General features: G+C 37.4%; 128 protein-coding genes and 4 tRNA genes (1 of these 132 running past the window's edge). 120 read left to right on the top strand and 12 right to left on the bottom strand.

Annotated elements, in window-relative coordinates; translation table 11 throughout:
• The first annotated feature begins 10 nt into the window (after window positions 1–10).
• From ACVWM0_RS00005 to ACVWM0_RS00030, 6 genes are all read left to right on the top strand, one after another.
• A tRNA-Gly gene (locus ACVWM0_RS00005) sits at window positions 11–81 on the top strand.
• A gap of 15 nt (window positions 82–96) precedes the next feature.
• A tRNA-Ile gene (locus ACVWM0_RS00010) sits at window positions 97–170 on the top strand.
• 16 nt (window positions 171–186) lie between these two features.
• Window positions 187–274, top strand: a tRNA-Ser gene (locus ACVWM0_RS00015).
• Between the two features lie 22 nt (window positions 275–296).
• Window positions 297–368 (top strand) — tRNA-Glu (locus ACVWM0_RS00020).
• Window positions 369–432: 64 nt separating this feature from the next.
• Window positions 433–1773, top strand: coding sequence for a branched-chain amino acid transport system II carrier protein (gene brnQ / locus ACVWM0_RS00025; protein ID WP_476472613.1), 1341 nt, complete (start codon window positions 433–435; stop codon window positions 1771–1773).
• 107 nt (window positions 1774–1880) lie between these two features.
• The gene (locus ACVWM0_RS00030) at window positions 1881–2660 is read left to right on the top strand and encodes a sulfite exporter TauE/SafE family protein (RefSeq protein ID WP_476472614.1); all 780 of its coding nucleotides are present in this window, start codon (window positions 1881–1883) and stop codon (window positions 2658–2660) included.
• 36 nt (window positions 2661–2696) lie between these two features.
• Here ACVWM0_RS00030 and gpmA read toward each other — a convergent pair whose 3' ends face one another.
• Complete coding sequence (gpmA, locus tag ACVWM0_RS00035; protein ID WP_476472615.1) at window positions 2697–3383, bottom strand: 2,3-diphosphoglycerate-dependent phosphoglycerate mutase; 687 nt, start codon at window positions 3381–3383, stop codon at window positions 2697–2699.
• Between the two features lie 17 nt (window positions 3384–3400).
• Window positions 3401–4081, bottom strand: a complete 681-nt coding sequence (gene rpiA, locus ACVWM0_RS00040) for a ribose-5-phosphate isomerase RpiA (RefSeq protein WP_476472616.1) — start codon at window positions 4079–4081, stop codon at window positions 3401–3403.
• A gap of 273 nt (window positions 4082–4354) precedes the next feature.
• Here rpiA and rpsL point away from each other — a divergent pair, with 273 nt between their 5' ends.
• The 45 genes from rpsL (at window position 4355) to ACVWM0_RS00265 (ending at window position 33274) form a co-directional block, all read left to right on the top strand.
• Window positions 4355–4768: a 30S ribosomal protein S12 gene (gene rpsL / locus ACVWM0_RS00045; protein WP_476472617.1), complete on the top strand. Its 414-nt coding sequence runs from the start codon at window positions 4355–4357 to the stop codon at window positions 4766–4768.
• 49 nt (window positions 4769–4817) lie between these two features.
• A complete protein-coding gene (rpsG, locus tag ACVWM0_RS00050) occupies window positions 4818–5288 on the top strand; it encodes a 30S ribosomal protein S7 (RefSeq protein WP_476472618.1) in 471 nt (156 codons plus the stop codon).
• 74 nt (window positions 5289–5362) lie between these two features.
• Complete coding sequence (fusA, locus tag ACVWM0_RS00055) at window positions 5363–7450, top strand: elongation factor G (protein WP_476472619.1); 2088 nt, start codon at window positions 5363–5365, stop codon at window positions 7448–7450.
• 130 nt (window positions 7451–7580) lie between these two features.
• Entirely contained in the window at window positions 7581–8768 is a 1188-nt protein-coding gene (tuf, locus tag ACVWM0_RS00060; protein ID WP_476472620.1) for an elongation factor Tu, read from the top strand.
• A 193-nt stretch (window positions 8769–8961) separates the two neighbouring features.
• On the top strand, window positions 8962–9690 hold the full coding sequence (locus ACVWM0_RS00065; RefSeq protein ID WP_476472621.1) for a cell division site-positioning protein MapZ family protein: 729 nt from the start codon (window positions 8962–8964) through the stop codon (window positions 9688–9690).
• Window positions 9691–9905: 215 nt separating this feature from the next.
• The gene (gene rpsJ / locus ACVWM0_RS00070; RefSeq protein ID WP_071457767.1) at window positions 9906–10214 is read left to right on the top strand and encodes a 30S ribosomal protein S10; all 309 of its coding nucleotides are present in this window, start codon (window positions 9906–9908) and stop codon (window positions 10212–10214) included.
• Between the two features lie 25 nt (window positions 10215–10239).
• On the top strand, window positions 10240–10872 hold the full coding sequence (gene rplC, locus ACVWM0_RS00075; RefSeq protein WP_476472622.1) for a 50S ribosomal protein L3: 633 nt from the start codon (window positions 10240–10242) through the stop codon (window positions 10870–10872).
• A gap of 23 nt (window positions 10873–10895) precedes the next feature.
• Entirely contained in the window at window positions 10896–11519 is a 624-nt protein-coding gene (gene rplD, locus ACVWM0_RS00080) for a 50S ribosomal protein L4 (RefSeq protein WP_476472623.1), read from the top strand.
• Window positions 11519–11806, top strand: coding sequence for a 50S ribosomal protein L23 (gene rplW / locus ACVWM0_RS00085; protein WP_476472624.1), 288 nt, complete (start codon window positions 11519–11521; stop codon window positions 11804–11806). The genes rplD and rplW overlap by 1 nt, the downstream gene beginning before the upstream one ends.
• 33 nt (window positions 11807–11839) lie before the next feature.
• On the top strand, window positions 11840–12673 hold the full coding sequence (gene rplB, locus ACVWM0_RS00090) for a 50S ribosomal protein L2 (protein ID WP_476472625.1): 834 nt from the start codon (window positions 11840–11842) through the stop codon (window positions 12671–12673).
• 45 nt (window positions 12674–12718) lie between these two features.
• The gene (gene rpsS / locus ACVWM0_RS00095) at window positions 12719–12997 is read left to right on the top strand and encodes a 30S ribosomal protein S19 (RefSeq protein WP_476472626.1); all 279 of its coding nucleotides are present in this window, start codon (window positions 12719–12721) and stop codon (window positions 12995–12997) included.
• Window positions 12998–13015: 18 nt separating this feature from the next.
• Window positions 13016–13363 (top strand): 50S ribosomal protein L22, encoded by a 348-nt coding sequence (gene rplV / locus ACVWM0_RS00100; protein WP_476472627.1) that lies wholly within the window; start codon window positions 13016–13018, stop codon window positions 13361–13363.
• A gap of 13 nt (window positions 13364–13376) precedes the next feature.
• On the top strand, window positions 13377–14033 hold the full coding sequence (gene rpsC / locus ACVWM0_RS00105) for a 30S ribosomal protein S3 (RefSeq protein ID WP_476472628.1): 657 nt from the start codon (window positions 13377–13379) through the stop codon (window positions 14031–14033).
• A gap of 2 nt (window positions 14034–14035) precedes the next feature.
• Window positions 14036–14470: a 50S ribosomal protein L16 gene (gene rplP / locus ACVWM0_RS00110; RefSeq protein ID WP_476472629.1), complete on the top strand. Its 435-nt coding sequence runs from the start codon at window positions 14036–14038 to the stop codon at window positions 14468–14470.
• Window positions 14460–14651: a 50S ribosomal protein L29 gene (gene rpmC / locus ACVWM0_RS00115; protein WP_476472630.1), complete on the top strand. Its 192-nt coding sequence runs from the start codon at window positions 14460–14462 to the stop codon at window positions 14649–14651. The genes rplP and rpmC overlap by 11 nt, the downstream gene beginning before the upstream one ends.
• Before the next feature lie 23 nt (window positions 14652–14674).
• Complete coding sequence (gene rpsQ, locus ACVWM0_RS00120) at window positions 14675–14941, top strand: 30S ribosomal protein S17 (RefSeq protein WP_476472631.1); 267 nt, start codon at window positions 14675–14677, stop codon at window positions 14939–14941.
• Window positions 14942–14991: 50 nt separating this feature from the next.
• Window positions 14992–15360: a 50S ribosomal protein L14 gene (rplN, locus tag ACVWM0_RS00125; RefSeq protein ID WP_476472632.1), complete on the top strand. Its 369-nt coding sequence runs from the start codon at window positions 14992–14994 to the stop codon at window positions 15358–15360.
• A gap of 34 nt (window positions 15361–15394) precedes the next feature.
• On the top strand, window positions 15395–15706 hold the full coding sequence (gene rplX / locus ACVWM0_RS00130) for a 50S ribosomal protein L24 (RefSeq protein ID WP_476472633.1): 312 nt from the start codon (window positions 15395–15397) through the stop codon (window positions 15704–15706).
• 25 nt (window positions 15707–15731) lie between these two features.
• Window positions 15732–16271 (top strand): 50S ribosomal protein L5, encoded by a 540-nt coding sequence (gene rplE, locus ACVWM0_RS00135; protein ID WP_476472634.1) that lies wholly within the window; start codon window positions 15732–15734, stop codon window positions 16269–16271.
• Between the two features lie 18 nt (window positions 16272–16289).
• Entirely contained in the window at window positions 16290–16475 is a 186-nt protein-coding gene (locus ACVWM0_RS00140) for a type Z 30S ribosomal protein S14 (RefSeq protein ID WP_476472635.1), read from the top strand.
• Window positions 16476–16508: 33 nt separating this feature from the next.
• Window positions 16509–16907 carry a 30S ribosomal protein S8 gene (rpsH, locus tag ACVWM0_RS00145; RefSeq protein WP_476472636.1) on the top strand — a complete coding sequence of 133 codons (399 nt, stop codon included), beginning with the start codon at window positions 16509–16511 and terminating at the stop codon, window positions 16905–16907.
• A 31-nt stretch (window positions 16908–16938) separates the two neighbouring features.
• Window positions 16939–17475: a 50S ribosomal protein L6 gene (gene rplF, locus ACVWM0_RS00150; protein ID WP_476472637.1), complete on the top strand. Its 537-nt coding sequence runs from the start codon at window positions 16939–16941 to the stop codon at window positions 17473–17475.
• Between the two features lie 34 nt (window positions 17476–17509).
• A complete protein-coding gene (gene rplR, locus ACVWM0_RS00155; protein ID WP_476472638.1) occupies window positions 17510–17866 on the top strand; it encodes a 50S ribosomal protein L18 in 357 nt (118 codons plus the stop codon).
• Window positions 17867–17886: 20 nt separating this feature from the next.
• Window positions 17887–18387, top strand: coding sequence for a 30S ribosomal protein S5 (gene rpsE / locus ACVWM0_RS00160; protein WP_476472639.1), 501 nt, complete (start codon window positions 17887–17889; stop codon window positions 18385–18387).
• A gap of 11 nt (window positions 18388–18398) precedes the next feature.
• Window positions 18399–18578 (top strand): 50S ribosomal protein L30, encoded by a 180-nt coding sequence (gene rpmD / locus ACVWM0_RS00165; protein ID WP_476472640.1) that lies wholly within the window; start codon window positions 18399–18401, stop codon window positions 18576–18578.
• Window positions 18579–18621: 43 nt separating this feature from the next.
• Window positions 18622–19062, top strand: a complete 441-nt coding sequence (gene rplO / locus ACVWM0_RS00170; RefSeq protein WP_476472641.1) for a 50S ribosomal protein L15 — start codon at window positions 18622–18624, stop codon at window positions 19060–19062.
• Window positions 19062–20360: a preprotein translocase subunit SecY gene (gene secY, locus ACVWM0_RS00175; RefSeq protein WP_476472642.1), complete on the top strand. Its 1299-nt coding sequence runs from the start codon at window positions 19062–19064 to the stop codon at window positions 20358–20360. The genes rplO and secY overlap by 1 nt, the downstream gene beginning before the upstream one ends.
• 56 nt (window positions 20361–20416) lie before the next feature.
• Window positions 20417–21070, top strand: a complete 654-nt coding sequence (locus ACVWM0_RS00180; protein ID WP_476472643.1) for an adenylate kinase — start codon at window positions 20417–20419, stop codon at window positions 21068–21070.
• Between the two features lie 212 nt (window positions 21071–21282).
• Window positions 21283–21501, top strand: coding sequence for a translation initiation factor IF-1 (infA, locus tag ACVWM0_RS00185; RefSeq protein ID WP_071457745.1), 219 nt, complete (start codon window positions 21283–21285; stop codon window positions 21499–21501).
• A 32-nt stretch (window positions 21502–21533) separates the two neighbouring features.
• Window positions 21534–21647: a 50S ribosomal protein L36 gene (gene rpmJ / locus ACVWM0_RS00190; RefSeq protein ID WP_009488082.1), complete on the top strand. Its 114-nt coding sequence runs from the start codon at window positions 21534–21536 to the stop codon at window positions 21645–21647.
• An 18-nt stretch (window positions 21648–21665) separates the two neighbouring features.
• Complete coding sequence (gene rpsM, locus ACVWM0_RS00195; protein ID WP_476472644.1) at window positions 21666–22031, top strand: 30S ribosomal protein S13; 366 nt, start codon at window positions 21666–21668, stop codon at window positions 22029–22031.
• 26 nt (window positions 22032–22057) lie between these two features.
• Complete coding sequence (gene rpsK, locus ACVWM0_RS00200; RefSeq protein WP_476472645.1) at window positions 22058–22447, top strand: 30S ribosomal protein S11; 390 nt, start codon at window positions 22058–22060, stop codon at window positions 22445–22447.
• Between the two features lie 78 nt (window positions 22448–22525).
• Window positions 22526–23464, top strand: coding sequence for a DNA-directed RNA polymerase subunit alpha (locus ACVWM0_RS00205; RefSeq protein ID WP_476472646.1), 939 nt, complete (start codon window positions 22526–22528; stop codon window positions 23462–23464).
• 32 nt (window positions 23465–23496) lie between these two features.
• Complete coding sequence (rplQ, locus tag ACVWM0_RS00210; RefSeq protein WP_476472647.1) at window positions 23497–23883, top strand: 50S ribosomal protein L17; 387 nt, start codon at window positions 23497–23499, stop codon at window positions 23881–23883.
• Window positions 23884–24179: 296 nt separating this feature from the next.
• A complete protein-coding gene (locus tag ACVWM0_RS00215; RefSeq protein ID WP_476472648.1) occupies window positions 24180–25019 on the top strand; it encodes an energy-coupling factor ABC transporter ATP-binding protein in 840 nt (279 codons plus the stop codon).
• Window positions 24995–25858: an energy-coupling factor ABC transporter ATP-binding protein gene (locus tag ACVWM0_RS00220; protein WP_476473711.1), complete on the top strand. Its 864-nt coding sequence runs from the start codon at window positions 24995–24997 to the stop codon at window positions 25856–25858. The genes ACVWM0_RS00215 and ACVWM0_RS00220 overlap by 25 nt, the downstream gene beginning before the upstream one ends.
• A gap of 10 nt (window positions 25859–25868) precedes the next feature.
• Entirely contained in the window at window positions 25869–26666 is a 798-nt protein-coding gene (locus ACVWM0_RS00225; RefSeq protein WP_476472649.1) for an energy-coupling factor transporter transmembrane component T family protein, read from the top strand.
• Between the two features lie 63 nt (window positions 26667–26729).
• Window positions 26730–27485, top strand: a complete 756-nt coding sequence (gene truA, locus ACVWM0_RS00230) for a tRNA pseudouridine(38-40) synthase TruA (protein WP_476472650.1) — start codon at window positions 26730–26732, stop codon at window positions 27483–27485.
• 138 nt (window positions 27486–27623) lie between these two features.
• Window positions 27624–28067, top strand: a complete 444-nt coding sequence (gene rplM, locus ACVWM0_RS00235) for a 50S ribosomal protein L13 (protein WP_476472651.1) — start codon at window positions 27624–27626, stop codon at window positions 28065–28067.
• Between the two features lie 13 nt (window positions 28068–28080).
• Window positions 28081–28473, top strand: a complete 393-nt coding sequence (gene rpsI, locus ACVWM0_RS00240; RefSeq protein ID WP_476472652.1) for a 30S ribosomal protein S9 — start codon at window positions 28081–28083, stop codon at window positions 28471–28473.
• A gap of 551 nt (window positions 28474–29024) precedes the next feature.
• Window positions 29025–29354 (top strand): hypothetical protein, encoded by a 330-nt coding sequence (locus tag ACVWM0_RS00245; RefSeq protein WP_476472653.1) that lies wholly within the window; start codon window positions 29025–29027, stop codon window positions 29352–29354.
• An 88-nt stretch (window positions 29355–29442) separates the two neighbouring features.
• Window positions 29443–30789 carry an AAA family ATPase gene (locus ACVWM0_RS00250; protein ID WP_476472654.1) on the top strand — a complete coding sequence of 449 codons (1347 nt, stop codon included), beginning with the start codon at window positions 29443–29445 and terminating at the stop codon, window positions 30787–30789.
• Window positions 30790–30796: 7 nt separating this feature from the next.
• The gene (locus ACVWM0_RS00255) at window positions 30797–31642 is read left to right on the top strand and encodes a hypothetical protein (RefSeq protein WP_476472655.1); all 846 of its coding nucleotides are present in this window, start codon (window positions 30797–30799) and stop codon (window positions 31640–31642) included.
• Window positions 31643–31804: 162 nt separating this feature from the next.
• Window positions 31805–32275: a hypothetical protein gene (locus ACVWM0_RS00260; RefSeq protein WP_476472656.1), complete on the top strand. Its 471-nt coding sequence runs from the start codon at window positions 31805–31807 to the stop codon at window positions 32273–32275.
• A gap of 498 nt (window positions 32276–32773) precedes the next feature.
• Window positions 32774–33274: a hypothetical protein gene (locus tag ACVWM0_RS00265; RefSeq protein ID WP_476472657.1), complete on the top strand. Its 501-nt coding sequence runs from the start codon at window positions 32774–32776 to the stop codon at window positions 33272–33274.
• Window positions 33275–33340: 66 nt separating this feature from the next.
• On the opposite strand, the gene ACVWM0_RS00270 is transcribed toward ACVWM0_RS00265, so the two are convergent.
• The gene (locus ACVWM0_RS00270; RefSeq protein ID WP_476472658.1) at window positions 33341–35239 is read right to left on the bottom strand and encodes a P-loop NTPase fold protein; all 1899 of its coding nucleotides are present in this window, start codon (window positions 35237–35239) and stop codon (window positions 33341–33343) included.
• A 993-nt stretch (window positions 35240–36232) separates the two neighbouring features.
• Between ACVWM0_RS00270 and ACVWM0_RS00275 the strand changes: the two genes are divergently transcribed.
• The 11 genes from ACVWM0_RS00275 (at window position 36233) to ACVWM0_RS00325 (ending at window position 46290) form a co-directional block, all read left to right on the top strand.
• A complete protein-coding gene (locus tag ACVWM0_RS00275; protein WP_476472659.1) occupies window positions 36233–39091 on the top strand; it encodes an L-type lectin family protein in 2859 nt (952 codons plus the stop codon).
• Between the two features lie 18 nt (window positions 39092–39109).
• Window positions 39110–39493, top strand: a complete 384-nt coding sequence (locus ACVWM0_RS00280) for an LPXTG cell wall anchor domain-containing protein (RefSeq protein ID WP_476472660.1) — start codon at window positions 39110–39112, stop codon at window positions 39491–39493.
• Window position 39494: 1 nt separating this feature from the next.
• Window positions 39495–40049, top strand: coding sequence for a hypothetical protein (locus ACVWM0_RS00285; protein ID WP_476472661.1), 555 nt, complete (start codon window positions 39495–39497; stop codon window positions 40047–40049).
• Between the two features lie 45 nt (window positions 40050–40094).
• The gene (locus tag ACVWM0_RS00290; protein ID WP_476472662.1) at window positions 40095–40697 is read left to right on the top strand and encodes a hypothetical protein; all 603 of its coding nucleotides are present in this window, start codon (window positions 40095–40097) and stop codon (window positions 40695–40697) included.
• Between the two features lie 74 nt (window positions 40698–40771).
• Window positions 40772–41848, top strand: coding sequence for a WxLIP family cell surface protein (locus ACVWM0_RS00295; protein ID WP_476472663.1), 1077 nt, complete (start codon window positions 40772–40774; stop codon window positions 41846–41848).
• A gap of 135 nt (window positions 41849–41983) precedes the next feature.
• The gene (locus tag ACVWM0_RS00300; protein ID WP_476472664.1) at window positions 41984–42109 is read left to right on the top strand and encodes a hypothetical protein; all 126 of its coding nucleotides are present in this window, start codon (window positions 41984–41986) and stop codon (window positions 42107–42109) included.
• Between the two features lie 127 nt (window positions 42110–42236).
• Window positions 42237–43301, top strand: a complete 1065-nt coding sequence (locus ACVWM0_RS00305) for an ABC transporter permease (RefSeq protein ID WP_476472665.1) — start codon at window positions 42237–42239, stop codon at window positions 43299–43301.
• A 15-nt stretch (window positions 43302–43316) separates the two neighbouring features.
• The gene (locus ACVWM0_RS00310) at window positions 43317–43982 is read left to right on the top strand and encodes an ABC transporter ATP-binding protein (protein WP_476472666.1); all 666 of its coding nucleotides are present in this window, start codon (window positions 43317–43319) and stop codon (window positions 43980–43982) included.
• Between the two features lie 101 nt (window positions 43983–44083).
• Complete coding sequence (locus ACVWM0_RS00315; protein ID WP_476472667.1) at window positions 44084–44632, top strand: TetR/AcrR family transcriptional regulator; 549 nt, start codon at window positions 44084–44086, stop codon at window positions 44630–44632.
• Between the two features lie 96 nt (window positions 44633–44728).
• Entirely contained in the window at window positions 44729–45187 is a 459-nt protein-coding gene (locus tag ACVWM0_RS00320) for a Dps family protein (RefSeq protein ID WP_476472668.1), read from the top strand.
• 146 nt (window positions 45188–45333) lie between these two features.
• Window positions 45334–46290, top strand: a complete 957-nt coding sequence (locus ACVWM0_RS00325; protein ID WP_476472669.1) for a tRNA dihydrouridine synthase — start codon at window positions 45334–45336, stop codon at window positions 46288–46290.
• Window positions 46291–46329: 39 nt separating this feature from the next.
• Here ACVWM0_RS00325 and ACVWM0_RS00330 read toward each other — a convergent pair whose 3' ends face one another.
• Window positions 46330–46908, bottom strand: a complete 579-nt coding sequence (locus ACVWM0_RS00330; RefSeq protein ID WP_476472670.1) for a TetR/AcrR family transcriptional regulator — start codon at window positions 46906–46908, stop codon at window positions 46330–46332.
• Window positions 46909–47049: 141 nt separating this feature from the next.
• Here ACVWM0_RS00330 and ACVWM0_RS00335 point away from each other — a divergent pair, with 141 nt between their 5' ends.
• Window positions 47050–48549, top strand: coding sequence for an MDR family MFS transporter (locus ACVWM0_RS00335; protein WP_476472671.1), 1500 nt, complete (start codon window positions 47050–47052; stop codon window positions 48547–48549).
• A gap of 151 nt (window positions 48550–48700) precedes the next feature.
• Window positions 48701–49462 (top strand): helix-turn-helix domain-containing protein, encoded by a 762-nt coding sequence (locus tag ACVWM0_RS00340; RefSeq protein WP_476472672.1) that lies wholly within the window; start codon window positions 48701–48703, stop codon window positions 49460–49462.
• A 200-nt stretch (window positions 49463–49662) separates the two neighbouring features.
• On the opposite strand, the gene ACVWM0_RS00345 is transcribed toward ACVWM0_RS00340, so the two are convergent.
• Window positions 49663–49926 (bottom strand): SemiSWEET family transporter, encoded by a 264-nt coding sequence (locus tag ACVWM0_RS00345; RefSeq protein WP_476473712.1) that lies wholly within the window; start codon window positions 49924–49926, stop codon window positions 49663–49665.
• A 188-nt stretch (window positions 49927–50114) separates the two neighbouring features.
• Here ACVWM0_RS00345 and ACVWM0_RS00350 point away from each other — a divergent pair, with 188 nt between their 5' ends.
• The 3 genes from ACVWM0_RS00350 (at window position 50115) to ACVWM0_RS00360 (ending at window position 52177) form a co-directional block, all read left to right on the top strand.
• A complete protein-coding gene (locus ACVWM0_RS00350) occupies window positions 50115–50414 on the top strand; it encodes a nucleotide pyrophosphohydrolase (RefSeq protein WP_476473713.1) in 300 nt (99 codons plus the stop codon).
• Between the two features lie 92 nt (window positions 50415–50506).
• Complete coding sequence (locus ACVWM0_RS00355) at window positions 50507–51046, top strand: hypothetical protein (RefSeq protein ID WP_476472673.1); 540 nt, start codon at window positions 50507–50509, stop codon at window positions 51044–51046.
• Window positions 51047–51196: 150 nt separating this feature from the next.
• Window positions 51197–52177 carry a hypothetical protein gene (locus tag ACVWM0_RS00360; RefSeq protein ID WP_476472674.1) on the top strand — a complete coding sequence of 327 codons (981 nt, stop codon included), beginning with the start codon at window positions 51197–51199 and terminating at the stop codon, window positions 52175–52177.
• 167 nt (window positions 52178–52344) lie between these two features.
• On the opposite strand, the gene ACVWM0_RS00365 is transcribed toward ACVWM0_RS00360, so the two are convergent.
• Window positions 52345–53478, bottom strand: coding sequence for a trans-sulfuration enzyme family protein (locus ACVWM0_RS00365; RefSeq protein WP_476472675.1), 1134 nt, complete (start codon window positions 53476–53478; stop codon window positions 52345–52347).
• A 336-nt stretch (window positions 53479–53814) separates the two neighbouring features.
• Between ACVWM0_RS00365 and ACVWM0_RS00370 the strand changes: the two genes are divergently transcribed.
• The 3 genes from ACVWM0_RS00370 to ACVWM0_RS00380 are packed head-to-tail and all read left to right on the top strand — an operon-like array spanning window position 53815 to window position 56956.
• Window positions 53815–54174, top strand: coding sequence for a Rid family detoxifying hydrolase (locus ACVWM0_RS00370; protein ID WP_476472676.1), 360 nt, complete (start codon window positions 53815–53817; stop codon window positions 54172–54174).
• 20 nt (window positions 54175–54194) lie between these two features.
• Window positions 54195–55529, top strand: a complete 1335-nt coding sequence (locus ACVWM0_RS00375; RefSeq protein ID WP_476472677.1) for a CoA-disulfide reductase — start codon at window positions 54195–54197, stop codon at window positions 55527–55529.
• Between the two features lie 14 nt (window positions 55530–55543).
• Window positions 55544–56956, top strand: coding sequence for a cation:dicarboxylate symporter family transporter (locus ACVWM0_RS00380; protein ID WP_476472678.1), 1413 nt, complete (start codon window positions 55544–55546; stop codon window positions 56954–56956).
• Between the two features lie 124 nt (window positions 56957–57080).
• On the opposite strand, the gene ACVWM0_RS00385 is transcribed toward ACVWM0_RS00380, so the two are convergent.
• On the bottom strand, window positions 57081–57737 hold the full coding sequence (locus ACVWM0_RS00385) for a helix-turn-helix transcriptional regulator (protein WP_476472679.1): 657 nt from the start codon (window positions 57735–57737) through the stop codon (window positions 57081–57083).
• 307 nt (window positions 57738–58044) lie between these two features.
• On the opposite strand from ACVWM0_RS00385, the gene ACVWM0_RS00390 reads away from it, so the two are divergent.
• The 12 genes from ACVWM0_RS00390 (at window position 58045) to ACVWM0_RS00445 (ending at window position 67940) form a co-directional block, all read left to right on the top strand.
• Complete coding sequence (locus ACVWM0_RS00390; RefSeq protein ID WP_476472680.1) at window positions 58045–58839, top strand: metal ABC transporter ATP-binding protein; 795 nt, start codon at window positions 58045–58047, stop codon at window positions 58837–58839.
• Window positions 58836–59693 carry a metal ABC transporter permease gene (locus tag ACVWM0_RS00395; protein ID WP_476472681.1) on the top strand — a complete coding sequence of 286 codons (858 nt, stop codon included), beginning with the start codon at window positions 58836–58838 and terminating at the stop codon, window positions 59691–59693. The genes ACVWM0_RS00390 and ACVWM0_RS00395 overlap by 4 nt, the downstream gene beginning before the upstream one ends.
• Window positions 59680–60642 (top strand): metal ABC transporter solute-binding protein, Zn/Mn family, encoded by a 963-nt coding sequence (locus tag ACVWM0_RS00400; RefSeq protein WP_476472682.1) that lies wholly within the window; start codon window positions 59680–59682, stop codon window positions 60640–60642. The genes ACVWM0_RS00395 and ACVWM0_RS00400 overlap by 14 nt, the downstream gene beginning before the upstream one ends.
• A gap of 87 nt (window positions 60643–60729) precedes the next feature.
• Entirely contained in the window at window positions 60730–61128 is a 399-nt protein-coding gene (locus ACVWM0_RS00405; RefSeq protein WP_476472683.1) for a DUF4809 family protein, read from the top strand.
• Between the two features lie 53 nt (window positions 61129–61181).
• Window positions 61182–62045 (top strand): hypothetical protein, encoded by an 864-nt coding sequence (locus ACVWM0_RS00410; protein WP_476472684.1) that lies wholly within the window; start codon window positions 61182–61184, stop codon window positions 62043–62045.
• A 119-nt stretch (window positions 62046–62164) separates the two neighbouring features.
• Window positions 62165–63184, top strand: coding sequence for an adenosine deaminase (gene add / locus ACVWM0_RS00415; RefSeq protein WP_476473714.1), 1020 nt, complete (start codon window positions 62165–62167; stop codon window positions 63182–63184).
• A gap of 21 nt (window positions 63185–63205) precedes the next feature.
• The gene (locus ACVWM0_RS00420) at window positions 63206–63595 is read left to right on the top strand and encodes a YccF domain-containing protein (RefSeq protein ID WP_476472685.1); all 390 of its coding nucleotides are present in this window, start codon (window positions 63206–63208) and stop codon (window positions 63593–63595) included.
• 102 nt (window positions 63596–63697) lie between these two features.
• A complete protein-coding gene (locus tag ACVWM0_RS00425) occupies window positions 63698–64276 on the top strand; it encodes a PepSY domain-containing protein (RefSeq protein WP_476472686.1) in 579 nt (192 codons plus the stop codon).
• A 135-nt stretch (window positions 64277–64411) separates the two neighbouring features.
• Complete coding sequence (locus tag ACVWM0_RS00430) at window positions 64412–65386, top strand: ABC transporter substrate-binding protein (protein WP_476472687.1); 975 nt, start codon at window positions 64412–64414, stop codon at window positions 65384–65386.
• A gap of 16 nt (window positions 65387–65402) precedes the next feature.
• Complete coding sequence (locus ACVWM0_RS00435) at window positions 65403–66137, top strand: ABC transporter ATP-binding protein (RefSeq protein ID WP_476472688.1); 735 nt, start codon at window positions 65403–65405, stop codon at window positions 66135–66137.
• Entirely contained in the window at window positions 66127–66882 is a 756-nt protein-coding gene (locus ACVWM0_RS00440; protein WP_476472689.1) for an ABC transporter permease, read from the top strand. Before ACVWM0_RS00435 ends, ACVWM0_RS00440 begins: the two co-directional genes overlap by 11 nt.
• A 461-nt stretch (window positions 66883–67343) precedes the next feature.
• Entirely contained in the window at window positions 67344–67940 is a 597-nt protein-coding gene (locus ACVWM0_RS00445; RefSeq protein ID WP_476472690.1) for a nitroreductase family protein, read from the top strand.
• Window positions 67941–67995: 55 nt separating this feature from the next.
• Here ACVWM0_RS00445 and ACVWM0_RS00450 read toward each other — a convergent pair whose 3' ends face one another.
• Entirely contained in the window at window positions 67996–68880 is an 885-nt protein-coding gene (locus ACVWM0_RS00450) for a LysR family transcriptional regulator (protein WP_476472691.1), read from the bottom strand.
• Between the two features lie 284 nt (window positions 68881–69164).
• On the opposite strand from ACVWM0_RS00450, the gene ACVWM0_RS00455 reads away from it, so the two are divergent.
• Both ACVWM0_RS00455 and ACVWM0_RS00460 read left to right on the top strand, forming a co-directional pair.
• Window positions 69165–70277: an alpha-hydroxy-acid oxidizing protein gene (locus tag ACVWM0_RS00455; protein ID WP_476472692.1), complete on the top strand. Its 1113-nt coding sequence runs from the start codon at window positions 69165–69167 to the stop codon at window positions 70275–70277.
• Between the two features lie 133 nt (window positions 70278–70410).
• Entirely contained in the window at window positions 70411–71910 is a 1500-nt protein-coding gene (locus ACVWM0_RS00460) for a phosphohexomutase domain-containing protein (RefSeq protein ID WP_476472693.1), read from the top strand.
• A 45-nt stretch (window positions 71911–71955) separates the two neighbouring features.
• Here ACVWM0_RS00460 and ACVWM0_RS00465 read toward each other — a convergent pair whose 3' ends face one another.
• Window positions 71956–72822: an RluA family pseudouridine synthase gene (locus ACVWM0_RS00465; protein WP_476472694.1), complete on the bottom strand. Its 867-nt coding sequence runs from the start codon at window positions 72820–72822 to the stop codon at window positions 71956–71958.
• Window positions 72823–73004: 182 nt separating this feature from the next.
• On the opposite strand from ACVWM0_RS00465, the gene ACVWM0_RS00470 reads away from it, so the two are divergent.
• The 5 genes from ACVWM0_RS00470 (at window position 73005) to ACVWM0_RS00490 (ending at window position 80561) form a co-directional block, all read left to right on the top strand.
• Complete coding sequence (locus ACVWM0_RS00470; protein WP_476472695.1) at window positions 73005–75158, top strand: PBP1A family penicillin-binding protein; 2154 nt, start codon at window positions 73005–73007, stop codon at window positions 75156–75158.
• A gap of 68 nt (window positions 75159–75226) precedes the next feature.
• Complete coding sequence (locus ACVWM0_RS00475) at window positions 75227–75574, top strand: YlbF/YmcA family competence regulator (protein ID WP_476472696.1); 348 nt, start codon at window positions 75227–75229, stop codon at window positions 75572–75574.
• Between the two features lie 86 nt (window positions 75575–75660).
• Entirely contained in the window at window positions 75661–76887 is a 1227-nt protein-coding gene (locus ACVWM0_RS00480) for a metallophosphoesterase family protein (protein WP_476472697.1), read from the top strand.
• Window positions 76874–79615, top strand: coding sequence for an ATP-binding protein (locus ACVWM0_RS00485; RefSeq protein WP_476472698.1), 2742 nt, complete (start codon window positions 76874–76876; stop codon window positions 79613–79615). The genes ACVWM0_RS00480 and ACVWM0_RS00485 overlap by 14 nt, the downstream gene beginning before the upstream one ends.
• 4 nt (window positions 79616–79619) lie before the next feature.
• The gene (locus ACVWM0_RS00490; RefSeq protein WP_476472699.1) at window positions 79620–80561 is read left to right on the top strand and encodes a 3'-5' exoribonuclease YhaM family protein; all 942 of its coding nucleotides are present in this window, start codon (window positions 79620–79622) and stop codon (window positions 80559–80561) included.
• A 44-nt stretch (window positions 80562–80605) separates the two neighbouring features.
• Here ACVWM0_RS00490 and ACVWM0_RS00495 read toward each other — a convergent pair whose 3' ends face one another.
• Complete coding sequence (locus ACVWM0_RS00495; protein ID WP_476472700.1) at window positions 80606–81421, bottom strand: class A sortase; 816 nt, start codon at window positions 81419–81421, stop codon at window positions 80606–80608.
• 186 nt (window positions 81422–81607) lie between these two features.
• On the opposite strand from ACVWM0_RS00495, the gene ACVWM0_RS00500 reads away from it, so the two are divergent.
• The 5 genes from ACVWM0_RS00500 (at window position 81608) to acpS (ending at window position 87264) form a co-directional block, all read left to right on the top strand.
• Window positions 81608–82378: a hypothetical protein gene (locus tag ACVWM0_RS00500; RefSeq protein WP_476472701.1), complete on the top strand. Its 771-nt coding sequence runs from the start codon at window positions 81608–81610 to the stop codon at window positions 82376–82378.
• 142 nt (window positions 82379–82520) lie between these two features.
• The gene (locus ACVWM0_RS00505; RefSeq protein ID WP_476472702.1) at window positions 82521–83567 is read left to right on the top strand and encodes a D-alanine--D-alanine ligase; all 1047 of its coding nucleotides are present in this window, start codon (window positions 82521–82523) and stop codon (window positions 83565–83567) included.
• Between the two features lie 60 nt (window positions 83568–83627).
• Complete coding sequence (locus tag ACVWM0_RS00510; RefSeq protein ID WP_476472703.1) at window positions 83628–84998, top strand: UDP-N-acetylmuramoyl-tripeptide--D-alanyl-D-alanine ligase; 1371 nt, start codon at window positions 83628–83630, stop codon at window positions 84996–84998.
• Window positions 84999–85110: 112 nt separating this feature from the next.
• Window positions 85111–86775, top strand: coding sequence for a degradosome RNA helicase CshA (cshA, locus tag ACVWM0_RS00515; protein WP_476472704.1), 1665 nt, complete (start codon window positions 85111–85113; stop codon window positions 86773–86775).
• Window positions 86776–86913: 138 nt separating this feature from the next.
• Window positions 86914–87264, top strand: a complete 351-nt coding sequence (gene acpS / locus ACVWM0_RS00520) for a holo-ACP synthase (protein WP_476472705.1) — start codon at window positions 86914–86916, stop codon at window positions 87262–87264.
• 22 nt (window positions 87265–87286) lie between these two features.
• Here the strand turns inward: acpS and ACVWM0_RS00525 are convergent, their stop codons facing one another.
• A complete protein-coding gene (locus ACVWM0_RS00525; protein ID WP_476472706.1) occupies window positions 87287–87679 on the bottom strand; it encodes a hypothetical protein in 393 nt (130 codons plus the stop codon).
• A gap of 135 nt (window positions 87680–87814) precedes the next feature.
• Here ACVWM0_RS00525 and ACVWM0_RS00530 point away from each other — a divergent pair, with 135 nt between their 5' ends.
• The 14 genes from ACVWM0_RS00530 (at window position 87815) to ACVWM0_RS00595 (ending at window position 101963) form a co-directional block, all read left to right on the top strand.
• Window positions 87815–89521, top strand: a complete 1707-nt coding sequence (locus ACVWM0_RS00530; RefSeq protein WP_476472707.1) for a patatin-like phospholipase family protein — start codon at window positions 87815–87817, stop codon at window positions 89519–89521.
• Entirely contained in the window at window positions 89521–89739 is a 219-nt protein-coding gene (locus ACVWM0_RS00535; protein WP_476472708.1) for a YdbC family protein, read from the top strand. The genes ACVWM0_RS00530 and ACVWM0_RS00535 overlap by 1 nt, the downstream gene beginning before the upstream one ends.
• Before the next feature lie 15 nt (window positions 89740–89754).
• Window positions 89755–90639, top strand: a complete 885-nt coding sequence (locus ACVWM0_RS00540) for a YicC/YloC family endoribonuclease (RefSeq protein WP_476472709.1) — start codon at window positions 89755–89757, stop codon at window positions 90637–90639.
• Window positions 90640–90741: 102 nt separating this feature from the next.
• Window positions 90742–91356 (top strand): guanylate kinase, encoded by a 615-nt coding sequence (gene gmk, locus ACVWM0_RS00545; RefSeq protein WP_476472710.1) that lies wholly within the window; start codon window positions 90742–90744, stop codon window positions 91354–91356.
• A gap of 1 nt (window position 91357) precedes the next feature.
• Window positions 91358–91669, top strand: a complete 312-nt coding sequence (gene rpoZ / locus ACVWM0_RS00550) for a DNA-directed RNA polymerase subunit omega (protein ID WP_476473715.1) — start codon at window positions 91358–91360, stop codon at window positions 91667–91669.
• Window positions 91670–91793: 124 nt separating this feature from the next.
• Window positions 91794–94214, top strand: a complete 2421-nt coding sequence (priA, locus tag ACVWM0_RS00555) for a primosomal protein N' (RefSeq protein WP_476472711.1) — start codon at window positions 91794–91796, stop codon at window positions 94212–94214.
• A 33-nt stretch (window positions 94215–94247) separates the two neighbouring features.
• On the top strand, window positions 94248–94733 hold the full coding sequence (gene def / locus ACVWM0_RS00560) for a peptide deformylase (protein WP_476472712.1): 486 nt from the start codon (window positions 94248–94250) through the stop codon (window positions 94731–94733).
• A gap of 1 nt (window position 94734) precedes the next feature.
• The gene (fmt, locus tag ACVWM0_RS00565) at window positions 94735–95679 is read left to right on the top strand and encodes a methionyl-tRNA formyltransferase (protein ID WP_476472713.1); all 945 of its coding nucleotides are present in this window, start codon (window positions 94735–94737) and stop codon (window positions 95677–95679) included.
• Window positions 95672–97036, top strand: a complete 1365-nt coding sequence (gene rsmB / locus ACVWM0_RS00570) for a 16S rRNA (cytosine(967)-C(5))-methyltransferase RsmB (RefSeq protein ID WP_476472714.1) — start codon at window positions 95672–95674, stop codon at window positions 97034–97036. The genes fmt and rsmB overlap by 8 nt, the downstream gene beginning before the upstream one ends.
• A 24-nt stretch (window positions 97037–97060) precedes the next feature.
• Complete coding sequence (locus ACVWM0_RS00575) at window positions 97061–97813, top strand: Stp1/IreP family PP2C-type Ser/Thr phosphatase (protein WP_476472715.1); 753 nt, start codon at window positions 97061–97063, stop codon at window positions 97811–97813.
• Window positions 97810–99660, top strand: coding sequence for a Stk1 family PASTA domain-containing Ser/Thr kinase (pknB, locus tag ACVWM0_RS00580; protein WP_476472716.1), 1851 nt, complete (start codon window positions 97810–97812; stop codon window positions 99658–99660). The genes ACVWM0_RS00575 and pknB overlap by 4 nt, the downstream gene beginning before the upstream one ends.
• Window positions 99661–99751: 91 nt before the next feature.
• Entirely contained in the window at window positions 99752–100639 is an 888-nt protein-coding gene (rsgA, locus tag ACVWM0_RS00585) for a ribosome small subunit-dependent GTPase A (protein ID WP_476472717.1), read from the top strand.
• Between the two features lie 11 nt (window positions 100640–100650).
• Window positions 100651–101304, top strand: coding sequence for a ribulose-phosphate 3-epimerase (gene rpe, locus ACVWM0_RS00590; protein WP_476472718.1), 654 nt, complete (start codon window positions 100651–100653; stop codon window positions 101302–101304).
• A 2-nt stretch (window positions 101305–101306) separates the two neighbouring features.
• Window positions 101307–101963 (top strand): thiamine diphosphokinase, encoded by a 657-nt coding sequence (locus ACVWM0_RS00595; protein WP_476473716.1) that lies wholly within the window; start codon window positions 101307–101309, stop codon window positions 101961–101963.
• 71 nt (window positions 101964–102034) lie between these two features.
• On the opposite strand, the gene rpmB is transcribed toward ACVWM0_RS00595, so the two are convergent.
• A complete protein-coding gene (gene rpmB / locus ACVWM0_RS00600) occupies window positions 102035–102223 on the bottom strand; it encodes a 50S ribosomal protein L28 (RefSeq protein ID WP_476472719.1) in 189 nt (62 codons plus the stop codon).
• A gap of 219 nt (window positions 102224–102442) precedes the next feature.
• On the opposite strand from rpmB, the gene ACVWM0_RS00605 reads away from it, so the two are divergent.
• The 12 genes from ACVWM0_RS00605 to smc form a co-directional block, all read left to right on the top strand.
• On the top strand, window positions 102443–102805 hold the full coding sequence (locus ACVWM0_RS00605) for an Asp23/Gls24 family envelope stress response protein (RefSeq protein WP_476472720.1): 363 nt from the start codon (window positions 102443–102445) through the stop codon (window positions 102803–102805).
• A 29-nt stretch (window positions 102806–102834) separates the two neighbouring features.
• Window positions 102835–104526 carry a DAK2 domain-containing protein gene (locus tag ACVWM0_RS00610; protein ID WP_476473717.1) on the top strand — a complete coding sequence of 564 codons (1692 nt, stop codon included), beginning with the start codon at window positions 102835–102837 and terminating at the stop codon, window positions 104524–104526.
• A 63-nt stretch (window positions 104527–104589) separates the two neighbouring features.
• Window positions 104590–106635: an ATP-dependent DNA helicase RecG gene (gene recG, locus ACVWM0_RS00615; protein ID WP_476472721.1), complete on the top strand. Its 2046-nt coding sequence runs from the start codon at window positions 104590–104592 to the stop codon at window positions 106633–106635.
• Window positions 106636–106653: 18 nt separating this feature from the next.
• Window positions 106654–107664, top strand: coding sequence for a phosphate acyltransferase PlsX (gene plsX, locus ACVWM0_RS00620; protein WP_476472722.1), 1011 nt, complete (start codon window positions 106654–106656; stop codon window positions 107662–107664).
• A gap of 82 nt (window positions 107665–107746) precedes the next feature.
• Window positions 107747–107986, top strand: a complete 240-nt coding sequence (gene acpP / locus ACVWM0_RS00625; protein ID WP_476472723.1) for an acyl carrier protein — start codon at window positions 107747–107749, stop codon at window positions 107984–107986.
• Window positions 107987–108382: 396 nt separating this feature from the next.
• On the top strand, window positions 108383–109429 hold the full coding sequence (locus tag ACVWM0_RS00630) for an ABC transporter ATP-binding protein (RefSeq protein ID WP_476473718.1): 1047 nt from the start codon (window positions 108383–108385) through the stop codon (window positions 109427–109429).
• Window positions 109426–110376 (top strand): ATP-binding cassette domain-containing protein, encoded by a 951-nt coding sequence (locus ACVWM0_RS00635; protein WP_476473719.1) that lies wholly within the window; start codon window positions 109426–109428, stop codon window positions 110374–110376. The genes ACVWM0_RS00630 and ACVWM0_RS00635 overlap by 4 nt, the downstream gene beginning before the upstream one ends.
• Window positions 110377–110378: 2 nt before the next feature.
• Window positions 110379–111341 carry an oligopeptide ABC transporter permease gene (gene opp4B / locus ACVWM0_RS00640; protein WP_476472724.1) on the top strand — a complete coding sequence of 321 codons (963 nt, stop codon included), beginning with the start codon at window positions 110379–110381 and terminating at the stop codon, window positions 111339–111341.
• Window positions 111342–111373: 32 nt separating this feature from the next.
• Window positions 111374–112273: an ABC transporter permease gene (locus ACVWM0_RS00645; RefSeq protein ID WP_476472725.1), complete on the top strand. Its 900-nt coding sequence runs from the start codon at window positions 111374–111376 to the stop codon at window positions 112271–112273.
• A 21-nt stretch (window positions 112274–112294) separates the two neighbouring features.
• Entirely contained in the window at window positions 112295–114082 is a 1788-nt protein-coding gene (locus ACVWM0_RS00650; protein ID WP_476472726.1) for an oligopeptide ABC transporter substrate-binding protein, read from the top strand.
• A gap of 112 nt (window positions 114083–114194) precedes the next feature.
• The gene (gene rnc / locus ACVWM0_RS00655; protein WP_476472727.1) at window positions 114195–114896 is read left to right on the top strand and encodes a ribonuclease III; all 702 of its coding nucleotides are present in this window, start codon (window positions 114195–114197) and stop codon (window positions 114894–114896) included.
• A 21-nt stretch (window positions 114897–114917) separates the two neighbouring features.
• Window positions 114918–115343: the beginning of a chromosome segregation protein SMC gene (smc, locus tag ACVWM0_RS00660; protein ID WP_476472728.1), read on the top strand. 3171 nt of this gene lie beyond the right edge of the window; the window shows 426 of its 3597 coding nt (coding positions 1–426); its start codon is at window positions 114918–114920; the stop codon falls past the right edge of the window.

The raw sequence follows: 115343 nt of genomic DNA on the forward strand, positions 1-115343 counted from the left end.
TTGTAACAATGCGGGTGTAGTTTAGTGGTAAAACTACAGCCTTCCAAGCTGTTGTCGCGAGTTCGATTCTCGTCACCCGCTTTTACCTTTTTATAAGGGCCTATAGCTCAGCTGGTTAGAGCGCACGCCTGATAAGCGTGAGGTCGATGGTTCGAGTCCATTTAGGCCCATTAATTTTTTTAATATGGAGAAGTACTCAAGTGGCTGAAGAGGCGCCCCTGCTAAGGGTGTAGGTCGGGTAACTGGCGCGAGGGTTCAAATCCCTCCTTCTCCATAGTTAATTTTTATATAAAACTGGCCCGTTGGTCAAGCGGTTAAGACACCGCCCTTTCACGGCGGTATCACGGGTTCGATTCCCGTACGGGTCATCAAAGCTTAGAATATTATTCTAAGCTTTTTTATTATACTTTATTATGATTAAGGAGGAGTAAAATGAAAGAAACGTTGAAGATAAAAGAGAAAATATATGTTGGTTCATTAATTTTCGGCTTATTTTTTGGGGCAGGTAATTTGATATTTCCTATTCAGATGGGGCAAGAGGCTGGTAGTAGTATTGGACAGGCGAACTTGGGATTTTTAATCACGGGGATTGGTCTGCCGTTTTTAGGGATTATTGCTTTTGGTTTATCTAATACAACGCAATTATCGGAACTTGCAGGTAAAGTTAATCGTCCCTTTTCTATTTGGTTCACGACCACGCTTTATTTGATCATCGGTCCATTATTCGCTATGCCTAGATTAGCATCAACTTCTTATGAGGTGGCTTTATCTATGGTGATACCTGATTCGTATAGTAGATTAGCGTTGTGTGTATTCAGTGTTTGTTTTTTCATAGCTGTCTGGTTATTTGCACGTAAACCGACTAAAATCTTGGATTATATCGGTAAATTCCTAACTCCTATTTTTTTATTGCTATTATTTATTTTATTAGGGTTAAACATAGTTTTTCCGTTAGGTTCTATTGATAGTGGTGTGCCTCAAGGGAATTACCAAACACAGCCTTTTATGGAAGGTTTTTTACAAGGTTACAACACATTAGATGCTTTAGCTGCTTTAGCGTTTGGTATGCTTATTATCGATGTGGTAAAAGGACTAGGGATTGATTCTCCTAAGCGTATTGCTAAGGAAGTCGCAACGTCAGGGTTAATTGGTGTTGTTGTGATGGGCGTTATTTATTCCTTATTATCTTTAACTGGGGCTTTAAGTTTAGGGACTTTTTCTTTGAATGCCAATGGAGGGATAACACTATCTCGTATTGCCTATCACTACTTAGGTAACACAGGTTTTGTCTTACTCGGTGTGACTATAATTTTTGCCTGTTTAAAAACAGCGATTGGTTTGGCAACATCCTTTGGTAAAACATTTGATCATTTATACGCTAAAGGAAACTACCAATTGTATACGATTGCCAGTATTGTAATTGCGGCCATCATTGCAAATGTAGGCTTAAATCAAATTATTGCGTTATCGATTCCAGTTCTTATGTTTATTTATCCCCCAGCAATGGTGCTCATTTTATTGTCTCTTTTTACACCAGTATTAAAGGACTATCCTAAAGTATTTCAGATAACGATGTATTTAACTTTGTTTGCTGCTATTTTTGATTTTTTTAAAGCATTACCAGCACCGTTATCGTCGCTTTCTATTATAGAAGGAAGTTTATCATTTGCTGAGCGTTATATTCCATTATTTAATATGGGATTAGGATGGGTATCATTTGCAGCATTGGGAGTCATGATAGGATTAATTGTTTCAAAAAAATCACATAGATAAGTTGAGAGGAATGGTTCGTTACAACGGATCATTCCTTTTTTTATTTAGAAAGGGACTATGATAGACTATGGGTGAGTAAGCTTATAGAGTTAAGGGAGGATATTGGGATGTGGGTTGCAATACTATATGTTGTCATTATCATTTTCGCTAATACATTAGGTGCTATTTCTGGTATGGGAGGCGGGGTGATTATTAAGCCTTTGTTTGAGTTGATACAGGTACATGATATTGCGTCGATTTCTTTTTATTCCAGTGTCGCTGTGTTAACGATGTCTTGTGTCTCAACGACAAAACAAATCAAAAATGGTGTGAGCTTGAATTGGAGAATGGCTTTTCAGTTATCTATTGGTTCTATTGCGGGAGGGCTATTAGGAAATGCTCTGTTCGTTTATCTGTTAAACATACTACCTAGGGATGGCTACGTTCAGATGATTCAAATTATATTAACCATTGTGACTTTATTATTTTCTTACTGGTACAGTAGTCATAGTGACTGGTATTATCAGTATCAAAACAAGTGGGCTAGAATATTCACGGGTGTCGCTTTAGGAGGGATTGCAAGCTTGTTAGGTATAGGTGGTGGTCCTATTAATGTGGCTTTTTTAATGTTATTGTTTCACGTGCCTATTAAAAAAGCGACGGTTTATTCCATTGTGATTATTTTGTTTTCTCAATTATCTAAAGTAGGTAGTATCCTATTGCAAGGTCAATGGCATGCTTTTGATATGAGGATCTTGTGGGCGATTATTCCTAGTGCTGTTATAGGAGGTCTGCTTGGCGCTCAAGTGAGCAAAAAAGTTTCTAGTCAAGTCGTAGACAAAGTATATAAAGGGGTTATTATCTTTGTCTTAGCTGTAAATGTCTATAATTTGATACAAGTGTTATAAAAAAAGAGACTCGTCTTCAATGACGGTCTCTTTTTTTTATAGGTAATATTTTCTTATAACAGTTAAATCATCGTTTAACTCATAAACTAAGGGTTGGCCTGTTGGAATTTCTAATGCCATAATATCATCATCAGAAATACCTTCAATGTGTTTAGCCAAGGCTCTTAGTGAGTTACCATGAGCCGCAACCAGTACTGATTGTTGGGATAATAGAGCTGGAGCGATAGCATCATCCCAAAATGGGAGAGCTCTTTCTAATGTCACTTTTAAATTTTCCCCACCTGGTAAGGAACGGGGGTCAATGTGCTTGTATTTAGGATCGTTTAGTGCAGAATGTTCATCTTCTGGGCTAAGTAAAGGAGGTAACGTATCGTAAGAACGTCGCCATAACTGTACTTGTTCAGCGCCATATTTTTCAACGGTTTCCTGTTTATTTAATCCTTGTAAGGCACCGTAATGACGTTCATTCAAACGCCATGATTTTATTTCGGGAATGAATAGCTGATCTGATTCTTCCAACACATAGTGACAGGTTTTGATAGCGCGCTTTAAGTAAGAGGTGAAGGCGATATCGAAATGTAACCCTGCTTCTTTAATTTTAAGGCCTGCTTGCTTAGCTTCTTCTACGCCCTGAAGACTCAAGTCCACGTCCTCCCAACCTGTAAATAAGTTAAGAGCGTTCCATTCACTTTGGCCATGACGAATAAAAACGAGTTGTTTCATTGTTTAGTCATCCTTTCTTATCGATTGACTTCTATTGTTTCGACTCCTTTATCTGATCGACCAACAATAACACGTGTTGCAATGTTTAAGAAGAGACCATGTTCAACGACCCCTACTTGATGGTCCAACCAAGAGCCTAGTTCAGACGGTGCGTCAATTTTTTCTAAGTGTAAATCAATGATATAGTTGCCACTGTCAGTTAATAAAGGCGTTCCTTCATTGGTTTGACGGATAGTTGGGTTTAATTGTTTCTCTGTAAATAGTTTTAGTAATTGTTGGCTACCATAAGGAATCACTTCAACTGGAAGAGGGAAGGCACCTAAATGTTCGACCATTTTAGATTCATCCACAATCCAAATGTTTTCTTTGGAGTTCGTTGCAACGATTTTTTCAAATAACAACGCTGCTCCTCCACCTTTTGTTCCTTGGAAATCCGCAGATATTTCATCGGCTCCGTCAATGGTGATGTCTACGTGATCAACGTCATCAATGCTTTTTAAAGGAATTCCTAAAGTTAGGGCTTGTTCTTGTGTTGCTTTTGATGTAGTTACACCGATAATGTCTAATTGTTCTTCTTTAATACGACGACCTAATTCTTCGACCATATAAAAAGCAGTAGAGCCTGTGCCTAAACCAACGGTCATACCGTCTTTAATATACGTCGCTGATTCAATTCCTACCATTTGTTTTAAGTTCATAAGCTTCCTCCTAAATAACACTTTGATAGTTATATTGTATACGTATCCTAAAAAAAAAGATAGCAATTTGAGAAAAAGAGAAGAAATCTATTGACGGACAAAAGGATTCCGTGATATAGTAACAAAGGTGCTTGAGACAGGTCTCTTATAGACATGCTGACTGTATAAAAAGCATATCTATCGATGCAGAATCTTGCATACATTTTTTTACTAAAAAAAAGAACCACCTGGATGTGTGGCTCTAGAAAAGCTTTAAGGAAGGAGGAATTTTAAATGCCTACAATTAATCAGTTAGTGCGTAAATCTCGTAAATCAAAAATGAGTAAATCAGACTCTCCTGCTTTAGGAAAGAGTTATAATAGTTTCAAAAAATCTCAAACAAACGTAAATTCTCCACAAAAACGTGGTGTTTGTACTCGTGTGGGTACTATGACACCTAAAAAACCTAACTCGGCGTTACGTAAATATGCCCGTGTACGTTTATCAAACTTAATTGAAGTGACAGCGTATATTCCAGGTATTGGACATAACTTACAAGAACATAGTGTGGTTTTAATCCGTGGTGGACGTGTAAAAGATTTACCAGGGGTACGTTATCACGTAGTTCGTGGTGCTTTAGATACAGCTGGTGTTACAGACCGTAAACAAAGCCGTTCTAAATATGGTACTAAAAAACCTAAAAAATAATTAAAACAAAAAATAATTTAAAATAAATTCTTGGAAGGAGGAGTTACACATGCCTCGAAAAGGTCCTGTTGCAAAACGTGATGTTTTACCAGATCCGATATATAACTCAAAATTAGTAACACGTTTAATTAACCGTGTTATGGTTGATGGCAAACGCGGTGTTGCTTCAAGCATTATCTATAATGCTTTTGATATTATTAAAGAATCTACAGGGAATGATCCATTAGAAGTTTTCGAACAAGCAATGGAAAACATTATGCCTGTTCTTGAAGTTAAAGCTCGCCGTGTTGGTGGTTCTAACTATCAAGTACCAGTTGAAGTACGTCCAGAACGTCGTTCAACATTAGGCTTACGTTGGTTAGTTAACCACTCACGTTTACGTGGTGAGCATACTATGGAACAACGTTTAGCTAAAGAAATTATGGATGCAGCTAACAATACTGGTTCTTCTGTTAAAAAACGTGAAGACGTACATAAAATGGCTGAAGCCAACAGAGCATTTGCCCACTATCGTTGGTAGAATCCTCACTCTAGCCTTTCGGCTAGAGTACAATTATTGTTAATACTTAAGAATGTATGAGAGGAGATCGAAAAATGGCAAGAGAGTTTTCATTAGATAACACTCGTAATATCGGAATCATGGCCCACGTTGATGCTGGTAAAACAACAACAACTGAGCGTATCCTTTATTACACAGGTAAAATCCATAAATTAGGTGAAACCCATGAGGGAGCTTCACAAATGGACTGGATGGAACAAGAACAAGAGCGTGGTATCACTATCACTTCTGCTGCTACAACAGCACAGTGGAAAGGTTACCGTGTTAACATCATTGATACACCTGGACACGTGGACTTCACAATTGAGGTTCAACGTTCATTACGTGTATTAGATGGTGCTGTAACAGTACTTGACTCTCAATCAGGTGTTGAGCCTCAAACTGAAACAGTGTGGAGACAAGCGACAGACTATAAAGTACCTCGTATTGTTTTCTGTAACAAAATGGATAAAGTTGGTGCGGATTTCTTATTCTCAGTAAACAGTTTACATGACCGTTTACAAGCGAATGCTCATCCAATCCAATTACCAATTGGAGCAGAAGATAACTTCACAGGGATTATTGACTTAATCAAAATGAAAGCTGAAATGTATACAAATGATTTAGGAACTGACATTCAAGAGACTGACATTCCTGAAGAATATGTAGAATTAGCTAACGAATGGCGCGAAAAATTAGTTGAAGCTGTTGCTGAAACTGATGAAGAACTAATGATGAAATACTTAGACGGTGAAGAAATCACTGAAGACGAATTGAAAGCCGGCATCCGTCGTGCAACAATTAACGTTGAATTCTTCCCAGTATTAGTTGGTTCAGCCTTCAAAAATAAAGGGGTACAGTTAGTACTAGACGCTGTTCTAGATTACTTACCTGCACCAACAGACGTTGAAGCTATTAAAGGAATTGACACTAAAACTGATGAAGAGACAACTCGTCCTTCAGACGATAGCGCTCCATTCTCTTCTCTAGCATTCAAAGTTATGACTGACCCATTCGTAGGTCGTCTAACATTCTTCCGTGTATACTCTGGTGTACTTGAAAGTGGTTCATACGTACTTAATGCTTCTAAAGGCAAAAAAGAACGTATTGGACGTATCTTACAAATGCATGCGAACTCACGTGAAGAAATCGATAAAGTATTCTCAGGTGATATCGCAGCTGCTGTTGGTCTTAAAGACACAACAACAGGGGACACGTTATGTGACCTTGATAAACCAGTTATCTTAGAATCAATTGAATTCCCTGATCCAGTTATCCAGGTAGCAGTTGAGCCTAAGTCTAAAGCAGACCAAGATAAAATGGGTATTGCTTTACAAAAACTTGCTGAAGAAGATCCTTCATTCCGAGTTGAAACTAACGTTGAGACTGGTGAAACAGTTATCTCAGGTATGGGTGAGCTTCATTTAGACGTTCTTGTTGACCGTATGCGTCGCGAGTTCCGTGTAGAAGCTAACGTTGGTGCTCCTCAAGTTTCTTACCGTGAAACATTTAGAGCGCCAGTTACTCAAGCTGAAGGTAAATTTGTACGTCAGTCAGGTGGTAAAGGACAATACGGTCACGTATGGGTTGAATTTACACCTAACGAAGAAGGTAAAGGATTCGAATTCGAAAACGCTATTGTCGGTGGTGTGGTTCCTCGTGAATACATCCCAGCAGTAGAAAAAGGTTTAGCAGATTCAATGAACAATGGTGTTCTTGCTGGATACCCATTAGTTGATATCAAAGCTAAATTATACGATGGATCTTACCATGATGTTGACTCGAATGAGACAGCATTCCGTGTGGCAGCATCTATGGCCCTTAAAGCGGCAGCTAAGAAAGCTCAACCAGCAATCTTAGAACCAATGATGAAAGTAACTGTTACTGTTCCTGAAGATTACTTAGGGGACATTATGGGACACGTTACAGCTCGTCGTGGACGCGTTGAAGGTATGGAAGCTCATGGTAACTCACAAATCGTTAGCGCGATTGTGCCTCTAGCGGAAATGTTTGGCTATGCTACAACATTACGTTCAGCAACACAAGGACGCGGTACTTTCATGATGGTATTTGACCATTACGAAGATGTACCAAAATCAATTCAAGCAGAAATTATTGAAAAAAATGGTGGCACTGTTAACTAATTTTATTCACTAGGCTTTTCTTGAATAATCATGTAAAATGAGTGAGTGGAGGGAAGAAGGAAACTTCGACCTTCCCTCATTATAAATAATATATTAAAATGACTTTTATATTTTAGGAGGAATTATACAAATGGCAAAAGAAAAATTTGACCGCTCAAAAGACCATGTAAACATCGGTACTATCGGACATGTCGATCATGGTAAAACAACTTTATCTGCAGCAATCGCTACAGTATTAGCTAAAAATGGTTTCGGTGAAGCTCGTGACTACGCAGAAATCGATAACGCTCCAGAAGAAAAAGAACGTGGAATCACAATCTCTACTTCTCATATCGAATATGAAACTGAAACTCGTCACTACGCTCACGTGGATTGTCCAGGACATGCGGATTATGTTAAAAACATGATCACTGGTGCTGCACAAATGGATGGTGCTATCTTAGTAGTATCAGCTGCTGACGGCCCAATGCCTCAAACTCGCGAGCATATCTTATTATCTCGTAACGTTGGCGTACCTTACATTGTTGTTTTCTTAAACAAATTAGATATGGTTGACGACGAAGAATTATTAGAATTAGTAGAAATGGAAGTTCGTGACTTATTATCTGAATACGACTTCCCAGGAGACGATACTCCAATCGTTGCTGGTTCTGCATTAAAAGCTTTAGAAGGCGAAGAAGCTTACGAAGCTAAAATTTTAGAATTAATGGCTGAAGTTGATGCTTACATCCCAACTCCAGAACGTGACACTGACAAACCATTCATGATGCCAGTTGAGGACGTGTTCTCAATCACTGGACGTGGTACTGTTGCTACAGGCCGTGTTGAACGTGGTGTTGTACGTGTTGGTGACGAAGTTGAATTAGTTGGTATTGCTGAAGCAACTGCTAAAACAACTGTTACAGGTGTTGAAATGTTCCGTAAATTATTAGATTACGCTGAAGCTGGCGATAACATCGGTGCTTTATTACGTGGGGTAGCTCGTGAAGATATCCAACGTGGACAAGTATTAGCAGCTCCAGGAACTATCACTCCTCATACAAAATTTAAAGCGGAAGTTTATGTTTTATCTAAAGAAGAAGGTGGACGTCATACTCCATTCTTCACTAACTACCGCCCACAATTCTATTTCCGTACAACTGACGTAACTGGCGTTTGTCAATTACCAGAAGGTACTGAAATGGTTATGCCTGGTGATAACGTTGCAATGGACGTTGAATTAATTCACCCAATCGCGATCGAAGACGGAACTCGTTTCTCTATTCGTGAAGGTGGACGTACTGTTGGTTCAGGCGTTGTTACTGAAATCGTTGGCTAATTTTAGCTTTTAAAACGACTTTAACACAATTTATATAAAGCTTTTGTATTCGGACGTAAAGGTTGAAATTTATTTCAACCTTTTTTTTGTGCCTAAAAATAGGGAGTTTACTCTATATGTACTATTAGAATTGAGAATTGTTTTTAAGTAGTATAGAATACATAATGACTATTAAAAAAGAGGAGAATCAATTGTGGGGAAAAAAAGCCGAATATTTATTCTATTATTTGCTATACTGTTTGCTGTAGGATCCGTTTTTTTTGGATATCAGTACAACAAGACACGAGAAAAAGAGTATAGTAAGGAAGATGAAAAAAAAGAATTAACAACGAAGGAATCAACTCAAACGTCCTTAAAAGATAAGATTGATATGTTGTATGTGACAGATGAGAAGGACTTTTTAACAGAAAAAGCTGTTATAGGGGATTTATCACAACTTGAAAAAGAAGTGAGTGATAGTAAGCAGACTGAAGTTAAAGAGTACATGAAAGAAACACTGGACAAACAAAAGGTGACAATGGCCTTAAATGATTTATTTGTCACACCAGCGTTAACAAACAATCAATTTGATCCTCAGGCTGAATTGAAACCAGACGTGGAACAAACTAGCATTAATCAAGTTGGAAATTGGACGAATACGCAAGATGAGGACCTCTTCTATTCAGGCATTCATAATTATCTAAGCGAGCGAGGGTTACTTCAAGATGATCTGAATCAAGTCAGTGCAACGCAAGTTCAGGAATGGGTTAATATGATTATGAGCGATGGTGTTGTAGTGAACGATTTTACGTTGGAACAATATGATCAAATACGTAACGCTATTGCAGCATTACCAGTGGGGCAAGATAAAGAGTTATTGACTCAAGATCTGATTAAATTACAGGAATCTCTAGACCTTATGGGTGTTCCTTACGAAAAATAAAAAAACTTACAAAAAAAGCTTGCTAAAAGGCTTTTTTTTTAGTATACTTTTACAGGTGCTGAAGATAAAATATAAGTGTTAGTCAGTATCTCGTATGAAAATACGATGGCGTTGAAACGAGAGGTTGCGACACGCCAGGACGCATTGCCATGGAGGCGCGTTGGAGATTTTCGTGGAGCTATGTCTACTTATAAAATAGGCGAGGAGGGAACAAAATGGCAAAACAAAAAATTCGTATCCGTTTAAAAGCGTATGAACACCGAGTATTAGACCAATCTGCAGAGAAAATTGTAGAAACAGCAAAAAGAACAGGTGCTGAGGTTTCTGGACCAATTCCATTACCAACTGACCGTTCTGTATATACAGTTATCCGTGCAACTCATAAATACAAAGATTCACGCGAGCAATTCGAAATGCGAACTCACAAACGTTTAATCGACATCGTGAGTCCTACACCAAAAACAGTTGACGCTTTAATGAAGTTAGACTTACCAAGTGGTGTAAATATTGAAATCAAACTATAATAATAAAGATCATGGAGGTGTACTCATGACCAAAGGAATCTTAGGTAAAAAAGTAGGAATGACACAAGTCTTCACTGAAAATGGTGAATTAATCCCAGTTACTGTTATCGAAGCAACTCCAAACGTTGTTTTACAAGTAAAAACAGTTGAAACTGATGGCTATGAAGCAATTCAAGTCGGATACCAAGATAAACGTGAAGTATTGTCGAATAAACCTGCTATGGGTCATGTTGCGAAAGCACAAACGGCTCCTAAGCGCTTCATTAGAGAATTCAATGATGTTGAGCTAGGAGAATATGAAGTAGGTAAAGAAATTTCAGTTGATGTATTCCAAGTAGGAGACATTGTTGATGTAACAGGTACAACTAAAGGTAAAGGTTTCCAAGGCGTTATCAAACGTCACGGACAATCTCGCGGACCAATGAGTCACGGTTCTCGTTACCACCGTCGTCCTGGGTCAATGGGTCCAGTAGATCCAAACCATGTATTAAAAGGTAAAAAACTTGCAGGACGTATGGGTGGCGATCGTGTAACGATTCAAAACTTAGAAGTTGTAAGAGTTGATACTGATAAAAACGTGATTTTAATCAAAGGTAACGTACCTGGATCTAAAAAATCACTTATCGAAATTAAAACAGCAGTTAAGGCTGCTAAATAATTGTGGGAGAGGAGGACTAAAGAATGACATCTGTAGCATTATTTAAACAAGATGGAACTCAAAATGGCGAAATTACATTAAACGAAGCAATTTTTGGTATTGAACCAAATGAAAATGTTGTCTTTGATGCAATCATCATGCAACGAGCTTCATTAAGACAAGGTACTCATGCTGTGAAAAACCGTAGTGCAGTACGCGGTGGTGGACGCAAGCCATGGCGTCAAAAAGGAACAGGTCGTGCTCGTCAAGGATCTATCCGCTCACCACAATGGCGCGGAGGTGGCGTGGTATTCGGACCAACTCCACGTTCATACAGCTATAAATTACCTAAAAAAGTTCGTCGTTTAGCAATCAAATCAGTTTTATCTGAAAAAGTTGCTGAAAACAAATTAGTAGTAGTTGAAGGTTTAGCATTTGACGCTCCTAAAACAAAAGAATTCAAAACAGTATTAGCTAACTTAAACGTTGATACTAAAGTTCTTATCGTTTTAGAAAGTGGCAATGACTTTGCAGCATTATCAGCACGTAACTTACCAAACGTTTCTATTGTAGAATCAAATAACGTAAGCGTACTTGACGTAGTGTCAGCTGATAAACTGTTAATGACAAAAACTGCTCTTACTCAAGTAGAGGAGGTTCTTGCATAATGGAATTAATCGATGTAATTAAACGCCCTGTGATCACAGAAATGTCTGTGGAAGCAATGGACGAAAAAAAATACACGTTTGAAGTGGACGTTAGAGCCAACAAAACATTAGTTAAGCAAGCTGTAGAATCAGTTTTCGGCGTTAAAGTTAAAAAAGTGAACATCATGAATGTTAAGCCAAAATTCAAAAGAATGGGCAAACATGCTGGTTACACTAAAAAACGTCGTAAAGCAATCGTACAGTTAACTGAAGAATCAAAAGATATCCAAATTTTTGACGCAGAATAATAGATAGAATAATCTAAAGTAGGAGGGAATCTCGTGGCGATTAAAAAGTACAAACCTACCACAAATGGTCGTCGTAACATGACTGGTTCTGATTTTGCTGAAATCACAACATCTACACCAGAAAAAACTTTGTTACAACCATTAAGTAAAAACGCTGGACGTAATAACCAAGGTAAAATTACTGTACGTCATCAAGCCGGTGGACATAAACGCCAATACCGTTTAATTGATTTTAAACGTAACAAGGACAATGTCGTTGGAACTGTTAAAACAGTTGAGTACGATCCAAACAGATCTGCTAACATCGCATTAATCCATTATACAGATGGAGTGAAAACTTACATCTTAGCACCAAAAGGAATCCAAGTTGGAGCAAAAATCTCTTCAGGAGTAGACGCTGACATCAAAGTTGGTAACGCACTTCCTTTAGAAAACATGCCAGTTGGTACTGTTATCCATAACATTGAGTTAAAACCAGGTAAGGGTGGACAATTAGTTCGTTCTGCTGGAACAAGCGCTCAAGTTCTTGGTAAAGAAGGTAAATATGTATTAGTTCGTTTGAACTCAGGCGAGGTTCGTATGATTTTAGGAACTTGTCGTGCAACAGTTGGTACTGTTGGTAATGAACAACACGAATTAATTAACATTGGTAAAGCCGGCCGTAACCGTTGGAAAGGTAAACGCCCAACAGTACGTGGTAGCGTAATGAACCCTAATGATCACCCACACGGTGGTGGTGAAGGTAAAGCACCAATCGGACGTCCATCTCCAATGAGTCCATGGGGCAAACCAACACTTGGATACAAAACACGTAGTAAAAAAGCTAAATCAGACAAATTTATCGTACGTCGTCGTAAGTCTAAATAATTTTGAGTTAAACACTCAGTCTGAAAATTCGAGAGGAGGGTCACCATGGGTCGCAGCTTAAAGAAAGGACCTTTTTGTGATGAACACTTAATGAACAAAGTGGAAGCTCAAAAAGAATTACCTAAGAAAAAAGTTATCAAAACATGGTCAAGACGTTCTACAATTTTCCCAAACTTTGTAGGATACACAATTGCAGTATATGATGGAAGAAAACACGTTCCTGTTTATATCCAAGAAGATATGGTAGGACATAAATTAGGTGAATTCGCACCTACAAGAACTTATCGCGGACACGGTACTGACGATAAGAAAACAAAACGCTAGTTGAGGGGAGGAAACGAAATGTCAGAAAGAATTACTTCAGCAAGAGCAACTGCTAAAACAGTTCGCGTTTCACCTCGTAAATCAAGATTAGTGATTGACTTAATCAGAGGTAAAAGTGTTGGGGAAGCAGTTTCAATTTTGAAATTCTCACCTAACAAAGCTGCAGGCATTATCGAAAAAGTATTAATGTCAGCTGTTGCAAATGCAGAAAACAATTTTGACTTGGATGTTGAAGATTTAGTGATATCAGAAGCATTTATAAACGAAGGACCAACTATGAAACGTTTTCGTCCTCGTGCTAAAGGCTCTGCTTCACCAATCAACAAGAGAACAAGTCACGTTACAGTAGTAGTATCAGAAAGATAAGGAGGGACAGTCAGTGGGTCAAAAAATACATCCTATTGGATTGCGTGTCGGTGTCATTCGTGATTGGGACGCAAAATGGTATGCAGAAAAAGAATATGCTGAATACTTGCACGAAGATTTAAAAATTCGTAAGTATATCGCAACTAGATTAGCTGATGCTTCTGTTTCTACCGTTGAAATTGAACGTGCCGCTAAACGCGTGAACGTTTCAATTCATACTGCTAAACCAGGTATGGTAATTGGTAAAGGTGGATCTGAAGTTGAAGCATTAAGAAAAGATTTAAACAAATTAACTGGTAAACGAGTTCACATTAACATCGTTGAAATCAAAAAACCAGATTTAGATGCTAAATTAGTAGCAGAGGGAATCGCACGTCAATTAGAAAACCGTGTTGCTTTCCGTCGTGCACAAAAACAAGCAATCACACGTACTATGAGATCAGGTGCTGGAGGAATTAAAACTTTAGTTTCAGGTCGTTTAAATGGTGCTGATATGGCTCGTTCAGAAGGTTATTCAGAAGGAACTGTTCCTTTACATACCTTAAGAGCAGACATTGATTACGCTTGGGAAGAAGCAGATACTACATACGGAAAACTAGGAGTTAAAGTGTGGATTTATCGTGGAGAAATTCTTCCAGAAAAGAAAAACACTGAGAAAGGAGGGAAATAATCATGTTAGTACCTAAACGTGTAAAATACCGTCGTGAATTTAGAGGTAAAATGCGTGGAGAAGCTAAAGGTGGTAAAGAAGTAGCATTCGGAGAATACGGCTTACAAGCTGTTGAATCTAGCTGGATTACTAACCGTCAAATCGAGGCTTCTCGTATTGCAATGACTCGTTACATGAAACGTGGTGGGAAAGTATGGATTAAAATTTTCCCTCATAAATCATATACATCAAAAGCAATTGGTGTACGTATGGGTTCTGGTAAAGGTGCTCCTGAAGGATGGGTTGCTCCTGTAAAACGTGGAAAAATCATGTTTGAAGTAGCAGGCGTTCCTGAAGATGTAGCACGTGAAGCATTAAGACTTGCTTCTCACAAGTTACCTGTTAAAACAAAAATTGTAAAACGTGAAGAAATGGGTGGTGAATCGAATGAAGGTTAAAGATATCAGAGAATTAACCACTACTGAAATGATCGCTAAGGAAAAAGAATTTAGAGAAGAATTATTTAATCTACGTTTCCAATTAGCGACAGGCCAATTAGAAAATACAGCGCGAATTTCAGAAGTTCGTAAATCGATTGCACGCATCAAAACAGTTTTGCGTGAAGAAGCTGCTAAGTAATAGTGGAAGGAGGCCATTTACAGATGACTCAAGAGAGAAATGAACGTAAAGTATACACAGGACGTGTGGTTTCAGACAAAATGGATAAAACCATCGTTGTTGTTGTAGAAACGAAAAAAACTCATAAAATTTATGGTAAACGAGTAAAATATTCTAAGAAATATTACGCTCATGATGAAAACAACGTAGCTAAAACGGGAGACATCGTTAAAATTATGGAAACTCGTCCATTATCTGCGAAAAAACGCTTCCGTTTGTTAGAAGTAGTTGAAGAAGCAGTAATTATTTAATTCGAATTTTCCCTATAAGAAAGATGAAAGTTTGAAAGGAGGATACACAAGTGATCCAACAAGAAAGTCGTATGAAAGTTGCTGATAACTCAGGTGCACGTGAAGTGTTAACTATCAAAGTACTTGGTGGAACTGGTCGTAAGACAGCCAACATCGGTGATGTTGTTGTTTGTACAGTTAAACAAGCTACACCAGGTGGAGTTGTCAAAAAAGGAGATATCGTTAAAGCGGTAATCGTCCGTACTAAATCAGGAGCTCGTCGTTCAGATGGCTCATATATCAAATTTGATGAAAATGCATGTGTGATTATTCGTGATGACAAGAGTCCACGTGGTACACGTATCTTTGGACCTGTTGCCCGTGAATTGCGTGACAGCAACTTTATGAAGATAGTCTCACTAGCACCAGAAGTGTTATAATACATACTTATGTTTAAAGGAGGTGCGAAACAAGATGTTCGTTAAAACAGGCGATAAAGTAAAAATTATCACAGGTAAAGACAAAGGAAAAGAAGGAATCGTTCTTACAGCTTTTCCAAAAAAAGACCGTGTCATCGTTGAAGGTGTTAACATGATGAAAAAACACCAAAAACCTAACGCGGCTGCTCCTCAAGGAGGAATTATCGAAACTGAAGCATCTATTCACGTTTCTAATGTCATGGTGATTGATTCAACTAACGGAGAACCAACACGTGTAGGATATAAAGAAGTAGATGGCAAAAAAGTACGCGTTTCAAAGAAAACTGGAGAAGTTTTAGATAAATAATCAAGAGGAAGGAGGATATATTTAGATGAACCGTCTAAAAGCAAAATATCTTAATGAAGTAACACCATCAATGGTGGAAAAATTTAACTACACATCAGTAATGCAAACACCAAAAGTTGAAAAGATCGTAATCAACATGGGTGTTGGTGATGCTGTATCAAATAGTAAAAACTTAGATAAAGCTGTAGAAGAATTAGCATTAATTTCTGGTCAAAAACCAATTATTACTAAAGCTAAGAAATCTATCGCTGGATTCCGTTTACGTGAAGGAATGCCAATCGGATGTAAAGTAACATTACGTGGAGAAAGAATGTACGAATTTTTAGATAAATTAGTATCTGTTTCTTTACCTCGTGTACGTGACTTCCATGGTATTAGTAAAAAATCATTTGACGGACGTGGAAACTACACGTTAGGTATTAAAGAACAATTAATCTTCCCTGAGGTTGACTACGATTTAGTAGACAAAGTTCGAGGAATGGATATTGTTGTTGTAACCACAGCTCAAACTGATGAAGAAGCTAGAGAGTTATTAACACAACTTGGAATGCCATTCCAAAAATAATAAAAGGAGGCGAACTACGTGGCTAAAAAATCAATGATCGCTAAGAATCAACGCCCTGCAAAATTCTCAACACAAGAATATACGCGTTGTGAACGATGTGGACGTCCACATTCAGTATACCGTAAATTCAAACTTTGCCGTATTTGCTTCCGTGAACTTGCCTATAAAGGACAAATTCCCGGCGTGAAGAAAGCAAGCTGGTAAAAAACTAAACCGCTAAAGGAGGTAAATGTTTCAATGGTTATGACAGATCCAATTGCAGATTTTCTAACTCGTATTCGTAATGCGAACATCGTAAGACACGAATCATTAGAATTACCTGCTTCAAAAATTAAGCTAGAAATCGCTAAAATCTTAGAACGTGAAGGTTTTGTTCGCGATGTAGAATTCATTGAAGATGACAAACAAGGCATCATGCGTGTTTTCTTAAAATATGGTAAAAACGACGAGCGCGTTATTACTAACTTAAAACGTATCTCAAAACCAGGTTTACGTGTCTATGTACAAGCAAACGAAGTGCCTAAAGTACTTAACGGTTTAGGTATTGCTATCATCTCAACTTCAGAAGGTGTCTTAACTGACAAAGAAGCTAGAGAGCGTAACATCGGTGGAGAAGTATTAGCATACGTTTGGTAAAAAAACAATTTAAACGAGGAGGTGTCCAAGAGTGAGTCGTATTGGAAACAAACCAGTTATCATTCCTGCAGGTGTGACAGTTTCACAAAGCGGAACGTCAGTAACTGTAAAAGGACCAAAAGGTGAATTAACACGCGAGTTTTCACCAAATATAACTTTAAATATCGAAGAAGGCGTTGTAACATTAACACGCCCTAACGATAACAAAGAAAACAAAGCATTACATGGTACTATGCGCGCTAACTTAAACAACATGGTTGTTGGTGTTAGTGAAGGGTTTGAAAAAGCTCTAGAATTAATCGGGGTTGGATACCGTGCTCAATTACAAGGAACAAAACTTGTATTGAACGTTGGTTATTCTCACCCAGTAGAATTCGCATCACCAGAAGGTATTACTATCGAAGTTCCTTCAAACACATCTATTATTGTTAAAGGATCTAACAAAGAAGTTGTTGGAGAATTAGCAGCTAATATTCGTGGAACACGTCCTCCAGAGCCTTACAAAGGTAAAGGAATTCGCTATGTTGGCGAACACGTAAGACGTAAAGAAGGTAAAACAGGTAAATAATCGTTAAAAAAATAAAAAGTCAGAGGTGACAAGTGTGATTACAAAACCAGATAAAAATAAAGTGCGCCAAAAGAGACATCAACGCGTACGTAACAAAATCTCTGGTACTTCAGAGTGCCCACGCTTGAACGTTTTTCGTTCTAACAAAAACATCTACGCTCAATTAATTGATGACGTAGCGGGTGTGACACTTGCAAGTGCCTCTACTGTGGATAAAGATATCACAGGAGAAAACAATACAGAAGCAGCTGCAGCTGTAGGTGCTTCAATTGCTAAAAAAGCAACAGAAAAAGGTATTAAAGAAGTAGTCTTTGACCGTGGTGGATACCTTTACCATGGCCGCGTGGCAGCATTAGCTGAAGCAGCACGTGAAAATGGATTAGAATTTTAAGAGAAGGAGGAACACCATTCATGGTTAATGTAGAAGCTCAACAATTCGAATTAGAAGACCGCGTTGTGGCTATCAACCGCGTATCTAAAGTTGTAAAAGGTGGACGTCGTTTACGTTTCTCAGCTTTAGTAGTAGTTGGTGACAGAAATGGTCATGTCGGATTTGGAACTGGTAAAGCGCAAGAAGTACCAGAAGCAATTCGTAAAGCAGTAGAAGATGCAAAGAAAAATGTCATCGCAGTACCGATGGTTGGTTCGACAATCCCTCATGAAGTTATTGGAACTTTCTGTGGCGGTCGTATCTTAATGAAACCAGCGGTAGCCGGTGCGGGAGTAGCAGCTGGTGGACCAGTTCGTGCCGTACTTGAGTTAGCGGGCGTTTCTGATATTACAAGTAAATCTTTAGGCTCTAACACACCAATTAATGTTGTTCGCGCAACAATTAAAGGGTTAAGCAGCTTGAAGACAGCAGAAGAAGTCGCTGAATTAAGAGGCGTATCTGTTGAGAAATTAATCGGATAGGAGGACCAAAAATGAGTGAATTAAAAATTACGTTAAAACGTAGTATCATTGGACGTCCTCAAAACCAATGTGATACAGTTAAAGCTTTAGGATTGAGAAAAATCAATTCTACAGTTGTTAAACCTAACAACGTTGCCATCAAAGGCATGGTTAATACTATATCTCATTTAGTGGACGTAGAAGAAATTTAACGAAACACATTTTCAGAAACTAGTTTAAGGAGGTGCCGAATTAATGAAACTTCATGAGTTACATCCGGCAGAAGGATCAAGACATGTACGTAATCGTGTAGGACGTGGACCATCATCTGGTAACGGTAAAACATCTGGTCGTGGACAAAAAGGTCAAAAATCACGTTCAGGTGGGGGCGTACGTTTAGGTTTTGAAGGTGGTCAAACACCATTATTCAGACGTTTGCCAAAACGCGGTTTTACAAACATTAACCGTAAAGAATACGCAATCGTAAACTTAGATGTATTAAATCGTTTTGAAGATGGTGCCGAAGTGACACCAACTACTTTAATCGAAGCAGGCATTATTAAAGATGCTAAAGCAGGAATCAAAGTTTTAGGTAACGGCGAGTTATCTAAAAAATTAACTGTTAAAGCTGCTAAATTCTCTAAATCCGCTCAATCAGCAATTGAAGCAGCTGGTGGATCAGTAGAGGTGATCTAATGTTTAAACTGTTGAAGGATTCGTTTAAGGAGAAGGGTATTCGTAACAAAATATTCTTTACACTTTTCATTCTCTTCGCGTTTAGGGTTGGAGCACATATAACTGTACCAGGCGTCAACGCTAAAGCACTCGTTGAATTAAACGAACTTGCTTTAGTGACGATGTTTAATACAGTAAGTGGTAATGCCATGGAAAATTTCTCGTTGTTCGCAATGGGAGTTTCTCCATATATTACTTCTTCTATTATCATTCAATTGTTACAGATGGATATTGTTCCTAAGTTCGTTGAATGGTCAAAACAGGGTGAAGTGGGACGACGTAAGTTGAACCAAGCTACACGTTACTTGACATTAGTATTAGGATTTATTCAATCCATCGCTATTACAGCAGGGTTTAACTTTTATTCTAATGCTGGTTTAGTTAAGTCTCCTAGTGTTTACACTTATGTGAGTATTGGGATTATCTTAACAGCAGGTACGATGTTTGTGACCTGGATGGGTGAACAGATCTCTGAACGAGGGATTGGTAATGGGGTTTCGATGATTATCTTTGCAGGTATCATTTCTAAATTCCCAAGTAATGTCAAAGAAATCTACCAAGCTTTCTTTGTCAATATTGATAAAGGTGAAACGCTTAAATCAGTGTTCTTTGTCTTAGCACTTGTGGTAGCCATTATACTAGTGGTAATCATGGTAACTTATGTACAACAAGCTGAACGGAAGATCCCAATTCAATATACAAAACGTGTTGCAGGTGCACCACAAAGTAGTTATTTACCATTAAAAGTAAATGCGGCTGGAGTTATTCCAGTAATCTTTGCTAGTTCATTTATCGCAACACCTCAAGCTATACTAACAGCATTCCAAACAACGCAAGGTAGTAAAACGTGGTTTGAAGTGCTATCAACAATATTTAATTATTCAACCATTCCTGGTGGAATAATTTATACGATTCTGATTATCGCTTTCACATTCTTCTATGCATTTGTTCAGGTTAATCCTGAAAAAGTAGCTGAGAATTTGCAAAAGCAAGGAAGCTATATTCCAAGTGTACGACCTGGGAAAGACACGGAGCAATTTATTTCAACTTTATTAATGAAGTTAAGTACAGTTGGTTCGTTATTCTTAGGAATCGTAGCAATCCTTCCAATTATCGCTCAAAATATTTGGAACCTACCTCCATCAATTGGTTTAGGTGGTACTAGTTTATTAATCGTCATTAGTGTGGCGTTAGATACTAACAAACAACTAGAAGGGTTACTGTTAAAACGCCAGTACACTGGTTTTATCAGAGAGTAAGAGGGTTGTGTTGAGGGTTACCTCAGCACCTTTCTCGAACTTAAGGAGGAACACATATGAATCTCATCTTAATGGGGTTACCCGGAGCAGGTAAAGGAACTCAAGCAGAACGAATTATTGATACATATGAAATCCCACATATTTCCACTGGAGATATGTTTCGTGATGCAATGAAGAATGAAACAGAATTAGGAATCAAAGCTAAATCATTTATTGATAATGGCGAATTAGTTCCTGATGATGTAACAAATGGCATTGTAAAAGATCGTTTGGCACAAGCTGACACGAACAAAGGATTTTTGTTAGACGGATTTCCTCGTACACTAGCTCAAGCAGAAGAATTAGATAAAATTTTAGAGGAATTAGGCAAGAAGATCGATTATGTTCTAAACATTCATGTTGAAGAAGACGTGTTAGTAGAACGTTTAGCTGGTCGTTTTATCTGTAAATCTTGTGGCGCGACCTATCATAAAGTAAACAATCCACCAAAAGTGGAAGGTACTTGTGATCGTTGTGGTGGTCATGATTTTTATCAAAGAGAAGACGACAAACCAGAAACAGTTAAGAACCGCTTAGCTGTAAACATTCAAAATACTAAACCAATCTTGGCTCATTACGAAAACTTAAACGTGTTACACACGGTTGATGGTAATCGTGCGATTCAAGAAGTTTTCCAAGATGTCAATGCGTTGATCAGTCCTAAAAACTAATCTAGCCAAAGCTAGTTATCGACATTCTTAACTTGCTCGTCTTGTTCGAAGATCAAATGATTTTTTTGCAGTGAAAAACTGCAGCCAGCTTCCATTATCAGCATTTTCATGCTATAATACGAAAGTTGGAAATGAATAAAGAATGAGTGTCAGTTTTATAAATTTGTCAGCATGTTGTCAGATGCAAAACAATGTATAAGGAGGTACTAGTTATGGCGAAAGAAGATATGATTGAGATCGAAGGAACAGTCGTCGAAACTTTGCCGAATGCAATGTTTAAAGTAGAATTGGAAAATGGCCATGTAATTTTAGCCCACGTATCTGGAAAAATCAGAATGCATTACATTCGTATTTTGCCAGGGGATAAAGTTACAGTTGAATTATCTCCGTATGATTTAACACGCGGTCGTATTACTTACCGCTTTAAATAATTGTACTCCGTAAAATTTAAGGAGGTATAATCATGAAAGTAAGACCATCAGTAAAACCCATTTGTGAAAAATGTAAAGTAATTCGACGCAAAGGTCGAGTTATGGTTATCTGTGAAAATCCAAAACATAAACAACGTCAAGGTTAAAGGGAGGTTTAAACGAAAATGGCTCGTATTGCAGGTGTAGATATCCCTCGTGATAAACGTGTTGTTATTTCTCTTACTTATATTTTTGGTATCGGAAAACAAACAGCTCAAGATATTTTAGCAGAAGCAGAAGTATCTGAAGATATTCGCGTGCGTGATTTAACTAACGAACAAACAGACAGAATTCGTGCTGCTGTAGATAAATTAAAAGTTGAAGGTGACTTACGTCGTGAAGTTAACTTAAACATTAAACGATTAATGGAAATCGGATCTTACAGAGGTATTCGTCACCGTCGTGGTTTACCAACACGTGGACAAAATACTAAAAACAATGCACGTACAAGAAAAGGACCAGCTCGTTCTATCGCTGGTAAGAAAAAATAATTAAAGTGAAGGAGGTTTAAAGCTTCATGGTAGCAAAAAAAGTTTCTAGAAAACGTCGAGTGAAAAAGAATATTGAAACTGGTGTGGCACATATCCATTCTACTTTCAATAATACAATTGTAATGCTTACAGATGTTCATGGTAATGCAATCGCATGGTCTTCAGCTGGTTCTTTAGGCTTTAGAGGTAGCAAGAAAGCTACGCCATTCGCAGCTCAAATGGCCGCTGAAGTTGCAGCAAAAGCAGCAATGGAACATGGCTTGAAATCTGTTGACGTAACTGTAAAAGGACCAGGTTCTGGTCGTGAAGCAGCAATTCGTTCATTACAAGCAACAGGATTAGAAGTGACAGCAATTCGTGACGTTACTCCAATTCCTCATAATGGATGTCGCCCTCCAAAACGCCGTCGTGTTTAGTGAGTAATTCATTGATAATGTGGAACATTAACGTCATTGAACAGGACACTTTTCGTTTTGAAAGGGGTATAGATGAGAATGATTGAATTTGAAAAACCAAGAATCACAAAGATTGATGAAGATAGAGATTATGGCAAGTTCGTCATCGAGCCACTTGAAAGAGGCTACGGAACAACCTTAGGGAATTCCCTACGCCGTATTTTATTGTCTTCTCTTCCAGGTGCTGCAATCACCAACCTTCAAATAGATGGTGTATTACATGAATTTTCAACAATCAAAGGTGTGCGTGAAGACGTTACCCAAATTATTCTGAATATCAAAGGTTTAGCGTTAAAGCTTTATGCTCAAACGGAGAAAAAACTTGAGATTGATATCACTGGTCCAGCTAACGTAACTGCTGGGGATATTATTACAGATAGCGATGTTGAAATTATGAATAAAGATCTATTTATTTGTAGTGTAGCTGAAGGAGCAACTTTCCGCGCAAGTTTAACTGTTAAACCTGGTCGTGGTTATGTTCAAGCAGATGAAAATAAAACGGAAGATATGCCAATTGGTGTATTACCGGTTGATTCTATCTACACTCCAGTTAAACGTGTAAACTACCAAGTAGAAAATACACGTGTAGGTCGTCGTGATGATTTTGACAAATTAACTTTAGATGTATGGACTGACGGTTCTATCGCACCTCAGGAAGCTATTAGCTTATCAGCTAAGATTCTTACTGAGCATTTAGATATTTTCGTTAACCTAACAGACGAAGCTAAAAATGCTGAAATTATGATCGAAAAAGAAGAAACACAAAAAGAAAAAATGTTGGAAACAACAATAGAAGAGCTAGATTTATCTGTTCGTTCATACAACTGTCTAAAACGTGCTGGTATCAACACGTTACAGGAATTAACAAATAAATCAGAAGCTGAAATGATTAAAGTTCGTAACTTAGGTCGTAAATCACTTGAAGAAGTAAAAGCTAAATTAGCTGATTTAGAACTTGAGTTAAGACAAGAAGATTAATCATTTAAATGAACTAGAGGAGGGAACACGACGTGAGTTATCGTAAATTAGGTCGCACAAGTAGCCAAAGAAAAGCAATGTTACGTGATTTAACAACTGATTTAATCATTAACGAACGCATTGAAACGACTGAAGCTCGTGCTAAAGAAATTCGTTCAACTACTGAAAAAATGATCACTTTAGGCAAACGCGGAGATCTTCATGCCCGTCGTCAAGCTGCTACTTTCGTGAGAAACGAAATGTTAGAAGCTCGTGTAGACGAATCAGGAGAAAACATCGTTCAAGAAACTGCTTTACAAAAGTTATTTGACGATTTAGGACCACGCTATGCTGATCGCCAAGGTGGATATACACGTATCCTTAAAAAAGGACAACGTCGCGGTGACGCTGCACCAATGGTAATCATTGAATTAGTTTAATATTTGTTATGCATCACTTTATAGATGATTCTTTTAGAGTGTTATGATGTTGGAGATTTATCTCCGAGTCTAGCTCGGTGCTGTCCCTTGATGTATGTCAAGGGGCATGCTCTCATCATATGAAGTGGTTTTTTTATACCGAAATTTAAGCGTTTTAAATTGTCAATCATTTTAATATCAGATAGGATGAAAGCAGTCGTACCTATCGTGAAAATGTTTCCTTGTATTTTTAATTATTTAAGAATAGAATGAAGCATTTTTTTGAAATTAAGGAAAGTATGGGGAAGAGACATAGAATGAAACCTTTAATTGAATTAAAAGATATTACATTTAAATACCATGGTGAAGAAGGGAAGCAAGCCCTAACAAATGTTTCTTTGGACATATATCCAGGGGAATGGGTTGCTCTTATCGGTCACAATGGTTCAGGTAAATCAACTTTAGCCAAAACGATTAACGGACTAATCTCTCCTAGTGCAGGTAGTATCTATGTTAAAGGCGAAAAGGTGTCTGAGGAAAACATTTGGGACATTCGTAAAATGATTGGAATGGTCTTTCAAAATCCTGATAATCAATTTGTTGGCTCAACAGTAGAGGATGATGTGGCCTTTGGTATGGAAAATCAAGGAATACCACGTGAGGAAATGGTGTTGAGAGTGGCTGACGCTTTAGAAAAGGTTCGAATGACGGACTTTGCTACAAAAGAACCTGCCCGTTTATCAGGTGGTCAAAAGCAGCGCGTGGCCATTGCAGGAGTTATTGCGTTAAGACCTGATGTGATTATATTAGATGAAGCAACATCTATGCTTGATCCACAAGGACGTAACGATGTAATCAATACGATTAAGCAATTAAAAGAAGAATCGAATCTAACGGTTATTTCCATAACTCATGACATAGATGAAGCAGCTTACGCGAATAGAGTACTTGTTATGCGCGAGGGTGAGCTGATTAGTGAGGGAACGCCTGAAGCGATTTTTTCTCAAGGGGAAAAATTAATTGAGTTAGGCTTAGATGTGCCCTTTCCAGAAAAATTAAAAGCAGCATTGAGTCAAGAGGGCGTAGACGTCCCTGACACCTATCTAACAGAAGAAGGGATGGTTGATTGGCTATGGACATCCGGTTTGAAGAAGTAGACTTTACCTATCAACCTAATAGCCCATTTGAACAAAGAGTGCTATTTGATATTAACTTGGATATTCCAAGTAATAGTTACACAGCGATTGTTGGGCACACAGGTAGTGGAAAATCTACCTTACTACAACATTTGAATGCGTTACTTAAGCCGACAAAAGGGAAAGTTGTTATTGGTGACCGGGTTATTGAGCCTAACACGGATAATAAAAATCTCAAACCTGTGAGAAAAAAAGTGGGCATTGTGTTCCAATTTCCTGAATCACAATTGTTTGATGAAACAGTGGGCCGAGACATTGCTTTTGGACCACGTAATTTTGGCGTATCAGAAGAAGAAAGCCTAGTATTAGCGAAAGACATGCTAGAATTAGTAGGACTAGATGAAAGCTATATGGAACGTTCTCCATTTGACCTCTCAGGAGGCCAAATGAGGCGTGTAGCCATTGCGGGTGTATTAGCCCTAGAACCAGAAGTAGTCATCTTAGACGAGCCAACAGCTGGCTTAGATCCAAAGGGACGCAAAGACATGATGGATATGTTCTATCGTTTGCATAAAGAAAAAGGCATTACGATTATTTTAGTGACCCATTTAATGGATGACGTGGCTGAATATGCCGATTATATGGTGGTACTTGAAAAGGGACGCATCCACACCAAAGGTCATCCAAGAGAGATATTTAAAGACATCGATTGGTTAAAAGAAAAGCAACTTGGTGTCCCAACAGCGACGCAATTTGCTTTTGACTTGATGGAAAAAGGGATGACCTTTGACAAATTACCGTTGACAGCCAAAGAGCTAGCCAGTGAGTTAGCAAAAGAAATCAATAGAAAAGAGAGTTAGGTGAATCGCTATGATGAATAAACTTATTTTAGGACGTTATATTCCTGGTGATTCATTTGTCCATCGTTTGGACCCTCGAGCGAAATTAATTGCCAGTTTTTATTTTATTGGAATTATCTTTATCTGTAACAATTTTTATTCTTTTGGCTTAATGTTTTTATTTACGTTACTAGCCATTCGATTATCACAAATTAATATGAGATTCTTCCTAAGAGGGGTGAAGCCCTTAATATGGTTAATTCTCTTTACAGTGAGTTTGCAAATTCTATTCACACAAGGAGATCATGTTTACTTTCAATGGGGATGGATTACTATCAGTGAGTTTGGGCTAAAAAACGGGGCGTATATTTTTATCCGTTTCGTTCTCATCATTTTCATGTCCACACTGTTAACCTTAACCACACCACCATTATCCTTATCAGATGCCATCGAGTACCTGTTACGGCCCTTAAAAGTGGTGAAATTCCCCGCTCATGAGGTATCACTGATGCTATCGATTGCCCTCCGTTTTGTGCCAACGTTAATGGACGAGACAGAAAAAATCATGAACGCACAACGAGCACGTGGGGTTGATTTTAGTGAAGGTAACTTGATGCAAAAAATGAAATCAATTGTGCCATTATTAATTCCTTTGTTTGTCAGCAGTTTTAACCGAGCAGAAGAATTAGCCACAGCCATGGAAGCCAGAGGTTACAATGGTGGAGATGGCCGTACAAAATACCGTATTTTACGCTGGGAGAAAGAAGATACGTTTGTCATGATCGCTTTTGGTCTTTTGACAGCGGCTCTGATCTTCTTACGTTCTTAATAAATAAGATAAAACAGTGCCTAAATCACTTAGGGGCTGTTTTTTTAAAGGAGTTATTTAGTGATGCCAAGATATAAAGCAGTGATAAGTTACGATGGAACACAATATGCCGGCTTTCAAGTTCAGCCAAATGCCAATACGGTGCAAGCAGAAATAGAAAAGACGCTTAAAAGATTCAACCGAGGAAAAAGCGTGGTCATTCATCCTTCAGGTCGAACGGATTCAGGGGTTCATGCCAAAGGGCAAGTCATTCACTTTGATTTTCCAGAAGATCGGCCCGAAGAAAAGCTACGTTTTGCTTTAGACACACAAACACCACCGGATATTCAAATCCAGTCCATTGAAAAAGTGTCCGATGCGTTTCATGCCCGCTATTTAGCCACAGAAAAGACGTATCATTATCACGTGGATTTAGGGAAGTCCAGAGACCCCTTTAAACGCCATTATGCGGCACATTATACATTTGATGTAGATTTGGACCGGATGAGACATGCGGCTCAGGATATCGTCGGAGAACACGATTTTAGCGTTTTCTGTGCAACTGGGAGTGCTGTAGAAGACAAAACACGTCACGTGTATGAAGTAACCATCGAAGAGGTGGGACCAGATGAACTTCTCTTTATTTTTCGTGGGAATGGCTTTCTTTATAAAATGGTTCGCATGTTAGTGGGGACGTTATTAAAAGTAGGTAATGGACAGTTGCCAGAAGACGCTATTCAACGCGCCCTAGCGCATCAAGACAAGAAAATGACAGGACCAACCGCACAACCTGAGGGGTTATTTTTAATGGAAGTCCGTTATGACGGCGAAAAAAAGTAAAAAAAACCCATTGATTTTTGTTGACATATCAATGAAATCAATATAATATGGTTAATGGTATTGTTTGCCACATGGTGAGCCCCGGAAACTTATTATGTATTGCCAAACAACAGAAGAAAAATTGGAGGAAAAACACCCATGCGTACAACATATATGGCCAAAGATGGCGAAATTAATCGTAAATGGTATGTAGTGGATGCAACAGATGTACCTTTAGGACGTCTATCTACTGTAGTAGCATCTATCTTACGTGGAAAAAATAAACCAACATTCACACCACATGTAGACACTGGTGACTATGTAATAGTAATCAATGCAGACAAAGTAAAATTAACTGGTAACAAAGCAAGTGACAAAATGTATTACCGTCACAGCCAATACCCAGGTGGTTTAAAATCAGTTTCTGCTGGTGAATTACGCGAGAAAAACTCTCGTCGTTTAGTTGAGACTTCTATCAAAGGTATGCTACCAAAAAATACTTTAGGTCGTAAACAATGGTCTAAATTATTCGTTTATGGTGAAGCAGAACACAAACATGCAGCTCAACAACCAGAAGTACTAGATATTACAAACCTAATTTAAGGAGGGAATTTCATTGGCTAAAGTACAATATATCGGCACAGGCCGTCGTAAAAAATCTGTAGCACGTGTACGCTTAGTACCAGGTACAGGTAAAGTTGTTATGAACAACAAAGATATCGAAGAATACATTCCACATGCTGACTTACGTGAAGTTATCATGCAACCATTAGTTTTAACAGAAACTAAAGGCGCATATGACGTATTCGTAAACGTTAACGGTGGAGGATATGCAGGACAATCAGGTGCAGCTCGCCATGGTATTTCTCGTGCATTATTAGAAGTAGATCCTGACTTCCGTGGACCATTAAAACGCGCTGGTTTATTAACTCGTGACGCTCGTATGGTTGAACGTAAAAAACCAGGTCTTAAAAAAGCTCGTAAAGCATCACAATTCTCAAAACGTTAATTCGTTTTATACAGAATATCAAAGGCACTTTCCATTTATTTGGAAGGTGTCTTTTTTTTATGACTTGATTACCTAACAGGATACCTATTAAATTTTATGATTCTTATTCTGTTAATAGATTGCATCAACTTATAAAAGAGGAAAGAGCGACAACGTTACAAGAAGCATTTAATTTATTAGAGAACGAACTAAATACAGAATACCAAATAACCTAGCTGAACGAAATTTGGCATCTGTATAAGTAACAGAAAGAAGTGCTATAGTTACGGCTGTAACTTCGACGATATCAGTATTTAACACATCAAAAAATAAGTTAAACATAGAGGCTGGAAAAACTATATTAGTTTTAATCCACTCTTTTATATATGGATAGGAATCTAAGTAGTGTAAGGATTATGAAAACAGTAAAAATAAGTATTTTATTAGCCATTGTTAGTTTGATAGTTCTATCGGGTTGTGGAAAGAAAAATTTATCAGGAGTTTACTATTATGAGTAAACTAAACCACTGACAACATCAAAAAATTCTAGTGAAGATATACAAGTAGATAAGTTGGAAATAGTTTCATCTAGTGACGATAAGAAAAAATATAAAGTAGCAGAATCAGCACAGTATAATCCTCCTACAAGTGAAGGAATACTAGAGATTGTTTATAAAAATTATCTAAATATGAAAATGTCTAAAAATTCCAATGAATTAAATTCTAGTGATATACTTGATGGAATTGATATTAGCGAGCTAGAAAAAGAGAAATTTTCTTTTAAAAAGGGTGTTATTGAAATAGGAGAAATCAAATTCTATGAAAGTGGTACAAAAGAAGGTAAGAAGTATGAAAATTTTTGGGCTGGAAGTGCGACTTTAAGGGAAGAGTTTGGAATATAAAACAGAAAAAATATATGGAAAAAATTATTAGTGGTATAATATATAAAAGTAAGAATATTAAAAAAAACTAATGAATTTGGGAGAAAAAATGAAATTAGAAAAATTATGCATAGAAAAATTACATGGTATTTATAATTATGATGTTGATTTTAATGAAGATATAACTTTTTTGTATGGAAGTAACGGATGTGGAAAAACTACAATACTAAATATAGTCACCAGTATTGTAACTGGAAAAATATATGAATTATTCGTTTATGACTTTAAAAATATTAAATTGAATTATTCCAGTAACAATAATAATGTTGATGCTATTGAAATAAAAAGAGATCCAGATGAAAAGAATAAATTAAAAATAACTTTTGAGGGTAGAGATGAACATATATTAAAATTAGATAATTTAAATTTTCGAGGTTCAAGAGAAAGAGCATTATTAAATGAGTATTTTCATGAAAATAATATATTAAATGAAATTTCTCGATTATTTAACTACGTTTATCTACCTTTAAGTAGATCAGCTGATATTGATCCAAGAAGACCAATCAGGAAAAAATATTGGATAGAGGAAGAGGCGATAGAAGAAGAGTTCTATGTAACAAAAGATGCCTCATTAACACGAGTTCAAGAACTCATTGTTAATAAAATTTTAACTATAAATAATAAAATTAACCGTTTAAATAATGAATTTAGAGATAAAATTTTAAAAACATCAATTAATATTTATTCAGACCAGCAAAATTTTGGATATATATTGAATGAAATAGAGAATTCAAATGAAGAAAAAATACTAGAAACACAAGAATCTTACTTAAATATAATGACCAATTTAAAGCTAATTAATGAAGGAGAAATAGAAAAATATAATAATTTCTTTTCTAGCTATATAGAAAAATATAATCAAATAATTGATGAGAGTGATAGGAAATCCAAATCATTTCCCATTGATTTAGTATTACAATATTCAGAGATATCTAAAATAAGAAAAGTTGTTGAACTAGCTGAAAAGATGGAAAAAGATAAAAAGCAAGCAGAAAAACCTTTGGAATTATTCTGTAGTACATTAAATAGTTTTTTAACCAGAACAGGTGATATTGATAGTAAAGAGATAATAATTGAAACTAGTGGTCAGCCTGGGGTTTATTTTAAGATACCAAATAATCAAAGTAAATTAAGTGTCCAAAAATTATCATCAGGAGAAAAACAATTAATTATCTTTTTTGCTAATTTAATATTCGGAGTTAATGATAGAAAAAATGGTATTTTTATAGTTGATGAGCCTGAATTATCACTACATCTAACTTGGCAAAAATTATTTATAGAGCAAACATTAAAAATCAATAATAATATTCAATTGATATTTGCAACACACTCACCAGAAATTGTAGGTAGACATAGAGATAAAATGTATAAGTTAGAAAAAGTGTTAGGAGAATAGTTTGTAAATGGAAGAATTAGTATATTCAAGTGAAGGTGCTATATCCAGATATATTTTCTTTGAAGGTGTAAATAAACTGGATATTTTTGTTGAAGATGTGGGGAAAGAATACGAGTATGAAACGATATTAAAAAAACTATTTGAAGAGAAATATGAAATATCGGAAATATTTCCTTTGGGCGGGAAAATCAATGTGATTAAAGCTATGGATGAATTTATTGAGAATGGAAAAATGGATAGTGAAATTCCTAAAATATTCATTGTAGATGGTGATTTCGATAAATATTTAAATAATATTGAAGTCAGACACCATCCTAATTTAGTTTATTTGGAACAATATAATATAGAAAATTATTATGTTGATAGAAAAGCTACAGTATCTTTTATGAAGGGTAAATTAGAAAAATTAGATAAAGAGGTAGAAGAAATAATTAAATTTGAAGAATGGTTAGAAGAGACAGTAAATGATTTAAAATCTATTTTTATCATGTATTGTATCATTCAAGAAAATGAATTAGGGATACCTAATGTAGGAGAATCAGAGTATAAAATTTTTGAAGATACAACAGGTAAAGTAGTATCGCAGGCTTATGAATCATTGAGGCTACAAGTTGAAAAAGAATTACCCAATATTTCAGATTTAGAACGAATAATGGAAGAAAAATATCTGAAAGAAAATGATGATTTTTTTGATTTAATATGTGGAAAACACTTATTATGTAGTTTATTTTTACATTTAAAACCCTATGGAAAGGGATTTAGGAGATCTGATTTAGAATGGCATTTAAAGGAAAATATTGATATTTCAAAACTAGAATTTTTAAAACAAAGAATAGAAAATGTAATTACATAAGCACATTTTTGATGAAAAAAGATATCTTCTTTCAAAGAAGGTATCTTTTATACTATAGTGAAGTAACTAAAAAATGAAAAATAAGAGCAACTTAACATTTCAATAATTCCTTTTTTATCATCAGTATGTGATGGGTGGTTAAATTTTTTCGAAGAACAGAATATGGATATGGAATTACCAATTCTTGAAAATATCCCATTTCAAGAATTGGTGAAATCGATACGAGTAAGTTATAAATTGTATTCAGATAAAAAAGTAAACAAAATTAATACGATATTGAAAAAAGAAGGTATAAGTAGATTAGAATTATTAACCAAAAATTATAATTTTATCCAAAGAAAATATATTCAAAAATTTGGACAAGAAGATTTAGGTGTATTCTTTTTTAATGGAGTTCCTTATGGTAACTCAAGTCAGATGAGTATATATTTAGAAAATTTATTAAGTATTAGATCAATAGAATCAATAAAAAATATAAATGATGAAACATTTATATTAGCAACAAAATATTTTGAGAATATAGCTAAGTTTATCAACTCGGTCGTTGTGAGCCCTTATGATAAAAATATAAGTCAAGATAAAAAATTAATTATAAGCTCTCGTAAATTAACTTATAAAGACTATTTTTTATGACGAAAAGAGAAATAATTTATTAAATGGGAATTTACCTAAAGAAACTCAATTATTTTTATTTAATATACTTTGTCAAAATAATTTTATCAATAATGTTTTACCGTCAGTATTTAATTTCAATGGATTGTTATACTATCGCTCAAAATTACAAACGTATTTGACGAGTACTTATATCTTATCGAAAGTAATAAAAAAATATTCATCTATCATTGATGACAAGCACATAATTGAGATTGAACAACTAATCAAGGAAAAAGAAACATTTTTCACTTTAAAAAATAAATTACGGAATAATATATTTCATTATGGAATAAAGGAAGTTCCTATTATAGTTTTTAATAATCCAAATTTATTTTTCAAAGAAATGGTAGAATATTCGGTTGATTTTGAGTTTAGTCTATTTATAGAAAAAATTGATAATTCATTTTTCTAAATTAATAGAATTATTAATGAACTGATTAAACTCAATTAATATGATCACTTTTTAGGAGGAGAACTATGGAACAAAATATTACTGAAGCATTAACTAGAGCAGGTATTGAGTTAACAAGTTTAGCAGTTAAAGGTACAGCTACAATGGTTAATAGTAAAATCCAATCAGTAAAAGAGGAAAAAAACGCTGATAAACTTAGAAATACTTATGATGAGATTATCAATGAATTACTAACGGAGCGGGATCAAGCGGTAAGAATAGCTCAATCATATAAAGAAGAATTTGAGAAGGTAACAATTAGTGATAGTGATATAGAATATCTTCATAATACCTTGAAACAAGTTATAACAATGTTGACTACTTTTTCCCCAACAAGTGCAGAACAGATTAAATCAATGAATGTTTTTATAGAACTTTTAAGCAAAGATACACTAAAGACAATGCAGTTACTTGGATTTAATTATCGAGAAGCAATTGGAGAACCATTAACAGAGGTTTGTGCAGAACTGATATATATAAAAATAGGTCAGAAGAGTGGAAGTAATAAAAACAAGAAAAACAAATAATTTAAAAATGACTACTCTTTGAACCAATTCGGTATAAAGAGTAGTCTAAAATTATAGTACTTATAACTATTTTTGAGATTTTTTTATAAAAGTGTAGCCCTTTTTTTCAATCTTTTCTATTCTTTGTTGAATTCTATTGAGAATGAATTTGTAATCTATAGTCTTATTAAGGTATTCAAAATCACGTTTATTTTCCCATAGAGTATACTGTTTGTTTTCAGGAATAAAATCAAAGTCATGGGATCTACCATTGTCTAGCACACCTTGAGATACCCAAAAAGCTAGATACTGTTCATCAGATAGATCTTCAAGTATAAGCCAAATACCTTCTGGCCAGTCTTTCATCTTAGCGTATAGATTTTTTGAAGAAAGATATGTACATAGTAATACGTCCTTTCGGTTAGCATCTTTAAAACTATTTTCAAAGATATCAATTTCTGAGAATAGCACACCCAATGCGTGAAAGTGTAACTCGGTATATTTTTCAAGTAGATATAATTCTTGAGAAAAATCGAAATCATGTTTGTTTAATATGTTATGCCACGAATTATATATTTCTTCGTGAATTTGCAGATTGCTTTTATTTACTCGCTCTTCAGGAATTCCCCATGCATTATCTCCAAGGTATTGTTTTCTAGGCATTATTTTCTCGTTCTTTTCAGTGATAATATAACGTATTAAAGGACTATATTTATATTTTATTACTAATTTTAAAGAAGCGATAAATATTTTATTTATTTTTTCTTTTTCAAAGTTACTATAATTAGTAACTATATAAGTGTAAAAATCTGAATTTATATCAGATAAGAGATTTTTTTCTAAAACAGCATCATCTTGTATGAACGAATCTAAAGTTTGTATAGTTTGATTTAAAGGCTGTTCATATAAAAAGTAACTTTTTCTATTTTTCATGAATGGATATGGATATCCATTAGGTTCATTTCGTTGCATTGCATATAGGAGATAGTGAAGATTATCTGTATTTTTGAATATAGAGTTATTGTCTTCTTGAGTTTTAAATTCTTCTGAAAATTCAAATTCAGAATCAGATAATAGAATATTATAGTAATCTGGATAAAATAAATAAACATATATGACTAATAATTGATGTGTAGGTTGTACATAGTTCAATTTTTTACGAGTAAAAAATTCGTTGTTAACATAATCATTAAATTGTTCTCGTTCTCGCAAGTTACGTTGATCATGGATAGCTATTTTTTCAAACACGTCAGGGATAGGAGAATGCAGTTTATTACTTAGTTCTTTAAAGTACTCACCCCAAATGTTTTGTGGCTGTAAAACAAAGGGAAGCTCTACTTTACGGTTGATTATTTTTTGAAGGAATTTCCCATTATTTTGTGATAATTTATTGTAATCACCAACAAAAATAATAGGTATATTACCTTCGAGAATGTTAAATAACGTATATATTTGCTTTTGTGTAAGAGGATCAATTCTATCGAAGTCATCTATAACTAGTACTTTATTTTTAAAAGAATAATTTTTTAATAGTTTAACATAAAATAAGTCGGATTTAATTTTAAAAAAACTCCACACTGCTACAAGTAAAGATAATACTCCAGCAACTTGAGCTATAAAGAGAGAATTTAGAAATTTAGAGAGTCCCAAATTTACAATATTTGTCATTAAAATTGAAATAACAACAGATAATACCATAATAGTCTTTAACCCCCAATAAGTTATGGGGCGAAGTTTTGAGGTAGCGATAGAAACTACTGAACGTTCATCAGTTATTCTCCAAAAATCTAAGGTAATAAATTTTTTTTCAGAGTAACTTTCAACTTCTTTTAGAAATTCTGTTTTCCCAGAACCCCATGCGCCATTAAGAAAATATGTCTTGTTATTTCTTAACAAATTTGAGAAATTACTTGCAGATATAGTAGTATCAATGTGAGTAGGTTCAATAACATCTTTTTGATAATTATCAGTGAGAGTGTGATGCAATTTAAAGGCTTCCTTTCTTTAATGGATTAAACAGCTTCTGTTTTTGTAAGTAATATTTTTATTTGAAATACTGTTGTTTTAAAACTCATAAGTACGTATCCAATTATACACAAAAAGTTGAAAGTAATGTGGAATTTAGTTAGGAAATGAATTTGTAGTTATTTACTATTATCATCTTAAAATAGTGGTGTGAACTTTGATAATTTCTAGCTCAAAATTATAGTTTTTAGTTAAAAGTTCACACCATTCAGATGAAATTGACTGAAATTAGATGAAATCATGGGTGTTTCATTTGATTGAAAAGATTGCTATTAAAGCTTTTTGAAACTTATGACAATAAAAGTTGTTAGAATCAGGTCTTAAAAAAGCTCGTAAAGCATCACAATTCTCAAAACGTTCATTCGTTTTTATACAGAATATCAAAGGCACTTTCCATTTAGTTGGAAGGTGTCTTTTTTTGTTGTCAGGCCTAAAAATAAGGTAATATCCCTGCTTTTTCTATGGTGTATTCCAAATGGTTATTCAAGTCATTTATCTATAACATTTTGTTATAGATAATATAATAGATGTTCTGTTATGGCGTTCTGATCACATACATAGCTCATTTAGCATAAAAAGGTTTATTAGTTGTTATCAAATGACATTTGGAATAAAAAAAGAATAATAAGTAATAGTTTGTGATTTTTTTATCCCACTATTATTAACGTGTGTTTTTATGTTCATTTTAAACATAGAATGAAAAACGAACGTCTTATCAACCAAATGTATGATAGTTATCTATTAATATGTAATGTTTTGAAATAATGGTTACAAAGGATAAAATATGTGATATATTATCTCAGGAATATTCATTCTTACTGAAATGAAAATAAGTTTTTTCACATATTTACAGAAAACAAAGCATTTATTTTGTGTTTGTTTCTGTGATTTTGTATGATATGTTTTCAATAAATAAACAAGTGTTATAAAAATAGAGGAAAGGGGAGAATAGTGTTGAAGAAAGGTAAGACGTTGCGTTACATGATAATAATGATAAGTCTTTTTTTATTGCTCGAAACCTTGTTTTCACCGGCGATTGTACTGGCTGAAACGACTATTTCTTCTCTTTCTGCTTCTAAAAAAATATTAAAGGATGATCATTTATCCGTTGAGTTACAAGACGGTGATGGGTTAGAAAAACGACTGACGTTAGTAGTTAGTGATGCTTCACTTCCTACTGAGGTGCAAGTGAAGGTAGCGGACACGGCGGTTATTCTGACAGATGAGGAAGGTAACGTATTAATTCCTAATGAAGAGGGATATGTGTCGCTTCTTGAGGGATCGACAGTGACAGAAGCCAAGCTGACTTTAGAGCAACCTAGCGAATTATTTGTTAGGTATCAATTACAGGATGCTGATTCATGGGAATACTTAACAGAAGAGAAGGGCTTCTCTTTATTGCCTAATGTGCCACAAACATCAGTTAATGAGGACCAGTTAAGCAAGGAAATGACAGAGACAAGCCAAGAAACGTCTCCTTCATCTAACGCAGTAGAAGAAAAACCATCAGAAACAAGTGAAGAAAAGACAGAAAGCTCTGCCTCTACACTGTTAACGGAATCAACGAAGGAGACAACCACCACTTCTTCTAAAGAAGCAGAAAAGCCTTTGGTGAGAGCCAAGCGTTCAGCTGTGTTCTCTAGTAGAACAAGTTTTGCGACAGGTACTGGAGCAAGTTCAATTCCTAAAGGTGCTATTACCTTAGATAGGTTGTTTGCTGGTTCTAATAATTCAGCTAGGGTGACATCTATAAGAGAATCTAGCAAAAATAACGGCTTACCCTATTCAGAAATTTCCCTGTCAGGGAGTAAGAACTGGACATCTATCTGGTCAACAAGAGCTTACCGTATGGATTTCTCCACCTCTTTTGAGGGAAGAAATTACGTTAACTTTGGAACAAGTCAAGCAGATGGGTTTGCTTTTGTGATGCATAACGATGGTAGAGGAACAAACGCGTTAACTCTTGCTAAGGATGCGACAGATGGTCAAAACTTAGGAGTGTATGGTAAAAATGGTTCCTATAGAAGTGGGTATGAGACGCCTGACATGGCAGCAGTACAACATTCTGTAGCTGTTGAGTTTGATTTATTCACGAATAAAAACACAGATAAGTCGAAACCCAACGCCTTTGATGTTGGGGTGATTGGTGAACCGCATATGGCGTACACATTCCCAGGTAGCTTAGATAAAGGCTATCAAGCCATGACGCCTGGTACCAGTGATGATGTGACGGGTTGGTTTACCGGTCTATTCAATAATGGTCAAAACGCAAGGGTCAAGCACAACAGTGTGATGCCTTTGAATGGTGCGATTAGCTCGAATATTCAAGATGGTACGTGGTATGAATTCCGTTATAGCTTTGACAGAGCAAGCCGAGAATTCAGCTACTACTTAAAAAATCCTGTGACACAAGCAACCACGCCACCAACGGTTATTCCTTGGCACGATTTGGAGGAAGAGCTTCAACTGAGAGCTAATGGGAATAGAGCGTATTGGGGATTCACAGCGGCCAATGGGGCGGCGAGTGGAGAAACAAAATTTGTGTTTACACAACCTCCTGTGGAACTAGATGCTAGTATCAAAACAGAGGTCGTTGATAAATATAACAAGGTTATCTCTCGGCCAAAGGAGAGCGACTTTTCAGAGTCAGTTATTAACGGAGAATCAGTCAAGGTAACTTCTGTGTTCACTGTTAATCGAGGGGAAGCACCGATGGAGATTGGCACGTGGCAAAGTAGCTTTGATGGGCAGATCATCGATGGAAACCGTATTAAAAATATTACAGCTGTTACCAACACAGGGCAACGATTTAAGGGACTGACCAAAGTGGATGCTAAAACAGGTCAGATAAAGACGACTTTTTCAGACTTAGTTCTAAATAAGGGAGAGTCAGTGACTTTAAGTTACGAGGCACAAACCATTGGAAATAAAAAAGATCGTGTGATAACAGAGGTTTCGAGTGCTGTTATTGGTTGGGAAAAAGGCACCAATAATGAGGCAACTTATCAGAGTGGGTCAGCCTATTTCGAAGTTAAGACACCGAACGCACCAACGAATCTATCGTTGACTGACACGAAATCAACGATGTCCCAATCAGTATCAGACTATAAAGATGCGGTTGGTAAAGAAGGCTATGCCGTCCCTTTTTATTGGCAGGAAGACGATAAGGACAATGATCTTGAGTTTAGGTTAGTCAAAAACAATCAACGTCTACAAACGTTGTCAACGGCTAAGACATCAGGTAGTAAAACCTTCAAGAAAGAGGTTTTTTATCTACAAGATAAGGATGCTTCTTATGGAGAAAATGACTTGCGGATTGAAGTCTATCGTAAAAATTCAGAAGGTACTCTCATTAAAGAACCTGCTGAGTTGACGTTTAAACTAACATTGAAGGGTCGTTTATCCTTTGAAGAAGCACCTGAAGACTTGCGATGGACGAAGCGTGGGGTGCGAGAGAGTAAGGGACTTTTAGCCCGAGATACGAATCAATCCATGTCGCTAAAGGTTATTGATAGCCGAGAGAACAATCAGAATTGGTGGATAGGCGCAACTTTAGTGTATCCAGAAAAGAACAAACCAACGTTCAATTTGGTTTGGAAAAATGGTCACCAAGAGACACTCCCTTTAGGAACAGATACAAGACGTGTTCTGAGTAAGAAGTTGTCTAACACGACAGGGGCTTATCACTATCAACAAGAGTGGAGCAATGACCAAGGAGTGTTGTTACAAAATGATACCTACTTACCCGTTGGGGATTATAGTAAACAAGTGAGTGTTCAGTGGAAATTGTATGACACGCCAGAGCCAGAGTAGGAGTGAGAGAATAGGAAGATGAAGACAATCATAATGAATGTTATCTTACTGATTTCTACAGTGGTCTTAGTATCACCCGTTTATGCGGATCAGCAAGTGACGGATACCAATGTACAAGATATCCATTTCACGTTAATTCATGAGGAAACAAAAGGCACCAATCATTCCACAGATAAACCAGGTAACAAGCCAGAAGATAAACCAGATACAAGCCATGACAATGGTAAAGATACCACTTATAACACGCCAGTTAAAGGGGACCATGGTTCCCAGCAACAGGGGAATCGCAAAGGCTGGTTACCTCAAACCAGTGATTGGTATAACGGGGTATTAACCTTTCTTGGTGTGTTGCTTATTGGTTCTGGGATACTGAGTTATTGGTACCGGAAGGGGAAGGTGTAAGATGCGTAAATGGATAATCCCTTTCCTACTATGCTTATTATGTCTATTACCCACTCAGGTGCTAGGCGCAAGTGCTCCTAGGCAAGAGAGTAATATTCACATAGAGATAGTGGACAACCCCTTAACATTAGAGGTGGTTTCTGTACCTAGGTTCAAAGAGCGTTCAGCAAAGGATGTAGGACAGGTCCTTCAGGCAGAGAATGATTTTGTGGTAGTGGTACAAGATAAAAGAAAACATAAGGCAACCCCGTGGCAATTAACCTATCAATTAACCGCATTTGATACACCAGATGCTACACCGATTACATTGCGACTGGATAAAGGCCAACTAGTGACACCAAAAGGGGCAGGGGATCTTTCTTACAAAGGAAGATCTGTTACCGTTGTCCCTAAAGAGAATCAGCAATTAGTTACAGCTTATTCTACAAAAGAAGAACGTTATGAATACCGAATACCCAAAGAAGGCATTCGTTTAGATATAGGGGCAGGTTTGCCAGCGGGAACATATACCGCCAAACAAACGGTCACATTAATCAATACACCAGAAGCGAATTAAAAAAATGAATGGTTCGCTTTCAATTAAATTGGAGGAAATAACAACATGAAAAAAGTAACATTAATGAGCGTAGCAGTATTAGGATTTATCGGATTACAAGCAGGCGTAGCCCAAGCAGCAGAAGTTCAAGGACAAGGTAAAGAAACACCAACAACTATCACTATTAAAGACGTTGACGATAAAGATGGTGGCGTAGATCCTTTAGACCCAACAGACAAAAATCAAAAACACTTAACATTAGAAAAAGTACCAGGAACATTTGATTTTACCTCAACACTACAAAATAATGTGTATCAATTAGATGGTGCTATTTCAAAAGGCAACACGATTGAAGTCTTTAATGATAGAAGTGCACGTGACTGGTCAGTTAAAGCAACTGTGAAAGAAAATGAAATTAAATCAGATAAACATACCTTTAAAGTAACTTCATTTAAAGTGGATGGTGAAGAAATTGCTGCAACAGGTTCAAAAGGGGTTGTCTTTAAATCAGCAACGGACAAAACAAACACCACCAACACAGGTTTACTGACAAAAGTGGTTAATGAAGTGGCTATCAACTTTACAGATACAGAGCGTGTTTTAAAAGCAGGGGATCAATTAAACGGTACGATTGAGTATCAATTATTTAATACACCAACAGCTGAGTAAACATAACATGAATAAAGCAAAGAGGGTGTGACGTGTTAGATGTTGCGCTCTTTTTCTAGGATGGGGTTAGAAGAATGAGACATGACAAAGGAAAACAATTGGCTGCTTTGTTTTTAGGTCTATTAATGATGGTGTCATTTGGGACACTCACTTTCGCAGAGACAGACAACAGTACAGTAGGGTACGACGTTCAAGCGGTACTACCTGATAATCAGATAACCAAAGAAAATACTTTTTTTGATTTAAGAATGAAGCCATCGGATAAACAAACGATTACCATTCAAGTGAATAATACGTCAGATGAGGAAGGGACCTATGAGTTATCGGTTAACCAAGCCTATACTAATGCTCAAGGGTTTATTGACTATGACCGTTCGATGTCAAAGGTCACAGACAAAGACTACGACATGACGAAAATAGCTAACATTCAAGACACTGTGACGATACCAAGCCATAGCAGTCAAGAAGTTCCGATTGAATTAACCATGCCAAAAGACGCTTATGATGGTCAGCTATTAGCAGGGATCCAGGTGACTAAAGCAGAAACGAACCAAGCAGAAGGTCAAATCGGCAACAGTTATGGCTATGTTATTGGCCTAAAATTAACGGAGACAGATACAGAAGTAACCCGTGATTTAATTTTAGAGAAAGTTGAACCTGCCGTGTCGTTTGGCCGTACGAGTGTGGTAGCATACTTAAAGAATCCAACAAGAGATGCTTACGGTCACTTGGTTTATAAAGGAACAGTCACAGATAAAGGCACAAACAAAGTCGTGAAAGAAGTGTCTTATGACAATGACATGCAGTTAGCACCGATGTCTAGCTATGGCTTTGCGATTGATTGGGAGAATGATCGATTAAAGGCTGGAGAATACGCCCTTCATTTAACCGTCTCAGATGCTAAAGATAACGAGTGGACATTTGATGAAACCTTCAAAATCACTGAAAAAGAAGCAAAAGAAATGAATGCTTTAACGGTTGATCAAGGGTCACATCAATCATTGCCTATGTGGGTATATATTGTGATTGGTGCCTTGTTAGCATTGGTATTGCTAGTAATTATCTGGTTCATCTTGTTGAAAAAGAAACAAAAAGAACAAGAAGATAAGAAAGCAAGCAAGACTAAAAAGAAAAGCAAGAAGAAAAAATAAACAGAGGATGAATGAGTCCTCATCACAAGACACTTTCCATTTAGTTGGCAGGTGTCTTTTTTTGAAAAAAAGGTTTGTATCGACAGCTGTATCAAGGTACAATGAAACCTGCAACAAGTGAAGGTGGTAGAGAAGATGAAAGATAAAGCAAAGATGTTAGAGCTAATTAAAAGCAAACAATCGGGTGGACGTTCTAAAAAAATGAGCGAACCGAAAAATTCGATAAAAAACATGCGTAAAGGTCCCAAAATTTTTAACTAATAAGAGATACAATGGCCACTTTCCTTTTTGGAAGGTGTTTTTTTTTTGCTTCAAAGCAAATGATTTACGTTCCTAGTATTTTGTATGTTATAGTCTACTTATCAAGTGATAAGTAGGAGGGAAAAGGATGTTTTTAGCCATTAATGAAATAAAATACGCTAAGTATCGGTATGTTTTAGTCACAGGAATGATTTTTTTAATTAGTTACTTGGTTTTCTTTTTAACAGGGCTAGCTTTTGGGTTAGCGCAAGATAATCGGACGGCCGTTGATAAATGGGATGCAGACAGCATCATCTTGATGAAGGATGCTAATAACAATCTGGGGATGTCTATGATTGATTATGAGGTGCTAGATCAGATAACCGCCGAGGATAAGGCTGTCGTGTCACAATTGCCTGGGGTTGTGTCTAAAAAAGGCACAGATGCATCATTAAATGCTATATTTTTCGGTATTGATGGGGAGCAATTTTTAGCCCCAGAGGTTTCGGAAGGAGAAATGTTCGCTGAGGACAAGGAAGTGGTGGCAGACCGGAGCCTGCAAAAAGAATACGACGTTCAGATTGGTGATCAGCTGAAGATATCAGGTAACGATAATGTGGTAAGGGTCGTTGGGTTTACAGAGAATGCTAAATTCAATGTATCTCCTGTATTGTATACGTCACTAGAAACGTATCAACAGCTACGTTATGGAGACCAAGGAACAAAGCAGCCTGTTAAAGTCAATGGGATTGTGACTAAAGGGAAAGTCAGTGATTTACCAAAAAATGTGGTGAACATTGACGTGTCGACCTTTATTCAAAAGCTTCCTGGATATAGTGCCCAAGTCCTAACGTTTGGTTTTATGATTGGGTTCTTGATTTTAATTGCATCGATTGTTGTTGGGATTTTTATGTACGTGTTAACCATGCAAAAAACGGATTTATTTGGTGTCATGAAAGCGCAAGGTATTTCTAGTCGCTACATCGGGACATCTGTGGTGATTCAAACGTTTTTATTAACCGTAACAGGGGTAGTGATTGGTTTGTTGGGTACCGTTGGAACAGCCTATGTCTTGCCTTCTAAAGTCCCTTTTGAAAGCAACCTGCTATTTTATGGAAGCATCAGTTTCTTGATGGTTGCTTTTGCTAGTTTAGGTGCGTTGTTTTCAGTGAAGGCGATTGTCAAAATTGATCCACTTAAAGCGATTGGATAAAAAGGAGAGAGCGGAATGAACGGAATAGTATTACAACAGGTGACCAAATCCTTTACGGATGGGGAAACGAACATATTGGCACTACAAGAAACAACCTTTAGTGTCAAACAGGGAGAATTTGTGGCGATTATTGGTCCGTCAGGTTCAGGTAAAAGTACTTTTTTGACCATCGCGGGAGGGCTACAACAGCCTACGTCAGGAACGGTTCTTATTAACGATCAGCCTTTTAGTGAGGAGTCAGAAAAAGTAAGAGCGAATATTCGCTTTGAACAGATTGGTTTTATTCTCCAATCGTCTAACCTGATTCCTTTCTTAACGGTGAAGAAACAATTAATGTTGGTCGACAAAATTAATAAGAAAAAATCAGATAAAGAGATACAGTTATTGAAGGAGTTGGGTATAGAGCATTTGGTGGATAAATACCCCGAGGAGTTGTCTGGTGGTGAGCGTCAAAGAGTCGCGATTGCTCGCGCTCTTTACCATGATCCTTCTATCATCTTGGCAGATGAACCAACAGCGAGTCTAGATACGGACAGGGCTTATGAAGTCATTCAGATACTGGCTAAAGAAACAAAAGAGAGAAACAAAGCGACCATCATGGTGACTCATGATATGCGAATGGTTGAGCAGTGTGACCGTGTCTTACGAATGGAGGACGGTGTTTTATCCCTCGTTCAGTAACAATGGCCCTAAATGTCCAGACTTATTCATCTGTTAACTATTCGGTGTCTTAATATGGTATTCTTTGATAGAGATTACTTTGAAAGCTAGGATGGATCGATATGTATGATAAAATTTTAGATGTGGCAGAAGAGTTATTTATGACTAGAGGCTATCAGGCCACCTCAACCAGACAAATAACTGAGATACTAGGTGTCACACAACCAACCATTTATTATCATTTTAAGAGCAAAGAAGAGATTTACTTTGAAGTGATGCGTAGGTTGTCTATGGAGAGTAAGGAACAGCTAGAAAAGATAGCTACATTGGATGAGTTATCTTTGGAAGATAAAATGATGCAAATGGTTGATAGTTTAAAGCACAGGCAACCGGTCAATTTGTTTGTGATGATACACGATATTCAACATAGTCTGTCACCTCACATATCTTCTGAACTGTATCAGATGTTCATGTCTTCGTATAAATTACCGTTTGTGAGGTTACTAGAGAATAATAAGGATAAGTTAAGGGATACTCTTGATGTCGAACTGGCAGTTAGTCAGTTATTTATCTTGATAGCTTCTTATCTTAATAATAGCAGTGAAGAAAAAGGGGAAACCTCCGACTTTTCTGCTAAATTTGATCTCTTTTTTTATGGTATACATAGGTAGTGACGTTTTTTACTTTGTTTCTATAATGGCTATCATTGTGCCAAAAAGCGCTTCAATGTTACAATAGAGGTATCAAATGATAAGGGGCGTTTATTTATGAGTAATGAAACAACGAAAGCAGTATTGAATCAAGCCGTAGCAGATTTAAGTCAATTTTCAGTCGTTATTCATCAAACACACTGGTACATGAGAGGTCAAGGTTTCTTGGAGCTTCATCCTAAGATGGATGAATTCATGGACGCTATTGATGGCCACTTAGACGTAGTAGCCGAGAGACTAATTACAATTGGTGGTAGTCCATTTTCAACCTTGAAAGAATTTGCTGAACACACTAAAATCAAAGACGAGGTAGGAAGCTTTGACGTTTCCATGACATCGCGATTAGAGAACTTACTGACAGGTTACCGCTATTTATGCGAGTTGTGTAGTGACGGGATTAAAGCAACAGAAGACGAACAAGACCATGTGTCTCAAGATATTTTTATTGGGATGAAGGGCGACTTAGAAAAAACGATTTGGATGCTTCAAGCGGAATTAGGCAAAGCACCCAACTAATAAGAAGATTAAATGGGGCACTTTCTATGAAAGAAAGTGCCTTTTTGTGTCTCTAAAGACACTTCTCTTTGATTCTTATAGGGATTCCTAGTATAATTACTAATGATTTGCGTCAAGAGATGACGCGTGGGAATGGGGATTATAGGATGACAACGAATTTTTGGACAGAGTTACCGAAGCCTTTTTTTGTATTAGCACCAATGGAAGACGTGACAGACGTTGTGTTTCGTCATGTGGTAAAAGAAGCAGGGGCACCAGACGTGTTCTTTACAGAATTTACGAATTCTGATAGTTACTGTCATCCGGATGGGATTGAGAGTGTCAGAGGACGTTTGGTCTTCACAGAAGATGAACAACCGATTGTGGCGCATATTTGGGGAGATAACCCAGATTTCTTTAGACAAATGAGTCTTGGTTTGGCAGAGATGGGCTTTAAGGGCATTGATATTAATATGGGATGTCCTGTGCCAAACGTGGCAGAACGTGGTAAGGGTAGTGGCTTGATTTTACGTCCTGATAGAGCAGCTGAGTTGATTGAAGCAGCCAAAGCGGGCGGATTACCTGTGAGTGTGAAGACGCGCTTAGGTTTTAAGGAGCTATCAGAGATGGAGGCGTGGGTGACGCATATTTTAAGCCAAGACATTGCGAATTTATCCATCCATCTACGTACTCGAGAAGAGATGAGTAAGGTAGAGGCACATTGGGACATGATACCAGAAGTCATGGCCATACGTGACCGTGTTGCACCAAATACGTTGATCACCATCAATGGGGATATTTTAGACCGTGAACATGGTTTAGCTTTAGCAGAACAATATGGGGTGGACGGTATCATGATTGGTCGAGGTATTTTTAAGAACCCTTATGCGTTTGAGAAGGAACCAAGAGAGCATTCTGCGAGTGAGTTATTAGGTTTATTACAACTTCAATTGGACTTACAAGACAAGTATGCGGAGTTGAATCAACGGTCGATTGTGGGCTTACACCGCTTCTTTAAGATTTATGTTAAAGGCTTTCCAGGAGCGAGTGATTTACGTGTCAGATTAATGAACACAAAATCAACAGATGAAGTACGGGCTATTTTGGCCGAGTTTCAACAATAAAGGCAAAAAAGGACGACACATGAAAACGTGTCGTCCTTTTTATTTATCTGTCGCAATAGCATGGAATAAGCCGTCGTGATACATGGAACGTAGCACTTCTACCATCTCTTTGACACTCATCTCACACTGGTCGCTGGACCAATATTTGAATGTATCAATCATAATAGAGGCTTGGTATTCTTTGATTAAGTGATTTCTTGGTGTTTCCTCAATCGTGAGTGTTTGATGATCAAAAAAACGTTTAGAAATTTGGCGTCGTAATTTAATTTCAAAATAAGGATCCCCGTTTTCTCCAAGTAACACATGGATAGCTTGCTTGTATTCTTGTAATGACTCAAGAAGGCTAGAGGTTTGGTGAATACTTAAACGCTGAGAGTCTTTTGCTTGTTGGCGTCTTTTTTCAGAGTAGCATTCAATGTGATGAATGATATCATCTTCAATTTGGTTAATGACGGCGTATTTATCTTCAAAGTAACGATAAAAACTACTGCGGCTAATAGTAGCTTCACGAGCCAATTCATCCACGGTGATATCTGTGAAATGGTGCTGACTAAGCAAGGCAATGAATGCAGTCATGATCGTCTGTCTTGTATGGTTCGTTTTGTTGATATAAGGCATGGTCATTCCTCCTATGAGCTTTCATCATACAAAATAAAACGAGATGTATCAAATAGGACATCTTGCTTTATTTTGTGTTAGGCAGAATGAGTGATTTCCAGTATAGTTTTAAAGTTGTAAAAAAGATATTGGAGGAAACAAATGACAGAAAGAAAATTAAACATAGATGTACATGGGAAAGAATTCAACAGAGTGAGCGTGCTCTTTTTGATTTTACTCTCAACGTTTGCTGGGGTATTGATGCAAACCTCTCTTGGAACAGCTTTACCCACGCTTATGACAGAGTTTGATATTGATATCAGTACCGCGCAACAAGCAACCACGTGGTTTTTACTTGCTAATGGTATTATGGTTCCTTTATCAGCTTACTTAGCAACACGTATTTCTACAAGGCGCTTACATTTAATTGCGTATGCTTTGTTATTATCAGGGTTGATAGTCACCGTCATGACACCAGCAGATGGTGATATGTGGTGGATGTTTATTATCGGCCGTGTCTTGGCGGCCGTCGCAGTAGGAATGATGATGCCTTTGATGCAAATTGTGATCTTGAGTATTTTCCCGAAAGAAAAACGAGCGGTGGCTATGGGACTTAGTGGTTTAGTTATCGGTATGGCACCAGCGATTGGGCCCACGCTTTCTGGCTGGATTTTAGACAAGCCTCATACTATTTTAGGTGTTTCTTTTTCTAATTCTTGGCGTAACCTATTTACCATTCCCATTGGTGTCTTGGTTGTAGCACTTATATTAACGCCCTTTTTAATGAAAGACATTATTCCAACCAAACGAGCTAAATTAGATGTGGTCTCTTTAGTCTTGTCGGTCTTTGGTTTTGGGTTATTTTTATATGGTTTCACGAAAGTAGCAACAAAGGGCTGGTTAGACGTGACGAATGTCATCTTGCCAAGCACCATTGGCGTCTTAATCTTAATTGTCTTTGTGTTACGTCAGTTGACATTAGAGGAGCCATTTCTTGATGTGAGTGTCTTTAAGATAAAAGAATTCACGATGGCAACGATTCTATTGATGCTTGTGACGATGGCCATGTTTGGTGTTGAAATGATGTTACCCACTTATTTACAAAATGTTAACGGCCATACGCCTCTTGAATCGGGGATGATTTTATTAGGGGGTGCTTTGATTTTAGGGATTATTTCACCGATTTCGGGGGTTCTTTATAATAAAATCGGCGTCAAAGCGCTGGCCTTAATTGGGTTTACGATCTTGATTATTGGTAGTGTGCCTTTTGTGTACTTGACACCGACCACGTCTCAAACCTTAATCGTGGTGATGTACACCGTCCGAATGGCTGGTGTGGGTTTAATTATGATGCCTGTGACAACGTTTGCTATGTCTGTGTTATCAGATGATCGAACCACACATGGCACAGCGGCCAATAACACCATTAGACAAATATCGTCTTCTATCGTGGTGGCTTTATTAACCTCTGTGACTCAAAATGTCATCAATAAAAACATGCCAAGTGCTGCGTTACAGACAAGTAATCCAGAGGCGTTTATGACACAAGTAAGAGAGGCATCTATGTCTGGTTTCAGGGTTTCTTTCACGATTGGTTTATCCTTTGCAGTATTAGGCTTAATTGTGACGTTCTTCCTCAAAGTACCGAAAGAAGAGGCATAAATTTTGGTGCTTGTTGTTTGGTCTTTGGTAGTCTTGACGGGGCTTAAAAGAGCATGATACATTTAGTGTCAGAGAAAAACAAGGCAAGATACGATTGGTGGCTCGCTCTTTTGAAGCGTCTTGACTTATAGTAAAAGGGAGAGGTGATGGCATGAATATTGGCGATAAAATTAAAGAACAACGACTCATAAAGGGCTGGACTCAAGAACAGGTTGCAACATTATTAAATGTGTCTCGTTCTGCGGTCTCAAGTTGGGAAGTGGGGCGTAATTATCCTGATTTAGAAACCATTGTCGCGATTAGCGACTTATTCAACATATCTCTCGACCGATTACTAAGGGAGGACAAAGAGATGACAAAAAATGTGACAAAGAAAATGAAAATGAACCGGTACTATAAAGGTGTTCTGATAATGATTAGCGTATTATGTGTGATGTATGTGGGGACCAATATCACCTTGCGTGTGAAGGAGAACCGGTACCGTACGAACCTTGAGGCGTATGGTTGGAAGGTCAATCAGGAAGGACAAGCTCAATGGGATAGTAATGGCTATGACTTATTAGAAGGTGAGATGAATTACTACACTTATATTCTACCAACAGGATTAACAGGGGTTCCTTTAAAAGAACAAAAAGTAAACATTATCACTAGAAAAGATAAATTGGTGATCGATGTGACAGATGAGAATCACATTGAGTTGGTGATGGCTAAATCCAATGATAAAGACGTGACACATTTTGCAAAAGTAACAGTGAATAAGAACCAAGAGCTGGTGACTAACAACACGGAATGGTCAGAATCTGAAAAGGAATTTATTACAGGGTATATGGAGAAGTATGAAGAGGAATATCAAGAGATGATCGATCACACATTAATGAAGCGCCAAGAGATTATCACAAGGCACAAAGGATGATACGTCTTAATTATTTCTTAGAATAACGTTCATAAAAACCAACAGTTTTGAACACACTTTCGTCATAATTTCAAACTATTATATAGGTATACCAACAAAACAACCCAAACAAACTTTTTCATTTTATTTACTCCTCCAAAGTAGATAAAACAACTCCTTTTTAGACCCTAGTCGGAAAACTAGGGTCTTTTTTTTGTTTATTAAAAGGAAGTCAAAAAGGTTATAAATCCTAAAATAACACCTGCGACATTGGGGATAATCAAAATAACATCTTTTTTTGGTTCTTTGGTTGCTCCGTATATGACCCAAATAAGACATGAAATAGAGGCAAAAAGTGGCTGCCAAGGCTGACTTTTAACGCCTTGTAAATTAGAAATGATTTGTGGAATATAAGCAATGAATACAAGGACACCGATGACTGCACCGATTGAGCCAACGAGCTGATTGATTCTTTTTTTCATGATACTCCCTCCTTAATACAGATATAAATAACTATTTATAATTACATTATACAACATATTGTTCATTTTTTATTGATTTAAACTGACTGAAATTTAAGAAGATTAACTGGTCTAAACAGAAAATAAGCTACTAGATGAAAACAATCTGATATAATAAGGATAGATGACATATGGAGGAGAGATTGATTATGATGACATCAATGGACCGAGTGAACCAATTCAGAGATGAGCGGAACTGGCGTCAGTTTCATAAGGAAAAAGATTTAGCTATTTCAATTTCTTTAGAGGCAAATGAATTGTTAGAGTTGTTTCAATGGCGTACGTCAGATGAAGCAAAAGAAACCCCAAAAGACCTGGAACGGTTGGAGGAAGAATTAGCGGATGTGCTGATTTATTCTTATATGATGGCCGATAATTTAGGATTTGATATTGATGACATCATTGAGAAAAAATTAATGAAGAACGCGGTGAAATATCCTATCAATGAATAAATGCTCATTAAGGGTATTTTAAATAGAAACTCCTATAAAAATCGTTTATACTAAGAGAGAGTTCAATCATATAATTTATTGGAGGGAAAAAGATGTTCCAACAACGAAAAGTCTATAAAAGTATGGAAAATCGTCAATTTACACCAGATAGTTTGAGAGCAGAATTAGAAGCCATGAAGCAGTTCGATTTTGATGATGTTTCTTATACGGGTATTAGTTTAAATATTGAGATGTTAATTACCCAATACATTCGTAATGACCAATTTGAATTGATTGAAGTGAAGGATGGTCTAGCTAAGAAAAATTATGATGCATGGCACCATGACCTAGATTTAGCGATTAATATATTTAATCATTTTGCTGATTATACCCGTGAGTACTTCAATTATTATTTAGAAGAAGCCAAAAAATACCAAGCTGAAACAGGTCACGAGAATACATCGCCTGAGTACAAAGCTTACTTTGAACAAGGGAACTCGATGTATTTCCATGATGTCTTACACATTGTGTTTGATTTATCTCGTAAAATTGATCTAAGTATTGAAGATTTTGAAGAGGCACTAGAAGCTGATAATATTGCTTCATCAACGTACCCATTAACTGAGAAAAAAGTATTTGAACGAAAAGCATAATAAAATGAGCACTCTACTAGAAAAAATCTAGCAGGGTGTTTTTTTATTTATTATTATTAAGTTGCCTTATATTATTTAAATGAAGTGTTTTATGTGATATTATATGCTCTGTTGTTTAAAAAGTTTCGTTATTTTATTGGAGGGTTTTATATGGAGAAGTTGATGGAGAAGTTGGCGTGGTTTAAAAAAACGGAAGGGATTATTGTTGCGTTGGTTGTTTTTTTTCCTTTAGGGTTGTATTTGATGTGGAGATATACAGAGTTTCATAAGATTGTTAAAGGAATTATTACGGTTAGTTTATGTATCTTCCACTTAGTGTTAGTTGCCTATATTTCAGGATATAATAACTTAGTGAGTGATGTTAACACATTGCATACAGAAAATAAGGATTTGGTAGTGGCTTATAATGAAAAAGAGGAGTCACTGGAAGAGTTGACTAGTGACTATGCTGAGTACAAAGCAAAAATGAAGCCTTACGAGTCATTATCAGAAGCAGATGCCAAAAAACGAATCTCAGATGCCAAAGCTGCGGAGAAAGTCACTAAAGAAATACAAGGATTACCAAGCAAATCAGATATTACGTTAAAAGAAGAAGATAAAGTGACAGCTGTAAAAAAATTATATGATGCTTTATCTAAAGAACAAAAAGAATTGGTTAATGTAGTTGAATTAACTGACTTAGAACATCGTATTTCTGAATTGAAAAAAGAGGCTAAAAAAGCAGAAGAAGAGAAGAAACAAAAAGAAAAAGAAGCAGAAGAAAAGCGTAAGAAAGATGAAGAAGAAGCACAACGTAAAAAAGAAGAGGAAGCTAGGGGTTATGATACAGGAATTACTTATGACCAATTAGCAAGAACACCGGATGATTATGAGTTTAAAAAGGTAAAATTTTCAGGGAAAGTAATCCAAGTGATGGAAGACGATGACAGCACACAAATTCGATTAGCCGTAGATGGTAATTATGATACGGTATTATACGCAGAGTATAGTAGCGATGCAGTCAGTTCTAGGATATTAGAAGATGATTATGTTACTATTTCAGGTATGTCGATGGGATTACTGACGTATAAATCAACCATGGGAGGAAGCATTACTATTCCTTCAGTCCTTGTAAAATCGATCGATCAGTAAAAGCTATAGTTATCAAAGAGGAAAGCAACGGACTCATTCGTTGAGAAAAAAGTAGTAGAACGAAAAGCATCATAAATGAAGCCCTAAACCTTTTATGGATTTAGGGCTTTTTTCTTGCTATCATTGGAAAAAAATCCTCCTGACTTAGTCAGAAGGATCGTTTTATTTTATTGGAGACAGTGCTCTAAATCTGCAATCAAGTCTTCGTGATCTTCAATACCACATGATAGACGAACTAAAGTCGGGGTAACACCCATTTTTAAGCGTTCTTCTTCTGGCATACAGGCATGAGACATGTTCCATGGGTAAGATAGAATCGATTCCACCCCACCTAAACTGACTGCTACAATGGGTACGGTGCATTCGTGGAATAGTTTAGCTACGAGTTCTTCAGAAGCTAATTCAAATGAGAGAACAGCCCCTCCATCTTTTGCTTGTTTCATATGTACGTCATGATTAGGATGAGAAGCAAGTCCTGGATAATAAACGGTTGTTACTTGTTCCTTGGTCTCTAAAAAGCGGGCGATTTCACCGGCATTTTTGATGGATTTTTCCATTCTTAGTCCCATGGTTTTAACTCCGCGAAGCAATAGCCATGCGTCTTCCACTCCTAAGACGCCCCCTAATGCTTTTTGGTGGATTTTTAATTGATCATGTAAAGCATCATCGTTTGTAGCAAGTAATCCTGCTACAATATCGCTGTGCCCGTTGATAAATTTAGTAGCACTGTGGATAGCAATGTCTATACCAAGAGCTAATGGTTGCTGTGATAAAGGAGTCATAAATGTATTGTCACAAGCTGTTAAGATATCATGTTGTTTGGCAATGCTTGCTACGGCTTCTAAATCAGTAATAGTTAGTAAAGGGTTAGAAGGTGATTCAAGATAGAACATTTTGGTGTTAGGTTGGATGGCGTTTTCCCATTCTTCAACCACTGATTCATCCACAAAAGTATGCTCCACACCAAAACGAGATAAGAACTCAGAAATGGTCTGGAAAGTTCCACCGTAAATGTTTTTACCTAAAACCAAATGATCGCCACTAGATAATAGGAACAATACGGCATTAATAGCCGCCATGCCTGAACCAAAAGCTAAGCCGTGTTTGGCTTCTTCTAACATAGCGATGCATTCCTCTGTAGCGTCAACAGTGGGGTTACCAAAACGTGTGTAGTTGTGTCCTGTGTGATTAAAAACGTCTGTCTGATGGAAAGTAGATGCTTGATACTTAGGGATAGATGATGCCCCTGTTGCTTTGTCTATTACTGAATAAGCGTGTAATAATTTAGTGTTTGTTTTCATAAGTAAAGCCTCCGTGGTATTTAGAATATTAATATAATTAATTATCATAAAAATAAAAACCTATCGTTTAGAACGTAACATGAATATGAAAGGGTTGTCAACTATATTATGATAAAAAATTATCATTTATTTTTAATGTAAATATAAAACAAGACGCAAACCTACAAATGACGTATTGATAATGTTTATTGAGTAAAAAACACAATAAAAAAAACATTGACTCCGTTTTTAAAATATGGTATTTTTTGACTGTAGATTGTTTTTGATAAAAAATTATCAATCTTGGTGCTATAAATGATTATTGAAAAAACAAATATTATAATAGGAGATGGATACATGAGTAAATTACCAGCAGCGATTGGACCTTATGCAACATACAGAGAAGCAGGGGGATTGATTTTTGTTTCGGGGCAATTACCAGTGAATGGTGAAACCGGTGAGATTGACGCTGTTGATTTTAAAGGTCAAATCACACAAGTCATGGAAAACATGGCCTTAGTATTAGAAGAAGTAGGGGCTTCTTTTAATCAAGTGGTTAAAACAACGTGTTTTTTAAGTGATTTAGCTAATTTTGGCGTGTTTAATGAAGTGTATGGCACTTACTTTAAAACGGAATTCCCAGCGCGTTCTGCTTTCCAAGTAGCAAGATTACCTAAAGATGCTTTAGTCGAAATTGAATTTATTATCCAAAAATAAACAGAGGAGGTTACGAAACGATGGAAATTGTTGTTATTGGAGGAATTGCTGCAGGCATGAGTGTTGCAGCTAAAGCGGCTCGTACAAACAAAGAAGCAACGGTGACAGTGATAGAAAAAGAAAATTATGTGTCATTTGGTGCATGTGGTTTACCTTACTATCTAGGGAATCAGTTCGAAGATGAGCAAGAGATGTTTGCTAGAACTCCCGAACAAATGAGTGCGTCAGGCATTAATCTAATGTTAGGACATGAAGTAACAAACATTGATTTTGAAACAAAAGAGATTACGATGACTCACTTAGAAGAAGACACGACAGTTACCAAAAGATACGATCGTTTGATGCTAGCGACTGGGGCAACACCTATTGTGCCACCGATTCCAGGCATTGATTCTGAGAATGTTTACACAGTGACTAAACCACAACGTGTAATGGAACTAAAAGCGGCTTTACCAGAGTATCAGAATGTGGTGGTTATTGGTGGCGGGTTTATCGGGATTGAAGTAGCGGATCAATTAGCTTTACAAGGTAAAACGGTGACCGTTATTGAAGCTGACCAAGTCATTATGGGTGGTCCTTTTGATCCTGAATTTTCAGATAAAATTACCGAAGCTGTACGTGAAGAAGGGGTTGCTATTAACCTATCAGAACGTGCGCAAGAGTTTGTGACAACGGATGGTAAAGTGACATCTGTTAAAACGGATAAGGGAGAATATGAAGCGGACGCAGTCATTGTCGCAGTTGGTTTTAGACCAAACACTGCCTTTTTAAATGGTCAGTTAGAGACGCTTAGAAATGGTGCCATTGTCATTGATGAGTATGGTTGTACATCGATGCCTGATGTCTTTGCTGCAGGAGATTGTGCCACAGTACCACATCGTTTAGCTGGGACAATGTACATTCCACTAGCAACGGTTGCGAACAAAATGGGCCGTATTATCGGGACAAACATTGCCGTTGCTCCAGAAAATAGAATGGCTTACGTTGGTGCTTTAGGAAGCAGTGCGATTAAAGCAGGGCAATACGAAGCAGCGAGTACAGGCCTAACAGAAAAACAAGCGAAAGCATTGGACATGAACGTTAAAACAACTTGTATTGAAACGAACAATCATTCAAATTACTATACAGTACAGGAAAAAATTACGATTAAATTAGTCTATGATGCAGAAACGTTTGTATTATATGGGGCTCAGTTATTTGGTAAAAATGAAACAGTGTTAAGAGCAACAGGACTGGCTACGGCAGTTCATGCAGGATTAACAACAACAGAGTTAGGGTTTGTGGATTATGCGTACGCACCACCTTTTGCTTCAACATGGGAAGCAATCAATGTGGCTGCTAATACAGCTAAATAAAAGGAGATGGAAAAATGATAGAATCACCATTTTTTGAACAGTTTTTAAAAGTAAGTAATTTTTACACTGTTATTGCTATTATGTTATTAGTTGCAGCTATTTTTGTTTTAAAATCATTAAAAGAAAAGAAAGTTAGTTTCTCTAAACGAATGATTATTGCCTTGGTTATTGGTTTGACTTTAGGTATTGGTATTGATTTAGTTGGTAGTCAGAGTGCCCTTTATGTGGATCATGCTCGTGGAGAAATCGCGGTATGGTATGACTTAGTTGGTTCTGGGTTCTTGAAGCTGGTTCAATTATTAGCAGTCCCTGTTGTGTTCTTATCAATTATTAAAGTCGTTGTGGATGTTCAAGGAGATAGAATTAAATCTCTAACAGGTAAAACCTTTGCGACATTACTAGGTACAACAGCGATTTCAGCATTTGTTGGGATCATGGTAGTTAAATTATACAACCTGAATGCAGTAGATTTTGCGGCTGATTTAGCCGATGCAAAAGTGGATCGTATGAGTGATATTGCCTCTCAAAGTTTCCCGGAATTCTTTGTTAATTTAGTGCCGAACAATATTATCCACGTGATGGGGGATAACGGAAGCATTGTCTCTGTTGTTATTGTTGCAGCATTATTCGCCAGCGCGATTCGTTTCTTGAAGGTGAAGAAACCAGATCAAGTCGCACCATTTGTGACACTACTTGATTCATTACGTGTGACAGTTAACTCTGTGTTAACAAACATTATCAAAATGATGCCTTACGGTGTGGTTGCTTTAGTGAGTAACACCATTATCTCTAATGGTGTGCAAGCAATCATGGGGATGCTAGGATTCATCGCAGCACTATATACAGGTGTTTTAATCATGTTACTTGTGTATGTGGTTATCCTAGTTATCCTAGGTGTTAACCCATTAACTTTCTACAAAAAAGCCTTTACGACATTATTATTCGCCTTCTCTTCTCGTTCAAGTGTTGGGACATTACCTTACACATTGAAAACATTAGAAGACGATATGGGTGTATCGGGTGAAACAGCTAACTTTGTTGGGACATTAGGAACATCTGTGGGTATGAACGGGTGTGCGGGAGTATTCCCAGCTATGCTAGGAACGTTAATCGCAGCAGCTTCAGGTGCTGAAATGACTTTCTCATTCTACGTATTAGTAGTTGTAGTGGTAACAGTTGGCTCTATCGGAATTGCTGGTGTTCCTGGAACAGCAACGGTTGCAGCAACTGTCACACTGAATGGTTTAGGCTATGGTCATACGATTTCAAGCATTGGTGCTATCTTCGGGATTGATCCAATCATCGATATGGGTCGTACGATGTTAAACGTAGCAGGCTCTATGGTATCAGCGATTGCAGTAGATAAATGGGAAGGGACTTTTGATAAGGAAGCCTTTAACAAACCATTAGTCGAAGCGAAAGAATAACTCCTTCTATTAGTAACTAATAGAAATAAAAAAATAAACATGCGATGAAACAGAGATGACTCCGGTTGTCTCTGTTTTTGTTTATAAAAATAGAGAAGCTAAGAGCTTCTCTGAGTTAGGTTTTTTAATTAACGATTTTAATGTACCTGTACACGCTAGGTTCTGAAATATTCAAAATATCCGCTACCCTTGCAACCGCACCTTTAATTTGGAATACGCCTTTTTCGTTCAATTGTCGAATGATGTCTAACTTCAATTCTTTACTCAAGATAATGTCTTTCTCCAATAGTTCAGGCGACACAATGGAGTGGATAATATCTTCAATGGATTCTTCCAGTATTTCAACAGAGTCTACTCTGTGAGCGTCGTCTTCTCTAAATTCAGAAGGGGAAGGCTGGGTTAATCCGACTAAAGAAAGGATTTCTCTAGATAATTCTTCGTAATGGCTAATGTCTTGATTGATACACAGCATTCCTTCTAAATCCCCATGTTCATCTTTTAAGAAGAAGGTAGAACCTCTCAATCGTTTACCATTAACGGTTTGAGCCTTATAGTTAACGATAAAATCTTTGGTTAAATGTTGTTGTGATTGGATAAGCTCGAGGGCGAAGCCTGTAATAGGTGATTGACAACTTCGTCCACTGATGTGGCTATTCTCGATTTCTGCGATATGAAAATTATCGGCGTCTAGGACGTGCAAAATAATTTCATAGTTTTCTCCAAGGGATTTTCCAAGAAAGTGAGTGAGGCTTTTGTAAAAAGCTAATTTTGTTTTTTCCATAATGTCTCCTAATAATTTATTATCATAGCAATAGAATATCATAAAGGAGGAGGAACGAGAAATAATATTTTTAAAACATAAAAAAATGAAGGGGATAAAAAAGAATAAGAGGTGAAAAAGAAGGAATAAAGCCCTAGTTGATAATGATTTTCATTACCTAAACAAATAAAAAAGAAGAGAATGGTGTTGTGAAACCCTTGATACGATTAGATATTTCAAACAAGTCTCTTGACCTACGTGTTTTTCTTTGTTAGACTAATAATGAATTTAGGTGAGCCTAAAAACCTGAGAGTTAAGGAGTGGTTGTATGGAAGCCATTGAAAAAATAAATTTAAGCATTCAAGAAGATAGCTTGTTGAATGTTCCTATACATGTTAAAGATTTAACGGTCTCTTACCAGGGGAAAGTTGCTTTAAAGGAAGCGAGTCTGGAAGTTGCACCAGGAGCCATCACAGGTATTATCGGTCCAAATGGGGCAGGTAAATCTACTCTATTAAAAGGAATGATGGGTCTAGTTAAAGCAGATAGTGGGACGAGTCTAGTAGGGGATATGCCAATTGACCAGGTACGTAAACAAATTGCTTATGTGGAACAACGAAGCGCGATCGATCTAACGTTTCCTATTACTGTGGAAGAAGTGGTGTTATTAGGAACCTATCCTAGGTTGGGATTATTCAAACGCCCTAGAAAAAAAGAGAAAGACAAAGTCAAAGAAAGTTTAGAAGCTGTACAAATGACTGCGTTCAGCAAACGACAAATTGGGGAGTTATCTGGTGGACAATTACAACGTGTCTTTATCGCGAGAGCCCTTGCTCAGGAAGCAGATATTATTTTACTTGATGAGCCATTTGTAGGAATTGATATGACGAGTGAAAAAGTCATTGTTGATTTACTTAAAGCTTTGAAAGAGATGGGAAAAACCATTATGATTGTTCATCATGACCTACACAAGGTAACAGAATATTTTGATGAGTTAATCATTGTCAATCATGGGATTGTAGCATATGGCCCTGTGAAAGATACCTTTACGACTAAAAACATGCAAGAAGCATTTGGTCAAACAATGGGGAATATCTTAGTAAGGGGAGTGGATGAAGGATGATTTCAAACTTTATCGAAGGATTAATGCAGTATGAATTTTTACAAAACGCGCTAATCACCAGTGTCATTGTTGGCTTGGTAGCGGGTGTTATCGGTAGCTTTATCGTATTAAGAGGGATGTCTCTCATGGGAGATGCCTTGTCTCATGCGGTGTTACCAGGTGTGGCAGTCTCTTATATGATGGGAACGAACTATATCATCGGAGCGTCAGTATTTGGTCTTGCTGCTGCCGCGCTAATTGGAGTGGTGCAACAAAAAAGCAAATTAAAAAGTGACACGTCGATTGGGATTGTGTTCAGTTCTTTCTTTGCTTTAGGGATTATTTTAATCAGTAAAGCTCAGTCTTCAACGGATTTGACTAGTATTCTGTTTGGTAACGTACTGGCTGTTCGTGAGAGTGACATTATTATGACCGCTATTGTAGCCATTGGCGTGTTGCTTTTTGTGGTTCTCTTTTACAAAGAATTACTTGTCAGCTCTTTTGATCCAACCATGGCGGAAGCTTATGGATTGAAGGTTAGACTCATTCATTATGGTTTGATGTTTGCTTTAACACTGGTAGCAGTGACGTCTTTACAAACCATTGGAACTATTTTAGTAGTAGCACTTTTAGTGACACCAGCTGCGACAGCCTATTTATTAACAAACAGATTTAAAACAATGATCATGCTAGCGTCATTAATTGGTATGGTCAGTGCTGTGATAGGCTTGATGTTTAGTTATAATTTTAACTACCCATCAGGAGCAACCATTGTTTTAACAGCCGCGTTTTTCTTTGTTTTAGCGTTTATCTTTGCACCAAAACAAGGGATAGTATTTAAAAAGAAAGAGGTTATGGTACATGAAGAAGGTTAAAGGAATTGTTTTTAGTTTATTAGCGATCAGTTTGATGGTTGTTTTAGGGGCTTGTGGAAGTAAAGCAAGCAATGAGACGGAAAAAGGAACAGAAGGAACAGACAAATTAGCTGTTGTTACCTCTTTTTCGATTATTCATGATATTGTGTTAGAACTAGGTGGGGACTTAGTTGATGTTCATAGTATGGTACCAATTGGAACGGATCCTCATGAGTATGAGCCTTTACCAGAAGATATCAAAAAAGCCACAGATGCTGACTTATTACTATACAGTGGGTTGAATTTAGAAGGTGGAGAAGCGGGATGGTTCTTCAAACTTATGACCACAGTGAAACAAAAAGATGAGAACATTCATGAGATTATGGGTGGGGTTAAACCGATGTATTTAACATCTGAAGATGGTAAAGAAGAAGAAGTGAACCCCCATGCCTTTTTATCACCTAAAGTAGGGATGATTATGGTGAAGAACGTGGAACAAGCGTTGATTGAAAAAGACCCAGAGAATAAAGCAACATACGAAGAAAATGCCAAAAAATTCTTAGCTGAATTAGAAGATATAGACAAAGAGTACGAAGAAAAAATCAATGATATTCCAGAAGCTAACCGCATTCTAGTGACAAGTGAGCATGCGTATCAATACATGGCAGCTGACTACGGGATTAAAGAAGGTTACTTATGGGAAATTGATACAGAAGAAAATGGTACGCCAGATCAAATCAAAGGATTGATTTCATTCATTGAGAAAAATGATGTGAAAGCATTATTTGTTGAATCTAATGTTGACAAACGCCCAATGGAAACTGTTTCTAAAGAAACAGGGATTCCAATCGTGGATACGATTTATTCAGATGAATTAGGAAAACCTGGTACTGAAGGGGAGACATATACAGGCTTCTTAAAATCAAACATTGAGAATATTCATGATGGTATTCTAAGTCAATTAAAATAAACACTAAACCACTCTTGAAGCATCACAAGAGTGGTTTTTTTATGATATGATACAATAAGTTAATAAAAACACAAAGGAGTGTTTGGAATGGAAAAAATTCAAATTATTGGGACAACTGATTTAGTAACAGGAGGGTGCAATGTTTGTCCTACTGTGCTTAATACAACGTACCATCTGACTATCAACGGGATAGACAGACCATTAGGTGATTTGGATGTGAGCTCGTTGGTTATGACTGTCGCTTTAGCTAAAGGCTTTCAGCTGAGCCAAGAATACGATGTCATGGAAGATTATGACATTTATCGCCATGGTACATTAGAAATTTCTGTCTTTGAACGCCAAGCAAAAAGAGTGTTTAAGCGTGGATTAGAGCAAAAAGAAGTCATGAATCAGCCAAAGGATCAGTTGGAAGTATTATCCATTACTAGCGCAATATTAGCTGAATACTTTGATTTAGAGGGAATAGTGTTTGAATTAGCGGAATAAAAGTTGCCTACTGGCTTAGAATATTTTACACTAGAAAAAAGGGGGCCGTCAAAATGAAAAAGTGTTGGTTAGGGATAATAGCAGTTGGAGTGTTATTAAGTCCAGTATTAGGGTACGCAGAAGAAACAGAAGTTCCAGTTGAAGGGGAAGATAGCGGCTATGAGAAGGTGGAGGTAGACGATACGACACCGGAAGTAGGTGTCATCATCTTCAATCAAGCTAAAGAAGAGACGTTACCTGATATAGAAGATGAACTTCATATAGGAAAGATACATACGTTAGCAACCATTGATGAGTGGTATAAATTATCTATTATTACTGATAAGGAATACCAAGACATTTCTCACAGCATTCAACAAGCATCATCTATTGGTGAGATGGATGACTTGTTTACACATTTTTACGATACAGTCATCGTTCCACCTGTTAGAGCGTTTGAGGAAGTTATATCTGATGCAGAAGATATTATTTTTGGATGGTATGATGCTGGACGTATGGATCAAGAGTTACTCTTTACGATTCTTGAGAATTTAATAGAGTGTGAAACAGAAGAAGAGGTTCAGGATTACCTGGCTCGCATGGATAGTTTTTTAACAGAATCAGAGGAAGTTGAAGAAGAAGTCGAAAAACTTAAAAAACCAGAAAAACCAGATAAGATAACGCCAGAAGAACAACCTATAATAGAAGAGACACCAACTTATCAAGAAGATGACAACATTAATGACACAGTGTATCAAGGGGGTAAGACAGAAGGAAAACCCGTAACAAAGATTAAACAAGTCGCACCTAATACAGTGAAAACACAACCGATTCACTTGCCTTTAACGGGAGAAGTGAAGCCGGGGCCTCGTTTTACAATGATTGGCCTGTTGTTGTTGGGGAATATCTTTACGTGGTATGTGGTGAAGAAACAGTAGATGTAAGGAAGAGATAACACATTGGAGGGGTGCTTATGTTTGGGACCTTCCAATGTGTGTTTTTTTACAACTGTGGTATAAGATAAATGAGGTAAGAGATGAAAGTGAGGGATTGGTCTGTGTTAACAAGAGAAGAGATACAACGATTTCCTAAAGTAGAACTCCATTGCCATTTGGATGGATCGATTAGACCAGAGACGTTACAACAAATAGCTAAAGCACAAGGGTTGCCGATTTCTGACAATTTAGATGAGGTAAAAGAGCAGATGAGAGCACCAAAAACCACCAAAAGTTTGGAGGACTACTTGTCGTGTTTTAATTATGTCTTACCCTATTTACAACAAGAGATAGCCCTTGAAATGGCAGGGTTTGATGTAGTAGAGCAAGCTGCTTTAGATGGTGTGAGCTATATTGAAATTCGTTTTGCACCAAGTTTGTGTACCAATGAAGGATTGAGCGTAAGAGATGTTCTGTTAGCAGTTTTAAGAGGCATTGCTAAAGGAGAGGAAACGTACCCTGTCACTGCTAATCTAATCGTCAGTGGTATGCGCCAAGACAACTTAGATAAGCTAAGCAAAGACCTCTTTGAAGTGACAAAGATGAAGCATGAAAAAATTGTTGGTTATGATTTAGCAGGACCAGAATTAGATGGTTTTGTACCAAATTATAAAAAAGTGCTATCGGCTGTCATTAATGACCAAGAAATACAGTTAACCTTGCATGCAGGTGAATGTGGGTGTGGTCGTAATGTGATGGATGCTGTCGCAGCTGGAGCTAAACGTATTGGTCACGGTATTGCTCTCAAAGGTAATCCAGAAAATCAGGCTTTATGTAAAACGCAAAATGTGTGTATTGAAGGTTGTCCGTCAAGCAATGTGCAGACACAAGTGATTGGTTCCATACAAGAGTATCCTTTAGAAGAATGGTTAGATTCAGGGTTACATTTTTGTATTAACACAGATAATCGTACAGTCTCACAGACTACTGTGACGAATGAGTATTATCTCCTATCAGAGGCATTTGGTCTAACCCTGCCGCAATTAAGAAGGTTAACCATTTATGGGATTGAGCATTCATTTGCAACGGAAGAAGTAAAACAGTATCTACGACACAAAGTACTAACATACAAAGATCAATAGTAAAAGAAAGAAGGGATAAAGATGAACACATTAGGAAATATCATTTGGTTAATATTCGGAGGACTTATTAGCGCGATTGGGTGGTTTTTAGCAGGGCTGATATGGTGCGTGTCAATTATAGGGATTCCTGTAGGGTTACAGTGTTTTAAATTAGCAGGTCTTAGTCTCTCTCCTTTTGGGAAAGACGTTATCTATGGTTCTGGAGGTGTTTCTTTTATTGTTAATATTATTTGGCTAATTATTAGTGGGCTCCCGTTGGCGGTGACTCATGCTGTTAGCGGGTTGGTACTATGTGTGACTATTATTGGTATTCCTTTTGGCTTACAGCATTTTAAACTCGCTAAGTTAGCTCTAATGCCTTTTGGGACACAAATTATCTCAGCTAACCATGTATATATGGATATTAGGTAATGAAAGAGGAATATTCCGTATGAAAATCCTACCTTAGTCCTATGCTTATTTTTGTATTCTTGTTATACTTAATGTAAGAAAAAAGTAAGGGGAGATATAAAAATGAAACGTAAAGTAATCATACCCGTTGTTTTTATTACAGCGATGGTAATGACAGGGTGCGGTAAGAATGATCCTAAACCAACACCTTCACAAGCCTCTGTTTCAACAGAGATGTCTACAACTTCAGTCGAAGAGGTCTCTTTTGTTTCACTGGATAAGTTAATATCTGCTTACAAAGAACAACAACCCAATACGGACATAACCTCAATAGAATTAGATAAGACATTAGGAAAAGATTTCTTTAAAGTTAAGGGTCGAGATGTAGAAACAGAATACGAAGTAAGTATTGATGCTGTAACAGGGATTGTTGAGAAACAAGAGAAAGAAACAGTGGACCGTGACGAACAAACAGAGGCTGATGTTGAACAAAACAAATTGGATTTAGAAGGATTATTATCTATTGACGATGTCATTAATAAAGCAAAAAAAGAAACAAAGATGACCGATATAGATGAGATGGAGTTATCCAAAGAAATGGGAACAACGTATTGGAAAGTGTCTCTAAAGGATGGTATAAAAGAGACTGAGATTAGTTTGGATGCCAAGAGCGGAGACGTATTACAAATAGAAGCAGACTAAGACAATCTATTGGATTGTCTTTTTTAGACGAGTCATAAAAGTGAGTGAAAATGAGTGCATAATCCCTCACTTTGTGGTATTTTTAACATCGTGCTACAGTCGAAGGCACAAGTATAAAATAAGGGAGATGTAACAATGAACGCACGTCGTTTAAAAGGATTCCTTGTAGCTGCATCAGCATTATTAGTATTCGCTGCATGTGGAACAAAGGAGACGAAGGACACATCAGCTAGCAAACCTGCTACTGAAGATAAAAAGGAAACAATGAGCTTAAGTTTTGGAGCTATGCCAGCTGTAGATAGCTTACCACTATACATTGCTGAAAAAGAAGGTTTCTTTACAGAAGAAGGTCTAGATTTAGATCTACAAGCATTCAAATCACCCAAAGACCGTGACGCAGCACTAACAAGTGGTCACTTAAATGGAGCTAATTCTGATTTGATTGCTGTTAGCACATACTATCAAGGAGAGTTACCTTTCAAAGTGACGAGTCAGTCCACTGGGACTTTTTCTATTTTGACAAATAACTCGGATATTAATACCTTGGCAGATTTGAAAGATAAGACAGCAGGCTATGCTAAAAATCAAGCACCTTATTATTTCTTAGATAAAGCCTTACAGACAGAAGGATTAAACGTTGCAGATGTTGGTTTCCAAGAGGTGCCCCAAATTCCGGTTCGTTTGGAATTGGTATCCAATGAAAAAATTGATGCGACAGTCTTGCCAGAACCATTCAGAACGATTGGTTTAGCTCACGGTCTAAAAGAATTAGGGAATAGCAATGATTTAGATATTCAATCAACGGTCTTTGGCTTCACACAAGACACGATAGACACTAATCGAGACGCAATAGACGCTTTCTACCGTGCTTATAACAAAGGGGTAGATTATCTAAATAGCCATGAAATAGATGATTATTATGACGTTTTAGTTGAGAAAATTGGATTCCCAGAAGAAATGAAAGAGCAAGTCACTTTACCAGAGTATAAACACGCTGAACAAGTGGCGTCTAAGCAATTAACAGATGCTTTTGAGTGGTCATCATCAGAAGGCATTCTTTCAAAAGAATGGAAAGAATCAGATATATTAAGCGACGTATTAAATAAATAAGAAAGAAGGGTGGAGCATGTTACAGTTAAAAGAAGTGAGTGCTTCTCATGGAGAGCAATGTGTGTTATCAGAGGTGAACCTCGAGATTCAACATGACGATATTGTGGCACTCATCGGTCCTAGCGGAACGGGAAAATCAACTTTATTGAATTGTATTACCTCACTCCATCCTGTAGACAAGGGGAGCATTATGTTAAATAATGCTCCTCTTTTGCCTAAAAAACAGACCATTGGATGGATGCCACAAAATTATGGGTTGCTTCCTTGGAAAAAGGTAAAAGACAATATTCTCATGGGGACTCATATAAAAAAACAGCCAAAAGATGTTGCTTTGGTTGAACGCATTATTAAAGAACTTGGGTTAAGTGAGTTATTAGGTAAATACCCAACGGAGTTAAGCGGGGGGCAGCAACAACGTGTCGCTTTAGCTCGGACATTAGTTATGACGCCAGATTTATTTTTACTAGATGAGCCTTTTTCAGCCTTAGATGCTTTGACACGTGAGAAAATGCAAGAACTATTCTTAACGCAATGGTACAAACAGCCTGCACCCACTATTATTATTACCCATGACGTGGAAGAAGCGGTTTTTTTAGGCAGTCGTATTTTGTTATTATCAGGTTCGCCAAGTCATATTGTTAGAGAGTTAGATAATCCTAGCTTTGAGATACCACTGTCAGATAAAAAAACCTCTGAAACTTATTATCACATGATTAAAGTAGTAAGGGAGGCATTAATTGATGAGAGTTAAGCATAAAATCTACCCAAGATGGTTGACCACATTGTGGGGATTACTAGTGATTCATGGTTTGTGGTGGCTAGCGAGTTATCGTCTGAACCAAAACATGTTGCCAAGTCCTGTATTAGTGTACCAACACTTAATAGAGATGGATAAAGGGGATTTATTTCTACATGTTTATAATAGCTTTATTCGTTTAGGATGGGGAATGCTAATAGCTGTAGTCATTGGTTTCGTTATAGGCCTTGTTATGGGCCGTTCTGAGCGAATCAATCAATGGTTAGACCCAATAGTCTATTTAACTTATCCTATCCCTAAAATCGCTTTATTACCTATAATTATGCTGCTTTTTGGATTAGGTAATGCGTCTAAAATTATTTTAATTACATTGATTGTTGTTTTTCAAGTGATTTTGTCTGTTAGAGATGGGGTAAAATCTATTTCTAGTAGTTACTATGATCATCTAAAAGTGTTAGGAGCAAGCGCGTTCCAGTTATTCTATGTGGTTACCTTGCCTGCAGCTTTAAGTGCGGTTCTCAGTGCTATTAGGGTTGCGTTAGGAACGGCGATTGCCATTCTTTTCTTTACAGAAGTGTACGGAACAGAGTATGGATTGGGTTACTTTATTATGGATGCTTGGGGCCGTTTAGATTATTTGGACATGTATGTCGGCATTATTGTGTTAAGTGGTGTTGCTTTCTTTTTATTTCAGATGATTGATAGCTTAGAAAAGCATTTACTTAAATGGAAAAAATAAAAGAAGACAACCTTCATAGGCTGCCTTCTTTTTTAGGTTCCAGTTGTCATTTAACTTGATATAATATCAGGTTAAATGACAAGGTATTTCAATCCATTGAAAGAGGATGATATGTTTGTGTAGTCTTGATAGACCGCACATTAAGAGGTATACGTCAGGAATAAAAAATAGTTGAAATATTCCCCTTTTTAAGGAGAAAAAGTCATAGATTATTCACAAATAACAGTTATTATATAAGTAGATTAATTTAACGATTACATTTAACTTTTTCCCGTTATATCTGACTTGTCACCAGGTATAATTATTTCTTATTTTATGTCTCTTAGCGAAAGCTAGGAGATTTTTTTTGGTCTAAAAATAAGTTAGGAAATAACTTCTTTTTTGTAAGCATATTATTTGTACTTACATAATGTAAGTTGATATACTAGCCTTGTTAAAAAAACAGCAGAGGTGGAAAACATATGTCAACATTTACAGAATTATTAAAACAACGTCGCTCAATCTATGCGTTAGGTTCAAGTGTTACTTTATCAGAGAACGAAATAGAAGAACTAATCAAAGACGTCGTGCGTGAATCGCCAACGGCTTTCAACTCACAAAGTCAACGTGTGGTTATTTTATTCGACGATGCACATAAAAAAGTATGGGGAATGGCCGAAGAAGGGTTACGACCATTGACGCCAGAAGCGAATTTCCCAGCAACACAAGAAAAATTAGCAAGTTTTGCGAAAGGTAAAGGAACTGTTTTATTCTTTGAAGATCAAGATGTGGTAACCAATCTGCAAGAGCAATTTGCTTTGTATGCAGATAACTTCCCAATCTGGTCAGAACAAGGAAGCGGAATTGCTCAAAATAATGTATGGTTAGCGTTAACTGAAAAAGGATTAGGGGCTAATTTACAACATTACAATCCAATCATTGATGAATCTGTAGCGAAAGAATGGGACATTCCAGCATCTTGGAAATTACGTGGTCAATTAGTCTTTGGTTCTATTGAGTCTCCAGCAACAAGTAAAGAATACATGGAAAACGATGCACGATTTAAAACATTTCGTTAATCACTAAATAAAAACAAGCACTAACAGACAGTGATGTCTACTAGTGCTTGTTTTTTTAGATGATGCCTTTGGTTAAGTTAACGACAATGGCATTAAATTCTTTTTGAAATTGGTTGACATGTCTACTTTGATTAACGACTAAGCTGATGAGTAGATTAGGTGGATTCTCAATAGGTATTTTAATTAAAGGAGCATTGGGAGGCACAATGATGTCGCTTAAAAAGGCAACCATATTGGTAGATGCCGCAACGGAGATGGCTGTTTGAATTTCTTTTGTATATAAAACTTGGGGTTTAGCCATTCGATTGTTGTCAATCCATTGCTGAAAAACACGTTCATGCAAATATCTTTTTTCTAGTGAGATACATGAAATCTCTGCGATATCACTGAAACGAAGGACTTTTTTCTTGGCTAAGGGATTAGTGACCGAAACCCAAGCTGACATTTCTTCTTGTTGTAAAGGGATTTGCATAATGTCTTCAGAATTAATGGGAACTAGATCTGTTGCGATAATCGCCAGAGGAACCTCTCCGGATTTAACCATATCTAGCATGACGTCAGAACTTTCTTCTTCAATCAGTTTGAGGGAGTCGGAGTATGCTTCAATATGTGGCAACAGTTGGGGCATAAAATGGCTACCGATCGTTGGTAGGTAACCCAAATAAACAATTTGATGGTTCAAATCATGAATTTCTTCTTCTGCTTCTTCAATGGCCAATAAAATTTGATGAGAATATTTGAGTAAGATTTGGCCAGTTTCAGTCAGTGATAATTTCTTATGGTTATTTTTCCGATTGATTAATGTGGTACTAAGTTCATCTTCTAGCCGTTTGATTGCCATGGAAATAGAAGGTTGAGAAATATAGAAATGTTGCGCCGTATCAGTAAAACTAAGAGTTTTTGCCAAATGATTGAAGTAAGTTAAATCCTTAATATTCATAAACGACTCCCCTGATTGTGAATTTATTCATAAGTTTAACTTATGAATTATCCGTTAGTATAAATTTTGCTTATGATAACATAATTAATCAATATTATCCAAAGATAGAATTGCGTGATATATTGTTCACGTTAAAACGTTTACAAGTGAGTCATACTCTAGAAAGAGAATGGAACGCTATTTGTTTTATAAAGGTAGTTTCCGATTGATTTAAAACAAAGTTGTCTTTTAAAACAGGCGGGATACTGTTAGTTATTACATAAATAGAAAAGGTGGTCATCAAAATGACAGAACAATTAACATATAATGCACCAACAATCGAACAAGAAATTGAAGTGGTTAGTACGTATCATTTAGAGGAAGCAGCGAGCCACGTTGTCCCTAAAGGCGGATTTGACTATATTGCAGGTGGATCAGGTAAAGAGTTCACATTGAAAAGAAATGACTCTGCTTGGGATAAAAAAGGTATCTTACCTCGCGTGTTAGCTAACGTAGAAAACCCAGACACATCAACAACTATTTTTGAACATGACTTAAAAGTACCGTTTATCATGGCTCCGATTGCTGCCCATGGTTTGGCACATGCAACGAAAGAAGCCGGAACAGCTCGTGGTATTTCTGAATTTGGCGGAAGCATCATGTCAATCAGTGCTTACTCTGGTGCGACGTTTGAAGAAATCGATGAAGGATTAAACGGTAATCCACGTTGGTTCCAAATCTACATGAGTAAAGACGAAGAGATGAATAAAAATATCTTGGATGAAGCAAAAAAAGACGGCGCAACAGCGATTATTTTAACAGCTGATGCAACCTTAAGTGGTAACCGCGAACGTGACATCACGAATAAATTTGTTTACCCATTCGGTATGCCAATCGTTTCTCGTTACTTAACAGGTTCTGGAGAAAACATGTCTCTAAACAACATCTACGCACAATCAAAACAAAAAATTGAACCGGCTGATGTTAAAATGATCGCAGACTACTCTGGTTTACCTGTCTTTGTTAAAGGTGTTCAAACAGCAGAAGATGCTTTATTAGCTATCGGTGCTGGTGCATCAGGTATCTGGGTATCTAACCATGGTGGCCGTCAATTAGACAATGCTCCAGGTTCATTTGAAACATTAGAAGAAATTTCTAAAGCTGTTGCAGGGCAAGTTCCTATCGTCTTTGATAGTGGCGTTCGTCGTGGCGAGCACATCTTCAAAGCTCTAGCAAGTGGTGCTGATATCATCGCTGTTGGCCGTCCGGTATTATTCGGATTAGCTTTAGGTGGATGGAAAGGCGTTAAATCTGTGTTTGAATACTTCGAAACAGACTTAAAACGTGTCATGCAATTAGCAGGAACGCAAACAGTTGAAGATGTAAAACAAGCGCGTTTGTTTGATATGACTAAATAATCATTGATTAAAATGATGGGAAGCTAGGCCAATTGGTCTAGCTTTTTTTATTGCTTCAATATCTGATATAATAGGATATGAAACTGATTTAAAATACAATGGTATATAGATTATATATAATGGAGGATACAACATGTCACAATTAAGTAAGTTACAAAATGGTTCAGATATAAGAGGCGTTGCTATTCAAACGGAGACGCATACTCCTAATCTGACACAAGAAACAGCCACAAAGATTGCTTTAGGGATTGTTACTTGGTTAAGAGACATCAAAGGGGTAGATAAGCCAGCTTTGACGGTGGCTATTGGTCATGATGGTCGACTAAGTGGAGAAGGATTACAAGAAGGTATGATAGAGGGATTTATCTCGACAGGTGCTCGCGTGTACAATACAGGTTTATCCACCACACCGGCAATGTTTATGGCTACCCAATTTGCTGAGATTCAAGCCGATGTAGGTATCATGATTACAGCCAGTCATTTGCCTTATTTTTATAACGGGATTAAAGTATTCACCAAAACAGGAGGAGCAGAGCATGAAGATATTGCCTTTATTTTAGAAAATAGTGGCAAAGAAGAGGGACCTTCTATAAAAAATGGTGTAGTAGAAAGAATCGATTTAATGACACTTTACGCTGCAGATATGGTAGCGAAAATAAGAGCCAATACAGGTGTTATGGAACCACTGAAGGGGAATCACATCGTATTAGATGCAGGAAATGGTGCCGGAGGGTTCTTTGCTCCCTTAGTGTTAGAACCTTTAGGCGCTGAGACTAGAGGAAGTCAATTTTTAGAATCAGACGGACACTTTCCAAATCACATGCCAAATCCAGACAATAAAGAAGCGATGGAGAGTATTCAAGAAGCTGTTTTAGAACACGGAGCGGACTTAGGGGTTATTTTTGATACCGATGTGGATAGAGCGGCAGTGGTTGATGGTTCCGGTATGGTTATTAACCGAAATAATTTGATTGCTGTTTTGGCGTCTATGGTACTTGAAGAACAACCAGGTAGTACGATTGTGACCAATTCACCAACGTCTAGCCATTTGAAAACATTTATAGAAGGACTTGGTGGAAAACAGTACCGCTATTTATGTGGATACCGAAATGTGATCAACCAGGCAATTGAGATGAATGAAGAGGGGATTGAAACTCCTTTAGCCATTGAAACCAGTGGACATGCTGCTTTCAAAGAGAATTATTTTTTAGACGACGGTGCCTATGTTATTGCTAAAATATTAATGCTCCTCCCTCGCTTGAAAAAAGAAAATAAAACCTTAACAGATGTTATTGGACAACTGAAGCAACCCATAGAAACCAAAGAATTACGCTTTAAAATTATGAGAGAAGATTATCAAACAGAAGGTTATCGTGTTATCTCAGAGCTTGAGCATTTTGCTGAAACCGTGGAGGGCTGGCAAGTGGATCAAGACAATTACGAAGGAGTAAGAATAAATGTGAGTGGTGAGTTTGGGTCTGGCTGGTTGTTGCTAAGGTTGAGTTTACATGAGCCTTTACTTGTTTTACAAATAGAGAATGATGTTGCAGGGAAAACAGAAGAGACCTTGACGGTGTTAGGATCATTTTTGATACCTTTAAAGACACTTGATACAACGTTACTATTAGCGTAGAAAAATTAGAAAAAAACACCTATTCTGAAAAATAGGTGTTTTTCTTTACTCAGATAATAAAGGCTTAGCTTCCACACAAATGTCTTCAAAGGTAAAGGGGTGTGTAAAGGCAAGTTCTTTGGCATGGAGTTGCAATCTCGGGCGTTTATACGCTCTTGGATGATACAAAGGATCGCCTAATATTGGCCATCCCATACTTGTTAGATGAACACGTATTTGATGCGTACGACCTGTATCTAATCGACATTCTACCCATGTGGAGTCTGATGTTTCCTTCATTTTTGTCATATGAGTAACGGCCGCTTGTCCTCGTTGTTCATCAATGACTCGTTTTCGGCGGTCGTGGCGATCTCGACCAATCGGTTTGGTCATAGTCAATTGGTCAGGAACTTTTTTACTATCAACCTCGGCTTCATAAACACGGCGGATTTCTTTGTACTCTAACATGCGTCCTAGAACGGGTAAGACAATTGGGTTTTTGGCAAAAAGAATGGCCCCGCTGGTTTCTTTGTCTAATCGATGCACCACGTAAGGAAATTCCCCTTTTGGAGCTAGGTAAGCGGCAACAAAGTTAATAAGTGTTCCTGTTTCTTCTGGTTGATTGTGATGTGTTTTGATACCCGCTGGTTTATTGACAACGATCAGTTGGTCGTCTTCCCATAAAACATTGACGGGTGAGTCTTCTAACACAATGGGTTGTGGTGTTGGGTAATCTGTTTCTTCAAAAGTCAAAGTTAACACGTCTCCTGGCGAGACGGTATGATGAAACATGGCGGTTTCCCCGTTGATAGCTACATTTTTACGTGTTCTTAAAAAGTGACGCACTTTTCTAGGGATTAACCATTGCTCCTCTAAAAGCTGACGGATATCTGTTGCTTCAAATTCGTTTGGTAAAGTGATCGTAAGTTTCATAGTTACTCCTCATGTCTTTTATTAAAAAGACTTTAACATTTTTTAAAGATTGTAACACATAATGTTAACAACTTCATGTTATGATAGCTCTGTTCTAAAAGTCGGACTTTGGACTCATCCTTGTTCGATAGGGATATGATACACTAAAAACAATCAAATAACCCGTTACAAAAGGAGTTACGATGGACTATAAAAAGATAATAGCAACGATAAAGGAAAAACTGAGCCAATTTTGGCAATGGTTTGTTCCACATTTTAAAACATTTAATCATAAGAGACAGCAAATTTGGAAAAAATACCATGTCAATAAAGTTATCCTTCTTAGCCTGTTGACTTTTGTGTTAGTGACAAGCATGTATTTGTTCTACTTAGCGAAGAATGAAAATGTGTCCACTTTTAAATCTGGATTGGAACAAGTGACGACCATTTACGACAAAGATGGGGATGAAGCTGGTACGTTATCCAATTTTGGAGAGAAAGGGAACTTTGTCAAAATTGATGATATTTCCCCGTTTATCAAAGATGCTGTCATATCGACAGAAGATAGACGTTTCTATCAACACAAAGGGTACGACGTTAAAGGGATCGCTAGAGCCATGGTCCGTAAAGTAGTACGCCGCAACAACAGTGGGGGTGGTGGTAGTACCATTACGCAACAGCTAGCAAAAAATGGGTTTCTAAGTCAGGAACAAACCATGACTCGTAAGGCGAGGGAGTTATTCTTGGCGATTGAAATCGAGAAAGAATATACCAAAGATGAAATTCTTGAAATGTACTTAAATAAATCTTATTTTGGTAATGGGGTTTGGGGCATTCAGGATGCCTCGCTGAAGTATTTCGGAAAGAATGCCAGTGAGGTGACTGTTGATGAGGCTGCTGTTCTTGTAGGAATGTTGAAAGGACCGAGTATTTATAATCCTATCGACAGCATGGACAATGCGTTGAATCGTCGTAATACGGTCTTATCAGTGATGGTAGACAATGGGAAGTTAGATAAGGAGACGGCAGAATATTGGTACGATAAGCCTTTAGAAATAGCCGATGCGTACCAACCAGATCATGATTCTTACCGTTACCCTTATTATTTTGACGCGGTAATTAATGAAGCAACGAGAAAAACAAAACTCTCAGACACAGATATCTCAAATGGAGGGTATAAGATTTATACGTCGTTGGATCAACTGTATCAACAAGGGATGGATACGACGTTTTCTAACAGTGGGTTATTTCCACCTAATGCGCCAGACGGAGAAATTGTTGAGGGGGCATCCATTGCGATTAATCCTAAAACAGGTGGCGTGATGGGGGTTGTTGGTGGACGAGGAGATTATGAGTTGCGTGGTTTTAACCGTGCGACCATGTCTCAACTATCACCAGGCTCAACGATGAAACCATTATCTGTTTATACAGCAGCGTTAGAGGCAGGTTATAAGCCAGATGATTTACTTAAAGATGAACCCTTATCTTATTACGATGTAAGTAACTACTCTCAAACTTACGGGGGTCAAGCAACGATGACAGACGCCTTAATTCACAGTTTGAATATTCCAGCTGTTTGGTTATTGAATGAAATCGGCATTGACCGAGGGTATAAAAAAGCAGAACAATTTGGGATTAAGTTAGATGAAAAAGACCGTTATCACGGACTTGCTTTAGGGGGGTTGACTAAGGGGACAACACCTTTAGCCATGGCCAGTGCTTACACAGTATTTGCTAATGAAGGGGTGCAAAAAGAAGCCCATTTCATTACAAAAATCGAAGATGCCACTGGGGCGATTATCTATGAAAACGAAAATGCAAAATCAAAACGGGTGACGACTCCAGAAGTCGCAGCTGATATGACTAGTATGTTACAAGGTGTCTTTAGTTCAGGAACAGGAATTGAGGCAAAACCAGCTGGGTATACCATGGCTGGTAAAACAGGAACTACTGAAAATATTAATGCGGATGGTATGTCTAAGGATCAATGGATCATAGGCTACACACCAGATGTGGTTGTGGCGACTTGGATGGGATTTGATAACAGTGGACCAGATCACTATCTAACAGGAAGTAGTGGTAGCAACTTAGCTAGTATTTTCAGAGATGAAACCCAACGTATTCTAGCGGCATCCCCTAATACACCTTTTTCAGTAGGAGATGTGACACAAGTAGAAGAGGAGAATACGACGGTTTCAGGAAACATTGGTGACACTATGAATGATTTAGGCAGTAAAGTAGATGAGATTGGTGGTAAGGTAAAAGAGGGAGCTAACACTTTAGGTGAAGGCATTAAAAGTGGCCTAGATACAGTGGGTGACATGTGGGACAGCTTTTGGGGGAAAGTCGCTCCTTAAACATAGGTTTTTCCTCTGAATCATGTTACAATATACAAGCAAATAACATTTTAAAGGAGCTTTTTAATATGTCAGTAAATATTTACGATAGTGCCAATCAAGTAGCATCAGATTTAAAAGAAATGTCAGAATTTAAAGCGTTAGAAGCCGCTTTTACAGCGATGAAAGAAGATTCAGCTGCTTTTGAATTATTCTCTAACTTCCAAAATCTACAAATGACATTACAACAAAAACAAATGCAAGGTCAAGAAATCACAGAAGAAGATGTTACAGAAGTTCAAACAATGGCTGAAGAAGTTCATGCTGTTCCAGTTATCCAAGCATTAATGGATCAAGAACAAGCATTCAGCAACATCATCAATGATTTAAACCGCATTATTATGAAACCAGTTCAAGATTTATACCAATTAGGTTAACAAAAAGGGTAGGTGGTTAGGGAGATTCCCTAACCACCTATGTTTTTATCATCATCATGCCAACAATGTAGGAAAGGAGTGACACCATGAAGTTTATACACACAGCTGACTTGCACATTGACCAACCTTTTTCAGGTATTGATACAAGAGAAGAGAGTCTTTTACGCCAGTTAAGAGATGGCAATGAACAGCTATTAACGACTATTATTGATACGTGTTTGGAGGAGGAAGTCGACTTTTTATTGATTGTCGGAGACACCTTCCATCAGAACAATCCTTCTATCCACACGCAACATCTCATCATGACTCAGTTAGAACGTCTTAATGAGGCGGGTATTCCTGTGATGTTGTCTTTTGGGAACCATGATTATTATACAAAAAATCGGTATTGGTTCGACTGGCCAACAAATGTCCATGTTTTTTTTGATCAGCAAGTAGAAACAAAAACACTCTCTTTAAACAATGGAGAAACAGTCGCTATTAGTGGTTTTTCTTATACTGAATCTTGGATCAAAGAAAGCAAATTACCTGAATTTCCGAGGAAAGACCAAGGAACAACGTATCATATTGGTTGCTATCATGGAGAGTTACAAGGAAAAGGAAACTATGCTCCTTTTAGTTTGACAGATTTGCCCTCAGGTTATGATTACTGGGCATTAGGCCACATTCATAAGAGTCAGATTATTTCTGAAAAGCCTTTTGTCGTTTATCCAGGGACACCCCAAGGTCACCATAAGAAAGAGCATCAAGTTCAAGGTGTTGCTATAGTCACGATGACTTCTGGTCAATCACAGGTTACATTCAAAGAAGTATCAACTATCAAGTGGCATCAAACAGAGTTGTCATTGGCTGATAAAATGACTAAACAGCAGTTATTAAAGGACATAGAAACAGACCTATTAAGTCTTACTTATTCACAACCACTAACGGTCGTAACCTTAACGTTAACGTTAAAAGATCCTGAGTTTACGAGTTATTTTTTAGAAAATAAGGGAACATTATTAACCTTTATTCAAAAACATATCTACACAACCTCTAAAGAACGTATTTGGTTAGCGGATATTAAAGTGACATTGGTATCATCAGAAGGTTTCCTTATGGGATTTGATGAAAGCTTAGTAGATGATCTGAGTCGAAAATACGAAGAAGTCGGTGAATTCCAACGTATTGCCAAAGAATTAACACAACAGCCTGGCATTGGCGCTCATTTAAGTTGGGACGCAGAAGATATTAAAGGACTGCTAGCAACTAGTAATCAGTTAATTAAAGATCAAGTTATTTTTAAGAAGGAGGATACCTATGAACATCCGTAGTATGCATATCAAAGGGTTTGGTCGATTTACAAACGAGACGTTCCATGTGGATCCTAATAACCAATTAATATACGGTAAAAATGAAACAGGCAAGTCTACCTTATATCATTTCATTCGTACAATGCTCTTTGGTTTTCCTTCAAAGCGCGAAATGGTTCGCGATTTTACTCCCGTGAACGGCGCTGTTTATGGTGGAGTGTTAGTGTTAGAACACCCAATGCATGGCCAAATTTCTATTGAGCGTTACAAGGAAACCAACAGAGGTCAAGCTAAGGTTGTGATGCCGGGTGGAGAAGTAGGGGATGATGTATTATTAGAACGCTTAATTCATCCGCTGACAAAGGAAGTATTTGATCACATTTTTACTTTTCAGCAAGAACAATTAACAGACTTATCCCAGTTAAATGAGGTTCGTCTACAGCACTTATTATTATCTGTTGGTCTAACCGGTAGTGAACGATTAACGGATTTGACAGATAGTTTATTAAAACGTCGACAAAAAATTTATAAACCAATGGGTAGAATTCCTGTGTTGAATCAAAAATTACAGCAATTAGACAAATTGGAGCGTAAGATAGTCGAATCAGAGCAGCAAGAAGCCTCATATCAAGGGAAATTAGCTCGTCAAAAAGAACTGTTAAGGATGTTGGATGAACTAACAGACGATAAGAAGCATCTGCAAGATCTAGAGAAGACCTTACTAGAACAACAAAAGCGTTTTCCTTTATACGTTGAATGGCAATCCTTGCAAAAAGAAGTGGGGCGTCTGCAAAAAGTATCGTCTTCTGTTGTTAATACCATTAAGGATAGTTTGCAAGAGTATCGTTACCTTGAGAAAAGGGAGAAAGACATACTTACTTCACAAGTGGGAGAAAACAAAAGTGATGCCCCAGGCTTTCAGTTTTATTTAGCCAACCAGTCGCTCTTCGATGATGTTTTAACGGAGCAGTTAGTGGTTGAAAAAATGGTGGAGCGCCGCAGGGTTCTGGAAGAGCAATTGAAGGATTATCAAGAAAGCAAAAAAGTATTATTGGAGAAATACCAATTAGAAAACATTCAACTAGGAAGAACGGTGTCAGAATTTGACCGTGAATCGATGAATCAACTGGCTTCAAAGGAAGAAGAACTTGTCAGAGAAAAAGTCCTATTAACCAATGAAAAAAGTCGATTAAGCATTCAAAGACGAGAATTAGACACAGATTTGACCTTGAAAGAACAAGAATTGAATCAAAACGACATCACGCAACCCATAGATTCTAAACAAAAGGAAACGCCAACAGGTATTGGTATGCTTAGTAGTGTTGGCATCGGATTAGGTGCCATTTTTATTGTGTTAGCCTTTGTTTTGGGTCAATATTGGCTGATGATACCTGGTATGTTGTTATTACTTATTGGTGGTGGCGTGAGATGGTGGAGTCAACAAGACCCTGCTGTCCAACAAGAAACAGAACAGGACAAAGAAGCCTATGTTTTACAGTTAACCTTATCTGATGAAGTTGAGGGAGAGTACCATGCGTTGATTGAAAAACTCGAGACCGTGACGGATTCTTTACAACGTATTATGGATCAAAAACAAGAATGGTCCGATTTATACGGGTTATCTATGAAGGATACGCTACAAACCTGGTTGATGAAGATGCCTGTGTTTGAACAATTAGGAACGATTCAAGAAAAAGAAACAGAGATGGCGCAAAACTTAGCTACCATCGATGCTGTATTGATCTCTTATTCAGAATCACTTCATTTTGCGAGTCAATGGATTCCTTTTGAGAACCAAACCATTTCTGAGAAATTTGAAGGGGTTCGTCAATTTGTTGAAGCCCAACAAGCTGGCCTGAAAGAGCAAATGTATCAAGATTCAGATTTACTCCAAACTCACAATCAATTGGAAGACATCAAAACGCAAAAAGAAGGACTTATTGCTAAAATGACAACGATTCTTGGATCGGAGTATGGCAGTCGCGTAGAAGATATTTCCATCTGGTTAAAAGAGCAAGAACAATGGCAAAGCAGTCAACAACGTTTATCAGAAGTAACATTGGCGGTGGAAGATTACTTTGATTTAACGAAGGATTATCAATTGCTTCAGATTAATCAGACCCTACTAAAAACAAAAGACCAACAAGATAGCGTGCAACAACGAGTTGAAGAGTTACAAGCAGAGTACCAAACAGTAAAATTTGAGAGTCAGCAAATGGAGAAAAACGGTACGTTAGCTAAGTTGTATCAAGAAAGAGAAAATGAGTTAACTTACATTCAAGCGTTGAGTGATGAATGGTTAGGGTACCGATTGGCAGAAGAAATGACACAAGATGTGTTGCAATTCTTATCAGACCAACAATTACCTGCTCTGTTAACCACCGTATCCAGTTATTTTAAATTATTGACCAAAGACCGATACCATAAAGTCTATTTAAAAGAAGGCCGATTAATGGTACGAGACATCACTCATCAGTGGCCAGTTGTTCAGTTATCTACTGGAACCAAAGATCAATTGTTTATGGCATTTCGTTTAGGATTTATTCACCTTCATTTAGAGGATTACCAATGCCCAGTAATGATTGATGATGGTTGGTTGAATTTAGATCAAGACCGTAAGACAACCCTGTTCAACTTACTAAAAGGGTTGAGCCAAAAAACACAGATTATCACATTGTCTTCAGATACTTTGCTACATAGTTTCTACCAAGAGAATGAGTTACCCGTGATTGAATTGGAAAGAAGGTAAAACAGTGAAAAAATTAAGAGAAGTTGTTGTAGACGAAACCTTTGAAATGTTTGTGTTGTTAAAACAAGCAGATGTCCGCGTGGCACGTAATGGTAAAAAATTTATTGCTTTTACATTTCAAGATACTTCAGGAACCATTGATGGTAAGTATTGGGGTGCCACTGATGATGAAATTGATAAATTTAAAGCAGGACAAGTGGTTATGTTAGGTGGGAAACGAGAGTTATACCAAAACATGCCACAAGTAAAAATTATGAGTCTGCGTCTTGCTCAACCTGGTGAACCTAATGACCCCAGTCAATTTATGGAAAAAGCACCTGTGCAAAAGGACGAGATGAAAGAAGAATTTCAACGTTATTTATTTGATATTACTAATGGGAAATGGCACCGAATAGTGCGTCATATTTTAGGGAAATATCAAACGGAATTCTTTGATCACCCAGCTGCTAAACGGAACCATCATGCGTTTTCAGGAGGGTTAGCGTATCACACGTTAACCATGTTACGCTTAGCTAAAGGCATCTGTGAACAGTACCCAGAATTGAATCCATCGCTGCTTTACGCTGGAATCATTCTTCATGATTTAGGTAAAGTAAATGAATTATCAGGTCCTGTGTCAACGGAATATACGTTAGAGGGGAACTTGATTGGGCATATTGTGATGGCGGATGAAGAAATCACGAAGGCTTGCCAAGAGTTAAATATTACGGAATCTGATGAAGAAGTGATTGTATTAAAACATGTTGTATTGGCACATCACGGATTATTGGAATACGGATCACCTGTTAGACCGAAAATTTTAGAAGCAGAAGTCTTACATCATATTGATAATTTAGATGCATCCATTCAAATGATGTTAGGCGCACTAAAACAAGTGGAGCCAGGAGAATACACGGAACGCATATTTGGGCTAGATAATCGTAATTTTTATCTTCCTAAACTATAAAAAAATAAGCTAAGAGAGACGATTTCAGTCTCACTTAGCTTATTTTAATACACATTATTTTGTTCTAGATTAAATGCATCTGACATGTCTTTGTTGGCATCATCAGATTTGGCTTTTTTAACAAGCTCTCCTTGAAGAATAAGACGGTTAGCTCCGGATACATCACAGGTCACTAAAGTCACTAAACGTTTGTCCTCTACATCGTCAATCACTTCAACACGTGTAGGTTCAACATATTCTTTCATTGTTACTTTGTACTCGTAGATATAATCTAAGTCTGTTAGGAAAATAGATGCGCCAAGCTCTACATTAACAAGTGGTGCAAATAAAAGAGTGGGGTCATACATGTAGTGACTTGCTAAAGCGTAGTTCCCATGTCCCATACGTTGTTCTTCTTTCATTGTCCCAGCACCAACTGAAATGACGTAATTAGATACACCCTTAAAGATAGGTAAGTTTAGTTCAACACTCGGAATAGCAATTCCACCAACTACGTTCATGCCAAAATCTTGTTGGCTCGCTTTGGCTACTAAATTAAGATCTAAGGATTCCACCGCTTCAAAATCAAACGTAGCTTCTCCTTCTTGTTCGTTTTTGACAATGTCTTCTCTAGATACATTTTCGACAGTGTATTTTTTTGTTGCGTCTTTAACTAAATAATTTTTTATTTGATTGTTAAATACTAAAGCCAATCCGACAATGAGTAGTAGTACCATAATAAGATTGAAGAAAGCATTACTAATCTTTTGACCAATGGTTTTTTTCGGTTTACTATGTTTGGCTGACCGTTGTTGCGGTTGCTTTTTTTTCTTTTTAGAAATCGAGAAAACCTCCCTTTGATTACTTTGCCTTTTTATCATATCATAAACCCTGTTTAAAGAGGATAAATCTGTTCTAATTTTTAAATATTACATAAGTGTTGCTAAAGCACCTACTTTTTTTGAATCCTGTAATATAAACTTAACGTAACTTAGGCGCAATAAGTGTCCATATCTGATAAATAAATGGTATAGTTATATTAATAGATGGTAGAGGAGGGAATGGTGTTGGAAGATTATTTGTACGTTCATTTAGATGGAATCAGCAATTCAATTTTATCTAAAGGATTAACACATCATGATTTTCATCGCTATACGTTAGAACGCCCTGAAAACCTCTTGTTACTAGACCCTTATGTATCAGAAGGAGAATACGAAAATCATAGTGGTTTTCGCGTCATTCGAGGAGAAGAAAATATCGATCATTATTTTGATTCACTCGTCTCTAATCCAAAGCAAAGAGGTATCAAGTGGTTAGACTTCAAAGAGTATGACGTATTGAAACAAATGACACCAAATGAAATCGCAGAGTTGTTGTATTTTGGCCATATGAAGAGCCAATTACGCTCGCCTTTTTTTTATAAATTGCAAAATAATTATGCTTTTTTTGATATGGGAAATCATTTGACAAAAATTTATTATCGTTACATTGAAGAATTTTACCAAACCTTGTCTCAAAAATTAACGCAAAAAGTGATTAATCAACTAAATGCTAATCGCTCATTTTTCTCAAAAAAATTGACTCATATTTCGGTCTTACCAGTGGAATTGGTGAGTCAGTTAAAACCGTCCATGCAAGAAGGGATTGTCTTTAATTTTTCTCAAGTTGGTTTAATAGATGGGCAGTATATTATCCCAATACATGTTATCGAAGATAATTTGAGAAAGATTGAAAATGGTGATTTTAAAAAAGCAGAAACCATTGGAAGACTTGTGTATGATGAGAAAAGTGCCAGTTGGGAGCTGTATAAAGAAGAATTTGACTCGCTTTTTATTTAAATAAGACAGACGTACCACTAACAATCGTATTTGACAAACGATGTTAGTGGTTTTATTATTATTAGAATAGTATCAGAAACAAACATGATTTTTAGATGAAAATAAAGTATAATAGGATAGTATTAAGCCTAGGAGGACGACTATGAAAATTGCTCTAATTTATGGAGGGAAAAGTGCTGAACATGATGTGTCAATTTTATCAGCCTTTTGTATATTACAAGCCATTTACTATAATTACTATGAAGTACAAACCATCTACATTACAAAGGATGGACAATGGTTAAGAGGGCCACTCTTTAAAGAAGCTCCAAAGGAAGAATCAGCATTACATTTGACCTTACAAAATGCTCAACCCATTTCACCAAGTGATGTGAAAGAAAAAGATACCATTATTTTTCCAGTCTTGCACGGACCTAATGGCGAAGATGGCACGATTCAAGGATTATTTGAAGTGCTTAACATGCCTTACGTTGGCGCTGGCGTTTTGGCGAGTTCATGTGCTATGGATAAGATTGTGGCGAAACAACTATTCCAACAAGCAGGGATTCCTCAATTACCTTCTGTGTCAGTATTAAAAAATGATTACATGACACGTTCTGAAGGGGTGTATGCTAAATTAGAAGGAACGTTACTGTATCCGATGTTTGTTAAACCAGCTAATATGGGCTCAAGTGTAGGAATCAATAAAGCAAATAACCGTGAAGAGTTAGAACAAGCGATAGAGATTGCTTTTAATTATGACCGTAGAGTTGTGGTAGAACAAGGGATCGAAGCGAGAGAGCTAGAAGTAGCTGTTTTAGGTAATGACGAAATTAGAACGACTGTAGCTGGTGAAATCGTGAAAGATGTCGCTTTTTACACTTATGAATCTAAATACTTAGATAATAAAGTAACGTTACAAATTCCAGCTGATATCTCAGATGACTTACAGGAAAAAATTCAAGACTACGCTCGCAAAGCCTATATTGCGCTAGATGGTAGTGGCTTAAGCCGTTGTGATTTCTTCTTGACGGCCAATAATGAATTGTTCTTAAACGAGGTAAACACTATGCCAGGATTTACACCGTTCAGTATGTACCCATTGTTATGGAAAGAAATGGGACTAAGTTATAGTGATTTATTGGAAGAGTTAATTCAATTAGCTAAATTAAGATTTGAGAAAAAACAATTAATTGACGGTAAACAATAACATCAAAAAGCTGAACGCTGTGTTCAGCTTTTTTGCATGAGAACGAGAGGAAGACGTAGGATGAGATTAACGATTCAGGAAATTGCTGCGGCAGTTTCTGCTAAAAACAAGACATGGACGCAACAAGATATTATCATTAACTCAGTTGAATTTGACACACGAAACGTAAAGCCGGGGAGTTTGTTTGTTCCTTTAAAAGGCGCCAGAGATGGTCACGATTTTATCGATCAGGCGTTTGAATCAGGAGCGGTTGTGACGTTTTCAGATAGGGAATTAGATGGAAGTCGTCCGTATTTATTAGTAGAAGATACGCTCAAAGCGATGCAACATCTAGCGGCGTATTATGTGAAAAAAATAGGCCCAAAAGTGATAGGTATTACGGGAAGTAACGGTAAAACAACAACAAAAGATATGACGAGTGCCGTGTTGAGTACAATGTACCAAACCTATAAAACACAAGGTAATTTCAATAATGAGATTGGTATGCCTTATACCATGTTAGCCATGCCAGAGAATACAGAGATGCTTGTTTTAGAGATGGGGATGGATCGTAAGGGGGACATAGAACTGTTATCTTCTTTAGCTCGACCAGACGTTGCGGCTATAACGATGATTGGTGAATCTCATATTGAATACTTAGGCTCAAGACAAGGCATTGCAGAAGCTAAGATGGAAATTATTTCTGGTTTATCACCGGAAGGGTTATTAGTGGTGCCTCATAGTGAACCGCTTATTCAGCCTTTTTTACCAAGAACAGGGGTAAGGATTAAGACCTTTGGTTTAGACTCAGGTTCGGATGTATTAGGAAAAGTCATAACAGAGGAGAAGAACAAAACAGTCTTTACAACGACCCTTTGTTCAGGTGTATCATTTGAAATACCTGTTTTAGGGGCGTATAATGTAAGTAATGCCCTCATAGCCTTAACGATTGGTAACCATTTTAATGTTCCCATGTCATCTATGACAGAGGCCTTGGCTCATTTTGATTTAACTAAAAATAGAACGGAGTGGCTAGAAACGCCAGACGGATTGTCTATTTTAAGTGATGTTTATAACGCTAACCCTACAGCTATGACACTGGTTTTAGACTCTTTTAGCCACCTTGAAACCAAGGGCCGGAAGATAGTCGTTTTAGGGGATATGTTAGAACTTGGAGAACAATCTGAGCAAATGCACACGTCGATTGCGCCTTATGTGAAAGAAACATTGATTCAAGATGTCTTTCTTTATGGTGAACGTATGTCAAAATTAGCGCCCATTTTAATAGAAACATTTGGGGAATCCCGGATACATGCTTTTAATAAAGAAGAACAAGAAGCCTTAATGACTGTCTTAACACAGACTATTAAGAGGGGGGATACTGTTTTTCTGAAAGGAAGTAATGGTATGGGTCTTCAAAGAATTGTTGATTTTTTATTAAAAAACTGTTAAACCATGCGGCGTTGTTGTTAATTAGTTAAGAATGTGATAGTATTACACGAATGCTCATTTTCATTTTCTTTTCATAAATGATAAAGTGAGCCAGATTTTAGGAGGATATCATTTGAAATTTAGTGAATTAAATTTAGAAAAAGAATTGTTAATGGCAGTAGAAAGTATTGGGTTTGAGGAAGCCACTCCAATCCAAGGAGCAACGATTCCTTTAGCATTAGAGGGACGCGACGTTATTGGTCAAGCACAAACAGGTACTGGTAAAACAGCAGCGTTTGGTCTACCAATGTTAAATAAAATTGATACAAGCAATCCAGTATTGCAAGGTTTAGTTATTGCACCAACTCGTGAATTAGCTATCCAAACGCAAGAAGAATTGTATCGCTTAGGTAAAGATAAAAAAATCAAAGTGCAAGCTGTATATGGTGGCGCGGACATTGGACGTCAAATTCGTTCATTAAAAAATAAACCACATATCGTAGTTGGTACACCTGGTCGTATGTTAGATCATATTAACCGTCGTACGTTAAAACTAGATACTGTTGAAACATTAGTATTAGATGAAGCTGATGAAATGTTAAACATGGGATTCTTAGAAGATATCGAAAGCATTATCTCTAAAGTACCATCAAGCAGACAAACATTATTATTCTCAGCAACAATGCCAGATAGCATTAAGCGTATCGGTGTTAAATTCATGAACAACCCAGAGCACGTAAAAATGAAAGCTCAAGAAATGACAGCTAATTTAATTGATCAATACTATGTACGCTGTAAAGAATTCGAAAAATTTGACGTTATGACTCGTCTATTTGACGTTCAAAACCCAGAATTAACGATTGTCTTTGGCCGTACAAAACGCCGTGTTGATGAATTAGCTCGTGGTTTAGAAATGCGTGGCTACAAAGCTGAGGGTATCCATGGTGATTTACCTCAACATAAACGTATGAGCATTTTAAAAGCCTTCAAAAATGAAGAATTAGATATTTTAGTAGCAACAGACGTAGCAGCACGTGGATTAGATATTTCAGGTGTTAGTCATGTTTATAACTACGATATTCCTCAAGATCCAGAGAGCTATGTTCACCGTATCGGTCGTACAGGTCGTGCTGGTAAAGAAGGTAAATCAATTACTTTTGTAACACCAAACGAAATGGGTTACTTACATGTTATTGAAGACTTAACGAAAAAACGTATGACTGTTTTAACACCTCCTTCTAAACAAGAAGCGATGGAAGGTCAAATTGGCATTGCGTTAGAAAAAATCAAAGAAGACCTAAGCAACAATGGGTTAGAAAAATATCAAACAGCTGCTAGCGATCTATTAGAAAGCTATTCAGCAGAAGATATTGCTGCATTATTAGTAAAACAAATCGCTAAAGATGATGCTGGAGCAGTTCCAGTTAATATCACTCCAGAGCGTCCATTACCTAACCGTGGTGGAAAAGGCGGCGGCGGACGTGGCGGTAATCGTGGCGGCGGACGTGGTGGAAACCGTGGCGGTGGACGCGGTGGCAACAGTCGTAGTGGTGGCCAAGGTGGACGCGGCGGCGACCGTCGTGGTAACGGCGGTGGCGAACGCAAAGGCAACGGTGGTGGAAACGCTACTGGTGGCGAGCGCAAAGGTAACGGCAACGGCGGTGGAAACCGTGATAACTGGCGTAAAAAAGACGAGTACAACAAGAAAAAACGTGGTACTGGTAACCAACAGCCAAAAGGTAACAGCCAAAAAAAAGATAGCGATCGCGGATTCGTGATTCGTACAACATCTAAATAAACATTAAAAAAGCTAATACTTCGGTATTAGCTTTTTTTAGGCTATCCTCTTTAGACACTTCGTTGTGATTGATAAATGTTTCTAAATTGTGTATTCTAAAAATGAAAAGATAGAGATAGAGTGAGAGAAGGTGAGTTATTGATAACTGGAATTGGCGTGGATATTGTTGAATTAGACAGAATGAAAGACATTATTGAGAATAATGAGGCATTTGTGAAGCGCGTCTTAACAGAAAATGAGTGGTTACTTTTTACTGAGTTGGGTAAAAAGAGACAAGTGGAGTTTTTAGGTGGTCGATTTGCTTGCAAAGAAGCTTTTTCCAAAGCTCTTGGGACAGGAATTGGAAAAGTAGGGCTGCAAGATATAGAGATATTAAAAGAGGACAGTGGTCGTCCGGTGGTGACACATTGTCCATTTGAAGGGAAGGTCCATGTATCGATATCTCATACGAAAGACATGGCTATTGGACAAATCGTGTTAGAAAAATAAAAAATAACGAAGCATGGCTTCGTTATTTACTTATTTGTGCCTGGCGATGAAACCCAGGATTTATGATAGATAATTTTTTGATGTATTTAGCTGAAATCATTCTGACTTGATTGGTTTTTTGTAATTTAATCATGAGAGAATCTGGATTGGCTTGGTGTTGGTAAACACGTCCAACAAGGGTCTCAAACTCGTCGTTAGATGGGGTTTGAAAAACGTCTCTATATTGAATCACTACCATGCTTTTTTGAGCAATGGCTTGATTAATAAGTTGTAAGATATGCTGTGTTTCTTTCTCTTTCTGTGATTCATCATCTAAAAAAGAGGATAAAAAATGCTTAGATGAACGGGAAATGAAATGAGTGAATTTTTTCACCGCATTATTTGTTTGAGGTTTTTCAGATTTTGAATTGTTCATCGACGACATCGCCTCCTTATTTTGCTAATTTCTATTATACGAATGGTATAGATGTTAGTCAAATAATTCGTAATATAAATGATAAAAATCTGAGTAAATACTAAGAAAATACCACACAGGAAAGGAGAAATGCTCATGTTTAAAAACCAGGTGTATTCAATGATTATGAAGGATTGGTCCATGATTCATCCACTTGTAGAATGGCTTCCTTTTCATCAATCGAAAGACAAAGCACTAAAAGAATTGATTGGTTTAAGTCGTAGTACGAAGGATGGGGATGTTGTAATCAGCACAGAGGATCATAAGAAACAACCCGTTTACCTGAGTGTAAAAAGAGAAGGAGATACCTTAAGGGTGGTCAATTTATTGGTGTCCTCTGTTACTTTTAATTGGCGAGACTTAGATGATATTATCACTCGGTTAGGAAAAACATATCGCGTGAATGAGGTTCAGTTATTAGTGCCTCGTCGGACTTATTTTCACGAATTCAAATTATTAGGACAAGGGTATCAACTTGAAGGCGATCTTTTTACAAAAAAAATGACTTACCGTACAGGGTTAGTGCTAGGGGGAGGTGGCGCACGAGGGTCTTATCAGATTGGTGTTTGGCGAGCCTTAGAAGAACTTGGTATATCATATGCCATGATTAGTGGCACGTCAGTGGGTGCGTTGAATGGCGCGTTATTGGTTCAGGGAAAACGAGACATTGCTGAGCAAATGTGGTCGAATGTGGACACAACACAGATTTTAGACGTGGCTTTACAAAGAGAAGATCGCACCTTTACAGCGAATCAGCTAATTGAAGACACCCAATTACTAACAAAAACAGCCTTAGCTAATAATGGGGTTAGTACGTTACCTTTATTAGAGATGATTTGTCGCATGATGGACAGTGATTTGATGTTTAAGGAAGACTATCCTTTTTTCGTGGTGACGACAGATGCCATGACTTTGACAGAGACGGTGGTTCCTTTATCTGATATGACAGCAGAGACTTTGCCTAAGTGGTTACTAGCATCTTCTTCCTTTTATCCCATGATGGCAGCATGCCAGATTGATAACCGTTATTACATTGATGGTGGTTACCGTAATAATATCCCAAAAGATGTCTTATTAAAAGAAGGAGCAACAGAGCTGATTGTGGTAAACGTTAAGGGACCTGGAATGACGAAGTTTACAAAAGTACCAAGAGATGTGGCGGAAACAGGGATTGTTTCTCAGTGGGGGTTAGGCAATGTTTTATTGTTTGATGGCAGTCGTGCTAGTTGGAACATGTCCTTAGGTTATTTAGAAACGCTAAAAGCATTCCACCAAGCAGAAGGCCAGTGGTATACGTTTCCAAAAACAGACTTTAAAAAGAATATCAGACATCTTAGTCAGGCGTTTATTCAATTTTGTAAGGAACAAGTAGTATTTACTGAATGGTTAGAAAAAAAGAAAGTGAATCAAGTAGAATGGCTATTAAGTCACGATCTCGTTCCTGAAACACTAGCGTTGACCTTGATGGAATCCGTCGCAAAAACATTAGATATTACCCCAGCAACCCTGTATACTATATCTGAGTTGACTGAAACAATCAGGCAACATGTTAGGTTAGAGCAGCAAGCCGACACAGATGAAGTAGCAGATCTAGAGATGATGCGGACGTTAGGAGAATGGTTAAACAGTCACTTTAACTTAACTTCTCCCTTATCAGATCGTCAGCTATTATTGAGTCATGTTCGTTATTTTAAAGAAGGAGAAAAAAGAAACTACGATTGGATTCCTTTTTTAACAGATACGTCTTGGAAAATTAGTTTAGAGGCGTGGTTTATTATCTTTTTAGAAAGAAGGCAGATATAATGGGAGAAGAATTTTCATACGATATTGTAGAAGAAATTGTTGTTTTATCAGAAAATCCTAAAGGATGGACGAAGGAGCTTAACTTAGTGAGTTGGAACGGGCGTCCACCAAAATTTGATTTAAGAGACTGGGCACCAAATCATGAAAAAATGGGCAAAGGCATTACATTAAGTAATGAAGAATTTAACATACTACGGGAAGCGATTAAAGGAATGTAGAGGACTGATAACACAATGAAAAGTATGACAGGGTACGGTAAAAGTCAGAAAGAAACGTCAGAGTACGGTATTACTATTGAAATGAAATCAGTGAACCATCGTTTTTTAGACATTCAAATGAGAATGCCAAAAGAATGGAATCATCTTGAATTGGCGATGAAAAAGATAGCTAAAGGTACTTTAACTCGCGGTCGTGTTGAGTGTTTTATCACAATGACCAAAGAAAAAGGCTCAACTAAGAGGGTTCAATTGGACTGGGAAATAATGGATCAATTAGTGAGGGCATTGAGTGAAGCAGAAACAACACGGTATGCTCCTGAGGTATTTAGTGCCAAAGAGTTCTTATCAGGTGGTATTATGCATCCAGAACTTGTCAGAATTGAAGAGACGACGTTAGACATGGACCAACTAGAATCAGATGTTTATCAGGTGTTTAACGAAGCATTGCTGGCGTTAGACGAGAGTCGATTGATTGAGGGAGAAGAAATAAAGCGATATTTATTGGGCTATGAAGAAGTTATTTCTAAAGAAGTAGCAAGGATTAAGACCTATGCTGATAGTTACGAAAGCGAGCATTTTGAGCGATTAGAAACGAAATTAAAAAGTGTTATTGGTGAAGGAATTGATGACACACGTCTGTTAACAGAAGTCGCTCTCCTTATTGAAAAAGGCGATATTAATGAGGAATTAGACCGTCTAGCGATTCATTTGACACGCTTCAACCAATTAGTTCTTTCTGAGGGTGCTAGAGGCAAAGAAATTGATTTTCTTATTCAGGAAATGAACCGTGAAGTCAATACGATTGGTTCAAAGTCTATGGTTATTGAGATTAAAGAATCCGTGGTCACGTTAAAAACCATGATTGAAAAAATCCGTGAACAAGTTCAAAACGTTGAGTAAGTAATGTTTGTATTAAATTACTGAAAACAAGCTTGCAAATTTCTTGAACAAGGTGCATTATAGTAAATAAAACTAAAAATTTGCAAGTGAAAGGAAGTCACCATGTCAGAAAGAGGGCTATTAATTGTATTATCTGGACCATCCGGTGTTGGTAAAGGGACAGTACGTAAAGCAATATTTGAAAGCGAAGACAATCAATTTGAATACTCTATCTCAATGACGACACGTCAAATGAGAACAGGAGAAGAAGAAGGCGTTGATTATTTCTTCCGAACAAGAGAGGAATTTGAAAATCTGATTGACACTGGCAAGATGCTAGAGCATGCCGAATACGTGGGTAATTATTATGGAACACCATTAGATTATGTTAATCAGACGCTAGATTCAGGGAAAGATGTCTTTTTAGAAATCGAAGTTCAAGGTGCAATGAAAGTGAAAGAAAAAGTGCCAGACGGTGTTTTTATCTTTTTAACCCCTCCTGATTTTGATGAATTAAAAAATAGAATTGTGGGTCGCGGTACAGATGATATGTCCGTGATTGACGAGCGCATGCGTGTGGCCAGAGAAGAAGTGGACATGATGCGTCATTATGATTATGCTGTAGTAAACGATCAAGTACCGCAAGCTGTTGATCGTATTAAAAAAATAATCGAAAGCGAGCATTACAGAGTTAATCGTGTGATTGGTCGTTACGAAAAAATGTTGAAGGAGTTTTAAAATTATGTTAAATCCATCTATAGACTCGTTATTAGAACAAGTTGATTCAAAATATTCATTGGTTATCTTATCAAGCAAGCGTGCTCATGAATTAGATTTAGGTGCTCAAACAATGATTGAAGAATCAGAATTGAAATCAGTTAAAAATGTAGGGCGTGCCTTAGAAGAAATCGCTAGTGGTGATGTGGTTGTAGACCCTAACCCAGAATTAAAGCGTGAATTATTACGTCGCGAAGAAGAAGAAAAACGCGCGTTAAAACGCCGTGAGCATCAAGAATTAGAAGCACGTATCCAATTGGATAACAAAAATTAAGAAAATGTTACGTTAGACCAAAGATCCTTATTTCTTTGGTCTTTTTTTATGTGTTCTTAGTCAAAAGTAAGACAAAGGGCGCTTTTTTTAGTACAATAGGACAGATGAGAAAGGACGTGGACCGATGAGATATGTTGCTGAAGTCATTGTAGATGTCCCAACGATGCAAACGGATCAAGGGTTTAGTTATGAGATTCCAGAAGACTTACTATCAATGATTCAAGTGGGAGTGCGGGTAGAGGTTCCTTTTGGTAATGGCAATCGTCATATCCAAGGGTTTGTAGAGAAAATCAGAGCATTAGAACCAGATGAAACAGGACTAAAACCAGTAGAAGATGTCTTAGATTTATCTCCAGTATTAAATGAGGAAATGTTTGCTCTGGCAGAAGAAATGCAAAAGACTACTTTTTCTTTCAAGGTGACGTGCTTACAGACCATGTTACCAAGTGTCATGAGGTCAACTTATAAAAAATGGGTGACTGTGACGGGAGATATCCCTAAAGAAATTGAAGAACAGGTCTTTTTAGGTCTTGGAGAAAGAGAATGGGAAGACATTAAGGATTCGGTCTATTTACCAGAGTTAGTGACGTTACGTAAACAAGGAAACATTGAGATTCGTTACGAAGTCAAAACAAAAAATAAAGTGAAAACTACAAAGGTGATAAAGCGTTTAGGTACCGATGAGATGCTTCAAGAGGCTCTCCTTGGGTTACGAAAAAATGCCCATAAAAAAATCAAACTGGTCCATTTTTTGTTATCCATTGATAGGGAACAAGAATTTAGTCTGAAAGAATTGATGGCGGATTTAGATTTTTCCCGTAGCGCAATTAATGACGGACGGGATGAAGGATGGTTAAGCATTGAAGACCGGGAAGTCTATCGAGATCCCTATGCCTATCATCATTTCGCTCCAGATGTCCCTCATGTATTAAACGAAGAACAACAAGAAGCTCTAAAGCAAATCATCAAGGGAATGGACGAAGAGACCCCGGAAACTTTTTTATTAGAAGGCGTAACTGGGAGCGGCAAGACAGAAGTGTATTTACAAGCCATTTCTCATGCCTTAGAGCAAGGGAAACAAGGGATGATGTTAGTCCCTGAAATTTCTTTGACACCTCAAACTGTCAGTCGATTTAAACGTCGATTTGGTAATGATGTTGCTGTTCTTCATAGTGGACTATCACAAGGCGAAAAATACGATGAATGGCGAAAGATAGAGCGAAAAGAAGCCAATGTTGTTGTGGGCGCAAGGTCTGCTATTTTTGCCCCTTTAGATAACATCGGGTTAATTGTGATTGATGAAGAACATGAGAGTAGCTATAAACAAGACGAATCGCCACGGTATCATGCTAGGGACTTGGCTATATGGCGCAGTCGATATCATGGATGTCCTGTGGTGCTGGGGAGTGCAACGCCTGTGTTAGAAACAAGAGCAAGAGCGCAAAAAGGTGTCTACACCTTGCTGAGACTATCAGAAAGAGCAGTGAGCAGTGCGACTCTTCCAGAAGTTAATGTGATTGATATGAGAGAAGCTAGCAAATACCAAATGACTACGACGTTTTCAGACGTTTTATTAACGAAACTAAAAGAACGTTTAGAGAGCGGTGAGCAGTCTGTTTTGATGTTAAATAGAAGAGGGTATTCTTCTTTTATTATGTGCCGAGATTGTGGGTATGTGCTACCTTGCCAAAATTGTGATATCTCCTTAACGCTTCATATGGATACTAAAACCATGAAATGTCACTATTGTGGGCATGAAGAACGTATTCCTTATCGTTGCCCAATTTGTGATGGTGACAAGATGAGGTATTACGGTACGGGGACTCAAAAAGTGGAAGAAGAGCTAAAAGAATTACTTCCAGAAGCGACTATTTTACGCATGGACGTGGATACAACCCGTAAAAAGGGAAGCCATGAAGCGTTGTTAAAAGCCTTTGAAGAAAAGCGAGGTCATATTTTGTTAGGGACTCAGATGATTGCCAAAGGCCTTGATTTTCCAAATGTGACGTTAGTAGGGGTGCTGAATGCGGACACAGCTTTGAATTTACCTGACTTTCGTTCTAGTGAAAGAACGTTTCAGTTATTAACTCAAGTTAGTGGTCGTGCGGGTCGTGGTGATAAACCCGGTGAAGTGATTGTGCAAACCTTTAATCCAGAGCATTATGCGATCCAGTTTGCTAAAGAACAAGACTACGAAGGGTTTTATGAAAAGGAAATGCAATTAAGACGACTAGGTAAGTACCCACCTTATTATTTTACGGTTCAATTAGTTGTGAGTCATGAAGAAGAATACCCAGCGGCTAAAAAAATGCATGAGATTGTGTCTTTTTTAAAAGGGTATCTATCTCCCAATGCCATTGTCCTAGGCCCAACGCCTAAAGCTGTGGCTCGTGTCAATAAAAGGTATTATTACCAAACCGTGGTAAAATACCGTTTCGAAGAGAATTTATCGCAGGGCCTTCAAAAAATATTAGAGGCATCTCAGAAAGAAATAAGAAAAGGGTTGCGAATAACCATTGATGTGGAACCCCAACATTTTATATAATAAAACAAAGTAACAAGAGGAAGGAAGAAATGAATGAGAAAAATAGTAACCTATCCTCATAAAGCATTGACGAAACCAACCAAGCCTGTCACTCGATTAAGTAAAGACGTGTTACGTTTATTGGATGAGATGCATGATGTGATGGTAGCAAGAGATGGCATTGGGCTTGCGGCGAATCAATTAGGTGTGAGCCAAAGCATTGCGATTGTGGAATTAGATGAAGAATCAGGCTTATTTGAAATGATTAATCCTAAGATTATAAGACATAGTAAAAAAACAGAGATTGATGTGGAAGGGTGTTTAAGTTTTCCAGATACGTATGGCACAGTCGAACGCTACACGGATATCACTGTACAATATGTGGACCGTGAAGGGTATGAAGTAGAAGTGGATGCTAGTGGCTACTTAGCAAGAGTATTCCAACATGAAATAGAACACTTGAGTGGTAAAATATTTACGGACCGTATTATTGAGCCTATTTTACCAGAAGATTTATCCGATTATATGGAGGGGAAATAGCATGACTAAATTAGTATTTATGGGGACACCAGGATTTTCGGTACCTATATTAGATGGCCTTGTAGCAGAAGGGTATGAGGTGTTAGCTGTTGTGACACAACCAGACCGTCCAGTAGGGCGTAAGCGTGTCATCACCCCAACACCTGTTAAAGAAGCCGCGTTACGACATGGTATAGAAGTGTTACAACCTGAGAAGATTACAGGTTCTAAAGAGATGGATAGAATCAAAGAATTAGAACCAGACTTAATCGTGACGGCTGCTTTTGGTCAGTTTTTACCAGAAGCATTGCTTCAAGTACCAAAGCATGGTGCAATCAATGTCCATGCCTCGTTACTACCTAAATATAGAGGTGGTGCTCCTGTTCATTACTCAATTATAAAAGGAGAACAAGAAACAGGTGTCACGATCATGGAAATGGTGAAAAAAATGGACGCTGGAGCAATCTATGCTCAAGAAGCCATGCCAATTACGAAGCAAGATGATGTTGGAAGTATGTTTGATAAATTAAGTGAACTAGGGAAAGAACTGTTACTTAAGACATTACCTCCCTTACTAAATGGAGAAATCATACCAAGAGAACAGGAAGAATCAGAAGTGACATATTCTCCTAATATCTCACGGGAAGAAGAGCAGATTGATTGGCATTTGCCGGCTGAAGCCATCGATTGCCAGATACGAGGCATGAGACCTTGGCCAGTGGCTTATACCACGTATCAAGGGGCTAGATGGAAGATGTGGGCAGCAACTCCTTTAGAAGAAGAGACAACAACAGAAGCACCAGGAACGATTATTCAAATAAATAAAAAGAATTTTTGGATAGCTTGCGGGGAAGGGACTGTTCTTCAAATAGATGCGCTACAACCCGCAGGAAAAGGTCAGTTAAAAGCAGTAGAATTCATTAATGGTGTAGGACGCACCGTTCAGGTAGGAGAAAACGTTGAATAAAAAGAAAAAGATTGCTAGAAAATTATATGAATCACCTCGTTTTGCCGCACTTAGTTTATTAGTGCAAGTAACAGAAAATCAAGCATACTCTAATTTATTAGTCAGTGATGCGATTAAAAACCATAAATTAGAAGGCAAAGATGCCGGTCTGATGACAGAAATAGTCTATGGGACAATTAGTCGTCAATTAACCTTGGAGTATTATTTAGCACCCTTCATTACTAGTACCAAGAAAATTGATAATTGGGTTCATCAATTACTTTTATTGTCTCTATATCAATTAGAGTATCTAGATAAAGTACCAGATCATGCCATTTTAAACGAGGCAGTAGAAATTGCCAAAGCGCAAGGTAACCCAGGTATCGGCAAATTTGTGAACGGTGTGTTACGTGCGATTCAACGAAAAGGTGTAGCGAGTGTTTCTGAAATTAAAGATGACATGGAACGTCTGTCTGTTGAAACAAGTATTCCTTTATGGTTAACAGAAAAATTAGTGGCGGATATGGGGTATGATGACGCTCGAGAGCTTGGTTTTTCATTGTTGGAACCAAGTAAAGCAAGCGCTAGAATTAATCGTATGAACCGGGATGATGTGATAGCAGCGCTTGAATATGAAGGGTTTGATATTCGGGCAAGTGAAGTAGCTGAAGATGGTGTCGTTGCGGATAAAGGCTTTTTAGCAGGTAGTGATTTATTCCAACAAGGCTTCTTAACTATTCAAGATGAGAGTTCTATGCTTGTTGCACCAAGTATGACGTTGGATCCTTTCCATCAAGTACTGGATGCATGTGCAGCACCAGGAGGTAAAACAACTCATATTGCGACCTATTTAACACCTGCTGAAGGTGGTAAAATTACAGCACTGGATATCCATCAGCATAAAATTCGTTTGATTAAGGAAAATGCTGAGCGTTTAGAGGTTGGAGAAGTCATTGAATCCATGGTATTAGATGCTAGAAAATCAGATGAGACGTTTGAAGACGAGCAATTTGATCGTATCTTAGTAGATGCGCCTTGTTCTGGATTGGGTCTTTTACGCCGTAAACCAGATATTAAATATACTAAAAGCCAAGAAGATTTTGCTCGTTTACAACGCATTCAATTAGCTATTTTAGAAAGTGTTTCGAAAAAAGTAAAGGTTTGCGGTATAATAACTTATAGCACATGTACTATTATTTCCGAAGAAAACAGAGATGTTATCACAGAATTTTTAGACATGCATGATAATTTTGAGCTAGTTCACATTGAAGCAGTAGAGCATTTGACGAAGAGCTACGCGGACAATATGTTACAAATTTATCCGCATCATTATCAAACGGATGGCTTCTTTATCAGTTGTTTAAGAAGAAAAGCATAGTTGACTTAGATAAGGGGTGTAAACATGCAAATTGAATATCAGACAAATGTAGGCCAGAAACGAAAAAATAATCAAGATACAGTAGGGGTTTATCATAACGAAAAAGGAATACCTTTAGCGATAGTTGCTGATGGTATGGGAGGTCACCAGGCTGGGGATACAGCCAGCCAATTAATGGTGACTGGTATAGGGTCGTCGTGGGAAAACTGTCAGTTGGATACGAAACTTGACATTGAAGAGTGGATAGTAAAGCATATTCAACAACAAAATGACGTTATTTTTCAAGAAGGACAAGCGCATCCTGAAAAATTTGGTATGGGAACAACCATTGTTGCAGCAGTTATATTAGAAAAGCAGTTACTAATGGCACATGTGGGAGACAGCCGTGGTTATTTTGCGAAAGCTGGTGTCCTGGAACAACTGACAGAGGATCATTCTTTAGTGAATGAGCTAGTAAAAACCGGAGAAATTACACCTGAAATGGCATTGAAACATCCAAAGCGTAACATTTTAATTCGTTCAGTGGGTGTAGAAGGTGCTATTGCAGTAGATTTAACGTGGGTAACCATTCAATCAGATAGCTATTTGTTACTTTGTTCCGATGGGTTAACAAATATGGTTACAGAGGAACTGATACGACAAATCATTGTTGGTCAAGGAACGCTACAAAATAAAGTAACAGAATTAATTAAAGAGGCTAATAATGCAGGTGGTGTTGATAATATCACTGCGTTACTTGTGTATTTTGAGACTTTGGGAAAGGAGGGCAATGAATGATACAAGTAGGAACCTTAATAGGCGAGCGATATGAAGTAATTGGTCATATCGGAAATGGTGGTATGGCAAATGTTTATTTAGCGAAAGACTTAATTTTAAACCGAGAAGTAGCTATCAAAGTATTACGTTTTGACTTTCAAAATGATAAAGATGCCATTCGACGTTTTCAACGAGAAGCGTTAGCTGCTACCGAGATGGTCCATCCAAACATTGTCAGTGTGTATGATGTAGGTGAAGAGCGCAGTATGCAATATATTGTGATGGAATATGTTAAAGGGATGGATTTAAAGCAGTACATCAAAGAACACTATCCCATTCCATTACCTGTTGTAGTAGATATGATGGGACAAATTTTATCTGCTATTTCACTAGCGCATCAACATCGTATTATTCATAGAGACATTAAACCGCAAAATGTTTTGGTAGATGAAGACGGGACAGTTAAGATAACGGATTTTGGTATTGCTATAGCATTATCTGAGACGTCTATTACTCAAACGAATACCTTGTTAGGCTCAGTCCATTACATGTCACCAGAGCAGGCGCGAGGCGGTATGGCTACAAGACAGTCTGATATTTACGCTTTAGGTATTATTCTTTATGAATTACTTATAGGAGTCGTTCCTTTTGGAGGAGAATCTGCCGTATCCATTGCATTGAAACATTTCCAAAACGATGTTCCTTCTGTTCGTGAGGTTAATCCTGAGATTCCACAAGCGCTAGAAAATGTTGTGTTACATGCAACAGCTAAGGAAGTAGCGGATCGCTATACTTCTGTTGATGAAATGTATGCTGATTTACGTACTGTATTGAGTCCCGATAGAGCGTATGAGGCAAAATTCGAACCCAGCGCGATGACCAATGACACGATTATGATAACACCTTTAGATGATACTCAAACGTCTTTAAATAAGACGGCTAGTAGAGTGGTTTCTACGGCTGATTTTGATAATGAGGACGATGAGGAAGAAGACATCCCACAGAAAAAATCGAAAAAATGGTTAGGTATTGTGATGGGGCTAATGATAGCTGCCATACTAGTCGGGGGAGGGCTCTTTGCTTTAGGTAGTCGGGGTGGTGAAGTTGTGATTCCTGATATTGAAGGACTCACAGAATCAGAAGCGATTGCTTTACTAGACGAAAAGAAATTATCCGTTAGTTCTAAAGTAGAAGAAGTTCCGGATGATGAGGTTGAGAAAGGGTTAGTCGTTAAAACAAATCCGCCTATTGGAACGAAGGTCAAAGAAAAAGCAGAGATTACATTGTATGTCAGTACGGGTAGTCAAAAAATAAAAATGAAAGATTACACGAACGAAGAGCTGACCGATGCGATGGACGATTTATTAAGCAAAGGTTTTAAAGAAGCAAACATAGATATTCAAAAAGAGTACTCTGATACCGTTGGTAATAATCGCGTGATTAAACAAACACCAAAAGGTAATCGCGCTGTGGCACCTGATGAAACAGGCGTGACCCTCTTTGTCAGCAAGGGAGCAGAGAGTTTCTCATTAGAAAATATGTATGGGTATTCCAAAAATCGTGCCACTAGCTACTTAGATAGTGTTGGTTTATCTATGTTAGAAAGTGGGGAGTACAGTGATGTTATTCCTCAAGGCCAAGTTATTTATACAGTGCCAAATTCTGGTAGCTCAGTGAGTAAAGGGGACACGATTACCGTGGTCTTCTCAAGCGGCGTTGATCCAGCAACCGTTGAAAGTTCAACCGTTGAAAGTACAGTAGTTGAAAGCACAGAATCTTCTAGTACGACTGATTCGAAAGAGTTAGAATCCGTGGAACAAAGTTCGTCTGAACCAACGACCAATTCAGCTGAAGATAAGAAAAGCTAAGGAAAGAGAATGTTGTATTCTCTTTCTTTTTTTTTTATGATTTATGATACAATAAGAGAGAAAATGAGATAAAAAGGAAGGGAGGCATTTCGTGCTTAAAGGACAAATACGAAAAGCATTAAGCGGTTTCTATTATGTGGAACATGCCGGCGAAATGTATCAAACAAGAGCAAGAGGCAATTTTAGGAATCGAAACATCAGTCCCTTAGTGGGGGATTGGGTAGAATTTGAAAGTACGAGTAAAACGGACGGGTATATCTTAGAAGTCTTACCTCGAACGAATGAAATGGTTCGTCCACAAGTAGCAAATATTGACCAAGGTGTGGTCATTACCAGTTGTGTCGAACCGAACTTTTCGGCGAATCTACTCGATCGTTTTTTAGTGACCTTAGAAGAATTGAAGATTCAACCGATTATCTATATTACTAAAATGGATATTGCGTCAGCTGATGTGCGGTCTGAGATGAGCGAGGTACGAAAAACCTACGAAGCGATTGGTTACCCCGTTATTTTTTCTCATAATGATGAAACGGATCGTCTGATTGCTTCTTTTAAAGGGAAGTTAACCGTATTTATGGGACAATCAGGTGCGGGGAAATCAACGTTACTTAATGAAATATCACCGGAGTTGGCCTTGAAAGTTGGCGAAATATCCGATGCTTTAGGGCGAGGACGTCATACGACGCGTCATGTAGAGCTTATGCCGATATATGGCGGACTTGTAGCAGATACCCCTGGTTTCAGTTCGATTGATTTTTTGGAAACAACAGTAGATGAGTTGCCTAAAACGTTTCCGGAGTTTGTAGAGGCTTCAGAACTCTGTAAGTTTAGAGAATGCAAACATCACCAAGAACCAAAGTGTGAAGTGAAGCGATTAGTGGAAACGGGAGATATCGCAGCGTCACGTTACAAGAACTATTTACAATTCTATGAAGAAATCACACAAAGAAAACCAATGTATAAAAAAAAGAATAAGTGAGGTTATGAGAAATGGTTAAAATAGCTCCCTCAATTTTAAGTGCAGACTTTGCAAACTTAGAAAGAGATATTAAACGCGTAGAAAAAGAAGGTGCGGATTACATTCATGTGGATGCGATGGACGGTCAATTTGTTCCTAACATCACGTTAGGTGCAAACATTGTCTCAGCCATTCGTCCTGTGACTCGGTTGCCTTTAGATGTTCATTTGATGATTGCAGAACCTGAGCGTTTTATTAGCGACTTTGCAAAAGCCGGAGCCGATATTATTACGGTTCATGTAGAAAGCACCCCTCATATTCACCGTGCTATGCAGTTAATCAAATCAGAAAAGGTGAAAGCAGGTATTGTGATTAATCCAGGGACCCCTGTCTCAGCCATTGAACCGGTCTTGCATTTAGCCGACCTTGTGTTAGTCATGACGGTCAATCCGGGATTTGGTGGACAAGCTTTTATCCCAGAATGCTTAGACAAAGTGAAGGAATTAGCTGCTATTAGAGACAATAAAGGCTACAATTACGAAATTGAAATTGATGGGGGTGTGGATGATGTCACCGCTCCTTTATGTGTGGAAGCTGGGGCTGACGTGTTAGTTGCTGGATCATATGTGTATAATTCAGAAGATGTGGGCGAACGTATGGCTAAATTGAAAGAAGTTAGTCGTTAGTGATGAAGCATGTTGTGGTTATTGGGGGCGGGTCACCAGCAGACTGGCCTGATTTATCAGACTATGTGACGGAAACAACGGCATGGATTGGTGTTGATAGAGGAACCTTATATGGGCTTGAAGCAGGTTTTCCTATTATGAGTGCTGTGGGAGATTTTGACTCCATGACAGAGGAGGAATATTCACGGCTTCTAGATAAAGTGCCAGATGTTAGTAGGTGTCAGACAGAAAAAGATGACACGGATACTCATCTAGGGTTATTAAAAGCTCATGAGCTATATCCTGAGGCTGAATACATCCTTATAGGGATGACTGGTGGCCGCTTAGATCATTTCCTGACGAACTTATGGATGCCACTTGAACCTCGGTTTACGCCCATTATGAGCCAAATAAAGCTACTTGACGATCAGAATAGTATTCATTATTTTGAACCGGGTAGTTACGTTATCGAAAAAGAGTTAGATAAAAAATATTTAGCGTTTGTGTGTTTGACAGGAGTAGAAAAACTAACGTTGAGCGATGTGAAATATCAATTAACCGAGAGGGATTTTATGCATCCTGTTTCTTTGTCTAGTAATGAATTTTTAGACAAGCCTGGGAAATTCTCGTTTAGCAGTGGCATCATGTGTGTGATTCAATCCAGAGATAAACGCAAATAAAAATAGCCATGTCCCTTAGAGACATGGCTATTTCTATAAAAACTACAGAAGCTGTAGTTTTTTATTATCTATTAAACGCGTTCTACTTTACCAGACTTCAAAGCACGAGCAGAAACCCAAACTTTTTTTGGCTTACCGTCAACTAAAATACGAACTTTTTGTAGATTGGCACCCCAAGTACGTTTAGATGCGTTCATTGCGTGAGAGCGGTTGTTACCTGATCTCGCTTTACGTCCTGTTACATAACATTCTTTTGCCATGATATTCCCTCCTTTGCTTTGAATATGGTTATTAATTTCCATTAATCATACTAAAATAATTTAACACATAACCGAAACGAATGCAATCAAAACTTTTATAAAATTCTCAAAAAGGGGCAAAAACCCTAGTAAAGTAGTTATTTTTCTTTAATAATCAACCGTATTATGTTAAACTTGAGAATAATAATGGATAAATACTGACTTTAAGGAGGTAAAAGGATGGCTGTAAAAATTAAAACACAAGCTGGAACCATTGAAATTTCTAATGATGTTATTGCAACAGTTGTTGGAGGTGCCGCAACAGATATCTACGGTATCGTTGGTATGGCAAGTAAAAATCAAATTAAAGATAATCTAAACGAAATTTTAGGTAAAGAAAATTATTCAAGAGGTGTCGTGGTACGTCAAGAAGAAAACGGCGTAGCAGTAGATGTCTATATAATGGTAAGTTATGGAACGAAAATTTCTGAAGTAAGTCGAAATGTACAGGAAAAAGTGAAGTACAATCTTGAAACAATGCTCGGGGTTGTTGCTAATTCTGTTAATGTTTTTGTTCAAGGTGTTCGAGTACAACCTGAATAAGGATTGGATTGCGTAAATTAAGTGTGTCGATGAATGAGGAGGACTTTTTAGTGGAAGTGAAAGCAATCAACGGAGGGCAATTTCAAGCGATGGTACAAGCCGGTGCAAATCGATTAAACCAAAATGCTGAATTTGTTAACTCTTTAAATGTTTTCCCAGTGCCGGATGGTGATACTGGGACGAATATGGATTTATCAATGACAAGTGGTGCCAAAGCAGTACGTGAAGCAACAACAGAACACGTAGGCGAATTAACAAGTATTTTGTCTAAAGGATTATTAATGGGAGCTCGTGGTAACTCAGGAGTTATTTTATCTCAAATCTTTAGAGGATTTTCTAAACAAATTGTTGAAGAAGAAACATTGTCAGCGCAAGGCTTAGCCGATGCATTGAAAAATGGGGTTGAAACGGCCTATAAGGCGGTTATGAAGCCAGTTGAAGGAACAATTTTAACCGTGTCTCGTGGAGCAGCAATTGCCGCTGAGAAAAAAGCCAAAGAAACAGATGACTGTGTGTTAGTAATGGAAGCAGCTCTTTCAGGAGCTAAAAAAACATTAGCTAAAACACCTGATATGTTACCTGTATTAAAAGAAGTAGGCGTAGTAGATAGTGGTGGACAAGGATTAGTCTTTGTTTACGAAGGATTCTACGAAGTCTTATCTGGTAAAGTGGTTGAAAGTGATATTCAAGAATTAACTCCAGCTCAAATGAGTGAGATGGTGAATGCAGAACATCACCGTGGCGTACAAAACCATATTGCGACAGAAGACATTAAATTTGGTTACTGTACAGAGATTATGGTACGTATTGGTGAAGGACCAACTGTGGACAGTGAGTTTGATTATGATACTTTCAGAAATTACTTAAATGAATTAGGTGATTCACTGTTAGTTGTTGCAGATGATGAAATCATTAAAGTTCATGTTCATACAGAACAACCAGGTGAGGTCATGAATTATGGTCAAAAATTTGGGTCGTTAGTAAAAATCAAAGTAGACAACATGCGTTTACAACATGAAACCTTGTTAGAAGCGCCAGTGAAAGATGCTAAACCTAAAGAGCGTGTGCCGTTTGGTATTATTGCTGTGGCTGCTGGTGAAGGGATTCATGAGTTATTCCGCAGTATGGGTGTTAACTACATCATTAGTGGTGGACAAACAATGAACCCAAGTACAGAAGATATTTTAAAAGCCATTGAAGCAGTTCATGCTGACAATGTTATTATCTTACCAAATAACAAAAACATCTTTATGGCAGCGGACCAAGCTGCAGAAGTAAGTGAAGTGCCAACCGTTGTTGTCCCTTCTAAAACAATTTCTCAAGGTATGACGGCGTTATTAGGGTTTAACGAACAAGTTTCTTTAACAGATAATCAAACAGCAATGGTTGATATGTTAGAGGAAGTTGTGAGTGGACAAATCACAACCGCTGTTAGAGATACATCGATTGATGGTGTAGAAATTCATAAAGATGACTTTATCGGAATGATTGAAGGTAAAATCGTTGTTTCTAAGGAAGACCGTGTAGACGCTTGTGTGGAAACATTGAAAGGTATGCTACAAGAGGATACTGAGATTGTTACCATCATCGTTGGTGAAGAAGGAACAACGGAAGAAGCAGAGCGTTTAGAAGCGTCTCTTGTGTTAATCAATGAAGAATTAGAAGTTGAGATTCATCAAGGCGATCAACCCGTTTATCCTTATCTTTTTGCAGCTGAATAGTAACATAAAAAAGCCAAACCACTTGTGTTTGGCTTTTTCTACATCATTCAAAGGAGGGATAATGTGAGTGGAAAGAGCGTCACGGACTCTGTGGCTAGCCTAAAAGGTGTTGGCCCAAAGCGTGTGGAAGTCCTAGAAAGTTTAGGTATCAGAACGGTTGAAGACATCTTAACCTATTATCCTTTTAGGTACGATGACATTCAAGAGAAGCCATTAGAAGAATTGCAAGACCAAGAAAAAGTGGTCTTGAAAGGGATTGTTATTGCAGAACCCGCAGTCAATTATTACGGGTTCAAAAAAAGCCGCTTAACTTTCCGTATTATGGTGGAACAAGGCGTGATACCTGTTACTTTCTTCAATCAACCTTTTTTAAAGAGTAAGATCAATGCGTCAGAAGAAATAGCCATTTACGGAAAATGGGACGGCAGGCGAAAAACATTAACTGGAATGAAAATCATGGGTAGTCAAGGCGATCAAGATGAATTCTCGCCGATATATCATGTGAATAAGAGTATCAGACAAACGACCTTAGTCAGTTTAATCAAACAAACGTGGGAAAGTCACGGTGATTTAATAGAAGAGAATTTGCCACAGTGGTTGTGTGAGAAATACAGATTAATGCCTAGAAAACAAGCTGCTTATGCCATGCATTTCCCTAATACAATAGAAGAAAATCGTCAAGGGAGGCGTCGCATTGTTTTTGAGGAGTTTTTCTTATTTCAAATGAAGATGATTCAAATGAAGCGCCAAGAGACGAGTAAAGCTAAAGGGCATGCCTTGCTTTATGATGTGGCTAAGTTAAAAGCATTTATCCAAAAACTTCCTTTTGAGCTGACTGGAGCACAAAAGAGAGTGGTCAATGATATTTGTGCTGATTTGAGAAGTCCCAATCATATGCATCGGTTGTTACAAGGAGATGTAGGGAGCGGAAAAACCATTGTTGCGGCGATTGTTTTGTATGCGGCTGTTACCGTAGGTTATCAAGGTGCTTTAATGGTACCCACAGAAATTTTAGCAGAGCAGCATTTGGAAAGTTTGACTGATCTTTTTGATCCAATAGGTGTTCCTGTGGCCTTATTGACAAGTTCAACAAAAACGGCCGCTAAGCGTGACATATTAGCTGGCTTGGCTGATGGGAGTATTCCCATTGTGGTAGGAACACATTCTTTAATTCAAGATGATGTCACGTTTCATCAATTGGGGTTAGTTATCACAGATGAACAACATCGATTTGGGGTGAATCAACGGAAGGTATTAAGAGAGAAGGGCGACAATCCAGATGTTCTTTTCATGACAGCAACACCTATTCCAAGAACTTTGGCCATTACCGCATACGGTGAGATGGACGTGTCTGTGATTGATGAATTGCCTGCTGGTCGTATTCCAATCGAAACGAGATGGATTAAACCAAAGCAAATGGATACCGTCTTAGAATGGCTTCGGGGGAAACTATTAAAAGGAGAACAAGCTTATGTCATTTGTCCTTTGATTGAAGAGTCCGAAAGCTTAGATGTCAAAAATGCTACGGAAATTTACGAGCACATGAGTCATTTTTATGAACCTGATTATCAAGTAGGATTGCTTCATGGTAAAATGAAAGCGCAAGATAAAGAGGAAATTATGACGCAATTCAAAGAAAATCAGATACAAGTGCTAGTCTCAACCACGGTTATAGAGGTAGGAGTAAACGTTCCTAATGCAACCACCATGATTATCATGGACGCTGACCGTTTCGGTTTAGCCCAACTTCATCAATTACGGGGTCGTGTTGGCCGTGGGCGTTTAGCCTCTCATTGTATATTAGTAGCTAACCCTAAAAGTGAACAAGGGAAAGAGCGAATGAGCATTATGACTGAAACCACGGATGGCTTTATTTTGAGTGAACGAGATTTGGAGATGCGGGGGCCTGGTGATTTCTTTGGGTCAAAACAGTCAGGCTTACCAGAGTTTAAAGTTGGTGATATGGTAGCAGATTATGTTATTTTAGAGACAGCTAGAAAGGAAGCCATCGTTTTATGGTCCCAGTCTGATTGGCAAAAAGACAAGAAAAATGAGCCATTGTTTCATGCTTTGAAGAAACGAGACCATCAAGGGTCATATTTGGATTAATAGATAGGAGAATGAAGGATGAGAATAGCTATTGACGCTATGGGCGGAGATAACGCACCAAAAGCCATTGTAGAAGGTGTGGTTTTAGCCCAAAAAGAATTTCCAGACATCGAATTTTTATTATTTGGTAAAGAGCGTGAGATTAAGAAGTATCTCATGGATGAAACGAACATTACGATTGTTCATACAGATGAAAAAATAGAGAGCGACGATGAACCGGTCAAAGCCATTCGTCGGAAAAAACAAGCATCCATGGTATTAGCTGCTCAAGCGGTGAAAAATGGTGAAGCTGATGCTATATTGTCAGCTGGAAATACAGGAGCTTTACTAGCAGCTGGCTTGTTTATTATCGGTCGTATCAAACAAGTAGAGCGACCAGGACTTATGACAACGATGCCGGTATTTACAGGTGAAGCTGGTGCTGGGTTTGATTTTATAGATATGGGAGCGAATGCGGACAACAAACCAGAACATCTCTTAACATATGGTATTTTAGCTTCATATTATGCTAAAAATGTTCGTCACATTGATAACCCAAGAGTAGGGCTATTAAATAATGGAACAGAGGCAACAAAAGGTAGTGAATTAACGAAAGCGGCTTATGAGTTACTTGCTAATGAACCAAGTTTGAATTTTATCGGAAATGTGGAAGCCAGAGATTTACTGCAAGGCGTGGCTGATGTGGTCGTTACAGACGGTTTTACAGGAAATGCTGTATTGAAATCTGTAGAAGGGACGGCTTTAGCCTTGATGACTTTACTTAAAGAGTCTGTTATGGAAGGCGGCGTGAAAGGTAAAATCGGTGGGTTAATGTTAAAAGATAGTCTAAAGGGAATGAAAGACTCTCTTGACTATTCTAGTCATGGCGGCGCTGTTCTTTTTGGAGTCAAAGCCCCAGTGATTAAGACGCATGGATCAACAGGACCAGAAGCTGTGCATCATACGATTCGTCAAATAAAAACAATGCTTGAAACAGATGTGGTTAATAATTTAAAGACATACTTTGAGGAATCGAGTAAAGAAGCTTAAAAGGATAGACAAATTAAGTAGAAACCAGTAAAATTGAACTATGAAATATAGAAGGTTATGATTGGAATGGAGGTGTTATACATTGACTCGTGAAGAAATATTAGGGAAAATCAAAGACATCGTACTAGAACATTTTGATGTAGAAGAGAATAGTGTCACAGAAGCTACAAGTATTAAAGATGATTTAGAGGCAGATTCAATTAGTATTATGGAATTTGTTTTAGAATTAGAAGATACCTTTGATGCAGAGATTTCTGATGATGATGCAGAAAAAATCGAAACAATTGGTGCCGCAGTAGATTATATCTTGTCTAATCAATAAAAAGCTATTGGAGAAATCCAGTAGTTTCTTTTTTTAAAAAAGAAATTATGAGATATTAAAAGAATTTAAATGAGAAAACACTCATTTAAATAAAAAAGAATATGCGTGTTATTTTTTTGTTCTATGTTCTAAAAAAAATAAAACATTAAGAACGATAAAAGTTGGTATTAAAAGCTTACAGGGGTGTGTAGTGACATTGCTTATTTGTGATTTTGCCTGATATACCCTTAGAAATAAAATGGTAATCTCTTGTATTATTAGAGATAGCACTTTTGTTTTTAATCGTACACTCATTTAATGAGGGTTAAGCCTATTGCTAATTAAAGCAATTTCTAATATAATTATAAGATATCTTAGAAAATTAAATTAAGATTCAAAAAAATGAACTGTTATTTTATGAAAATCAGTACGGGGAATAGAACAGAAAGGAGAATTCTATTGTTTGTTGACAACAAATTGCTAGAAGTGAGAAATCTTCATACAGGTTTCCGAATCAAAGACAACTATTATGATGCGGTTGATAACGTGTCAATCACACTAGATAAAAATGAAATATTGGCAATTGTTGGGGAGTCCGGTTGTGGTAAAAGTACATTAGCTATGACGATTATGGGATTACAAGACCCTAACAACACAAGAATTACCGGAGATATTATTTATAATGATTTAAATCTAGTGGGATTATCAGAGACTTTGTATAACAAAGTACGAGGAAATGATATTGGAATGATTTTCCAAGATCCATTATCAGCTCTTAACCCATTAATGAGGATTGGAGATCAAATCGCTGAAGCTTTGTTCTACCATACTGACATGACTGAAGAGCAACGTAAAGCACGCTCTGTTGATTTGTTAGACCAAGTAGGAATTGTTAATCCTAAGCGTGTAGCGAAACAATATCCGCATGAATTATCAGGAGGTATGAGACAACGTGTGATTATCGCTATTGCGATTGCATGTAAACCACCGATCATTATCGCAGATGAGCCAACCACAGCATTGGACGTAACCATTCAAGCGCAAATCTTAGATTTATTGAATGACTTACAAGAAGAGACAGAAGCAGGAATTATTTTGATCACCCATGATTTAGGGGTAGTAGCAGAAACAGCAGATCGTGTCGCTGTTATGTACGCGGGACAAATTGTAGAGGAAGCACCTGTTGACTTACTCTTCAAAAACCCACAACATCCTTATACTCGTTCGTTATTGAACTCAATTCCTCAAGAAGATGCTCATGGAACAGATTTGCATGTGATTGAAGGGATTGTACCAACTCTTAAAAAATTAGAACGCTCTGGCTGTCGTTTTGCTGAACGTATCCCTTGGATTCCAGCAGAAGCCCATGAAGAGCAACCAGAATTACATGAAGTGGAGCCTGGACACTTAGTTCGTTGTACATGCTATAAGCATTTCCACTTTAGAGAAGAGGGAGAAGCATAATGGGATTAATTGAAATTAAAGATTTAAAAGTACATTATCCTATTCGCGGCGGATTCTTCAATAAAGTAGTGGATCATGTTTATGCCGTGGATGGCGTTAATTTCGAAATTGAATCAGGAACAACTTACGGTTTAGTAGGGGAATCCGGTTCAGGAAAATCAACAATTGGTAAAGCGATTATTGGTTTAGAGAAAGTGACATCTGGTGAAATTCTTTTTGAAGGAACAGACGTCAAAACAAAAAGAGCTCGTAAAAAAATTGATTATAATAAAGATGTTCAAATGATTTTCCAAGACTCAATGTCTAGTTTGAACCCTAAAAAACGTGTGATTGATATTATTGCAGAGCCTATAAGAAACTTTGAACGTTTATCTGATCAAGAAGAAAAACAAAAAGTTCAAAAGCTTTTAGACATTGTTGGGATGCCAACGGATGCTTTGTATAAGTACCCACATGAATTCTCAGGAGGGCAAAGACAGCGTTTAGGTGTAGCACGTGCTGTCGCAACAAGTCCTAAATTAATCATTGCAGATGAACCTGTATCGGCACTAGATTTATCTGTTCAAGCTCAAGTACTAAACTTTATGAAACGTATTCAAGAGGAATATAACCTAAGTTACTTATTTATTTCTCATGACCTGGGTGTAGTAAAACATATGTGCGACAATATCGCTATTATGAACCACGGTCGTTTCGTAGAAATTGGAACAAGAGAAGACATTTACACTAATCCACAACATATTTATACTAAACGTTTATTGTCTGCCATTCCAAAAATTGATGTGGACAACCGCGAATTGCATAAAGAAGCGAGACGTCAAGTGGATAGAGAGTTCAAAGAGCTTTATAACCAATATTATGATGAAAATGGTCGTGTTTATGACCTTAAAACTATTAGTCCAACTCATAAGGCGGCAATCATTACGACCGAAGGAGGAGGGAAATAGTTATGTGGAAAACAATTGTTAGACGTGTTTTAATGATGATTCCTCAAATCATTATTTTAAGTTTATTTATTTTCTTACTAGCACAAGCGATGCCAGGAGATCCGTTTACGGGGTTAATTAATCCGAATACTGACCCAGCAACGATTGAACGTATGCGTGAAGCAGCAGGACTTAATGATCCTTGGTATACTCAATATTTCCGTTGGGTAGGAAATGCATTACAAGGTGATTTTGGACAAAGTTTCTTATTCAAATTACCAGTAACTGATATTATTGGACAACGTGTAATTAACACGATCCTATTATCATTATTAACGGTAATTATTACTTATGCGATTGCGTTACCTCTTGGGTTGTTCTCTGGTCGTTACCAAGATTCAATCTTTGATAAAACAGTAGTTGTTTACAACTTCGTGAGTTTCGCAGTACCTATTTTCATTTTTGCATTACTGATGCTATTTATTTTTGGTTACCGTCTCGAATGGTTCCCAACGACAGGATCAGTAGCTAGTGGGTTAACTGAAGGGACGATGGCGTATCGTTGGAGTCGCTTGTACCACATGTTATTACCAGCAATATCTCAAGCTTTGTTAGCAACAGCGGTGACGATTCAATACTTACGTAATGAAGTCATCGATGCAAAACAACTTGATTTTGTTCGTACTGCCCGTGCTAAAGGTGTACCAACAAATAAAGTCTTTACAAGACACATTTTCAGAAACGCTTCATTACCGATTGCAGCTCAATTAAGCTATGAAATCACAGCTTTAATTAGTGGGTCGGTTGTTATTGAACAAACCTTTGCTTATCCAGGGATTGGTAAATTATTCATTGATGCAATCAATGGTCGTGACTACTCAGTTATTACTTCCTTAGTATTAATACTTGGGATTGTAACGATTGTCGGAAACTTGATTTCTGATATCGTGATGAGTATCGTTGACCCACGTATTCGTATTCAATAGCCAACAAGTGAGATAAAGAAAGGAGAATAATAATGAGCGAAAAAAGTAAGCAATCAGAAGAAGTGGTAAGTGCACCACCAACTGGTTTTAAAATGATTGCCAGAGAGTTTAAAAAAGATAAATTAGCTTTATTTTCATTAGGGTTACTAGTAACACTATTATTAATTATATTTATTGGTTCGTTAGTTTTAGACCAATCAGCAGTAATGAAGGTTAGTATTTTAGATAAGTACAATCCTCCAGGTAATGGCTGGATTTTGGGATCTGATGAGGGGGGCCGTGATGTATTCGGTCAGTTAATCATTGGGGCTCGTAACTCAGTTGTTATTGGTTTCTCGATTACGATTATCACATCAATTATTGGTGTTGGTTTAGGAATCATGGCAGGATATTACGGAGGTATGATTGATAATGTTATCATGCGTGTTGTTGATTTCATTATGATTTTACCGATTACAATGGTTATTATTGTGTTTGTAACAATTATACCAAGTTATAACGTTACAACATTTATCTTAATTATGAGTACTTTTTATTGGGTAGCTAAAGCCCGTTTGTTCCGTGGTAAAACACTATCAGAAGTCAGACGTGACTACATTAGTGCTTCTAAAACGTCGGGAACAAGTGATTTCAAAATCATGTTTGGCGAGTTAATGCCTAACTTGAGTTCTTTGATTATCACCAACTTAACGATTAACTTTGCAGCCAATATTGGTATTGAAACAACCTTATCTTATTTAGGATTCGGATTACCACCAGCAACACCAAGTTTAGGAACTTTAATCGGTTATGCTTCAAATGGTGTTGTATTATCAGATATGTTATGGGTATGGGCACCAGCATCAATACTTATTTTAGTAATGATGTTAAGTATAAATTATGTTGGTCAAGCATTTAAGCGTTCAGCAGATGCTCGTCAACGCTTAGGATAATATTAAAGGGGGAAATGAAGGATGAAGTACAAAAAACTAGTTAGTGCAGTTGCATTAGGTGCAGCGGTAACAGTAGGTCTAGCGGCTTGCGGCGGGAACAAAGACGGTAAAAAATCAGGTGGAAAAGAAACAACAACAGAAGATGTTTCTAACTTCCCAATCAAAACATCGAATGAAGGCAAGGCAGAAGACGGTGGAATTCTTGAAGCTGCTGTTGTTATGGACACGCAATTCCAAGGGTTATTCTCAGAAACATTCTACGAAAATAACTTTGATATGCAATTCATGCAACCATCTCACGAATCTTTATTCTTAAGTGACTCTAACTTCGAAACAACAGAAGACGGTGTTGCTAAGAAAGATATTGATGTTAAGAAAAAAACAATTACATTAACATTAACAAAAGATGCTAAATGGTCTGACGGCGAACCAGTTATCGCAGAAGATATGATCCAACCCTATTTAATTATTGGTCATAAAGACTATGCGGGTGTACGTTACGGTAGTGATTTCCAAAATATCGTAGGTATGGATGAGTACCACGATGGTAAAGCAGACGACATTTCAGGTATTAAGAAAATTGATGATAAATCAATTGAAATTACTTACAAAGAAATGAACCCAGGTATGAAACAAACAAGTGAAACAGTTTGGGCTTCTGCAATGCCTTCACATATCTTTAAAGATATTCCGGTTAAAGGAATGGAATCAAGCGATGCTGTACGTAAAAACATCGTAACATTTGGTCCTTACAAAATGGCTAAAATTACACAAGGTGAATCTGTAGAATTTGTTCCTAACGAATTTTATTATGGAGAAAAACCAAAATTAGAAAAAATCGTTATGCGAGTAGCACCATCTAACTCAATTATCGAAGCTTTAAAATCTAAAAAATATGACATGGTCTTCAGTATGCCTACTGATAACTATCCAAACTACAAAGACGTAGAAGGATATGAATTATTAGGACGTCAAGACTTAGCTTATACTTACATTGGTTTCAAATTAGGTAAATGGGATGAAGAAAAAGGTGCCGTTGCTTACAACCCAGAAGCTAAAATGGCAGACAAATCATTGCGTCAAGCGATGGCTTACTCTGTAGATAACCAAGCAGTAGCTGACAAGTTCTACCATGGCTTACGCCAATCAGCTAACACATTAGTTCCACCAATTTTCTCTGACTTTAGTGATAAAGACCTACCAGGTTACGCTAAACAAGACGTTGAAAAAGCAAACAAATTACTAGATGACGCTGGATACGAATGGAAAGAAGGCGAAGATTTCCGTACAGATAAAGACGGAAATAAATTAGAAATTAAATTTGCTTCAATGGCAGGTGGAGAAACAGCTCAACCTCTAGCAGAATACTATGTAGATTGCTGGAAAGAAATTGGGTTAGATGTTAAATTAGCAACAGGTCGTTTAATTGAGTTCAACTCATTCTACGATAAACTTAAAAACGATGATCCAGAAGTTGATGTATACCAAGCAGCTTGGGGCGTAAGTTCTGACCCATCACAATCAGGTTTATATGGACCAGAAGCAATGTTTAACTACACTCGTTTCGAGTCAGAAGAACATACTAAGTTATTAAATGAAATCGATTCTGAAAAAGCATTCGATTCTAAATACCGTGCAGACAAATTTAAAGAATGGCAAGAATACGCAAGTGAAGAAGCTTTTGTCTTCCCAACATTGTTTAGAGATGCTGTATTACCAGTTAGCGACCGTGTATCAGACTTTGACTGGGGCTACGATGTAACATCAAACCCTTGGGCAACAGTTGGTTTAACGAAAGAAGCTAAATAATTATGAGACTATCAATTTAAGAGGGAACTCTTAAATTGATAGTTTTTGTTTTAAATACAGAAGAAACAACGTATAATAGAATAATATAGGTATGAAAGGTAGTGTATGAGTAGTGAAAGAAAAACTTATTAAATTAATTGAAAATGAGTATCACGTTGTGTTTAAAGATGTTAGTTTGCTTGAGCAGGCATTTACCCATTCATCCTATGTGAATGAGCATCGACACTTAGCGTTAACAGATAATGAGCGATTAGAATTTTTAGGTGATGCTGTGCTTGAATTGATTGTATCCGAATATTTATACAATCATTTTACAGACATGCCTGAAGGTAAATTAACGAAATTACGTGCGACGATTGTTAGAGAAGACAGTCTAGCTATGTTTGCTAAAGAGTGTCAATTTGATCAATTTGTTAGATTGGGTAAAGGAGAAGAAAACTCAAAAGGCCGAGAACGTTCTTCTTTATTATGTGATTTGTTTGAAGCATTTTTAGGTTCACTTTATATGGATCAAGGATTCAAACAAGCCGAAAAATTTATCTACCAAGTTGTGGTTCCAAAAATTGAGTCAGGTGCTTTTTCACATGAGATGGATCACAAAACAGCGTTACAAGAAGAGTTACAAAAAAATGGGGACATTGCCATTGAGTATCAATTAATAAGAGAAGAAGGACCAGCTCACGAACGTGTCTTCTTTGTTGAGGTATCAGGTGGGGGCGAACTTTTAGGAGAAGGCTTTGGGAAGTCTAAAAAAGTCGCTGAGCAAAAAGCAGCAGAAGTGGCTTTAAACAAATTACGCAGTAGCGGTAAGTAGTGGGAAGGAGTTGCAACTTCTTTGTTTTTAAAACGATTAGAAGTCTCAGGATTTAAATCATTCGCTGATAAAACAGTGATTGATTTTAATTCTGGTTTAACAGCCGTTGTCGGACCAAATGGTAGCGGTAAAAGTAATATAACGGAAGCAATCAGATGGGTACTAGGAGAGCAGTCAGCAAAAAGTTTACGTGGAGGCACCATGCCAGACGTCATTTTTGCTGGCTCTTCTTCACGTTCCCCTTTAAATATTGCAGAGGTCACCCTAGTTCTAGATAATGAGGACATGTTTTTACCTGTAGAGTACAGTGAAGTTAGTGTGACACGTCGATTAACACACAGTGGTGATAGTGATTTTTTCATTAACAAGCAAGCGTGTCGGTTAAAAGACATTATTAATTTATTTATGGATTCTGGGCTTGGTAGAGAGTCGTTTTCGATTATTTCC

This window comes from Vagococcus sp. 211, assembly GCF_056322705.1.

Coding starts and splice junctions, on each gene's coding strand:
- brnQ (WP_476472613.1), top strand. CDS start 433: ATGAAAGAAACGTTGAAGATAAAAGAGAAAATATATGTTGGTTCATTA.
- ACVWM0_RS00030 (WP_476472614.1), top strand. CDS start 1,881: ATGTGGGTTGCAATACTATATGTTGTCATTATCATTTTCGCTAATACA.
- gpmA (WP_476472615.1), bottom strand. CDS start 3,383: ATGAAACAACTCGTTTTTATTCGTCATGGCCAAAGTGAATGGAACGCT.
- rpiA (WP_476472616.1), bottom strand. CDS start 4,081: ATGAACTTAAAACAAATGGTAGGAATTGAATCAGCGACGTATATTAAA.
- rpsL (WP_476472617.1), top strand. CDS start 4,355: ATGCCTACAATTAATCAGTTAGTGCGTAAATCTCGTAAATCAAAAATG.
- rpsG (WP_476472618.1), top strand. CDS start 4,818: ATGCCTCGAAAAGGTCCTGTTGCAAAACGTGATGTTTTACCAGATCCG.
- fusA (WP_476472619.1), top strand. CDS start 5,363: ATGGCAAGAGAGTTTTCATTAGATAACACTCGTAATATCGGAATCATG.
- tuf (WP_476472620.1), top strand. CDS start 7,581: ATGGCAAAAGAAAAATTTGACCGCTCAAAAGACCATGTAAACATCGGT.
- rpsJ (WP_071457767.1), top strand. CDS start 9,906: ATGGCAAAACAAAAAATTCGTATCCGTTTAAAAGCGTATGAACACCGA.
- rplC (WP_476472622.1), top strand. CDS start 10,240: ATGACCAAAGGAATCTTAGGTAAAAAAGTAGGAATGACACAAGTCTTC.
- rplD (WP_476472623.1), top strand. CDS start 10,896: ATGACATCTGTAGCATTATTTAAACAAGATGGAACTCAAAATGGCGAA.
- rplW (WP_476472624.1), top strand. CDS start 11,519: ATGGAATTAATCGATGTAATTAAACGCCCTGTGATCACAGAAATGTCT.
- rpsS (WP_476472626.1), top strand. CDS start 12,719: ATGGGTCGCAGCTTAAAGAAAGGACCTTTTTGTGATGAACACTTAATG.
- rplV (WP_476472627.1), top strand. CDS start 13,016: ATGTCAGAAAGAATTACTTCAGCAAGAGCAACTGCTAAAACAGTTCGC.
- rplP (WP_476472629.1), top strand. CDS start 14,036: ATGTTAGTACCTAAACGTGTAAAATACCGTCGTGAATTTAGAGGTAAA.
- rpmC (WP_476472630.1), top strand. CDS start 14,460: ATGAAGGTTAAAGATATCAGAGAATTAACCACTACTGAAATGATCGCT.
- rpsQ (WP_476472631.1), top strand. CDS start 14,675: ATGACTCAAGAGAGAAATGAACGTAAAGTATACACAGGACGTGTGGTT.
- rplX (WP_476472633.1), top strand. CDS start 15,395: ATGTTCGTTAAAACAGGCGATAAAGTAAAAATTATCACAGGTAAAGAC.
- rplE (WP_476472634.1), top strand. CDS start 15,732: ATGAACCGTCTAAAAGCAAAATATCTTAATGAAGTAACACCATCAATG.
- rpsH (WP_476472636.1), top strand. CDS start 16,509: ATGGTTATGACAGATCCAATTGCAGATTTTCTAACTCGTATTCGTAAT.
- rpsE (WP_476472639.1), top strand. CDS start 17,887: ATGGTTAATGTAGAAGCTCAACAATTCGAATTAGAAGACCGCGTTGTG.
- rpmD (WP_476472640.1), top strand. CDS start 18,399: ATGAGTGAATTAAAAATTACGTTAAAACGTAGTATCATTGGACGTCCT.
- rplO (WP_476472641.1), top strand. CDS start 18,622: ATGAAACTTCATGAGTTACATCCGGCAGAAGGATCAAGACATGTACGT.
- secY (WP_476472642.1), top strand. CDS start 19,062: ATGTTTAAACTGTTGAAGGATTCGTTTAAGGAGAAGGGTATTCGTAAC.
- ACVWM0_RS00180 (WP_476472643.1), top strand. CDS start 20,417: ATGAATCTCATCTTAATGGGGTTACCCGGAGCAGGTAAAGGAACTCAA.
- infA (WP_071457745.1), top strand. CDS start 21,283: ATGGCGAAAGAAGATATGATTGAGATCGAAGGAACAGTCGTCGAAACT.
- rpmJ (WP_009488082.1), top strand. CDS start 21,534: ATGAAAGTAAGACCATCAGTAAAACCCATTTGTGAAAAATGTAAAGTA.
- rpsM (WP_476472644.1), top strand. CDS start 21,666: ATGGCTCGTATTGCAGGTGTAGATATCCCTCGTGATAAACGTGTTGTT.
- rpsK (WP_476472645.1), top strand. CDS start 22,058: ATGGTAGCAAAAAAAGTTTCTAGAAAACGTCGAGTGAAAAAGAATATT.
- ACVWM0_RS00205 (WP_476472646.1), top strand. CDS start 22,526: ATGATTGAATTTGAAAAACCAAGAATCACAAAGATTGATGAAGATAGA.
- ACVWM0_RS00215 (WP_476472648.1), top strand. CDS start 24,180: ATGAAACCTTTAATTGAATTAAAAGATATTACATTTAAATACCATGGT.
- ACVWM0_RS00220 (WP_476473711.1), top strand. CDS start 24,995: ATGGACATCCGGTTTGAAGAAGTAGACTTTACCTATCAACCTAATAGC.
- ACVWM0_RS00225 (WP_476472649.1), top strand. CDS start 25,869: ATGATGAATAAACTTATTTTAGGACGTTATATTCCTGGTGATTCATTT.
- truA (WP_476472650.1), top strand. CDS start 26,730: ATGCCAAGATATAAAGCAGTGATAAGTTACGATGGAACACAATATGCC.
- rplM (WP_476472651.1), top strand. CDS start 27,624: ATGCGTACAACATATATGGCCAAAGATGGCGAAATTAATCGTAAATGG.
- ACVWM0_RS00250 (WP_476472654.1), top strand. CDS start 29,443: ATGAAATTAGAAAAATTATGCATAGAAAAATTACATGGTATTTATAAT.
- ACVWM0_RS00255 (WP_476472655.1), top strand. CDS start 30,797: ATGGAAGAATTAGTATATTCAAGTGAAGGTGCTATATCCAGATATATT.
- ACVWM0_RS00260 (WP_476472656.1), top strand. CDS start 31,805: ATGGATATGGAATTACCAATTCTTGAAAATATCCCATTTCAAGAATTG.
- ACVWM0_RS00265 (WP_476472657.1), top strand. CDS start 32,774: ATGGAACAAAATATTACTGAAGCATTAACTAGAGCAGGTATTGAGTTA.
- ACVWM0_RS00280 (WP_476472660.1), top strand. CDS start 39,110: ATGAAGACAATCATAATGAATGTTATCTTACTGATTTCTACAGTGGTC.
- ACVWM0_RS00285 (WP_476472661.1), top strand. CDS start 39,495: ATGCGTAAATGGATAATCCCTTTCCTACTATGCTTATTATGTCTATTA.
- ACVWM0_RS00290 (WP_476472662.1), top strand. CDS start 40,095: ATGAAAAAAGTAACATTAATGAGCGTAGCAGTATTAGGATTTATCGGA.
- ACVWM0_RS00295 (WP_476472663.1), top strand. CDS start 40,772: ATGAGACATGACAAAGGAAAACAATTGGCTGCTTTGTTTTTAGGTCTA.
- ACVWM0_RS00300 (WP_476472664.1), top strand. CDS start 41,984: ATGAAAGATAAAGCAAAGATGTTAGAGCTAATTAAAAGCAAACAATCG.
- ACVWM0_RS00305 (WP_476472665.1), top strand. CDS start 42,237: ATGTTTTTAGCCATTAATGAAATAAAATACGCTAAGTATCGGTATGTT.
- ACVWM0_RS00310 (WP_476472666.1), top strand. CDS start 43,317: ATGAACGGAATAGTATTACAACAGGTGACCAAATCCTTTACGGATGGG.
- ACVWM0_RS00315 (WP_476472667.1), top strand. CDS start 44,084: ATGTATGATAAAATTTTAGATGTGGCAGAAGAGTTATTTATGACTAGA.
- ACVWM0_RS00320 (WP_476472668.1), top strand. CDS start 44,729: ATGAGTAATGAAACAACGAAAGCAGTATTGAATCAAGCCGTAGCAGAT.
- ACVWM0_RS00325 (WP_476472669.1), top strand. CDS start 45,334: ATGACAACGAATTTTTGGACAGAGTTACCGAAGCCTTTTTTTGTATTA.
- ACVWM0_RS00330 (WP_476472670.1), bottom strand. CDS start 46,908: ATGCCTTATATCAACAAAACGAACCATACAAGACAGACGATCATGACT.
- ACVWM0_RS00335 (WP_476472671.1), top strand. CDS start 47,050: ATGACAGAAAGAAAATTAAACATAGATGTACATGGGAAAGAATTCAAC.
- ACVWM0_RS00340 (WP_476472672.1), top strand. CDS start 48,701: ATGAATATTGGCGATAAAATTAAAGAACAACGACTCATAAAGGGCTGG.
- ACVWM0_RS00350 (WP_476473713.1), top strand. CDS start 50,115: ATGACATCAATGGACCGAGTGAACCAATTCAGAGATGAGCGGAACTGG.
- ACVWM0_RS00355 (WP_476472673.1), top strand. CDS start 50,507: ATGTTCCAACAACGAAAAGTCTATAAAAGTATGGAAAATCGTCAATTT.
- ACVWM0_RS00360 (WP_476472674.1), top strand. CDS start 51,197: ATGGAGAAGTTGATGGAGAAGTTGGCGTGGTTTAAAAAAACGGAAGGG.
- ACVWM0_RS00365 (WP_476472675.1), bottom strand. CDS start 53,478: ATGAAAACAAACACTAAATTATTACACGCTTATTCAGTAATAGACAAA.
- ACVWM0_RS00370 (WP_476472676.1), top strand. CDS start 53,815: ATGAGTAAATTACCAGCAGCGATTGGACCTTATGCAACATACAGAGAA.
- ACVWM0_RS00375 (WP_476472677.1), top strand. CDS start 54,195: ATGGAAATTGTTGTTATTGGAGGAATTGCTGCAGGCATGAGTGTTGCA.
- ACVWM0_RS00380 (WP_476472678.1), top strand. CDS start 55,544: ATGATAGAATCACCATTTTTTGAACAGTTTTTAAAAGTAAGTAATTTT.
- ACVWM0_RS00385 (WP_476472679.1), bottom strand. CDS start 57,737: ATGGAAAAAACAAAATTAGCTTTTTACAAAAGCCTCACTCACTTTCTT.
- ACVWM0_RS00390 (WP_476472680.1), top strand. CDS start 58,045: ATGGAAGCCATTGAAAAAATAAATTTAAGCATTCAAGAAGATAGCTTG.
- ACVWM0_RS00395 (WP_476472681.1), top strand. CDS start 58,836: ATGATTTCAAACTTTATCGAAGGATTAATGCAGTATGAATTTTTACAA.
- ACVWM0_RS00400 (WP_476472682.1), top strand. CDS start 59,680: ATGAAGAAGGTTAAAGGAATTGTTTTTAGTTTATTAGCGATCAGTTTG.
- ACVWM0_RS00405 (WP_476472683.1), top strand. CDS start 60,730: ATGGAAAAAATTCAAATTATTGGGACAACTGATTTAGTAACAGGAGGG.
- ACVWM0_RS00410 (WP_476472684.1), top strand. CDS start 61,182: ATGAAAAAGTGTTGGTTAGGGATAATAGCAGTTGGAGTGTTATTAAGT.
- ACVWM0_RS00420 (WP_476472685.1), top strand. CDS start 63,206: ATGAACACATTAGGAAATATCATTTGGTTAATATTCGGAGGACTTATT.
- ACVWM0_RS00425 (WP_476472686.1), top strand. CDS start 63,698: ATGAAACGTAAAGTAATCATACCCGTTGTTTTTATTACAGCGATGGTA.
- ACVWM0_RS00430 (WP_476472687.1), top strand. CDS start 64,412: ATGAACGCACGTCGTTTAAAAGGATTCCTTGTAGCTGCATCAGCATTA.
- ACVWM0_RS00435 (WP_476472688.1), top strand. CDS start 65,403: ATGTTACAGTTAAAAGAAGTGAGTGCTTCTCATGGAGAGCAATGTGTG.
- ACVWM0_RS00440 (WP_476472689.1), top strand. CDS start 66,127: ATGAGAGTTAAGCATAAAATCTACCCAAGATGGTTGACCACATTGTGG.
- ACVWM0_RS00445 (WP_476472690.1), top strand. CDS start 67,344: ATGTCAACATTTACAGAATTATTAAAACAACGTCGCTCAATCTATGCG.
- ACVWM0_RS00450 (WP_476472691.1), bottom strand. CDS start 68,880: ATGAATATTAAGGATTTAACTTACTTCAATCATTTGGCAAAAACTCTT.
- ACVWM0_RS00455 (WP_476472692.1), top strand. CDS start 69,165: ATGACAGAACAATTAACATATAATGCACCAACAATCGAACAAGAAATT.
- ACVWM0_RS00460 (WP_476472693.1), top strand. CDS start 70,411: ATGTCACAATTAAGTAAGTTACAAAATGGTTCAGATATAAGAGGCGTT.
- ACVWM0_RS00465 (WP_476472694.1), bottom strand. CDS start 72,822: ATGAAACTTACGATCACTTTACCAAACGAATTTGAAGCAACAGATATC.
- ACVWM0_RS00470 (WP_476472695.1), top strand. CDS start 73,005: ATGGACTATAAAAAGATAATAGCAACGATAAAGGAAAAACTGAGCCAA.
- ACVWM0_RS00475 (WP_476472696.1), top strand. CDS start 75,227: ATGTCAGTAAATATTTACGATAGTGCCAATCAAGTAGCATCAGATTTA.
- ACVWM0_RS00480 (WP_476472697.1), top strand. CDS start 75,661: ATGAAGTTTATACACACAGCTGACTTGCACATTGACCAACCTTTTTCA.
- ACVWM0_RS00485 (WP_476472698.1), top strand. CDS start 76,874: ATGAACATCCGTAGTATGCATATCAAAGGGTTTGGTCGATTTACAAAC.
- ACVWM0_RS00495 (WP_476472700.1), bottom strand. CDS start 81,421: ATGATAAAAAGGCAAAGTAATCAAAGGGAGGTTTTCTCGATTTCTAAA.
- ACVWM0_RS00505 (WP_476472702.1), top strand. CDS start 82,521: ATGAAAATTGCTCTAATTTATGGAGGGAAAAGTGCTGAACATGATGTG.
- ACVWM0_RS00510 (WP_476472703.1), top strand. CDS start 83,628: ATGAGATTAACGATTCAGGAAATTGCTGCGGCAGTTTCTGCTAAAAAC.
- ACVWM0_RS00525 (WP_476472706.1), bottom strand. CDS start 87,679: ATGAACAATTCAAAATCTGAAAAACCTCAAACAAATAATGCGGTGAAA.
- ACVWM0_RS00530 (WP_476472707.1), top strand. CDS start 87,815: ATGTTTAAAAACCAGGTGTATTCAATGATTATGAAGGATTGGTCCATG.
- ACVWM0_RS00535 (WP_476472708.1), top strand. CDS start 89,521: ATGGGAGAAGAATTTTCATACGATATTGTAGAAGAAATTGTTGTTTTA.
- ACVWM0_RS00540 (WP_476472709.1), top strand. CDS start 89,755: ATGAAAAGTATGACAGGGTACGGTAAAAGTCAGAAAGAAACGTCAGAG.
- gmk (WP_476472710.1), top strand. CDS start 90,742: ATGTCAGAAAGAGGGCTATTAATTGTATTATCTGGACCATCCGGTGTT.
- priA (WP_476472711.1), top strand. CDS start 91,794: ATGAGATATGTTGCTGAAGTCATTGTAGATGTCCCAACGATGCAAACG.
- def (WP_476472712.1), top strand. CDS start 94,248: ATGAGAAAAATAGTAACCTATCCTCATAAAGCATTGACGAAACCAACC.
- fmt (WP_476472713.1), top strand. CDS start 94,735: ATGACTAAATTAGTATTTATGGGGACACCAGGATTTTCGGTACCTATA.
- ACVWM0_RS00575 (WP_476472715.1), top strand. CDS start 97,061: ATGCAAATTGAATATCAGACAAATGTAGGCCAGAAACGAAAAAATAAT.
- pknB (WP_476472716.1), top strand. CDS start 97,810: ATGATACAAGTAGGAACCTTAATAGGCGAGCGATATGAAGTAATTGGT.
- rpe (WP_476472718.1), top strand. CDS start 100,651: ATGGTTAAAATAGCTCCCTCAATTTTAAGTGCAGACTTTGCAAACTTA.
- ACVWM0_RS00595 (WP_476473716.1), top strand. CDS start 101,307: ATGAAGCATGTTGTGGTTATTGGGGGCGGGTCACCAGCAGACTGGCCT.
- rpmB (WP_476472719.1), bottom strand. CDS start 102,223: ATGGCAAAAGAATGTTATGTAACAGGACGTAAAGCGAGATCAGGTAAC.
- ACVWM0_RS00605 (WP_476472720.1), top strand. CDS start 102,443: ATGGCTGTAAAAATTAAAACACAAGCTGGAACCATTGAAATTTCTAAT.
- ACVWM0_RS00610 (WP_476473717.1), top strand. CDS start 102,835: ATGAATGAGGAGGACTTTTTAGTGGAAGTGAAAGCAATCAACGGAGGG.
- plsX (WP_476472722.1), top strand. CDS start 106,654: ATGAGAATAGCTATTGACGCTATGGGCGGAGATAACGCACCAAAAGCC.
- ACVWM0_RS00630 (WP_476473718.1), top strand. CDS start 108,383: ATGAAAATCAGTACGGGGAATAGAACAGAAAGGAGAATTCTATTGTTT.
- opp4B (WP_476472724.1), top strand. CDS start 110,379: ATGTGGAAAACAATTGTTAGACGTGTTTTAATGATGATTCCTCAAATC.
- ACVWM0_RS00645 (WP_476472725.1), top strand. CDS start 111,374: ATGAGCGAAAAAAGTAAGCAATCAGAAGAAGTGGTAAGTGCACCACCA.
- ACVWM0_RS00650 (WP_476472726.1), top strand. CDS start 112,295: ATGAAGTACAAAAAACTAGTTAGTGCAGTTGCATTAGGTGCAGCGGTA.